Raw genomic sequence first — 105947 nt, 5'->3', positions numbered from 1 at the left:
GGCTATTATTTCGACAAAAAGAACAACATTCCCTATACCCGCCGCAAGACCTGACGCTCAGACCGCAGCCGGGTCCGGTAGCGTCAGATGCGCCGGGAAAATTTCACGGGTAAACGGTGGCAGCGACGCCAGAATCGCCTTACCGTAAAATTTGCTGATCACGCGCTCATCAAACAATGTAATACGCCCCGTATCGCTCTCACTGCGCAACAGTCGCCCGCTGGCCTGAACCAGGCGAAACGCTGCTTCCGGGACCGACAATGTCATGAACGGGTTTTTCCCCTGCTGCTCAAGCCATTGCGCTAACGTGGCCTCAATCGGATCGTTGGGCACAGCAAAGGGTATTTTAGCGATCAGCACATGCTCACAATACTTGCCAGGCAAGTCCACGCCCTCGGCAAAACTGGCCAGTCCGAAAATCACACTGGGCTCGCCCTTGTCGATACGCTGACGATGGAAGTTCAGTAGCTGCGCTTTTTGATAATCATCCTGACACAGAATAATGTGCCGCCACTCATCACTCATGCCCTCGAGCACGTCGAGCATCTGGCGTCGCGAACTGAACAGCATCAGCGAGGCTTCTTTCTTGTCCAGCAACTGCGGTAAAAGCGCTACGATTGCCGCCGTATGCGCGCGATTATTGGAGGGATCGCAGTTTAATTTGGGAATGATCAGGCGGGCGGCACTGGCATAATCAAACGGGCTGGCGATACGATGGTAGACAGTATGAGCCGGCAGGCCGGCACGCATGGCGAGGACATCAAACTTTTCCAGCGCAGAGAGTGTCGCTGACGTTAATACCGCACCCGCGCAACGCTGCCAAAGGTGTTCAGTCAACGTATGTGCCGCCAGCACCGGACTGCAACTCAGCACGATATCAACGCTGTCCTCCTGCTCCACCTGACTCAGCCAGCGCGCTGACGGCGCCTGATCTGCCGAGTCCTGGCTGGCAAACGCCTGCCAGAGTTTCTCGCTGGCTTCTGCCCGGCTCGTCATGCTGCCCAGCAGCGGGAACCATTGTTCTGCGTGCTGACGGCCGGGCAACGTGTCGGCTTCCTCCATCTGTCGCCGCAGCACCGTGCTGATTTCCTTGAGGCCACGCGTCAGCCGGTAGAACCGGGATGCCAACTGCACCGCCTGCTCGCGCAATTCGGCAGGCACCACACCCAGCGCGAATGTCATTGCATCCCCGCTATCGCCACCCCCCTGATATCCACCGGCGCCCCGCTGCTGCCCGTCGACGTTCGCATTCGATTTCAGCAGAGGTTCAAGTAGTAACAGGGTTGTGCCCAGTGCTTCCGATATCTGTTTGAACAGCGGTTTGATGTCGGACTGCTCGCGGACGATAACTCCGTTATCGTTGATTACGGTATCAGCGGCCAGCCGGGCCAGCGTCCTCGCGCTGGCGTCCAGCCATTGCATGGTGGCCCGCAAGCGCGTTGACGAGGAGAAATGCTGATTGGTTTTCGCCGGCAGATGATGGGCTTCGTCAAAAATGTAAATGGTGTCTTCCGGGGCTGGCAGAATGGCGCCACCGCCCAGCGCAAGATCGACCAGCACCAGATCATGATTAGCCACCACGCAATCGACTTTTTGTACCTGTTCGCGGGCCTGATAGAAAAAGCAGCGACTGTAATTACTGCACTTTTGCCCGGCACACTGACCCGCCTCGACAGTCACCGGGGACCATTCCGAGTCGCGCAGCACACCGTCCCAGTCATCGCGATCACCCTGCCATTCGCCACGGCTGATTTTATCCAGCATGGATTCATACAGTGCGGTGTCACCGGGCGTCTGAGCGCCCAGATCGCGGACATCGTCGCCAAACAGAGCCAACATGGCATTTTCACTGTCATTGCCCTGCAGTATCTGATCCAGGCGCGACAAACACAGATAGCGACCGCGACCCTTGGCCAGCGTATAGGTAAAACTCAGACCACTGTGTTTTGCTATATCGGGCAGATCACGCAGTGTTACCTGCTCCTGCAACGCCACTGTGGCGGTGGCCAGCACCACTTTCTTGCCCAGATGCCTGGCCAGGGGCAATGTGCCCAGCACATACGCCAGAGTCTTGCCGGTGCCGGTGCCTGCTTCAATGACACACACAGGGCCGGCGCCTGATTCCGCACTACCCTCGGCAGCGCCCTCGCAGACATCGCCCTCGGCATCAATGTCTGCCAGCGAGCGTGCTATCTCAGCAATCATTAAGCGCTGCCCATAGCGAGGGCGCAGAGACTTGCTGGCCAGAATCTGCTTGTAAGCCTGCTGAATTTCTTCTTTAATCTGATCGGGAAGCATAAATCTGGCCTGATGCGTGTGCGGATGGTGCGTTTAAAGACTCTGCTGTGATTATAGCACCTGTCTGTTATTATACGTGGCCGAGTAGGGAGAGCAGTAATCTATGACATCGTCAACAACACCGGAAACGACTGAAGCCGTGCAGCAGAAACCAGCAGAAGCAGAGCAGCCCGCCATCGACGAATCAGTGGCTGAATCAGTGGATCAGTCGTCAGAGACGCAGAATGCCGCCCCCAACGAGCCCCCCGCTCGCCCCCAACCCGATGAAGCCCATGAGCGACAATCCGGTAGCAGTGAATCGCCGGCGGACACAGCAAGCGCTGCCACCAGCGACAGCGCGGAAGCCACTGCCGGTAGCACAGAAACAGGCGGTAGCAAAGCATCAGCCGGTAGCGAAGCTGCCGAAGACGCTGGCGCCGAGTCGGCCCCCCAGTCGCCCCCGGTCGTTAAACTGTCGGAGCAGGAGAAACTGCAGAAAGCAGCCGCAGCCACTTCCTACAAGGATTTGCCTACTCTGCTGTCATTACAGAAAAGACTGGAGCGTTTGCAGGCATCGGAAAGTGAGACCGGAACTCCTTCGCTGCCGCAGGCGGATGAAGATCTGGCCAGGGTTGCTACACAACTGCAGACGCTGATTGCAGAACATCAGGACTGGCAGCAAAAACTGATCAGAGAGGTCGAGCAGTCGGTCATCACCATGACTGCGCACATCAGCGAGGGCCGGGTCAGCGAAGCGCAAAGTTTATGGGACCGCAGTCAGAACACCATCAAGCGGCTGGCAAGCGAGGAACAGGAACGCCTGCAGGCGCAACTGGCTCCCCTGAAACCGGAACTGAACAAACTGCTGGACTGGAAAAAATTCGCTTCTTCGGAAAAGAAAAAAGAGCTAATTGACAAAATGGAGGCCTTGACTACCGACGAGTCATCGCCGCCACAGAAAGCCAAACTGATTCGCGCACTGCAGGATGAATGGAAGTTGCTCGGCCACTCCGATGCCAACGACGACCTGTGGACCCGGTTCAGTGAACTGGCCAAGGTTGCGTTTGAGCCTTGCAAGGTTTACTTCAAGGAACGCAAGGAAAAACAGGCCGCCAATCTCATCGCCCGTAATAATATTTGCGAACAGCTTGAAGCGTACGCCGCCACCATGGACGAAAACGATGTCAATCTGGCGGAAGTATCCAAGCTGGAAAACCAGGCGCGTGAAGACTGGAAAAAATACGCACCGGTGGCACAGGCAAAAATCAAGAATCTGCAAAAACGCTTTAACACTGTACTTAGCGATCTGCGCCAGAAAAAGCGCCAGGCGCTGCAGGCGCACAATGCACAGAAGCAGGCATTGATCGACCAGGCCCAGGCACTGCTGGCACAGGACGATTTGCAGGCAGCCATTCAGCAGGCAAAAACCCTGCAACAGGACTGGAAAGCGCTGGGTGCCGGTTCATTCAAGGACGATCGTAAGCTGTGGACTGATTTCCGTGCTGCGTGTGATGCCCTGTTTGAACGCCGCGACGCTGTCAGCAAGGAACAGAAACAGCAGCAGCGCCAGGTGTCTTCGGCAGCACGCGACATTCTCAGCAAGATTGCCGCTCTGCTCAGCCTGACTGACGAAGAGTTCAGTCAATCGCGCAGCCAGTTCAATACCCTGGCCCGGGAATTTCGTGCGGCTCTGACTCCTGACATGAAGGCCGAGCGCAAAGCGCTACAGGATCAGTTCAATCAGTTGAGCCGTAAGTACGAGGCAAGGCTGCGAACGACGCCGGACAAGAAGGTATTGCAGTTAATGCAACAGGTGCAGGCCAAAGCCGAGCTATGTCAGGTGCATGAAGAAACCTTGCTGACAGGAAGTGTACCGGATATTTCCAGTGCTACGCTGGAACAGACCTGGAGCGAACTGGACACTATTGCCAACGCAGAGATTGAACAGGCAATGAAAAAACGTTTTCGCCAGTTATTGCAAAACCTGCAGAAACCGGCTGACTGGCCGGCCATGGCAGCAAAGCAGGAAACCAGGGCACGGGAATTATGTGTAGCCGCTGAAATCATGAGTGGCGCCGACACACCCGCAGCCGACAAGGCCATTCGCATGCAGCAGCAGCTCAATCAACTCCAGCGTGGCCTGGGGCGCATGCCATTGACGCAAAAAGACAAGGTGCAACAGATGCAAGAGACCGAGATGGAATTCCTTTGTCTTGGCCCCCTGCTGCCACTCGCCCGCAGTACACTGCAAAACCGGCTCCAGCACATCCGTCAGAAAATCTGACCCGGCAATCTGTCTATCGCCGGTCAGCGAACCGGCTTATGACGGGATTGGCATACATCAGGCGCACATGGTGCCGGGCTCCCGGGGACATGCTGCTCAGGCGCGCATTGAACTTCTCTGCCGTGGCCGGGTCTACCTGCAACTCTGCGAGCACCTGGCTGCCTTCGCCGGATAATGGCGGGACTGACTCAGGCGATTCATGCTGTAATTGCTGCAAGGCCAGCAAATTGGTTTGCTGCAGTAGATAATTGTTGATCACCTGGCCATCAATCTGCGCCGCGATCGCCTCATCATCCATGTCCGCATCCAGCGTCAGCTCATCTCCAAACGCGACATGCACATGTCCTTTAAACCCAACCATGCCGGTGACGATACTGTTAATGTCGCTTTGCTCATCCTTTTGGTAGGAGCCGGTCTCCAGCTTCTGGTGCAGCTCGTCACCTTTAAGCGCATCACAGGGATCATACTCGTAGGAAATTGACACCGGCACGATATGCAAAGCCTGCAAGGCATCGCCGAGTGCTGCGGGCCGGCGTGCCATACCCAGCATCTTCAGCAGAGCGGTGTCGGTGCGATCAACGCCATCCTTCGCCCGCCCTTCGCGTTGTGCAATCCAGACATTGCGGTTGATCTCTATGCAGTGATGGATATATTCAGACAACTGTTTCGACGATTTCAACAACTCCCGCCCTTTCAGTGAGCGTTTCACAATAAAACTCTTGTTCAGCCGCATCAGGTCTGTGACAAATGGACGTTTAAGCAGATTGTCACCGATGGCAATGTACAGGGTGTCGAAACCGGCGTGGTACAGCATGTAATTTACAAACGCCGGATCCATGGCAATGTCACGGTGATTGCTGATAAACAGATAGGACTTATCGTGCGACAGTTTTTCCAGGCCACTGTTGGTCAGACGCGAAGTCGTGCGCTCAATCATCTGATCCATGTAGCCGGCGATGACATCCTGCATGGATTTGACACTGTCGACATCTTTTAACTGGGCGGTCAAGCGTCGCTGTGTCAACGCCGCCAATAACGACGGCACCCAGCGATACCACGTCGGATGGCTGAAACTGGCAATACTGCGGATGAAATCGCGGTCTTTCAGCAATGCGTCCAATACCGGTCGAATTTCTTCGTCATGGTATGGCCTGATGTCCTTGAATGGATCCATTAATTACAAACCGGTAGTGGATGGGGCTCGACAACAACTTATCAACATCGCTCGGGGAACGAATTGCGCGCGATTCTAACCATTTTCATCAGAGCTGGCAAACCTCGTCACGCCACTGCTGCAGATCTTGCAACATGCCTTCCTGGGTGTCACCGGCAGCGCTTTCCCGCAATTTTGCCAGCCATTCATCATAGCTTGCCAGGTCGGGTCCGGCTCCCGGCACATCGGAGCCCCTTGTCAGCCGCTGGTGGCAGAATTCACGCCAGGCTTGCTGTTCCGGCGCGGTCAGCGACTGGGGGTAGTTGCGCGCCCGATACCGGAACAGCATCTCGGGCAAGCGGCTATCGCTAAATGCTGACGCCAATTGGGCGGATTCCGATGCCAGATCCTGGGCGCTCATCTGACGCACTCTGGTCATCAGACGCTTGTCTGCGGCACTGAAGAAACCGCCCGCATACAACATGAAATCAGGGTCGGTCAGTGCCTCGAAATCAGGTCGCGCGGCAAAGGCTTCACTTACTCTGGCAATGAAGTCCGGTCGGGCATGAATAATCTGCCAGTGCGCTCGCGACTGCGCCATATCAATCTGCAGCTGCTGCGCCCTGTTTGCAGCCAGCGCCGCAGGTGATGCCAGCATCGGACATCGGTTTGCATGCAGCACTTTCACCGGCAGCCGCTCTTCGCCATCGACCAGCTCGGCGCGCGACCTGAACAGACTTTGCCGAAGCTGCTCTGTTGTCATGTCCAGCCACGGTGTGGGATCCGTACGGAGGTCATAAAGCAGTACACCGTTACTGTCCACCGGATGCATGGCCAATGGCATGGTCAGCGCAAGGCAACCCATGCGTGCCGGGTACATGGATGAAATATGCAGTACCGGCGTGTGTGCGGCAACGTCGAGCAACTCATTTACCCGGTGTTTACTTCGCAGTGCAAACGCATAGTCATACAATCGTGGTTGCCGGGTTTTCACCAGTTTTGCCACCGCGATGGTGGCCCGCACATCGGACAACGCGTCGTGGGCGTCCTGATGGCTGATACCGTTGGCAGCGCTGAGCGCTTCCAGTCGAAACGACACGGTGCCGTCTTCTTTTTCCGGCCAGACGATACCGTCAGGTCGCAAGGCATAACACAATCGCACCACATCTATGATATCCCAGCGCGAGTTACCGTTTTTCCACTCCCGTTCGTAAGCGTCATAAAAATTGCGGTACAGCAACTGACGGGTCAGTTCATCATCAAAGCGAATACTGTTAAAACCAGCAACACAGGTTTGCGGACGGGCGAATTGCTCATGTATCTGACGAATAAATTCGGCCTCCGGCAGACCGCGTTTGCGGGCCTGTTGCGGGGTGATGCCGGTTATCAGGCAGGCCTGGGGATGCGGCAGCATATCAACTGCCGGCTGACAATAAATAACCAGCGGCGCCTCGACTTCATTCAACTCAGTGTCAGTGCGGATACCAGCAAACTGGGACGCCCGGTCGCGCCGCGCATCAGCACCAAACGCCTCGTAGTCGTGCCAGTATATTGTTGCTGCCTTATCCTCGCCCGCCATCACACCACCTATTTCGTCAACGCGTGTCGCCACGCAGAAAGTCCCGACTATAACATAGAGAATTTTTACCACAGCATTCGGCGGCTATTGCCCAGATAGTGTACTATTTGCACCATCTGTCACAGTGATATGGAAGGATCAACCTTATGCGTTTCCCCGGAGCCCACATACTCAGCGTTACCCAGTTCGAGCGAGCGGATGTGGAGCGGATCTTCGAGGTGGCTGACAGTATGAGACCCTATGCGCATCGGGAGCGCATGACCAAGGTACTGGACGGCGCAATCATGGGGAATATGTTCTTTGAGCCCAGCACCCGCACCCGGGTCAGTTTTGGCTGTGCCTTTAACCTGTTGGGTGGCGAGGTCAGGGAGACCACTGACATCAAAGCCAGCTCGCTGACCAAAGGCGAGTCCCTGTATGACACCGGCAGGGTCATGAGCGGCTACAGCGACATCATTGTCATGCGCCATCCACAGGCAGGGTCGGTCGCGGAATTTGCCAGGGCCAGTCGGGTACCGGTGTTGAATGCCGGTGATGGCCCCAATGAGCATCCCAGCCAGGCGTTGCTCGACCTGTACACCATCAAAAAAGAGCTGAAGTCGCGGCAGCAGAACATCGATGGCATGCATATCGCCATGATAGGCGACCTCAAACATGGCCGGACCGTGCACTCGCTGTCAAAGCTGGTCAGTCTTTACGAGAAAGTCAAATTTACCCTGATATCGCCCAAAGAGCTCGCCATGCCAGACACCATCGTTGAGCATCTGCGACAGCGCGGTCATGAAGTAGTCGAAACGGAAGACATGGAAACCGGCCTGGTCAGCAACGACATCGTTTACCTGACCCGAATTCAGGAGGAGCGTTTTGCCAGCAAACCGGAAGCCGACCTGTACCGCGGCCGCTTCCGTCTGAACCGGTCCATTTACACCCAGTATTGCCAGCCCAACACGGTCATCATGCACCCCCTGCCCCGTGACTCCCGTGAAGACGCCAATGAACTGGATAACGACCTTAACCAGCATCCAAGTCTGGCCATTTTCCGCCAGACTGACAACGGCGTACTGGTTCGTATGGCCTTGTTTGCCCTGACGCTGGATGTCAGTGAGCAGATCGACAAGTCGTCGCGCGAAGTCAATTGGTACACCGAACGACGATTCTGATTGTCGCCCAGGCACACAACCCCCGGATCCGGAGCACAAAAATGCTATTCAAGGATATGTTAAAGGCGATGGTGGCACAGGAAGCCTCTGATCTGTTTCTGACCGCTGATGCGGCCCCCATGATCAAAACCTTCGGTCATATCAAGGCGCTTGATGACCATCCCTTGAGCGGCGATGACGTGCAAGCAACCGCCTTTGCCATCATGTCGCCAGATCAGCAACAACAGTTCACGCACGAGCCGGAACTCAATCTGGCAATTGCCGAGCCCGGCATTGGTCGTTTTCGTGCCAACGTTTTCCGCCAGCGCGGACAACTCGCGATGGTGGTCAGACATGTAAAAACCGAGATACCGCAACCGGAAGCTCTGGGATTACCAGACATTCTGCAACAATTGATCATGGAGAAGCGTGGCCTGTTGCTGTTTGTGGGGGCCACCGGCTCCGGTAAATCCACATCGCTGGCAGCCCTGATTGACTATCGCAACCGGAATTCCGATGGCCATATCATCACCGTCGAGGACCCCATAGAATTCATCCACCCACACAAGAAATCCATCATCAGCCAACGCGAAGTCGGGCTGGACACGGTCAGCTATGGGGCGGCACTGAAGAACACGCTGCGGCAGGCACCCGACGTTATACTGATCGGTGAAATTCGCAGCATGGATACCATGGAACACGCCCTCGCCTTCGCTGAAACCGGTCACCTGTGTGTATCAACCCTGCATGCCAACAACGCCAACCAGGCACTGGACCGTATCATCAATTTCTTTCCGGAAGAAAGACATAAACAGCTATTCCTGGACCTGTCACTGAACCTGCGCGGCCTGGTTTCGCAACGCCTGATACCGTCTTCCGACGGTAAACGGGCGGCGGCGTTCGAAATTCTGCTGGGCACGCCGAGGGTCTGTGACCTGATCAAGCAGGGCAAGATCGACGATATCCGGGAAACCATGGAGAAGTCTGCCGAGCAAGGCATGGTGACCTTTGATGCTGCTCTGCTATCGTTGTATCAGGCGGGTCGTATTACGCTGGATGATGCCCTGAAAAATGCCGATTCCAAAAATAATCTGCGCCTGAAAATACAGCTGAGCGATGGTTCATCATCAACAGCTGACGCGGATAACTCCAGCTTGACTCTGCGTCCCAAGGATTGATTACTCTGCCCACAGCAACGGTGCCAAATCCGGCACAATCCGCTATACTTTCGCAATGATCGATACAAAAACAAAAAAATACGCTATTTCACGCTGGAATGCCGAGTTTTCCGACCCGGGTATTGAGGGTGCCTACAGCAAACATGTCGAGTCTGATACTGCTGTTTACCTTGTTCGCACGCTGAAAATATGGGCCTTCCTGTTACTGATTTTTGCCTGGCCAGACTGGCTGGCGTTAGGCAACAGTACTGGCTTTTTTACTCTGTTTGCATTGCGCAGCGCCTTTGTCTGCCTGCTGTTGGCATTGGCATTTATAGTCCCGCGAAAACCACACTGGGCAACCTGGGGCTGGCCGGTCACGCTGGTCGCCATTGCCGGTTATCCCCTGTTTTTTGTTTATCCCTATATCCTGCCCACTAACGGTGTCTTCGGGCTGTCAGTCATGATGATGATGCTGCTCAGCATATACGTGTTTGTACCTAACCGGTTGGGCCTTACTAATTTGGTAGCCGCCATCGGTGTTGCCATGGTTACACTGAACCTGGTAATCGCGGGCAGCAGTATTAGTGAAATCATATTGGTAAACATGGTATTAATCTGGCCGGTGGCGATAGGTTTTGCAGCAGCGCAACGCATCAACACTGGCAACCGCAAGGCCTTCATGGCCTTACTGAACGCCGAAAGCGCCAATCACACCCTGTCAGAAGAAATAGCCCGGCGCAAAGTCCTGGAAACCGAACTGCAACGCCAGGCACTGACTGACCCACTGACCGGTCTGAGCAACCGTCGTCAATACGAACTGTTATTCCGCCGCGAACTCGACAGGCATAAACGTCACGGCACGCCGCTTGCACTTGGCATGATCGATCTCGACCATTTCAAGCGCATCAATGACGAGCACGGTCATGAATTCGGCGACCAGGTACTTAAGGCAGTGGCCGAAGCCCTGCAGCAGCCTTTACGTAGCTGCGATATTTTGGGACGCTTTGGTGGCGAGGAATTCATCCTCATCCTGCCCGAAACCACGCTGCAACAGGCAGTCGCCATTGCCGAACGTATGCGTCAGGCGTTGCGGGCCGCAGCCATTATCAAGGATGGCCAGACCATCCGGATTACCGCCACCTTTGCCATGACCGGGGCCTACGAGAGTGACGAAAACATCAGCGATATGATCCGGCGCGCGGACGACGCCCTGTATCAGGGCAAACGTGCCGGACGAGACCGGGTTATGGAAGCTGCAGCGTAACCTGCGACCACTGGCTATCAGATGTCGCGGGCAACCAGCAGTTTCATGATCTCATTGCTGCCACCATAGATTTTCTGGATTCGGGCATCGATATACATTTTGGCAATCGGATACTCCATCATATAGCCGTAGCCGCCGAAGAACTGCAGGCACTCATCGACAATCTCGCACTGCTTTTGTGTCGTCCACCATTTGGCCATGGCCGCAGTTGATGCATCGAGCTTGCCGTCGAGCAGTTTCATGGCACAGTCATCAACGAATACGCGGGCCAGCCGTGCTTCAGTCAAACGCTCCGCCAACTTAAACTGTGTGTTCTGGAAATCCAGTATTCGCTTGCCAAATGCTTTACGCTCCTTGACGTACTCGCAGGTATAGTCAAGCGCCCTCTCCATTGCGACACAGGCACTGACAGCAATAATTAACCGCTCCTGCGGCAATTGCTCCATCAATTGCACAAAACCCAGCCCTTCTGAATCACCTAACAGGTTGTCTGCGGGAACAAACACACTATCAAAAAACGCCTCTGACGTATCCTGCGCTTTCAGACCAATTTTCTCCAGATTGCGACCCCGTTTGAAACTGTCTTTGACTTCGGCTGCATCCGTTTCCAGCATCAACAGGGACACGCCTTTGCTACCGGCTGCAGCATCGGTTTTCACCACAACGCATATCAGGTTGGCCAGCTGTCCATTGGTGAGGAAGGTTTTCTGTCCATTGACCAGATAGCCGCCGTCTGTTTTCACTGCCGTTGTCGCCACTGCCTGCAGGTCTGAGCCGGTCCCCGGCTCGGTCATGGCAATCGCTCCGACCAGCTCACCGCTGGCCATTCTGGGCAGCCAGCGCTGCTTTTGTGATTCCGATCCATAATTCAGCACATAGTGCGCGACAATGCCCGAATGCACTGAGTTGCCAATACCCGTGACACCGGCACGCGCCATTTCTTCCTCAATCACCATTTCGTGACGAAAATCGCCACCGCCACCTCCGTATTCCACAGGAATGGATGCACACAGAATCCCGGCCTGACCAGCTTTGATCCACGCCTCTCTGTCGACAACGCCCTGCTCGTCCCAGCGTTTGACATGAGGTACAAATTCGCGCTCGAAAAAGCGCGCAATATGCGAGCGCATGATATTGAGCTCTTCGTTCATCCACGGTGGTGTATGATTATTACCTGGCATCGATAAAACTCCTAGCGGGCGGCCATGCGTATAGCCGCATCCAGCCGAATGACCTCTCCATTGAGGTAGGAACTGGTGACAATATGAGCCGCCAGATCAGCGAACTCTTCAGACAACCCCATACGTTTGGGAAACTGTATCATGTCAATTAACGCGTCCTTGACGGGCTCTGGTGATGCCTGCATCAATGGCGTAGCGAAGATACCCGGTGCCACAGTCATGACCCGGATGCCGTCGCGCGCCAGGTCTCTGGCAACAGGCAGCGTCATCGACACAATACCGCCTTTGGATGCACTGTATGCGGCCTGCCCCATTTGACCATCGAAAGCCGCAACAGACGCAACATTGATGATCACGCCACGTTCATTGTCTTCCGTTTGCGGCGCGTTTTTCTGCATGGCCGCGGCACACAGGCGAAGCACGTTGAAAGTACCCAGCAGATTGACACGGATCACACGATGAAACTGCTCCAGCGGCATCGGTCCGTCGCGACCCACTGTTTTGGCAGCGGCACCGATACCCGCACTGTTCACATTAATATGTAGCCCACCGAATGTTGTCACGGTTTTTTGCACGGCAGCCGTCACCTGCGCCTCGTCGCTGACATCGCCTGCCGACCAACTGGCGCACGCACCCAGTTCATCCGCGGCCGCCTGTACCCGGGTAGCATCCAGGTCGAACAACATCACGTTGGCGCCTTCCGCAATGAAGCGCTGCGCTGCTGCCAGGCCCAGACCTGAAGCGGCGCCGGTGATAAAGGCTGTTTTTTCTTTTAATTGCATGGTAAAACCTCGTGTTCCCGGTCTGTCTTTTTTCAGTGAAGTGGCAAGAATGTAAGATCACAGTCCTAAAATCAATAAGAAAATGAATGAATTCATAAACCATGAGCGGACCTCTGCACGGATTTAAAATTATAGAAATGGCCGCCATCGGTCCCGTGCCATTCTGCGGCATGATGCTGTCCGATATGGGCGCCGATGTCGTGCGAATTGATCGCAAAGGCAGCCCCGTTGCCCACCAGAACAACCCGGTCAATCGCGGTCGTCGTTCCATTGCCCTGGACTTGAAATCGCCAGACGACATCGCCACCGCCCGGCAGTTAATCAATCGGGCGGATGCCCTGATCGAAGGCTTCCGCCCCGGCGTCATGGAGCGTCTTGGCCTGGGTCCGGAACCCTGCCTTGCAGACAATCGCGGATTGGTCTACGGCCGCATGACCGGATGGGGACAAACCGGGCCACTGGCGCAATCTGCCGGCCACGATATCAACTACATTGCCCTCACCGGCGCCTTGCATGCCATGTCGCGGGACGGGCAGCCGCCCTCGCCGCCACTCAACCTGATCGGCGATTATGGTGGCGGTGCCATGTTGCTGGCCAGTGGCGTACTGGCTGCGTTACTTGAACGCAGTCGTTCCGGCCTGGGCCAGGTCATCGATGCCGCCATGACCGACGGTTCTGCCTGCCTGATGAGTCTGTTTCACGGCCTTCAGGCCAGCGGCAACTGGCGAGACCAGCCGGGCACCAACATGCTGGATGGCGGCGCGCACTTCTATAACACTTACGCCTGCGCCGATGGCAAGTTCATCAGCATTGGTCCGATCGAGCCTCAATTTTACACTGCCCTGTTGCAACGTTGCGGAATCGACGAGCCGGCGTTCAGCGCGCAAATGGACGTCGGACAGTGGCCCGCGCTGAAAGACAAACTCGGCAATCTCTTCCGGACCCGCAACCGCGATGACTGGTGCGCGTTGCTGGAAGGCAGCGATGCATGTTTTGCACCGGTGCTCGACACCCGGGAAGCCGCTCAACACCCTCACAATCAGGCACGCCAAACGTTTGTCCGGCACAACGGCATAACCCAGGCCGCACCGGCGCCCCGCTTCAGCAGAACCCCGGGCGCCATCAAAAACGCACCCGCTGCCCCCGATGAACACCACGACGCCATCTTGCGCGATTGGCTTTAGGACACAGCATCATGTTAACGATCAACGATTACACCCAATTGGATGCCATCGCCATGGCAGAGCTGCGCCAGTCCGGCGAGGTCAGCGCCAGTGAGCTGTTGGAATGCGCTTTCAGGCAGACCGATAAACTGAACCCCCAGCTTAATGCCATTGTCTATCAGGATCGCGAGCACGCTCGCGAGCGCGCGCAGGAAATTGACCGGCATTCGCCACCGGTAGCAACGTCGGATCTGAACAGCCAGCTTGCAGGCGTTCCGTTTTTGATTAAAGAGGTTAATGCCGTTAAAGGCTGGCCTCACACCCGCAGTACCGCATTGTACCGGGACAATGTTGCCAGCAAGGACAGCGCCATCATGCAGCGCTACCGCAACGCAGGCCTGATTGCGTTCGGCAGCACCAATACCCCTGAATTGTGCCTGACCATAACCACCGAGTTCTCCCTGTTTGGCCCCAGTCGCAACCCGCATAATCCTGGCTACAGCAGCGGCGGATCCAGCGGCGGCTCGGCTGCGGCAGTGGCTGCCGGTATCGTGCCGGTGGCGGACGGCAGTGACGGCGGTGGTTCCATTCGCATCCCGGCAGCCTGCTGCGGCCTGGTCGGATTAAAACCCAGCCGCGGTCTCAGTGTTGTTGAACCTGACTTTGGCAGTGCCTGGAGCGGCATGAGCGTAGGCCATGTATTGAGCCGCTCAGTGCGCGACAGTGCTGCATTTCTGGATTTGTTACGTTTGCAAAAACCGGGTCTTTTCGCCCTGCCTGCGTTTGCCGGGTCCTACTATCAAACGCATGACCGTGAATTAAAGGGCCTTAAAGTAGCCGTGCAACGCCAGCACCCGGCAGGACTGCCTGTTCACCCGGATTGCCTGGCTGCCCTGGATAAGGCAATAGATCTGTGCCAGAGCGCCGGCCATCAGGTAGAGGAACTGTCACCACCGGTAGACTACGCCATGGTCGGCCGGGCCATGTCCACACTGATCAACGTTCACGTAGGTCAGATTCTCAGCCCGGGCCTGGAAACAGATCAGAAAACCCCGGAGCAAGCCGCTCTTGCCGAGTCCACCAGGCGCATGGCCAATCAGGGCCTGAAAACGTCCGCGGCGCTTTACCTGGCGGCACTGGACACAGTAAAACAGGCTGAACGTCAGATGGCGACGTTTCATGAACAGTATGATCTGGTGCTATCCCCGGTGCTGGCCCTGCCACCGGCGGAACTGGGCTGGCTCGACATGAACGCTGACGACATCCGCGAGTACGCACGCCGCTACGCCGCCTACAGTCCGTTTACCGCGCTGTACAATGGTACCGGTCAGCCCAGCATTTCCTTGCCCCTGCGCCAGAATGCTGACGGATTGCCGATCGGCGTGATGTTCAGCGCCGCCTGGGGACAGGATCACGTCCTGTTGCAGCTGGCAAATCAGTTACTGCCGGGCATAGTGCCCATTGCCGGCTGATACTCGCCTACACATCATCCAAGGCTATTGCTATAATGCGCGCCGTTTACCATGATCGGCTCGTCATCAATAGCCTGTCAATTATCCACCAACCCGATTCGTCACAAGGATCCACTTGCACATGAAACAGTCCCCTTCGTTCTCTCGCTGGCGTCCACATCCCTGGCACGGCCTTGAAGTTGGCCCCGACCTGCCCCGCGTGGTTAATGCCTACATCGAAATCAGTCCGTTTGATCAGATGAAGTATGAGATCGACAAGGATACCGGTTACCTGTGTATTGACCGGCCTCAGCGCACGTCTGCGCAGCAGCCCACGCTGTACGGATTCATCCCGCGCACTTACTGTGGCAACCGTGTACGCGACCTGATGCCCGGCACCGAGTGTGGTGATGGTGACCCGCTGGATATTTGTGTCATCAGCGAACGTCCCATTGATCGCACGGAAATTCTGATCAAAGCCAAAGTGGTGGGTGGTCTGCCGATGAATGATGGCGGTGAAGCTGATGATAAAATCATTGCCATCGTGCAGGATGATCCTGCTTACGGCCATATGAACGATATCTCCGAATTGCCGCCCATCCTGGTCGAGCGCATTGCCCACTACTTCAATACCTACAAAATGGTACCGGGCAAGAGCAACAAGGTTTCAATAGGCGCCGCTTATGGCTTCGATCACGCCACCACCGTGCTGCAGGCGGCGATGGCAGATTACGACGAAGACTACGGACACTTGCTGGAAGACTGAGAAATTTTTACCGAGTGAATCAAGGCGGCGCAATTCCCATCAGGGATTCTGCGCCGTTTTTTGTCTCAGAGTTCCTGCACATTTCGCACTGAGGTCACCTGGGCCATGATGGAAATCGCGATTTCTGCCGGTGTTTTGCTGCCGATGGCAAACCCGATAGGTGCGTGCAGGCGCGCAATCTCCTCGTCGCTTAAACCCAGTTCCGGCAGCCGCAAACGCCGGTTTGCCGAGGTCCGCTCGGACCCCATGGCGCCGATGTAGAAAGCGTCGGTTTTCAGTGCTTCCATCAACGCCATGTCATCAACGCGCGGATCATGTGCCAGCGCAATAATGCCACTGTAGGGATTACTGAACTGATCGCGTACCACATCATCCGGCAGGTCTGCTGACAGGTGCACACCTTCCACCTGCCAGTTATCCAGGTAGGACGGGCGAGGATCACACAACGTCACTTCATAATCCATTATCAAGGCCAGCTCTGCCACATAACGCGCCACATCTCCGGCGCCCAGCAGCAACAAACGGTAACGCGGGCTCAGACTGTGCAGCATTTCCCTGTCATCAAGCGTCACCGCCTCATCAGATGACACCTGACGCGTACTGATCACACCGGTCTGCAGGTCAACATGGCGACTGATGCGCCGGTGATCGTCCAGCGCCGCATCCAGCTCCGCGAATACCGCCCGCATACCCGGCTCCGGCGAGATGAACTCCACCAACACATGCAACTGACCACCACACGGCAATCGCAAACGCGCCTGCTCTTCAGCCGAGACCCCATACTGCACAACAAAAGGCTGGTGTTCCGCCTCGTAACGCTGTTTCAGACTACCAACCCGCAGTTGCTCAAGAAAATCTTCCTCTATGCAGCCGCCGGAAATTGACCCCACCATCTCACCCTGCAGGGTACAGGCCATCATGGCACCGACCGGACGCGGGGAGGATCCCCAGGTCTTCAGGATCGTGCACAACCAAACCGGCTTATCCTGAGCCAGCCAGGCTGACACGCTGGCAATAATATGGTGCTGACTGCTTTGCATGAATAACCTTCTATACTTTGATTCTCTGTACGGAACACAGGGATTGCCTGTGCGAAGCACGGATCAGACCGCCAATCGTTTCCAGCTGCCCCGCATAAACAGAACTGTACCGATAATACCCATGGTCAAATCGCCAATGAAGATAGACCAGTATACACCCTCGGCACCCCATCCGGCTGCCATCGCCAGCGTCCAGGCCAGCGGTATTTGTACCAGCCAGAAACTGAATCCATTTATCCAGGTGGGTGTCATGGTATCACCGGCACCGTTGAAGGCCTGTGTGACCACTGAGCCGATAGCCAGAAACACAAACCCGTAACTCAGAATACGCAAACTCTGAATACCGTTGGCAACGACATCAGGGTTCTGACTAAAGAAACCCATCACCCAAACCGGGAAGAATATCAGCACCAATCCCACCATCAGCATATAGCTGACATTGTACCCGACTACCTGCCAGACAGTGCGCTCGGCCCGATCAGGCTTGCCTGCACCCAGGTTCTGTCCGACCAGGGTTGCCACTGCGTTGCTCAGACCCCAGGATGGCAAAATGACAAAGATGATGACACGGATGGCAATGGTGTACCCGGCCACGGCTTCATTGCCAAAGTTGGATACCAGGCGCATCAGAAAAACCCAGCTGGCCGTGGCGATGAGAAACTGGGCAATGCCTCCCACCGAAATCCGCAACAACTGCAGCACAATCGACAACCGCAGCACCAGATCGGTCAACGCCAATCGTATACGCCGGTTGTGTGCACACAGATAATAAATCTGATAGGCCACACCGACGCCACGACCGATATTGGTGGCCACGGCAGCACCTGTCAGCCCCAGTTCAGGGAAGGGCCCCCAGCCATAGATCAGCACCGGATCCAGCACAATGTTAATGCCATTGGCCAGGATCAGGGCACGCATGGCAATACTGGCATCGCCGGCACCGCGAAAAATGGCGTTGTTCAGAAACAGAAAAACGATGGTAAATGCACCGGAGAACATAATCCGGGTATAGGTTTCGCCTGTCGCCAGCACCGCTGCATCGGCCCCCATCAGCGTCAGGATACGCCCGGCATAAAAGAAACCGGTCACGCCGACCAGAACCGAGACTGCCATGCCGACCCAGATTGCCTGTCCTGCAACCACCGCCGCCGCCGCAGGGTTATTCTCACCGATGCGTCGGGCGACCAGTGCGGTTGCGGCCATGCTCAGGCCAATGGCCAACGCATACAGTAGCGAGATCACCGCCTCTGTCAAACCCACGGTGGCAACAGCCTCCGCCCCCAGCCCGGCAACAAAAAAGATGTCTACAATAGCAAACACCGACTCCATCGCCATTTCCAGAATCATGGGCACCGAGAGCAGGAAGGTAGCCCTGGCGATGGACCCCTCTGTGTAATTGATGGTGGCGTTGCCGACCAGCGCCTGTCTGAACAGACTCAGGCCCGCCTGAATTTTTTTTAACATGATACAAACCCTGAAAACCGGTCAATGCGCATCGACCAAAGATCGAACGCGGCGTCGTTATGACGTCCGGAATTGAAACCGGCAAGCTATAGAATTGGCGCGACTCGAAAAATCGGGTACCGGCCAGCTGGACAATAGGAAATGAGTCTGCAACCGCCCGGGGGCGATCAAGTCTCAAACGGCCTTGGGAAAGCCTGTGGTCATTAACTTCATGGGCCTGCACTCCTGCAGTGTGGGGCGGGTCGACGTCATGTATCGTGGCGGATTATAATCCGCAGCCTGCGATTTGTCTGCATCAATAATTGTCACAATGTGTTACGTTAGGCAAATTAGTGTTTTACCCAAAGTGAGTAGCTCGCAAGTGACTTTAGCCGTTCTAATTTGTGATGACTCCGCGCTGGCTCGTCGCCAGATGGCGCGCTCCCTGCCCTCGGCCTGGGACATTAACCTGAGCTTTGCCAACGATGGTCAACAGGCCATTGCTGCCATCAATGCCGGCAGAGCCGACTTGCTGTTTCTGGACCTTAATATGCCGGTGATGAACGGCTATGAGGTGCTCGACCAGATCCGTGCCGATGATCTGCCGACCATGGTACTGGTGGTTTCCGGCGACATTCAAAGCGAAGCCCGGACACGGGTGATGGCCAAAGGCGCGCTCGATTTTATCCGCAAACCGGTGGCACCCGACCAGATCGCCGGCGTTCTGGGGCGCTATGGCATTCTGTCACTCGCCGAATGCAAAGACCAGGCGCCGGGCTCGCCGACAATGGATGACCTGCCCAGCGCTGACTTTGTGCAGGCACTTAGCGAAGTCGTCAATATCGCCATGGGTCAGGCAGGTAGCCGACTCAGTGATTTACTCGGCACCTTCATACAATTGCCGGTGCCTGACGTATTCACAACACCTTACCACCAATTGGCCCGGCATTTACCCTATGCTGACGTCGCGCCAATGAGTGCCGTCTCACACGGCTTCAGCGGTAACGGCGTTGCCGGCGAAGCAATTTTTCTGATGAACTCGGACGGTTTCACCGATCTGGAGTCTCTGGTTGCACTGGACATGCCGGACGGCAGCAATTCGCAAACCGGCATCCTGACGGATCTGTCGGAACTGTTGGTAGGCTCCTGTCTCAAAGGTATCAGCCAGCAACTGGACATCGAATTCAACCACAGTTATCCCGTGGTACTTGGCCATGAACAGGAGTGCACAAAACTGCTGGATTGCGAATCAAATCCGGTCAACGTGCTGGTCATTAATATTTCATACCACCTGTCAACGCCTGACATGGATTGCCACCTGCTGTTGTTGCTGACGGAAGATTCGATACCGGCACTGCGCGCGAGAGTTGAAATACTGATGCATGACTCCGGAGTCGAATAAACATGCTGAACGCCCCTTCACACAGTTCTGACATGGACAGCCTGCATTTGGTGATGCAGTTGTTGCAGACGCTGGATAACGGGTTGATTCTGCTGGACGCTGACTATCAGGTGCAACTGTGGAACAGCTTCATGGAGAATCACAGCGGCATAGCGACCAGTCATGCCCGGGGACAAAATCTGTTCAAGCTTTTCCCGGAATTGCCTGCAACCTGGCTGAAACGAAAAATAGACTCGGTATTCAGTCTGCAAAGCCGGGCCTTTTGTACCTGGGAAGAACATCCAAGGCTGTTCAATTTTAAAAGCACACGCCCGCTCACCGGGCATTCAGCGCTGATGTACCAGAACATCACCCTGATTCCACTCAGTGGCGTTAACGGTCAGGTTACCAGTGTCTGCCTGCTGGTTTACGATGTCACAGAAATCGCCACCCGCAAAAATGAGCTGGAGTCAGCCAACAGAACCCTGAAAAAACTCAGTCGCACCGATAAACTGACCAACCTGTACAATCGCGGCTACTGGGAAGGTTGTCTTGAACAGGAGTTCAAACGCTGCCATCGCAATAAGCGACCCGCATCACTGATCCTGTTTGATATCGATCATTTCAAAAAATTCAATGATACACATGGACATGCGGCAGGTGATGAAGTTCTGCGCGCTGTTGCCAAAGCCATCCGGGAGACACAGCGTTCAACCGACGTATCCGGACGCTACGGCGGCGAGGAATTTGGCATTGTATTGCCGGAAACCGATCAGGCCCAGGCCCTGCTGGTTGCTGAAAGACTGCGGGAAACGATTGCATCCACTGTGGTGGATTGGGAGGGAACACCACTTCAGGTGACTGTAAGCCTGGGTATTACAGAATACTCGGACATGTTTGCAGACTATTCGTCATGGTTGGAGCTGAGCGACAAGGCGTTGTATCAGGCCAAGAAAGACGGACGCAATCGCAGTCATACACCAGGCTCATGAAACGTAGCCGTCCTATTGCAGGCTGAACGGTGTGTGAGTCTGCTCCAGTGCCAGCAGGTGCTTTTTACACGCCAGACCACCACCAAAACCTGTCAGATCTCCTTTACTGCCGATTACCCGGTGACAGGGAATGACAATGGGCAGCGGATTCTGACCGTTGGCCGCGCCTACCGCGCGGCTGGCCTCAGGCTTACCGACCAGTGCAGCAATGTCTCCATAACTTCGGGTTTCGGCGTAAGGAATTTGCCGGAGGGCCTGCCAAACCTGTACCTGGAAACTTGTGCCCTGGGGACGCAGCGCCAGGTCAAACTCTGTTAGCTCACCGACAAAATAGGCTGACAATTGCTGTTTGACAGAATTGAACAGTTCATTACGTCGCAGCCAGTCAGGAGCTGGCTGTTTCGCCGCTTTACCTGTGGGGAAACTAATCAACGTCAACGCACTCTCATCACCTGCCAGCAACAGCTTGCCGACAGGTGAATCATAGTAGCTATAAAACGTCTCGCTCACTGAGAATCCAGCAGTGCGTTAGCACGCGAGATGACATATTGCAGCACGGCTTCAGAGTCCGCCTCTTCAAGCTGACCAGAGAACGACACCATACCGCCAGAGGCGAGCTCGCCCTCCAGCACGACAGCGTTCCAGTCCTCAATATCATGTAAACGATCCGTATACCGCAGATCCGGGAATACACCGGCACCATCACTGGCCGCGTTGTTGCCGTGGCACACGCTGCAATACTGCCCATAAACCTGCTCACCGTGAGCCAGCATTTCATTGTTGGCCAGCAGTGGCGGCGGGTTCAGTTCGCGATCTTCAGCGACTGCCACCTCGGTAGGCAGCTCATGGGTGCCACCCAGGGTGTACACCAGCAAGCGTGAATTGTTGCTGGATTCACGGGTGGTAGATCCAATCATGCCCGGCCCGACCTGTGGCAAGGCGCGTGAGCCGGTCAACACTGCCACATATTGCTGTCCGTCGATGCTGTAACTGACGGGTGCTGCGACGGTGTGGGACTGTGTAATGGCGCTCCACAGTCGCTCACCGTCGCTATCCCGGTAGGCTACAAATTCGCCGCCTGCATTGCCCTGGAACACCAGACCACCGGCGGTTGACATGACCCCCGCCGCAGCTGTGGGGGACGGCTGCGGTTGACGCCATACTTCCTGCTGGGCAACCGGATCCCAGGCCAGCAAATAGGCTTTACGCTCAGGCGCAGCATCACCTGCTGCAGCCACCAGACGGGCGCCCTCTGCCAGATCGGTACCGGTATTCCAGCCGCGATCCGAGCGTTCAAACGATTCCTGAGCATGGTAACCCATGAAGTTTTCAGTGGCTGGCAGATAAACCAGATTGGTGTTCTGGCTGAACGACATCGGGTACCAGTTATGGCCGCCCAGCGCACCCGGCTGGACAATGATGGGTTGCTTGGTCACATCGTAGCGCGCTTCGGGAATTTCTACCGGACGCCCGGTTTCCAGATCAATATGCGTTGCCCAGTTCACCGGCACGAAGTTTTCAGCCGACAGCAGTCGTCCGGTCAACGCGTCCAGTACATAGAAGAAACCGTTTTTGGGCGCCTGCATGACAACCCGACGGTCCTCACCACCAATGTTCAGGTCGGCGACAATAATCTGCTGGGTTGCAGTGTAATCCCAGGTTTCCCCGGGTGTGGTCTGGTAGTGCCATACGTAACTGCCGTCATCCGGATTGATGGCAACAATTGAGGTCAGGAACAGGTTGTCGCCGCCGCCCGGACTCCGCAGTGACTGATTCCAGGGAGAACCGTTACCCACGCCGATATACATCAGGTTCGACTCGGGGTCGTAGGCCATGGAGTCCCAGACGGTGCCACCACCGCCCATGACCCACCATTCACCTGTCCAGGTTTCGGCGGCCATTTCCAGTTCCGGTTGCTCAAAGCCGTCCTCGGGATTGCCCGGCACCGTGTAGAAACGCCAGTGTGGCTCGCCGGTGTCTGCATCGTAAGCGGTAATGTATCCGCGCACGCCGTACTCACCACCGCCATTACCAATAATCACTTTGCCATCAACGATACGCGGGGCACCGGTGATGGTATAAGGTTGCGACTGATCCGTGGTCACTACACTCCAGAGCTGTTCTCCGGTGGTTGCGTCCAGCGCGATCAGGCGGCCATCCAGCGCGCCAAAGAATATCTTGCCGTCCCAGGCCGCCACCCCGCGGTTGACCACATCACAGCAGGCGTCAACACCACGTGCGCGATCAACTTCAGGATCAAATTCCCACAACAGGCTGCCATCCTCGGCATCAAACGCCTTCACCATGCTCCACGCAGTCGTGATATAGATGGCCCCGTCAACGACGATGGGTGTGGCTTCCTGACCCCGGCTGGTGTCCATATCTGCCGACCAGGCCAGCCCCAGTTGATCCACATTGCCAGTGCTTATCTGATCCAGCGGGCTGAACCGTTGCTCCCAGTAATTCCGTCCCGTCGACATCCATTGACCGGGCTCCTCGTCCGCAGCCACCAGCCGCTCGGTGGTCACCGAGGCACTGTATTCGGGCATGCTGGCCGGAGCAGATGTCTCGGGCATACTGGTTGCGGTGCTGTCAGGCTGTTCGGCCGGCCCACATGCCGCCAGCACCAGCGCAGCGGCAGCCAGTATCGAGAAATGTTTGGTCTTGTTCATGTTGTGTCCCCTGAATCTGCGTCAGTTTTTAATTTTTAAGCTTGAAAACCAGCACTGCATTGCCCGGCATCTGGCCGAATGTTGCGTAACCGGAATTGATAATCATGTAATCACCGCTGAGGACCGGCCCTGTAGCATCCAGTGACCCACCGCTGGCCTCGACACCGTTAATGGTGTCATATTCCCGGACCGTATTGTACTCCCAGAGCAGCGCTCCGGTCTCGGGATCGTGGGCAAACAGGTAACCACTGAGTGACCCGGCCAGAATCAGATCATCGGTCGCCGTAATTGGCGAAGAATAGGCATCCATGCAGCCACGCTCGCCGGCACAGCGCTCAGGTACCGGCGCGTACCAGAGTACGTCGCCGGTTTTCATGTCAATGGCGTGCAGCCCCGGCTGGCGTGGCTCGCCTTCGTCGGTGATGCCACTGCGGTCGGAAACCGGTACATAAACCACATCTCCGTGGAATGACATGCCCCAATGCACACCGCCCAGGGCGCCTCCCCTACCCACGCGGGTTCGCCAGAGCACTTCTCCGTTCTGTGTCGGATCCAGACCATAAATTTCTGCACCCTTGGTGCCGGCAACAACAATTTCCTGCCCATTGGACAGGGTGGTCGTCACAATCGGCGCACCGATGTCCAGATCCGGGCCGGGATCCGGGCAGTTGGGGTGAGCGCCATCAGGCCGGCATCCCATCACGAACTGGTCCTGACCGGTGGTCTGATATACCCACACCATTTCACCGCTATCCATATCGAAGGCAATAACCGAATCACTGGTATTACTGGCCGGCCGGCTGTAATTCTGCCCGGAACCGGCATACACCAGATTGCGCTCCGGATCGATGCTGGGTGCCTGCCAGATGGGTGCGCCGGATGGCGCGTATACCGGATTGCCGGCACTGTTCTGACCGACCAGCTCAGGCTCGTCCATGATATAAGTGTGCCAGAGCTTGTCTCCGGTATTCAGGTCAAAAGCCGCCATATTGCCGCGAAACGTACAGCAGTGATGATCCGGACGCCCGGCAGCGCCTACCTCAATGGATGACACCGGAACAAAAATTCGGTCCCCGTATACCACCGGGGAACCTGTGCTGCGGGCATAGGGGTTATCATCAACCTCGGTATCCCAGAGCGCTTCCCCGCTGCGCGCATCAACCACATAAATGTGGTTGGAGTTTTCCGCAATAATAGCCAGATATTGGTCCAGCGCTTGCGAATAGGCAACAGTGACAGCAGCGCGGACCTCTCCGGGCACCTCAATGCTCCAATAGGCGCACCCTGAGGCAATATCCATGGCATGGACGCTGCCCGAGGGGCTCCCCATAAACACCGTGTTATTGATGACAGTAGGCTGGGCGCGGGCGACGGTGGAGTTTTCCAGCCCCATCACCCAGGCCAGTTCCAGCTCGTCGATATTGGTAGCATTGATCGCGGTGCCCTGCGCTGACTGGTAGCGCTCATTACTCAGGCCATTACCCCAACCATTCCAGTTGCTGTTCAGCGACAACTCCAGATGCGGCATTGCCTGCTCGCAACGTGCCAGGCCGGCGACTGACTCCGCCTGCATCCGACTACCGGTCAAATGCTCGGACAGCGCAATCTTCTGGGCATTGGTCAGTGCAGCGGCCTGCGCCTGCATGATACCGTCCGTCAGCGCGCTGTACAGGCTATTGGCAGTATACGACGCCAACGCCTCCCGGTTGGGTGTGCGCACATCCTGCGGATCGGCATGACAGGTAGCACAGTACTGATCGTACAGGCTGGTACCATCCAGATTCTCCGCTGCCAACGCCAGACCGCTTACGCCGCTGACTGCCAGCCCGACCAGCATGCTCGTGAACTTTCTCATCGTGTCAAAAACCTCTACTGCGTTGCAATGAATGGCCAGCATTATTGGCCGGAAATCGAGATGCCCGATGTTAACCGAATCGCCACACAAAACGAACCGCCTATGCGTCAGAACACCATCTGCAGAGACAAGTCACCAGCCTGAGCTGGCCGTGACAGGCCCATCTGGTGTATAGTTCGCGGAAATAAAACACCCGCTTAACATCGTATTACGGACATTGCCATGAGTGATAAAAATACCCGAAAGTACTCCAGCCAGGTTGTTGATGGCGTTGAACATGCCGCCAGCCGCGCCATGTTGCACGCTGTCGGTTTCTCCGACGCCGACTTCAAAAAACCACAGATTGGCATCGCTTCAACCTGGAGCATGGTCACCCCCTGCAATATGCACATCAACAAGCTCGCTGATGATGTCAATCGCGGTGTTAATGCGGCACAAGGCAAAGGCGTTATCTACAATACGATCACAATCTCGGATGGGATTTCCATGGGCACCGAGGGCATGAAGTACTCCCTGGTGTCGCGCGAAATCATTGCTGACTCCATTGAGGCCGTGTCGGGATGTATGGGACACGATGGCATCATCGCCATCGGTGGTTGCGACAAGAACATGCCTGGCTGCCTGATGGGTCTGGCACGCCTCAACCGCCCTGCCATCTTCATTTATGGCGGCACTATTCAGCCCGGCAAAAATCATACTGATATCGTGTCGGTCTTCGAAGCCGTCGGTGGCCATGCTGCCGGGACAGTGTCTGACATCGAACTGAAGAATATCGAAGAAACCGCCATCCCCGGCCCGGGCTCCTGCGGCGGTATGTATACCGCCAATACCATGGCCTCGGCAATTGAGGCACTGGGCATGAGTCTGCCCAACAGCTCGGCACAGGATGCCATTTCGCAGGAAAAGGTCGATGACTGTGTCCGCGCTGGCGACGCCATCATGAACCTGATCAACAATGACATCAAACCCTCGGACATCATGACCAGGGCGGCCTTCGAAAACGCAATCAAGGTTGTCATTGCGCTGGGCGGATCTACCAATGCCGTGTTGCACCTGATCGCAATGGCACACACAATCAATGTCAAGATCACTCTGGACGATTTCACCCGTCTCGGCAAGACCACGCCGATGCTGGCTGATCTGCGTCCGAGCGGCCGTTTTCTGATGTCGGAGCTTATCAAGATTGGTGGCATTCAGCCCCTGATGAAGATGATGCTAGACGCGGGCATGCTCGACGGCTCCTGCCTGACCGTGACCGGTAAAACGCTGGCGGAGAATCTGGCCGACGTAAGACCCTACCCTGAGGGTCAGGAGATCATTCGCTCCTTTGCTGACCCGATCAAGCCGGACAGCCACCTGGTCGTCATGAGAGGCAACGTGGCACCGCAGGGTGCAGTCGCTAAAATCACCGGCAAAGAAGGCCTGCGCTTCACTGGCAGGGCACGGGTGTTCCATTCCGAAGAAGAATCCATGAAAGGCATTCTGGACGGCACAGTGGTTGCCGGCGATGTTATTGTTATTCGCTACGAAGGCCCCAAAGGTGGTCCGGGCATGCGCGAAATGTTGAGCCCCACCTCGGCCATCATGGGTCGCGGCCTGGGTCAGGATGTGGCGTTGATCACCGACGGTCGTTTCTCCGGCGGTAGCCATGGTTTTGTAGTGGGTCACGTGACACCAGAGGCATTTGATGGCGGCCCGATCGCCATCATTGAAAATGGCGACGAAATCACTATCGACGCCGAACGGCAGGAAGTCAGGCTGCACCTGGACGACGCCGATATCGCGACCCGTCTGGAGAAATGGCAAAAACCGGCACCGCGTTACACCCGAGGCGTGCTGGCTAAATACGCCAGAACCGTGTCATCAGCCTCTGATGGCGCAGTCACAGACCGCGACGACTGACACCGGAGACAGTTAAGGTGAACCGCCGCCCCACAGGCGACAAGGCAAACAACAACAGGCAGGACATGGCATGCTGATTCGTTATCAACTTAATGATCAAAAATACCTGGTTTCAACCCAGGGAGAGATCACCCGTGAGGCACTGGCCTCTGCCATGTGGCTTGACCTGCTAAATCCGGATGATGATGAGCGACAGCTGGTGGAAAGCCTGCATAGCCAGCCCCTGCCTGACACCGAGGATGTCGAGGAGATCGAGGCCAGCGCCCGCTCCTATCAGGATGAAGCGGGACTGCATGTGCACTCTCTGTTCCTGCACAAAGTCGAAGAACGCCACCGCAACACCAGTGTCGCGTTTACTCTGACCGACAACCAGCTTATCACCCTGCGCGAGCGTGAAATACCGGCTTTTCGCCTCATGCGCATGCGTGCCCGTCGCTTGCACGGATTGGTCGAAGATCCGGTTACCATTGTATTGTCGCTGTTCGAGATCAAGATCGACGACCTTGCTGACACCCTGGAAGAGGTTTACACCCAGCTGGAGAATACCAGCAACCTGGTGCTGGAAGACAATGACAGCCCCATCGAGGACGCCCTCGACGAGCTTGCACGACAGGAGGACACCAACGGCAAGGTGCGTTTGTGCCTGATGGATACCCAGCGCGCACTTAGCTTTCTGTTGCGCCGCGGAAAACTGTCACCCGACCATGCAGAAACCGCACGGGAGCTGTTGCGCGATATTGACTCCCTGCTGCCGCACAACAGTTTTGTTTTCGACAAGATCAACTTTTTGATGGATGCTGCACAGGGGTTTATCAGTATTCAGCAAAGCAAGATCATCAAGATCTTTTCAATTGCCGCGGTGGTGTTTTTACCGCCAACCGTGATTGCCAGCATCTATGGCATGAATTTCAGCACCATGCCCGAACTCAGCTGGCAACTGGGGTACCCGTGGGCACTGGGCCTGATGGTTATGTCCGGCGTTGCGCCATACGTTTTCTTTAAGGTGAAGGGCTGGCTCTAAACACTGAGGCCCTGCCCCTAAAAATCAATGGTTGCAATCAAGGACAGGTTGTTGCGCGACCGTGTGCCCCGGACATGCTGATAACGGTCATACTGTAAGTGCATCCGTTTCCCGCGGGCCAGCTGGCGAACGATACCCGAACTCAGCGTAACCGCAGTCCGGTCATCAATAGGCAGGTTCATATTGGTCTCCAGCTCGTAATCAAGCATGACTTCACCGAATACACTCCAGCGACCGGTTTTACTCAGTGGGTACGACAGGTTGACGCCGGTGGCAATGACGCTCAACCGGTTGCGTTCGCCGAAGGGTTCCGCCACTGGTTGACCGAGACTATTGATCGTCGGTTGATTGCGAATATGCAAATGTCGAAAACTGCTGGTCCAGCTCAGCACGGACGCATCCGGCAGCCAGGGTAGAATCGACTGATCTAAACGGGCAATTGCATCCAGTTGCAAATAGCGGCGCTGATAATCCACATCGCGTGTGATGTTAAGTGGACCGGCACCGGTCATCACACTCACCTCATTATCGCCGCTAAACTCTAAATAGTCTGCGCGCATACCAACGGCCCACACAGACCCCAACACCAGGCCGGCATCAATCCGCGGCCCCCATGCCTTGCCACTGGTTTCACCGGTGACATAAAAAATATCGGCTTGTGTAAATTCAGCGGCAAATCCGAAACTGAGAAAGGAACTGGCTGAGGGTGCGTAGATCAGCCCAAGATCAAGACGGTCGTTGCGACTGTCAACACGGCCAGCTTCATCACGACCGGCAGAACGCAGCAATGCCCGAACAAATAAAGGCCGCTCTGTTGCATGGGCTACCGGTATCAGGGAGTCCGATTGAACCACCCAGGTATCGGAACGCGAACGCATGTCTTGCGGCCTTGATGCAGTGGCCGGGTTTGCCTGCTGCCGGGTAAAAACACGCTGCGCCGTCTGATAGCTGACCGCACGATTGACCATCTCACCCAGGTCGCTGCCGGAGGCGTAAAATCCGCGCAAACCGGATCCGCCCATGGCCGCCATCCACTGACCCCGCTCCGCCGGTGTGGCTGCCTGCAAAAAAGTCGAGTGGGACGTAATCAGAATTGCGGCGGACATCGACAACAAACGCTTTAATCGGATCAGACTGGGTAAACTTACGAACACGCAACTACTCCGCAACTTGGATTTTAATGCTGGCTAATGGCGTCTGAATAATTGCCCGGTTATTGTTTTTTTAACAACAGACTGCCTATTGAATACCCGGCGCCGAACGAACACAGGACCCCAATATCACCTGGCTTCAGATCCTGATGATACAGGGACAAGGCGATCACGGAACCGGCGGACGCGGTATTGGCATAACGGTCCAGGACGATGGGCGCCTCATCCGCATCCGGCAGGCGACCCAGGAGTTTTTTCGAAATCAGCTGGTTCATGTTGATATTGGCCTGATGCAACCACCAGCGTCTGACATCGGCGGGCGTCAGATCATGCAACGCCAGATGTTGTGACAAATGCTCCGCTGCCATCGGACAGACTTCCTTGAACACGGACCGCCCTTCCTGGTGAAACAATTTATCAGCAGCAAACGGATCGCCGCCATAGGCACGCGACATATAACCAAAATTGGAACGGATATTATTCGAATACAGCGTCTTCGCCTGCGTACCCAGAATCTCGAAGCTGTGCTCGCTGTCAGCTGTTTCCGCCCGCTCGATTATGACGGCGGTGGCCACATCACCAAAAATAAAATGACTGTCCCGGTCACAGTAATTCACCTGCGGCGACACCAGTTCGGGGTTGATGACCAGCACGGCGCGAGCCGACCCTGATTTCACCATCTCCCAGGCCCGGTGCAAAGCGAAGGTCGCCGCCGAGCACGCCACCAGCATGTCAAAACCAAACCCGTCGATACCCAACGCGTCCTGCACCTCGATGGCAATGGCGGGATAGGCACGCTGTGTATAGGCGCAACTGACGATAACAGCATCGATATCTTCGGCCTTTTTATTGGCAGAAGTCATTGCACTGCGTGCCGCATGCAACGCAATTTCGGCCTGATGACTGAGTTCCTCATCACCGCGCTCGGGAATTAGCGGCCGCATATGATCAACGTCGAGTATGCCCTCTTTAATATACACGTGACGTTGTTTGATACCGCTGGCTTTTTCAATAAAATCGGGATCTGATTTCATCACCGCTTTGACATGGCCGGATTCAATCGCTGCCTGATGCATGTCATTGTGTTTATCGGCGTAAGCGTTTAACGCCTGCACCAGTTCTGTATTTGTTACGACGTGATCCGGTGTCCAGAGGCCAAGGCCACTGATAACGACACGGTCACCTGCCTGATGCAAGCGCATGACTGATTCCTTCTCTCCCCAATATTATTCTGCTGCCACCAACCACCTGAAAGCCCGGGCTGTCAGTCGATAATGGCACCGTAGGCCAAGGCCTTGAATGTCGCGCGTAATGGTACCTGCACATTCATGTGTTGAATCATTACAACACCAATAAGCTCCTCCACCGGGTCTATCCAGAAAATGGTGCCGGCGGCACCACCCCAATAGTATTCACCTTTGGAACCAATACCGCCGGCAGCGGTGGGGTCTTCAATAACGGCAAAACCGAGACCAAAGCCGGTGCCATCAACAAAACCGGGCAATGTATCAGGCGCATGTTGACCATTGTCGCCGAAAATACCGGGCAGATGGTTTTGTGTCATATATTCCAGAGTTTTGTTACCGATAATGCGAACACCATCAAGCTCGCCACCGTTTAACACCATTTGACTAAACTTCATATAGTCTTCGGCCGTCGACAGCAATCCGCCGCCACCTGACTCAAACGTTTGCCGATTAACAAAATTGCTGGCACTGGGGGCATCGCTCACCACCAGCTCTCCCGACTGAGGATCAAAGGTATGATTGGTCCCGAACCGGTTCAGCTTGTCTGCCGGGACCTGGAAGAATGTATCCTGCATTTCCAGTGGCCCGAAGATGCGTTGCTGAAAAAACTCACCCAGTGACTGACCGGACACGGCTTCAACCACGGCACCCAGCACGTCGGTGGCCACACTATAATGGAAGCGTGTGCCCGGCTGATATTGCAACGGGATCTGTCCGAGACGTTCAATGAAAACATCCAGGTCAGGACTGGTCATGACACCGGCATCGCGGTATTGACGGTCTATCATGGTGTCGCCGAACACGCCGTAGGTCAAACCGGCGCTATGGGTCATCAACATTTGCACCGTCATCGGTCGTTGCGGTGCCACCAGCGAGCCCCCGGGGCCGGCGACACGGACATCAGCAAATTCGGGCAGATAACGCGCGACAGGATCATTAAGTTGCAGCTTGCCTTCTTCGTACAACATCATCACCGCCATCGTGGTGATGGGCTTGGTCATGGAGTAAATACGAAAAATGCTGTCCGTTGCCAGTGCCTGGCCGGTGCTCTTGTTCAGATCGCCGAATTCTTCAAAATGCACAACTTCGCCACGACGGGCGAGCATACTGACCACGCCGACCAGCTCGCCACTGTCGACATACTGCTGCAGCACCGGTGCAATGCGTTCCAGCCGTTCAGCGGACATGCCCACTGATTCAGGTGAACCGTAAGACAATTCCTGTGCGGACACCTGTGCTGCCAGCACCAATGAGGCCGTCGCGAGCGCCAGCGCAGATCGCAAATGTTTGAAACGCATCCGTTTACTCCCCTTGTATTATTAGATTTGTCGGGAATGATAACCCAGCACCAGCGATAATGTAATAGCCGCAAATCTCCCTTGCTGACTGCCGCGCAGATGCACCTGCCGCTGGCGCAAGGCCGCTCTTCAGAGGCATTGGAGAGCATCCAAAGCAGCATTTAACCTCGACGCATATCGTATGGGCCTGACCCAACCGCCGAATGCCAACCTGCTGATAAATAGTCGTTGACTTGGCACAGCGTTACTGTAGACTGCACCGCAAGCCAGAATACCGGCTATATCTATATCTGCAATACGAAGTGCCGCAAGTAGACCCTCGTCGTGTAAATGTATATGTAATCGTATTTTTCTGCTTACCGGGTTCCGGTATGTGGTGTTGTTGTATCAGTTTTCTGATCAGCACCCCGTTTCCGTGCACGGTGCATATTTAATTTTAGTAATTTCAAGGAATATTTTATGTCTACAGTGACAGGTCAGGTTAAATTCTTCAACGAATCCAAGGGCTTCGGCTTCATTCAGCAAGACGGCGGCGCCGATGTATTCGTACATTACAGCGCAATCAAATCTGCAGGATTCAAAACTCTGGCAGAAGGCCAGCGTGTTGAGTTTACCGTGACTAAAGGCGCCAAAGGCCTTCAGGCAGAAAACGTTATTGGTCTGTAAGACTGCAACGTTTGAAGTCGCCGCACTGTTAAAGTAAAGCGAATTCAAAATGAAAAGGGCTGCCACGCAAGTGACAGCCCTTTTTTTATGCCCTGCGTTCAGGCGTCAGGCTTAAAAGCCCGGACGCCAGTCGGCAGAGATCCAGAACTGCCGACCCCAGGGGCTGTGCAGGCGGCTTTCGAAACCACCCAGGATGGGCAGTCGCTGTGGCAACTCATCAAAAAGATTGCTGACCCCGATGCTCAATGTCACTTCACTGTCGAAGTATTGGTCCATCAGGTAGGTGTACTGCGCATTGACAATACCCTGTGAACGGATCTTGCCATCGGGTGGCGGAGGCGTTCCGGTCAATGCGTTGTTTACGTTGTCATCGAACTCGACGTGGTGCTGATAGTTCCAGCTCGCCGACGCGCTGTGCTTGTCCCGGATCCAGCTCAGGCGCGCCTGACCTTTAACCTGTGGCAAAGGCGGCACGATACCGGTACGACCATTTTGCTTACCCAGCGCGTCCACTATGTCACCACCCTCGTCGTACTCGTACTTGGTGTTATAAGTGGCGTTTAGCGATGCGGTAAACGAACCCAGATTGCTGGTATCCATGGTGTAACTGGCGCGGGCATCAACGAGGTCAACCCAGACTGTGCTGACGTTCTGCGCCTGTCTGACAACCCGCGATACACGCTGATTATCGTTTAACGCCCGCGTGACATTGGGCAAACCGCCTGCCGCAATCCACGCGTTAGCTGCTAGCCGAGTGGTCGAGCCCGGGGTGGGGTCATAGGCTGAAGGCGAGGATCCGATTGCCGCCAGCATTTCCTCAAACTCGATAGCTACGATATCCAGAGTACCTAACGTACGGATACGATCGGTGTACTCGATCGATTGATAATCCATACTCAAGGTTAGGTCATCCAGTGGCTCCCAGGTAAAGCCGACGTTCCAGATATCCGAGGTTTCCGGATCCAGTCGAGGGTTGCCAGACGAACAGGTTGCGCCACCATTGAGCACACCACCGGTAATCGGATCGCTGCCAAAGAAAATTTCACCGCAATTCTCATTGGGATCAAACGGTCGTGCATCAGCTGGTGTCGGCGCCAGAAAACTTTCACCGACGGAGGCCCGGAAAGCCAACTCGGGCAGAGCCTCCCAACGCAATGCTATTTTCGGCGTCGTTGTCTGCAGATCATAGGTTGTGAAGTTTTCATGACGCACCGCTATCTGTGCATCCAGCGTATCGAGCAAGGGTATTTCAAACTCCAGGTAAGCTGCCTGCACGCGGCTGCCGTAGTTGCGATCAGTCGGCGGTGTGTCAATGACACTGGTGTTATAGTCCCTGCCCGATGCCGACAGCGGGTTGGCATAGTTCCACTCATCAATATCGCGCATCTGGTAACCAATCGCCATCTGCGCCATACCGGATGGCAGTTGATACAAATCACCGGTGGCATTGACTTCAAATACCATCAATTCCTGCTGGGAGGTGCGGAACGGCACCGTTGGCGCGATCCAGTCCACCAGTGCCTGGCTGTTGGCCGTAGTATTGGCATCGTAGAATGGCGACCGGGTATCAGCAGAACCGAAGGGGTTAAACCACTCATTGCCATTGACCCCGCCCTGTCCGATCAGTGCCGAGGCAAGATTGGGCATATTGATCATGTGCGCCGTGTAGTCTCGATGTACACGCTGCCAGGAGTAGGATGTGTTAGCCGTCCAGGAGCTGTTCAGGTCGAACCGGGCGCCCACTTTGTAGCGCTGTATGGTGTCATCGTATGTTTGTTTACGCGCGCCCGTTTTGGGGTCGGCGTAACTGGGCAGTGTGCCGGCTGCGGCAAACGGTCGCCACAACTGAGGGCCAACATCCATATTAAAAGGATTCGCCGGATGTGCCGCCGGCACCACCAGCGCTTCCCGGTTGTTGGCGTTTAATTGATAACTCAGGGTATTGTGGTTTTCACTTTCACGGTTAGCCAAGGTCATTTGCGCGTCAAGCTGAACCTGATCATTGAGATCGTAAGTCATGTTCTGATAGATATTGTATTCGGTTCTGCCTTCCGCCAGTGGCCATTGCGCATTGTAATTAAAGAAACAGTTGTTTCCCGGCCGGGGGATACCACTCGGGTTATTATTGGCAGCGCCAAAATCAGTCACTTCATTAAATGTGCCGCAGCTCGGGTCGACCATATTGCCGCCGACCAGATCGCCGCCATGCACCTGGCCCGGGTTCGGCGTGGCACCGTCCAGTTCGCGCCAGACGCCCGGGTTGCCCGAGTTGGCCCAGCCGTAGGCTGCGCGCAGTGTTCGTGGACGCTCGTACATCATCAGCGGCGTAGTCCGTGCATAATCAGCGGCAAACACATAGTTGATGCCATTGCTGAAATTGCGGCCAAACATCACGCCGATCTTGTTATCCTCAAATTCTTGCGGCTCATCAAACTGGTGATACAGGCGCACGCGAAAACCATCAAACTCTTTCACCGGAATCAGGTTGACCACACCAGCTACCGCATCTGAGCCATACAGTGCCGATCCCCCATCCAGTACCACTTCCAGCCGGTCAATGGCGATTTCCGGTAACAGGGTGTTAATACCGGCATCAACCGAACGTGTGCCGTCCATCAGCGTCAGGGTGCTGTTCTCGCCCAAACCGCGCAGGTTAAAGGTGGTGCCTACACTGGACTGAGGACCGCTGTTACCGGCATTGACGTTGGCAACGGTGTTGGTGTTCTGCGTATAAGGCAGGTCACGGATATAGTTACCCATGCTGGGGGCACCGGATTCCAGAATATCGCTCTGGGTAACCGTGTCCACGGGGTTGTTCTGGGCAAAAGCACTGTTTCGGATAAAGGACCCGGTGACCACCACCTCTTCCACTTCGGGTGTATCACCCTGCTGTGCCAGAGCAGCAGCAGGCATGAGCAGGGCGCCACTGACGCAGGCCTGAATCATCGCTCGTAAATAGTTTTTGGGGTTATTAGTAGGCATGTTTGCTGTCTCTCTCCGTTTATTTTTACTTTTCGGGATAAAACATGATGCCTGCACCGTCTGCCAACCAGGGAAGACGCGGCAACATCGCATCGAGTTTACTGCCAGGCCGCGTGATTACTGTCGTCAAAACGACAAACTATTATGATAAGTCACAGTTTCGTAAACATTCGGGAAGGAAAAAAGTAGGTTTTGGAGTAGGAAAAAAGGATGGGTGGCAGGGTTTTGGGCTGAATATGTGTTTCTTTTCACACCCGGCTACCCGCGCCCATGCGGGCGGGGACACCGGACAAGAGATACAAATTGTCACAACTGCATCAAACGCCTGTCAGAACCAACTGTCCTGCATGGTGAGACACGTTTCATCAAGGCTGGCCAACAGCGTCAACCATTGTTCGGTCTTTGGTAACTCCCAGGCAAAAAACCAGCGCCCGGCCTGGTTTTTACCGGCATAGAAATCTCCCTGCTTGCCGGCTGAGGCAAGCATCTGCTCAAGCCAGATCCACGCCACCACGGTATGGCCAAATGCCTCCAGGTAAACTGCAGCATTGGCCAGTGTCTCCGCAGGTTGACCACTGGCATGCAGCTTTCGCGTCACATCGGCCAGACGGTACACAACTGCATCAAGTTGTGCACCGAACTCCGCCAGCGCTGGCAACTCCGCGCTCTGCGCCGTTGTGGCCTGGATCAGATTTAATAACAAATCCAGTCCCAGCCCGTCCTGCATGACCACCTTGCGTCCCAGCAGATCCAGCGCCTGAATTCCGTGCGTGCCTTCGTGGATCGGGTTCAGGCGGTTGTCGCGGTAAAACTGCTCAACATTGTAATCACGGGTATAACCGTAACCACCATGCACCTGAATCGCCAGATTGTTGGCCTCCAGGCACCATTGCGAAGGCCAGCTCTTGGCCACCGGGGTCAGCATATCCAGCAATAACGTGGCACGCGCTTTATCATCTCCCTGGCTGGTACGTTCTTCGTCTACCAGCCGGGCGCAATACAGGTTGAGTCCCAGACCGCCTTCAACATAGGCTTTCTGCGCCAACAGCATGCGCTTTACGTCGGTATGCTCAATGATGGGCACCGGTGGCAATGACGGGGCCTTGGCGCCCGTTGCCCTGCCCTGTTTGCGCTCACGGGCATAGTCCAGGGCATGCAGAAAACCGGTATAACCCAGCGCGGCGGCGCCCAGCCCCACGCCGATGCGCGCTTCATTCATCATATGGAACATGTACGACAGGCCTTTATGCGCCTCACCCACCAGATAGGCCACGGCACCGGCTTTGCCGTCCGGGGTAAACTTGCCTTCACCAAAATTCAGCAGGGTATTGGTCGTGCCACGGTAGCCCATTTTGTGGTTTAAACCTGCCAGTACCACGTCATTGTGCTCACCCACCGTGCCATCCTCCCTGAGCAGCTGCCGGGGAACAATAAACAATGAAATGCCTTTCACCCCGGACGGCGCCTCCGGTAACCTTGCCAGCACCAGGTGTACAATATTCTCCGACAGGCCGTGCTCGCCGCCGGATATCCACATCTTGTTGCCGAAGACACGATACCCACCCTCGCCGTCAGGCTCTGCCCGCGTGCGGATATCGGCCAGCGAAGAACCAGCCTGTGGTTCGGACAGGCACATGGTGCCGAAAAACCGTCCTTCCATCATGGGTTGCACCCAGCATTGCTTCTGCTCGGGTGTACCATAGGTCAATAACAGGTTGGCGTTGCCAATCGTTAAAAATGGATACGCGGCCGTTCCCACATTTGCCGCCAGAAACCAGGCAAAACAGGCTTTCTCTACCAGCGTGGGCAATTGCATACCGCCCAGGTCATAGTCCTGACCGGCGGCGATCAGGCCGGCGTCAGCAAAAATGTCCAGTGCCGCTTTTACCTCCGGAATCATATGGACCGTCTCACCGTCAAACCACGGTTCATTGGCATCGTTCTTTTTGTTGTGACTGGCAAAATGCTCGGTCGCAATTTGTGCGCTCAGGTCCAGCACCGCATCAAATGTTTCGCGGGAATGATCCGCATACCGTGGTAAAGCCGTCAGAGACTCCGCATTGAGCCACTCGTAAAGCATAAAGTCGATGTCACGTCGACTCAGTATCAAAGAAGACATATCAGTATCCTGTTTTTGCCAGCCAGGCCGTTCAAAGGAAGGTGGATCTCAGGGCTCAATCGAGTTGGTCAACATGGCAATGGTATATTTAATGAGGTCGCCTGCTTCCGGGTAATCGGATTGTGATGATTTCGCACCACGGGTTTGCATGATGACGCCGTGCAAGGCTCCCTGCAGGTAGAACGCGGTCTGAAGCGGGCTCTGAATGTATGTTTCACTCAGACTGCCATCCTGTATGCCGTTCTGTAACGCCTTCACCATCAGATCATTGACGCACTCGCGGCAATGGTCCAGCGCTACCAGCTGTGCATCTCTGTCCTCGGGGCCGGGAAATGTCGCCATGCTGGTCAGCACATCAAAGTAGTTGGCCTGATCGACCGAAAACGCGTGGTAGGCGTGTCCGATGCCCTCTATTTGCGCAACCCCGGTCTCGCCGGCAGCCATCGCTGTCTCAAAACGATGCTGCAACGACTGCGCCGCGCGCAACATGACGCCACGCATGATGGCGGCCTTGTCCTTGAAATAGACATACAACAGGGCACGACTCAGCTGGGCCGTACGCGCAATATCGTCCATCGATGTTTGTTCGTAGCCTTTGTCAAAAAACGCCAGCTCGGCGGCATCCAGTATTTCGTCATGGCGCTCCTGTTTTTCTTTTGCTCGTCGTCTGCGCACTGTCATTCCCGTGGGAGCCTCTGTATTGGTTTGGTCACGAATTCTCCAGCATAGTCGCTCTCAATGCCAGCGTCTCTTAATTGCACAAGCCAGACGGGACCTGACACGTATCGAGCAACTTTAAATGAGGGCAAGCCCTGAGATAGAATCTGTGGCAGGAAAGATTGAGGCTGCAGGTAAACAGCCCCCGCTTGGGGAGCGCCTGCCGGGGCTGCGGAGTGGGGTTGTGAGCGAGGGTGTACCTGAACGCGCCATGGCCGGCGGAAATGCCGGTTTTGCAGGAGCAAAAACCGGCAACCCTCGATACCTGTGCGTTCTCCAAGTACCTTCCTTAGTTTAGCGTTGGTCCGGCAGTTTATAACCGTCGGCTTCCAGTTGTGCACGAACGACTTTTTTGTCCATCTTGCCTGTCGCAGTCAACGGAATCGAATCCACGAACAACACATCATCCGGCAGCTGCCATTTGGCAAATTTGCCATCACAATGCGCGATGACCTGTTCCGGCGTCAGCTCGGCATCCGGTTTTTTGATAACCAATGCTACCGGGCGCTCATCCCAGCGCGGATGCGGATGCGCCACGACGCAGGCCTGGGACACAGCAGCCAAACCAGCGATGTGGTTTTCCAGATCGACGGATGATATCCACTCACCACCTGATTTGATCAGGTCTTTGGAGCGGTCAGTGATGATGATGTAACCTTCCGGATCAATCTTGGCAACATCGCCTGTGACCAGCCAGCCATCGTGGAATTTGTCCGGCTGCGGGTTGTTGAAATATTCCGAACAAATCCAGGGACCACGGATCAGCAGTTCGCCGAACGCCTTACCATCGTGCGGCAGCACATTCCATTCATCATCAAAAATCTCAATCTCCAGCCCCGGAATCGGCAAACCGGCTTTGGCCTGATTGGCGGCCCGCTCGGCATCGCCCATATCCAGATGCTTGCGCTTGCCGGTGCGGCGACTGATGGTGGCCAGCGGACTGGTCTCGGTCATGCCCCAACCCTGCACCATTTCCACACCCAGCGCCTCCCAGAACCACTCGATCAGTGACGGGGGCGGCGCTGAACCACCGCAGGTCAGCCGTGTCAGCGCACTGAATTTATACTTGCCCGGATTGGCCTCGATCAGGCCTTTTACCCCTTGCCAGATCGTAGGTACGCCAGCCGAAATGGTGACATCATAATCCATGATCATGCGGGCCAGGTGATCAGGCACCATGAACCGATGCGGATACACCTGTTTCATACCCAGCATGCAGGCCACCCAGGGCAGGCCCCAGGCGTTGGCGTGGAACATGGGCACAATACCCAGCAAGGTATCGGTTGCCGACAGCCCCATGACATCGGTCATCGCAATAGCAACGGTATGCAGATAATTGGCGCGGTGGGTATACATCACACCTTTGGGTTTGCCCGTAGTGCCGCTGGTATAACACAGACCCATAGCCGAGTTTTCGTCTATTTCCGGCCACTGATATTGGGTGGGTTTGCCTTTAATGAACTCTTCGTAATCGATGGCATTGGGCAAGCTGGTTTCCCAGTTTTCAAACCCGGGCTCGGCAGCGACCACAATTTTTTCCACACTGGGCATCTTGCCTGCCAGCTTTTCCAGCGCGGGCAGAACGTCAGCATCAACAATGATGATCTTGTCCTGCGCGTGATTGATGATGTATTCCAGGTCAACCGGAGACAGTCGGATGTTGAGCGTATGAATCACCGCACCCATACAGGCGACAGCGTGATAAGCCTCGAGGTGACGGGAGCCATTCCACATGAACGTCCCGACACGGTCACCGATCTCGATACCGGCATCCTTTAATGCATGAGCCAGCTGGTGGGCACGGTTGCGGGTTTCCAGCATGGTCTGGCTGCGGGCGCCATCGGCAGTAGCCGTCAAGACTTCAACATCGGGTTGCAGCATGGCACCCCGATCCATCAGCCGGTGCATTAAGAGTGGAGTCTGTTGCATTGTCATTTATTCTGCTCCTGACACGGTTGTTCGGCGAAAACAAGAAGACTAAACCAGCTTGTGCCGCAGTTCAACAGATTGTGAATGCATTCAACTTACGACGGAGCCATTCCGTAGCTTATGCACACACAGGTCTTGCGGGAACCGCTTCCCCGCGGCTCCCGCACTTTCGCATTCAGGAAGAATGAATAGCAACTGGCGTGTTATTGCCGGGTAAAGGTCCCGGTAAGCACATGCTCGCCATCCGCATTGCGCTGCTCCATCTCAATCTTTGGACTGGTGGGCCCGAAAAGCCACTTGGCATTAATGCTTACGCGATTGTGCACCGGCGGCAGGGTGACGTAGCCGCCCGTCAGATTGGTGGAGATGGAAATACCCACACCGTCCCACATGCAGGCAGCTATCCCACGCGATTCAATGCGGTAATAGGCATCGCCAAACTTGGGAACAGGGATATTGATTTCGGAAATGGTAAGAATGCAGTCGTCGCCGCTATCTGACTTGTATACACCCTCAATCTGCGCCAGCGCCGTTTGGCTGCCGAACAGCAAACCGGTCACCAGCAAGGTTTTTTGCAGAGTTGATCTATTTATCATGGTATCTCCCGCCTATCAGTCATCGGTGATTGAACAAAAACCACGTCATACTAAGTTCAGCGGGAGAGCCCTATTTTGATGCAGATCAAACTGGCAATGAATCAGGCGCCGACTTCTGCCCGGACTTGCTGATCCATATGCGCTAACGCCCAGTGTGCCGACTGAATGGCGCTTTCCATCCACGCGGCATGAATACTCACCTGATCACCAATAAAGTAATGACGGCCACTGGGTTGCTGCAGTGCACGGTAGTATTGCATTTTCTCCGGTGTCATTTGCCCCCAACGGGCAGAGCAGCCCAGCATGTGATTCATACGGTGCCAGGCGATGGTAATGCCGTTTTCCGCCATTTCACGGTACTCCGGGTGCACCTGCTCACCTTGTGCCAGCATGGCCTCGATGCGCTCTTCGTGAGTCATACGCATGAACTCAGAGCCGCCACCGTAGTCATAGGCAGCGAGCATCACGCCCTTCTGTTTCAGCAAACCATGGAACGGATACCACAGCTGACGGATCGGCTGATTGGTCCAGGTGATGCCACCGTAAATGCTGTCTTTTTCCCAGAATCGTTCTTTCATCTGGAAAGCCCCTTTGTAAGCTTCCCCGCGGCCAATCTGACGCATGGCGGTGATGTATGCTTCAGGCAGGTTATTATCTATACCCACCATGAGGTGGGATGGAATACAGTTAAACACATAGTCGGCTTCCACACGGTGACGCTCGCCGTCCTTGTCGTACAGCACATGTACCCTGTCGCCATGGTCATAAACCCCCGCCACCATGGCATGGTATTCAATCTTGCCGTCAAGCTGGCGGGTGAAAGCCTTGATGATATTGTCCATACCGTGCACCGGCTGCATCAGCATGGGCGCGGTCTCGCCTTCATTTTCCAGCAGAGTGGAGCGCAGCAGACCAACGTTGGCCTGCAGGATGTCACGAATGTTGATCATTTCATGATGCACGCCTTCGTCTATATAACCACCCGAAACATAACCGGCTCTGCCGCTGCCGTGGTATTCGCCATTGGCGTCCAGGTCACCAAACTGACGGATAAGGGTCACGATCTTCTGGGCCTCATCATCGGTGAATGGCTGATCCAGTTCGGCATTGTTGTAGCCCTTCCACATCAGCTCGGCCATAAACCCTTTCAGGTTGGTGCTGATATCAATGTTACGCATGGGCTTGCCGCCGTTGAGATCCGGATCATGGACCAGAGCCTGCTTGTTTTCATTGATGAACATCTCCAGGTCAACACCCAGCTCCTTGCAATAGGCCAGCACATTGGCATGTGTACTGGGAATCCGGGCGGCACCACAATTGAAATACAGATGAGGTTCATCATCGAAGTTACAAATCTGCGGATTGCCTATTTCATCAATGAGGTCACCATGACGCACGGTCATGACGCGTCCGCCGCAGCGATGTGAGGCCTCCAGCACGGTGCAATCATAGCCGGCCTTGCCAAGCTCGTATGCGGTTGTCAGACCAGAGATACCTCCCCCCAGAATCAACACGCGTTTGCGCTGGCCGTTCAGCGGCATCAGATTGGGGACACTGGCAGAGGTAGTGCCGGGAATAAGACCCAGCGCGCCACCTATGCCAAGCACAGCGGCAACGCCACCGGTGGCGGCGATAAGATTCAAAAATTCTCGACGGGAAACGGGTTTTGACACGGATGTAATCCTCTGCGATCTAATTCTTGTAAATCGGGGGGACGCAATAAAGCGAATTGCCACCCCGGACTGCTTGTACTCTTGCATTATTACCCAAACAAGGGAACAAAGTCCTGCCTGAAAGATCCCCAAAACCTACTAAAATTTCTCCGGCACCCCGCTGGCGGGCCCCAGGATGGTGCGCGCAGAACGGGCGCGCATCATCATGGCGCACGCCCGGGCCGGATCCTGGCGCTGTTTCGCCCTTACCCCTGACAACCTTGCTGGCCCTTAAATTGCATCAACGATGTTGAACCTGTCGGCCTGACGCGGTCCGGGTGAGATCAAATTTCTGCAATTTTGAGGAGTGCCGGATGTCGTTAAAGTAACAGTTTTCCCCTGGCGAAACAGAAGTCAAATCATTGACACAAAATCTTGACCTTTGACGTAGTATTTGTTTGCATACTGGTATAAAAAGAAAGCATGGCCATGACCCAAAAAAAGACATCCTCAGCGCATGACTATCAAACACTCCTGATCGGTGACTGGCTGCTATCACCGGGGGCCTGTACGGTCGAAAAAAATGGTGTGGAGACCAAGATCACGCCTCGCAGCATGGATGTGCTCAAGCTTCTCATCGAACGTGCCGGCAACGTCGTCAGCCCCGGGGAGTTTCTGGAAACCATCTGGCGCTCGCCGATCGCCTCTGACCACGCTGTGCACAAGGCTATTGCCGAATTACGCAGCGCGCTGCAGGACAATGCGCACAACCCCAGTTATATCAAAACCATCCCCAAACGCGGGTATACGCTGATTGCGCGGGTTACGACCGGGGCGCCGCAATCCGTCGCCGCCGAATCTGAGACGGTTGTAGCGGCTGACGCAGGCAGCACCGGCAGCGCAGGCAACCCGACTCACGCCGCCGGGCAACCGGATGCGGCGCCGACATCAGGCCCGGGTCACGACTCTTCCGCAACAGGCAGCCGGTGGACTTTATGGCGCAAACTGGCCATCGCCGCCATGCTGGGCACGCTGGTGATCAGTGCGCCCCTGTTGTTGCGCAGCCCGGAAACCACACCCGAAGCCAACGGCGTTGTTAAGCTGGCAGTGTTGCCGTTTGCTTCGCGGGACTTCAGTGACGAGAACCAGATTCTGGCTGAAGGACTGCGCGAATCGCTGATTCACGGCCTCTCCAAGCTGGGACACCTGCAGGTGCTGTCCCCTGCCCGTAACGCAGAATTGATGGCAGCCAGCCGCCGTTATGACGACAGCTATCTGCAACAGGCAGATCACGTGCTGCAAGGCAGCGTCATGACCTCGGAGGGGCGCTTGCGCGTGATTGTGCAACTGGTTCGCGCCAGTGACGGCCTGCGCCAGTACTCAGATCAGTTCGACCTGCCCATGAATGATATTTTTGCGGTCCAGGATGAAATTGTCTCCAATGTCACCAGCGCGCTCCGGGTGTATCTCAATGAGAGCGAACGCACGCAGATGCGTGACTGGGGGACGACCAATGCCATGGCATATGAACACTTCCTGCGCGGGGAGTTTTACAATAATCAGTTCAGCCCGCCAGACTGGGAACGGGCAATCGAATCCCATCAGGCCGCCATTGAACTGGATCCGACGTTTCTCAACGCCTATCACGGCGTCGCTACCGCCGCCAATAATCTGGCCGTATACAGCGGCGAGGAAAAAATAAACAAGATGTACCAGCTGGTGCTGGACACTCACCGACAGATCTCCCAGATCAATCCGGACAGCGACATACTGGACTCCATCCACGCCATCAAATTGCGCTTGCGAGGCTCCAGCTATATTCAGCAGGAGATGCAGCTGCGCGAGCAGATTCTGTCCGGCACGCCGCCGCATTTTGCGCTCAGCCACTACGCCCTGCTGCTGATCGGTGCGCGTATGTACGACGAAGCCGCACAATTTCTCGAGCAGGCAGCAGAGGCCGGGCCGTTTGAGATATCACCGGACGAGGCCTGGAGCTACCGCACCAATATACTGACACCCGCCGAGTCAGTGATGGCGCGCAAAAATCAACTGCAACAACGACCCTATCATGTTGCTTTCCTGGGATCGGTTGCGGTTAATCTGGCCGCCCTGGGCGATTTCCGGCAGGCCCGGATTTACCTGAACCAGCAACGTGAAGTCGACCTCGAAGGCATTCTGACGCACTATTCGGAAAACACCATGGGCTTCCTGGCCGGCGACATTCAGGCCGACACACCGGCCTATCACGCGGCCTTGCGTGACAACCCCGACTTCTACTACAACAACGGTGTGCTGGCGCTCATGGTTGGCGACATCGAACGGGGCGTGCAGTACTGGCAAAATCTGCCACCGGTGCACTTGCGACGGCTGTTCAACGTCACTCACCTGGCCGAGAAGTACTTCTCCGACAAAGTGCTGTATTCGCCGGAATACCTGGCCTTGCTGGAGTCTCTGGGCGCCGGGCTGACATGGCAGCGCCGATTGATGGAGGGCGTCATGGCCATGGAAGCTGTCACCGGTGTCGCCCTGAGCAGACAATCCCGTGAAGCCTATGATAATCAACGCATGATGATGAAAAACAACCTGTGGACGGAACAGGACTGGAGCGAACTCCAGCACTATCTTGCTCAGCGTCTGGCACAGGCATCAACCCTGGACGCAGCCCGGGTTCACTGAACACTCTTGAAAGCGCCAGAACCGTTAAACTCCGGCTGGCCGCTGGGATTAACGCCATGTGCTAACGCGCTTGATCCACTGCCCCCCTTAAAATACCGATATCCTTATATTTTTTCTTTTGGTTTTGTGTTTATATACATGAATCCGGTTCTGGCAGCTGTGCCTTGACAGAATGTCAAAGCAGAGTCTCCCGAACCTGATCAACACCCCGTGTTCTGAGGCTTTGAGAGCGTTTTAGGAGGTATTGAGAAGGTTTTTAGGAGGACTTTAATGCAGATATGTAACCATAATCGGACTGCCGTATTGCGTAACCTAATAATAATTTTATAGCGGCAGGCTCTTAATCGGCTCTAGAAAAAGACGCACTTACTACAGAAGAAGGAAAATTAAATGAATAAGTCTCCAAAACTCTGCACACTCTCCTCCACGTTGGTGTTGCTTGGTTCCATGGCTGTTGTTGGCGCACCGTCAGCATTTGCTCAGGAAGCTGCACCGGAACTTGAAGAAGTAGTAGTGACCGGTTCCCGGGGCGCCCCACGAACTGCCCTCGAATCTGCTGCTCCTATCGACGTATTCTCGGCCCAGGATTTCCAGGACCAGGGTACATCGGACATGAACGACCTGCTGCGTAACCTGATCCCGACGTTTAACGTCGACGTTCAGGACATTAACGACTCCAACTCACTGGTACGCCCTGCGACTCTGCGTGGCCTGCCAGCGGACAACACCCTGGTACTGATCAACGGTAAACGCCGTCACCGCTCGGCTGCCATCCAGTTTGGCCGCAACGGTACGCACTTCCCGGACGTTGCCCAGATTCCACCCATCGCGCTGCGTCAGGTTGAAGTGCTGCGTGACGGTGCATCAGCCCAGTACGGCTCTGATGCCATCGCCGGTGTTATCAACTTTATCCTGAAAGAAAACTCCGAAGGCGCGACCTTCGAAGCCAAACATGGCCGTCTGAGCGAAACTGACGACGGTATGCTGAACTACTTCGCCGGTAACGTTGGCTTCCAGCTGGGCGACAACGGTTTTGCCAGCATCAGCTTTGACAAGACTGACCAGCGCCGCAGCGACCGCTCGATCCAGCGTGGCGATGCCCAGGCTCTGATTGACGCCGGCAATAACGCAGTGCGTGTCAATGCGCAGTACCAGGGTCTGCCCGACACTGAAATGATGAACTTCTTCCTGAATGCCGGTCTGCAATTGAGCACGGATCAGGAACTGTACTCATTCAGCGGTTACTCTGAAAAAGACGTCGAGCTGGGTTTCTTCTTCCGTAACCCGGAAAACCGCGGCGGTGTCTTCACAACTGGCAGCCCACGCCGACAGTTGTTCGCAGACCTGACGCCTAACGACGGTGTCGGCTGCCCTATCATCCCGACCGGTGTTAATCCGCAGACAGGCGTGACCAGTTCACTGGCTGCGCGCGATGCAAGCCTTGCCAACCCGAACTGTTTCTCCTTTACCGAACGCTATCCGGGCGGTTACACGCCTTTGTTCGGCGGCAGCAATACCGACATGTCCAACGTGACCGGTATCCGTGGCGAGTTTGACGATGGCACCAGTTACGATGTCAGCATCGGCAATGGTTTCTCGGAAATCACTTACTTCCTGGACAACACCACCAACCCATCCATGGGTCCGGAGTCACCCAGCTATTTCGAACCGGGTATCTACACCACCATCGAAAACAACTTCAACGTCGACCTGGTTAAAGGCTTCGACGTAGGCATGTACTCTGACCTGAACGTGGCCTACGGTATTGAATGGCGTCGCGAGATCTTCAAGGTACGCTCGGAAGATCAGGATTCATTCCGCATCGGGCCGTATGCAAGCCAGGGCTTTGGCGTTGGTTCTGACGGTTTCCAGGGCTTCGGTCTGGACCAGCAGGGTAGCTGGGATCGCAAAAACTGGGGCTTCTACGTCGACCTCGAAGTAGACGTTACCGAGCGCCTGTTGCTGGGTGCTGCCCTGCGTTACGAGGACTTCTACAACACCTTTGGTGACACCACCAATGGCAAGTTGAGTGCCCGCTACCGCCTGACTGATACCATGAATATTCGTAGTACGGTCAGCACCGGTTTCCGTGCCCCGTCGCCAGGCCAGGCTAACATCTCCAACATCTCAACCGGTGTTGTCGATTCCATCCCGGTGACACAGGGTCAGATTCCACCCACCAACCCGATTGCACAGCGCTTCGGCGGTGAAGAACTGGCGCCAGAAGACGCCACCAACTTCAGCATCGGCTGGACGGCTGAAATCGGCGGCCTGGATCTGTCTATCGACTATTACAAGATTGATATCGATGACCGCATCCTGAACTCGGCTACCTTCGACATTACACCGGCTATCGCCCAGGAACTGGAAGACTCGGGTATCTCTGGTGCACGTAGCATCGTGTCGTTCAACTACTACACCAACGACATGAGCACCACCAACGAAGGTGTGGAAATTGTTGGTTCCTGGTCAATGGACTGGCAGGAGATGGGCACCACCGACTTCTCTGCCTCTTACGCCTACACCACGCAGGAGTTGAAAGAGTTCACGCCTGGCATCCTGACCCGCGCCAACATCGCGGATCTGGAAGACGGCATTCCTTCTGACCGTATGAACTTCCGCGCCAACCACAACGTCTCCGACTGGCGTTTCACACTGCAGGCCAACTACTACGGTGAGTACCTGTCAGTGCCGAGCAGTGCAGACCCCAGCCGCGACTATGATGTAGGCGCAAAAACGATATTTGGTGCTGAAGTCGCTTACATGTATGGCGATCGCTACACCTTTATCCTGGGTGCTGATAACGTGTTCAACACCATGCCGGAACAAGTGCGTCCGGTAGACTTCAGCAGCACTACCAGCAACAAGTACATTACCGGCGGTGCTTTCAGCCCGAATGGTCGTTTTGTGTACTCACGTGTGCAGGTAAACTTCTAACAATCGTTAGAGGGTGGTAAATCAGAGGGACGGGGTTCGCCCCGTCCCTTTTTTAACGAGAGATAAAAACTATGAACAAGCAAAAAGCAGGATTCTGGTTTAGTCTGGCGCTGGGAACCGTGATGAGCCTCGGCGCTCAGGCCGCAACCGTAGACGGCGTAGAAGTCAGTGACCGATTCTGTCTGACCTGTCACGGCACTGACGGACAGGGCAATCAGGGTATTGACGCACCGCGACTGGCGGGCATGGAACCCTGGTACCTCAAGCGACAACTCGAATTATTCCGTGATGGACTGCGCGGCACGCACCCTGAAGATATTCCCGGTCAGGAAATGCAACCCATGGCAGCAATCCTGAGCGACGACAGCATTACCGACATTATTGAGTGGGCAGGCACCTGGGAATATGAGCCGGCTCCAATCACCATCACCGATGGCGACGCGGCACGTGGTCAACAACTGTATCAAATCTGCGCGTCCTGTCACGGCACTGATGGTAAAGGCAACGAAGCCATGAATGCACCGGCACTGGCCGGGCAGAACGACTGGTACCTGATGAACCAACTGGTCAATTTCAAGGAAGGCTATCGTGGCTACGATGCCCAGGACCGTTACGGTACTCAAATGGGCATGATGTCTCAGGGTATTCCTGACCAGACCGCGATGAAAGACATCGTCAGTTATATCAACACGCTGGGCCGTTAATCCCGTCTCTTTCCCCCGCCGGCGGATGAGCAGTTACCTCATCCGCTGGCAACCCTGACACCCCCGGAAATACACATCGCTGCACACTCCTGGTGCGTATTTGTGCCCGATTTTGAGCACGAACATTTGCTCTGTCGAAAGTCTCCACGCCGTATTGCAGTCATCGGTTTTCTACCCCATAATTTCCGAATGTTGACGAAAATTGGCAACATGTCACTCAAGTGTGACTGTTGTTACGGACGTCACCCTATAAAACCAATAACAATGAAACCACCATGACCATGCCACAACAGGATTATTTGCAGGACCTGCGTAATTATCTGAACGATTCAGCAACGATCACGCCTGCATCACAGTTACGCAATTATGTAAAAACAACCTGCCTGACTCAGGATGACAAAATCCTGCCCTTGCGGGTAACCCTGGAAGCAGCGCAGTTCAGTATCGGTAAAGAAGTGGGCGTAACAAAATGGTTCCAGGTCACCCAGAAGCGTGTCAATCGTTTCGCCGAAGCCACCGGTGACTTCCAGTTTATCCACATCGACAGGGAACGTTCAGCGCGAGAGACCTGCTACGATGGCACTATCGCTCATGGCATGCTGACCATGGCACTGGTACCTACTTTTGCCTCCCAGGGGTCTCTGAAGATACTGGGCACCAGGCAGTCCATCATCTATGGACTGGATCGCGTTCGCTTCCTCAATCCGATCCGGATTGGCAAACGTATTCGCGGCCGCTTCACTTTGCTTAGCGCGCAGGAAAGATCCCCACAGGAAGTGCTGATGCGACACGCGGTCAGTATAGAGATTGAAGGGGAAGACAAACCAGCATTGATTGCTGACTGGATAGTGATGTACGTACTTTGAGGCAAAGGTTGCCCCTGGTTTTAACAGACCATTGCAGGGTAACTGAGTACCCTGCAATGGCGACACTTCCTTAGAACGGCTGCCAATCCAGGCTTAGCCAGAACTGCCGACCCCAAGGCGTCTGCAAGCGGCTTTCAAAGCCACCCAGTTGCGGCAAACGCTGAGCGCGCTGATCGAACAGGTTGGTAATACCCAGACTCAATGTCAGCTCGCTGTCGTATACATCATCAAAGATATACGAATACTGCGTATTGACCAGTGTCTGCGCATCAATGGTACGCGCAGCCTTGTAACCTGTCGTGTACGCAAAGAACGAACCGTCGGTAGTCACATTGTGCTGATAGTTAGCAGACATTGAGGCACTGTGATTGTCTTTGAACCAGTTCAGGCGCAAGTTCGCTTTCATTTTTGGCATGGGCGGCACGATACCACTGTCGCCGTTCTGGCGACCACGGGCGTCGCGAACCACACCAAACAGGTCGGTGTACTCATACTTCAGGAAGTATGATGCACCCAAGGTGGTTACAAAGGTGCCCAGATCATTGGTGGGAATCGAGTAACGAGCCTTGGCATCCACCAGATCAATCATGACCTCTGCGATATTGGCTGAGTTACGGATGGTTTTCACCACCTGCTGATTGTCCGGGTTGCGCTGCACGCCCGGTCCAGTCAACTGCCCCTGCTGAGTTGCCAGCCAGGCATTGGCGGCCTGGCGGGTTGCAGAGCCAGGTGTCGAATCATACGCCGCCGGGGTTGAACCAATGGCAGACAACAGTTCCGCAAATTGCAACTGCACCGCATCCACTGTACTCAGGTCGCGGATTCGGTCCTCATAGTCGATACGCTGATAGTCAAGGCTCAGGCTCAACTCATTCAGCGGCTCCCAGGTCAGACCCAGGTTACGGATCTCGGAGGTTTCAGGACGTATGTCTGGGTTGCCCGAGGCACAGCTGGTAGCACCCGCAAGCGTACCACCGGTAACCGGATCATTGCCTGAGAATACTTCACCACAGCCCTCATTGGGGTTGAAAGGACGGTCAGCACCCGGTGCCGGAGCCAGGAAACTTTCGCCCCATGACGCTCGCAATGCCAGTTCCGGCAATACTTCCCAGCGCAGTGCGACCTTGGGCGTGGTGGTATTCAGATTCTGATCCACAAACGACTCATGGCGCGCAGCAAGCTGCAGGCTGACAGTTTCGTAAAGCGGGGTTTCGAACTCAACAAAGTACGCGTTTACGCGATCGTCATAGTCCGTTGCTACTGGCGGCGCTTCAGTAATGGAGCTGTTGTAGTTCTGGCCAATGACAGAAAAGGGGTTCGGACGCTCACGCACCCGGGCCTCACGACGCTGATAGCCGGCTGCCATCTGCGCAGCTCCCCACGGGGTCTGGAAGACTTCACCGGTCGCCATAGTCTCGAAAATCTCGAGGTTGTTGCGGCTGACCTCGCGCTGATTACGCTCGTCATACATCCAGTCAACCAGCGCCTGGCTGTTGCTGGTCACGCCTTCAACATAATCGGGTGAACGCGGATCGGCCGAACCGAAGGGGTTGAACCAGCCGTTACCGTCGACACCACCCTCGCCTGCCAGCGCGGCCTGCAATCTAGGCAGCAGCAGCGTACGGGTTTCCACACTGCGACGTGTTTCCTGAATGGTGTAATAGGTGTAGCCCGTCCAGGTGTCCGTCATATCGTAACGGGCACTGAGTTTATTGCTGTTGGTGTAGTAGCGGTAATCCTGCACTTCACGACCATCATCTTCCAGGAAAGAAGGCTGAGTCGCCTGGGTACCGGTAAACGGACGCCAGTTGCGCGGCACCACATCAAAGCCAAAAGGGTTAGCCGGATGATCACCCGGCACCAGCAGGGCGAACTGGTTATTGGTGCTTTGTGACAGGCTCGACGATGTGTTGTAGCGCGATTCACGGTAGTTGTAGCTGGACTGCAACTCAAACTGCAACCAGTCGCTGGCATCCCAGGTCAGGTTGTTGAAGAAAGTATAGTCGACATTGCCACGGGCATAATCGTGCTGTGGCCCGTAGTGGAACAGACAGGTTGTCGAACCCAGGGGCTGACCACTGGGATAAGCACCGGAGACAGTTTTGTCTTCGAAGCCTTCGTTGTAAGTGCCGCAGGCCGGATCACGTAACAGGCCGCCGGTACCACCATCACCGATACCGCCCGCAGCGCGCTGGAAAACGCCCGGGTTACCCGAGGACGATTCGGAGATGTCAAAATCCAGATATCGCGGACGCTCGTGGCGCAGCACAGATGATTTCTTGGACGCCTCAAGCGCGGCAACCCAGTTGATATTGTTATCAAAAGAGCGACCGAACAGCATGGCCAGTTTTGGCTCCTCAAATGTGCGATCCTGATCCTGCTGGTAGTAGGCACGCACACGTACCCCGTCGAACTCTTTCATCGGGATCAGGTTAACCACCCCGGCCACTGCATCCGAGCCATACAGGGCTGAACCGCCATCCAGTACAACCTCCAGACGGCTCATCGCAATGTCAGGTAACAGCGATGCTACGGCACCGTCATTGACCGAGCGGGTGCCGTCAACCAGCGTCAGGGTGCTGTTAACGCCAAGACCACGCAGATTGAACCGGGCAGCATTGGAATCCTGCTGACCGTTCTGAGTTGAATTGACATTGGCAACAACATCCGTATTTTGGGTGTATGGCAGGTCCCGGATATATTGTCCCATTGCAGGTGCACCTGACTCCAGAAGATCTGCCTGGCTCACTGTATCCACAGGCGAGGCGCCTGCAAAAGCACTGTTTCTAATATAAGAGCCAGTTACCACAACTTCCTCAAGTTCCGGTGCGTCTGACTGTGCAACTGCCAGAACAGGCAGCACAAGTGACGAAGCAATACATGCAGAAATAAGGTTAGAAAAGGCACCTTTTTTGCTGCGCTTGAAATTATTATAGATAGTTGACATCGGTTCTCCCCAGTATGTCTTTGCTGGCAAATAATGCGATCCGGCGCTGTTGTATATCCGGCGCGGCGAGATTCTAAGACTTATCTGGCAAGCAGGGAAGTTTGGAAATCACATGAGGGGGACGGGGAACTGTAGTTACTGCAGGGTTCATGCACGTTTAAATCATTTCATTGTGTTGCGCTGTTGCAATTGAGCCTTTACACAAAAGGCCTGGAGCGATTTTCGGTAATTCGCAGACAGGCCTGTTTTCTACCGGAAGCTTTATTTGTGACTTTTTTTGACATGACAAATCACAAGCGCATCATGGATGTCAAAACCGATCAGCGCGAGCCTTGTGCCAGTCGTCCTCATAGGCTTCAGGAACACGGCCCACAATCAACTGTTCATGTGACAACGGCGTGTATATCTGATCAAAGTGACGAAGTCCCTTTTCCGTGCGTTGATGCAGGTCCGACGGTTTCAACTGTCCCGGATATTCGTAACCCAGGGCACCGCACAACTCCAGGAAGGCGGATACCGTACCCGCCTGATAATTCCTCACGCGCACAGCACGCAGCGCCACGTTGACCGCCTTGGCGCGTGAGGGATCCTGCGTTGCCACCCCGGTAGGGCATTTATTGGTGTTGCAGGACTTGGACTGAATACACCCCAGCGCAAGCATCATAGCCCGCCCGGAATTAACAACATCTGCCCCCAACGCCACTTTGGCCAGGATATCAAAACCACTGGCGGTCTTACCTGCTGCAATCAATTTTATATCTTGCCGCAATCCGGCGCCTTTCAGCACCTGCTCTACAAAGTAGGTAGCCTCCAGCGCCGGCATACCCAGCCGGTTGGAAAATTCCATCGGCGCGGCACCAGTGCCCCCCTCTGCCCCATCGATATTGATAAAATCTGGCAATATACCGGTTTCAACCATGGCTTTGACTATCGCCATAAACTCGGATTTCTTGCCAATACACAGCTTGAATCCGACAGGTTTGCCATCGCTCAGGTCGCGCAGGCGCTGCACAAACTCAAGCAATCCGCGCGGGGTATCAAATTCAGGATGTGACGCCGGTGAATACACGGTTTCGCCAACCTCCACCAACCGGATCGCGGCAATTTCCGGACTCACCTTGGCCCCTGGCAGCACGCCACCATGAGATGGCTTGGCACCCTGGGACAACTTTATCTCGATCATCTTGACGACTTCGTTGGCGGCCGTCCGGCGAAATGCCTCGTCACTGAAACTCCCGTCAGCATGCCGGCAACCAAAATAGCCAGTGCCAATCTGCCAGACCAGATCACCGCCATACGTCAAATGGTAAGGACTGATACCACCCTCCCCGGTGTTATGGGAAAAACCTCCCAGCTTTGCGCCCTTGTTGAGCGCGCTGATGGCATTGTTGCTGAGCGCACCAAAGCTCATACCGGAAACATTCAGCAAAGCTGAACTGTATGGTTGGCGACACGCCGGACCACCAATCGTGACCCGGACATGCTCGGGATTGATGTGCCTGGCATTGATGGAGTGGAAAATACAGAGGTAACCTTGGGCAAGAATGTCCCGTTCCGTGCCAAACGGCAAGGTATCATCAAGCTGCTTGGCGCGGCGATAAATCAGATCCCGGGTTTCCCGGTTAAACGGCGCTTCCTCCAGGTTGTCTGCTATAAAATACTGACGGATCTCCGGACGAATGCCCTCCAGCATGAAACGGATATTGGCGAATACCGGATAGTTTTTACGTAGATTGCTGTCAGCAATAAACAGGTCATACAGACCGGTGGCAGTAAATACTACAACAACAAGGAACAGCAACAGTGGCCAGGGTTGTTGTGCCAGACTAACCGGTGCCACAGCCCACTGCGTTGCATCAACCAGAAGATAAAAGCTCAGTGGCAACATCAGCGCCACAAAGAGCCAAAAGAATCGAACCGCCGCCGTCATCTGATTACTCCGGACACGTCGTTACTGACACAGGCGACTTTTGGCTTCGTCATATTCACGCCTCAGGCGCGCGACCAGGGTTGCCGTTGGCACAACCTCACGAATGGCGCCGATACCCTGGCCGCAGCCCCAGATATCACGCCACGCACGTTTTTCGCCACCGTCACCAAAGTTCATTTTGCTGGGGTCAGATTCAGGTAAATTATCGGGGTCCATGCCGGCGTTACGGATACTGCCCTTCAGATAGTTGCCATGGATACCCGTGTAGAAATTGCTGTACACAATATCGTCTGAATTGCTCTCTACGATCATGTTTTTGTAACCGTCCACCGCCCGGGCTTCATCCGTGGCGATAAACGGCGAACCGATATAGGCCATGTCTGCCCCCATGGCCTGCGCCGCCAGAATGGCATTGCCGGTGGCAATGGAGCCGGCCAGCAGCAAAGGTCCGTCAAACCATTCGCGGATCTCCTGCACCATGGCAAACGGGCTTTTGACGCTGGCATGCCCACCGGCGCCTGCTGCCACACAAATAAGGCCGTCAGCCCCCTTGTCGATGGCCTTGTGAGCAAACACGTTATTGATAACATCATGCAGCACAATGCCGCCCCAGGCCTGTACCGCCTTGTTGACGTCCTCACGCGCACCCAGGCTGGTGATGATGATAGGCACTTTGTACTTTTCACACAGCGCCATATCATGATCCAGGCGGTCATTGCTGCGATGCACAATCTGATTGATGGCAAACGGCGCTGCGGGCTTGTCCGGGTTGGCTTTGTTATAAGCATCCAGCGTTTCGGTAATTTCTGCCAGCCAGTCCTCCAGCTGCTCTGCCGGGCGTGCATTCAGCGCCGGCATGGAACCGACCACGCCGGCAATACACTGGGCAATGACCAGCTTCGGGTTGCTGATGATAAACAGCGGTGATCCGACAACGGGAAATGGCAGATTCTCTAATACAGGTGGCAATCGGGACATGTAGGCTCCGGGAACAGTAAAGAAATTGTCAGACAGGCAGTTGTCAGGCGTCAAACCCCTCAAGGACAACCTTACCGATGGTATGTTCAGTTTTCATCGCGTCGTGGGCGCGTTCCAGATTGGCGGCATTGACAACGCCAAAATGCTCGCCCAGTGTGGTTCGCAGCAAACCCTTGTCGATCAATTGCGCAACCTCTGATAACAGCGCATGCTGAGCGCTCATGTCTGCGGTGGAAAACAGCGGTCGTGTGAACATGAACTCCCAGTGCAGAGACAGGCTTTTCTGCTTCATCAGCTTGATATCCAGCGGCTCAATGGGGTCATCAATCAGGCAAATGCGGCCCTGCGGGCGCATCATGGCGACAATATCCGCATAGTGTTGACCAGTGCGGTTAACGCAGGCAGCATCGGTTATGTCAGCGAGACCGGTGCCCGCGAGCTGTGCCTGCAATGATTGACTGTGGTCCAGCACATGATGGGCGCCCAGTTGCTCTACCCAGGCCTTGCTCTGCGGACGTGACGCGGTAGCGATAACCGTAGCACGGGTCAACTGGCGGGCAAGCTGCACCAGCATCGAACCGACACCACCGCTGGCACCGACAATCAGCAATACCCGGCCGGCACCTTCGTCACCACCCGGTATCTGCAACCGGTCAAACAACATTTCCCAGGCCGTAATGGTGGTCAACGGCAATGCTGCCGCTTCCGCATCACTCAGCGACGTGGGAGCCAGAGCAGCAATGCGCTCATCAACACACTGCAACTGAGCGTTACAACCACCGCGACTGACGTCACCGGCATACCAGATACGATCGCCGACCTTAAACGATTTGACCTGGGCGCCAACAGCAGTCACCCGGCCCACCGCGTCCCAGCCCAGTACCTTTGGCGTGCCGTCCTCCGGTTTGACGCGTCCACGGATTTTGGTGTCAACGGGATTTACGGCAATGGCACTGACCTCGACCAGGAGATCACGGGGACCGGGCACGGGTGTTGGGGCGTCGAAATCGAACAGGGGTCCGTCTGTGTATCCTACAGCTTTCATATCGCATTCCTGTCTGTGCTTTATAACAGGCACTGATTAAAGTACAAACAGGCACGGTTCGTCAAAGACTCTTTTGTAATCCGCTGCTTAGCATCGGCTGTTGAATCGCCTACAATTCCAGCCAGGTGCGCAATTGCGCCTCGGTCATGATGCCACTGTGGGCCCGGGACTGGTGTTGTGCATCAAAGTGATAGCTACGCGGCAACTCACCAAACCATTGCGGATCAATGCTGTAGCGCAGAGGTGCAGCATAATCGTCGGCAAACATCCACGAGGTCATGTCTGCCAGCCCGTAGTCGAGCAGAAAGTCTTCGGCATCTGCCTGCAGGGCAATGTCATCCACAGATATCAGTACCAGCGGCAAATCCGGATGCTGTTCACGCATACGTCCGAGCAGATCAAGCTCAACCATGCATGGCGGGCAATCCACTGACCACAGCGCTAATACGAAGGGCTGTCCCGCCCGCCCGGCTTTGACTCGCGCAAAACTGTCGGCCGTGAAAGGAATGATATCCAGCCCCGGCTCGGGCAGCATCATGAGCCGATAGCCTTCGTTGCGGCTGTGCCAGCCCAGGCGCAGACTGTCCGGACCCCTTATTAACAGCGGATGATCGGAGGCATTGGTGGTCGACGCCAGCACCTGTGGTTCGCTCCAGTTGGCGCCGTCATCTCGCGAATAGATCCACAACAGCTGCGTAGCGGCACCATCAAAGCGCTTCCAGACCAGATGCTGCACGCCCTGCCATTCAGCAATCTGTGGATGACTGGCGCCGGCGTTGCCATCGATCTGACGCACCAGGGTGGTTGCACCCGATGTCAGTTCATGGCGGCCATAATAAATCCCTTTGTGACGATCGCCCGCACTGAACCAGGTCATGTGATAAACATCGTCACCCGGGGCCGTGGTGCTCAGGGCCATATCGGGGCCATGATGCGGACAGGCATCAATCTGCCACTCATCCACGGTCGCGCGGCTGAACCCGGTTAGAACGCCCTCCGGGCCCACCGCAGCGATGGCATGGTCGCGGGTCGTGCCATCGAACACATGACGCCACATCAGCGCCACGCCGTCGTCGCCATAGGGCGCCACCGCTATACGACAGCATTCGCAACTATGATCGGCAACCTTGCGATTGGCCGTAAATGTTTGCCCCTGATCATCCGATACCGCGTAAAACACGCCACTGCCGGTATACTCTTGCCCCCGCTGCGCGGCGTACTCCAGTTCACGCTTGTCGAGCCAGGTCAGATAGAGATGTCCAGAGGAGGCCAGAAACAGGCTGTCGAAGCGGTGACTGGTCAGCAAACCATCGTCATTGATGGTGCGCACCGGCGCAAAACTCTGTCCGCCATCCGTGGAACGGGAAAAGCGGATATCGCCGGTATGCTGGCCCTCGGTTTTCTGTGTCCAGGAGACATATACAAGATCCTGGTCGACCAGGATCTTCGGCCGATTCTCGCCGTTGGTTTCAATGTTCTCCGCACTGCCATTTACCCTGACTGGCGGTGAATAACTATCACCATGGTCGTCGGAGTGGGCGACATAAGCATGCTGATACTGCTCGAAGACCACCCACAGACGACCATCACTGGTATAGTGCGCGCTGGGAGTCTGGCCACAGTGCACAGATATCGTTTCTGTGTCGACACAACCTTCATCTGCCCTGCCGGGCCCGGCATGGCCCAGCATCAACAGCGCCAGACCGGCAAGCATTGAATAACGTGAAAACGGGCTGTACAGGATAGATCGCACCATAACTCTCACTAAAAAAGAAGTTTAAAAGCAGTGTTTAGTGTAACCGAAAGCGGTTGGCATTAGAGCCCGCGCAACTGCGACCGATTGTCGCAGTGCCGGATACAACCCTGATGCCGCGGACACCTTTGTCCGGCGAAAAGCCAGGCTAAAAAAGGCAAAAAGTCAGGCAAAAAAAAGGCAGCCCGCAGGCTGCCTTGGAATTAACCTTCTGTCACGGAGTTACTTTCCTGCATAAAGCGGCTGCCGGCCTGAATAAACCAGCTGCCGGGCAAACATCATTTGTCTTCAATCAGCTTTTCTGCAGACAGTCCAATCGGGATCTGCCTTGGCTTCATGGTCTCAGGTACTTCCCGGCGCAATTCGATATGCAGCAGTCCGTTCTCGATATTGGCGTTAACCACCTTCACATGCTCCGCCAGCTGGAAGACACGTTCAAAATTGCGCGCCGCAATGCCCTGGTGCAGGTACTGACGCTCGGTACTGTCGTCAGCCTTGTCACCGCGAACCTTGAGGGTTTGCTGCTCGGACTGGATACTCAATTCATCCTGATTGAATCCGGCAACAGCCATGGTAATTCGGTATTCATCTTTATCCAGCCGCTCGATGTTATAGGGCGGATAGCTGGGCTGGTTCTGATCGCGCTGGGCGATGGAATCCAGCAATTGGCTCAGGTGTTCAAAGCCGACAGTTGATCGGTACAGAGGGGCAAAATCAAAATTTCTCATAGTCATATCCTCATCAAGCAATATACGTTCAGGGTTAGTGTTTTGTGCCCATCCATTGGATCGGGCAACCGGGGCCGGCCTCTTCATGAGCGCCTGCCCTACTTCCCTTGATATGGCCACGACGATTTTTTTCAAGACCGCCAGGCAAAAAAAAACAGGCAGACATCGAGCGGGTGATCTATAACCACTGTGGACGCACGGACGACGTCCGAAGCCTGTCACGGACGGCGGGCGGCCGGGCCTGCACTGCTTCCTGCTGACCCGGTTTCCGGGGGCATTGACTCCTGCAAGGACACAATGCCCCCGGTTTTTTTGGATCGATGATCGACCTCTACGGTGCTTGCACAAGATCTGCACATGACCGATAGTCTGGTTCCGACTACTGAATCCGTAAAAACCGAATACCGTATTGAGGAAAATTGATGACCCGAACCGTATTGATTACCGGCGCTTCTTCAGGCTTCGGCGAAGCCTGCGCGCGCAAGTTTGCAGCCTCCGGAGACAACCTGATTTTACTGGCACGCCGGGTTGAACGTCTTGAACAGTTGAAGGCAGAACTGTCCGGTCACGCGCACGTCCACTGCGTTGCTATCGATCTCACCGACGCCGCCGCACTGCAGCGGACGTTGGCGGCGTTACCTGAGGGATTCCAGGCGCCCGACATCCTGATCAACAATGCAGGACTGGCACTGGGCCTGTCATCCGCCGATGAAGCCGACATGCAAGACTGGGAAACCATGATCAACACCAATATCACAGCCCTGGTGCGCATGACCCGTCTGCTGCTGCCCGGCATGGTGGCCCGCAATCGCGGTCACATTATCAATGTCGGCTCCACTGCTGGTAGCTGGCCCTATCCGGGCGGCAATGTCTATGGTGCTACCAAAGCCTTCGTGCAACAGTTCAGCCGTGAGCTGCGTGCTGATTTGCTGGGCAAAAATATCAAGGTCAGCAATATCGAGCCAGGAATGGCAGAAACCGAGTTCTCACTGGTACGCTTCAAGCAGGATAAGGACAAAGCAGACACCGTTTATGACGGAACCCAGCCGCTGACAGCGCAGGATATTGCCGACATCATCCACTGGGTGTGCAGCGTGCCTCCGCACGTCAATATCAACGCCATGGAGGTGATGCCGCTCTGTCAGGCCTGGGGGCCACTAAAAATAGACCGTACCATGTCGTAAACAAGGCAGACAGGATGTGCGCCCTGCTTCCGGCACCTCAGCACCGGATGGCAGGCCGGCGGCCGCGCTCAGCGCGGTCGCAAAATACGCACGTAATGATTGAACATTTCGTCCTGGTCGCTCAATCCCCACTGCACAGATACAGTCGGGTCGGCATTGAGCGGGTTACCCAGCGAATTGTCGTAGACTGTTTCCGCTTCCAGGCGGCTACCCGCGGGTAGCAGCAACGGCTGCCGCAAACGGTAGGTCAGCTGCCAGTTGAAATTGTAATTGGCAACATTGGCAATCAGCTCTCGGTCGCCATCAGGATAAATCGCCGTCAGCTGTGTACTTCTGGCGCGCCCATGCGCGTGCGGCGACAGGCTGGTCAGATAAACATCCGTCGCCAGCGGCTCGCTGTGCGCCATCTCCCGATGTTCGGCAGCACCGGCAGGTATATTGATGGTGTCATTGGCCAGGACGATACTGTCAACAATCATCTCGGGCGCTTCGTCCTGAAAATACAGTCCGATCCGCGTGCGGTCCACAGTCTCGCGCCCGGAGGTCAGGTATCGGATCTTGAAGGCCAGCTCCCGGCCCGCTTCCAGCAAGTAGGCAGAGCCCTCCGGGAACGCATCAACGCGCTCACCGGGGACAAAAATACTGACATAATCCGAGACTTCGGGATCAATCAGGTCTGCCTCTGCGATCACCGGCGCATCTCTATCGCGTGCATATATCATCAGACTGTGCAGCACACTTTTGTCGCCGACATCGTACGCCACTGCGCGCAACCATCTATTTTCAGACAGTGAAAGTTCCGCGCTTTCCAGTAAAAAATCGACAATGCCTGTTGCCGGCAATGCCTGTTCTGGCACGTCAACAACAAGATCGGGTTCACCCAGTGGCCAGCTTGCCAGGTCGGCGGCCGGCTCAGCGAGCGGATCAACATCACCATCCTGAGGTGCACCCTGATCAATCCAGTGGATCAACATGGCCAGCTCCTCCGGTGGCAGCTCGTGCGTCTGCTGCCAGTCACCAACATAACCATCGATCTGTCCCGGTGGCATGCGGCGGGTGATGACCACTTCACGTATCATCGGGCTCCAGCCCAGCACCATCAGATGCCGGTTCATCGCCCAGGGCGCCAGACCCTGCTCAACATGACAGTGCGCGCACCGGCGTTGCAACAACGGCGCGATATCGTTCTGATATGAGATCGGCTGAGCCTCCAGCTGACGCCGGTAGTGGTAATCAATGTCCGGACCAGAGGCTGTCATGGCTTCGCTGGCAATGCTATTGCCGGTGAGGCTATCTGCCAATGCCTGCTGCACCTGTCCACGCTGCATCTCGCCATCAGCACCTGATGCACCCAGTGCACCACGAAACAAGACATCCTGGGACCCCGGGTCCAGGATGAATACCTCGCCCAGCTGCTGCGCCGCCAACGTAGTCAGCACAATCTGGGCATCATCGAGCAGCACCGGAAAGTCGATCCCCTGCGTCTCAGCCATGGCCTGCACGGCCGCCCGCTCAGGATCCGCTTCGCCATATAGCAGAAAAAACGGCACCCGGGCGTCCGGCGCTTGCCGTGTCAGCTGTTGACGAACCTGTTGCAACGCAGCCATCGCGCGCGATGATGTGGGCTCGTCAGCCGCAATAACCAGCATCACGACTGCGTCGTGTTCAGCATATCGGCTCAATTGATGAAACTGGCCATGCTGATCCAGCAAGGCGAAATCGCCGCTGGCATGAGCATTGACGGCGAACATGCCAGTCAGCAACAGTGCAACGACTTGCAGGGTGCGGGAAAAACGATAATACATGGGCCTGACTCTCTTGTTATTTCTCTATCTCACTGGTTGTCGATTACGTCAATTTAATCACGCCAGACCGGTACATGCTGCCGGATACTGATAAAGATTTAACGGATTATGAAATTTTGTCGCGCGCAAATGCTTTGTCGTCGCTGTCAGCTTCCGGGCCATTACCTTTTTGCCCATTCCCCGGTGCCAGCACAAGCTCGGCAAAAATGGCAAAATGATCGGAGCCGTATGGTGCCAGGCGCCGAATGCCAGACAGCGTAAAATGGTGACTGACAAACAGATGATCCAGCGGCCAGCGGCAGAACCAGAATTTTGCATGAAAACTGTTGAACATGCCGCGCCCAACACGTGGGTCGAGCAGACCACTGATTTTACGAAACAATCTTGTGGTTTCAGACCACGCGACATCATTCAGGTCACCTGTCACCAGACGCGGCCCGCCCACGCCTCTGGCCAACCGCGCTACCATCACGAGCTCCTTGTCACGAGGACCTGAGGTCTCGTTTTCAGTGGGACTGGGGGGCGCCGGGTGCAGGAAATGAGCCTGAATGCGTTGTCCGGAAGGCAGCACGACATCGGCATACATGGACGGAACATCATCTTCAACCAGATACTCGACGCGCGGATTCATCAGCGGCAACCGCGAATAGACATGCATACCGTAGAGATTATCCAGCGGACACTTGATGCTATAGGGGTAATCGGTATCGAGCGTGTCCAGCCGCTGCTGCCACCAACTGTCTGATTCCAGCGTCACCAGAATATCGGGCCGGCATTGCCGAACCAGCGCGATCAGCGCCTCTGCATTGCGATTCGGGGTCAATACATTGGCTGTGATCAGGCTCAGCGTATTGTCGGGATCCGGCGCGGCAGCGTCGCCAACTTCCTTTTTGTGCCAGGCGCCATAGGGCAAAATCCACCATGCCTGAAAACACAGGCAGGCACCCACGCCGGCGATCAGAATCCAGTTTACCGGGCGCACCAGGTCCAGTATCAGCAGGTCTGCCAACAGCACAATCACCAACGCCACGGAAAATTGCAGCCTCGGAAAGTCCAGCGATCGGACCAACCAGTGTTCATTACGCCACAGGGGCACCAGGCAGACAAAAATCAGCAGAATATTTGCCCACGCCAATGCAGTGATCATGCGGAAAATGCTCTTCGCAACTCGATTCAGTCGGCCACACTAGCCTATCCGCCCCCTGCGCGCAATCGAAGGCGGTCAGAGACCACAATCATGGACAGACTAGTCGAACAATAACGCTTCAGCCACCCGGTTGGCTATCTGTTCAGGGGGCGTATTGTCGGCCCGGCTGCGTTCAAACAGGTCTGTCAGCGTGCTACCCAGGGCGATTGTACGCTGATTGATTTCACTGTCGGTTTTTTTCAGATAACCCAGTGATACCTGAATCAGACCGCCGGCATTGATGACATAGTCCGGCGCGTACAGGATGCCCTTTTTGTGCAGCAAATCGCCCTGACTGTCGTCGCTGAGCTGGTTATTGGCAGCGCCGGCAACAATGCTGCATCGCAGCTTGGGGATGGTTTTTGCGTTGAGAATGCCGCCCAGACCACAGGGCGCAAACAGCTCGCAGTCAACGCCGTAAATGTCATCAGTTGCCACAACGGTGGCACCAAAATCCGTCACACAACGATGCACCCGATTGTCATCGACATCACTGACAATCAATTTCACGCCGTCCTTGTGTAACAGCGCAGCGAGGGCATGCCCCACGTTACCGACACCCTGCACAGCAATGCGCAATCCCTTGAGTGAATCACGTTGCAGCTGATGCTGCACCGCAGCGCGAATACCGGCATAGACACCGAGCGCTGTCACCGGTGAGGGATCGTGCCCGTCTTTGCTGGTTCCCGACACGTACGGCGTATTGATAGCCACTTCATCCATATCCCTGATCAGGCTGCCACTGTCCACAGCGGTGATGTAACGCCCGCCCAGGTCGTGGATAAAACGGCCGAAGGCCTGAAACAGGTCCTGGCGATCAAACGCTTCCATCGGTTTCAGGATGACAGCCTTGCCACCGCCTTGCGGAACATTGGCAATAGCAGCTTTGTAACTCATGCCGCGCGCAAGCCGGATAACATCATCTATGGCATCGTCGTCGTTGTTGTAGGCAATAAACCGGCACCCACCGAGCGCAGGTCCCAGTCGGGTGTTGTGGATCGCAATGATGGCACGCAGGCCGGAGGATTTATCGTAGCGGAAATGCAGTTCGTTAAGATCGGCGCGCTCGATTTTCTCGAACATGCCGTCGTACGCGGGCGCGCGGTCAGACTTACTCATGGCTGTCTCCTGGGTGCTGGCAGACTTCGTAAGTCCCGGGCACAAGCCAGAGTATCGGGATGGTGATACCATGGCCGGATGATTAAAGTCGTGAGCATATATCGCCCAAAGACGGCTGTCTACCATCAGCGTGCTTGACAGTGTTTTACAGGGCCGCTACAAAAGTGCAAATTTCAAGTCCGGACAATACCGACATGCATTCAGGCGAATCATCTGCACTTGCAACAGCACAATCAGGAACACCAGGCGACACAGTACTGGTCGCTGACATTGGCGGCACCAACGCCCGCTTTGCGCTGGCGAACGCAGGTCACACGCTTAGTCACAGAGTGTCGATGCGCAGTCAGGATTTTCCGGGCATCAAAGAGGCTATCGCATCCTACCTGCAAACCTGCCACTCACAGCAGGCGCCCGCCCCGAGCCGTATCTGTCTGGCCGTGGCAGCTGCCACCGATCAGGATGAGATAAAACTGACGAATAACCACTGGCAATTCAGCCTGCAATCACTGACCGACACGTTTACCATGCCGGTAACCGCGATCAATGACTTCACAGCGCAGGCCTGGTGCCTGCCCGGGCTCAGCGACACGGATGTTACCTGGATACAACACGCCGGCGCGGACAGCATAAACTGGACACAGGGCAATCGCACCGTCGCCGGCCCCGGTACCGGCTTTGGCGCCGCCACCATGACCTTTGGTCGCGAGATACTGGAATCCGAGCCCGGCCAGTGTGCTTTCGCACCATTGTCGCCACGCCAGCTGGCGATTCTGGTACACCTGTGGGACAGCTACCCGCGCGTCACTGCGGATTACCTTTTATCAGGGCCGGGGCTACGCAATATCTACTCGGCAATTTTTGTCCTGAACACCGGCAAAAATGCCGACGAAATGTCGGCAGCAGACATTGTTGCTGCGGCCCGCCACGGCGATCAGCTGGCCCGGCAGAGCCTGGATGAATTCAGTCGGATTCTGGGCGCCGTCTGCGGCGACATAGCATTGAACATGGGCAGTGTTGGCGGTTTTTTTCTCTCTGGCGCCATGTTGCACAAGCTGGACGAGCTGTTTAATCGTGAGTTGTTTATTGCCGCCTTCAACGAGAAAGGCAATTTCAGTGGCTGGTGTCAAAGAGTACCGGTGGCCATAATGCATATCACAGACCCGGGTCTGCGGGGCTGCGCTGCCTACAGCCAGCGCTAACGGGCAGGCCTGCCGGTCAGAATTACACCAGGAGGATCAACATGTCACGATGGATACAGGTAGACCAGGCCATACATGACTATATCGAGCAACATCTGGAGCCGGAACAGCCCGTTCTGAAAGCGCTGTTTGACGAAACCGCAACCCTTAAAGACGCACAAATGCAGATTTCGCATGAGCAGGCGCGCTTCATGAGCGTGGTGTTACGCAGCATGCAGGTGCGCCATTGTATCGAAATCGGTGTATATACCGGGTACAGCACCTTGATCACAGCACAGGCAATGCTGCCTGGCGGCCGAATAGTGGCCTGCGACCTCAGTGAAGAATGGACTGCAATCGCGCAGCGTTACTGGCAACAGGCAGAAGTTGAAGATCGTATCGACCTGCGGCTGGCACCTGCTTCGGACACATTGGCCGCACTGCTGCTGGCAGACGGTGCCGGGCAGTATGACTTTGTTTTCATTGACGCCGACAAGAGCGCCTATGATCACTACTATGAACAGTCACTCAAGCTGCTGCGCCCGGGCGGTCTGATCATGCTTGATAATTGTTTGTGGTACGGCAAGGTGCTGGATGACCAAAGCCACGACGAAGATACCCGGGCACTTCAGCTTCTCAACAGGAAAATCGCCAATGACCGACGCGTCAGTGCCAGCCTGGTGCCTATTGGTGATGGCATCCACATGGTCTACAAATTGTAATTATGACCTGCAGCGGAATCCGGTTCAGAGCGTCACCTTGATACTGCTGGCTACACGCAACGCTTTCTGAACGGCGCTGTCGATATCTTCATCACGCGCCAGGGCCACCCCCAGCCGCCGTTCGCCGTGTACTTCCGGCTTGCCAAACAGGCGCAGGTCCGTATCCGGTTCCGCCAGCGCCTGTTCAAGATTGCCATACTGCATGTCACTGGACTCACCCGCCACCAGCAACACCGCTGATGCCGAGGGTCCCAGCTGCCGGATAACCGGAATCGGCAACCCCAGAATCGCGCGCGCGTGCAATGCGAATTCCGACAGGTTTTGCGAAATCAGCGTGACCAGACCCGTATCGTGAGGCCGCGGCGACACTTCGCTAAAGTAGACATTGTCACCCTTGATAAACAACTCAACACCAAACAGCCCGAATCCACCCAACGCTTCGGTAACGGCCGCTGCGATTCGCCGGGCTTCCTGCAGTGCCACAGAGCTCATGGCTTGCGGCTGCCAGGATTCGCGGTAATCCCCTTTTTCCTGACGATGGCCAATTGGCGCACAAAAACTGGTGCCATCGCGATGACGCACCGTCAACAGGGTAATCTCGTAATCAAAATCGACAAAGCCTTCGACAATTACCTTGCCTTTGCCGGACCGGCCACCTGACTGCGCGTAATCCCAGGCACGTTCGACATCGTCGGCAGTTTTGACCGTACTCTGGCCTTTACCCGAAGACGACATGATCGGTTTGATCACACAGGGCAAACCGATATTCCTGATCGCGCCCAGGTATTGCTCATGGGTTTCCGCGAACTGATAGGGCGAGGTCGACAGCCCCAGGTCCTCGGCGGCCAGGCGCCGGATGCCTTCGCGATTCATGGTCAGCTGTGCCGCCCGCGCCGATGGAATCACATGCCAGCCTTCGGCTTCCAGTGTGACCAGTTCATCGGTGGCAATTGCCTCGATCTCCGGGACCAGCAGGTGTGGCCGCTCCTGCTCGACCAGCGCCCGCAAGGCTGCCCCGTCCAGCATATTGATGACATGACTGCGATGGGCAACCTGCATCGCCGGCGCATTGGCATACCGGTCTACCGCGATCACTTCGCAACCAAAACGCATCAACTCAATGACCACTTCCTTGCCCAACTCGCCGCTGCCCAGAAACATCACCCGGGTGGCATGGGCAGCCAGTGGTGTACCAATCGTTGTGGAGTTCGAAGATGTTTCTGAAAAAGAACTGCGTGTCATTGATTTTTTCCGAATTGAGTGGAGGGGCGCGGCAAAACACCCGCAATCAGCGATAGTCACCGGAGCGCAGCACCCTGCCGGGTAACGCCCCTGTCATGTCACCATCAAGCAATACCGGCTGGCCGTTAACAAAAACATGATGCACACCCTGAGCATAACGGTGCGGCAATTCAAATGTAGAACGGTCGATCACTTCTGCCAGGTCAATGACTGCAATATCAGCAATGGCGCCTGTTAGCAGACGACCGCGGTCGTGCAGATTGATCCGGTCAGCCGGCATCATGCTCATTTTGTGGATGGCGGTGTATTGCGGCAACACGCCTTCGTCGCGGGAATAGTGACCCAGCACCCGGGCAAACGTACCATAGTTGCGCGGATGCGGCACCCGTTCGGACGGGCCTTCAATACCACCGTCGGAGGCGATCATGGTGCGCTCGTGACGCATGATACTACGCACATCCTCTTCATCAATGGCATGGAACACTGCGCTGCAATTGCCGGCGTATACCAGTTCCATCAGCAGCTCGGCTGCATTTTCGTGACTGACATTGCGTTCTTGCAAACGCAGAATCTGACTCAGGTTCAGGCCGTTTATGGTGTTATCGTGCGGGCAATTGGCAATACCAACATTGGCCGGATCATCACCACCACGGTCCACTTCGATATTATAAACAATGTCGTCCCGCAAACGTTGACGCTGTGCCGGGTCATCCATGCGCGCCAGCAATGCGCTACGTCCGCCATCCAGACTCCAGCCCGGAAACAGAATGGTCAAACTGGTCGAGGACGCCGTGTAGGGATACTGGTCGATGGAGACATCCACCCCGCGGGCTATGGCGTCATCAACCAGGCCCAGGGTGGCCGCTGAACTGCCCCACATCGGCGCGCCAACAATCTTGTGATGCGTGATCTGTGTGGGCAACCCGCCCTCTTCGCCAATACGAATGGTTTCCGCCACACTGTCGAGTACTGCCAGGCCTTCCTCACGCATATGGCTGATATAGATGCCGCCATAGTCACCGGCCACTTTGGCCAACTCAACAACTTCCTCAGTCTGAGCAAAACGACCCGGCGCATAGATCAGCCCCGATGACAAACCAAAGGCACCTGACTCCATTGCCAGACGAACCTGTTCGCGCATCAGTTCCAGCTCCTCGTCTGTCGCCGGCCGGTCGTCCTCACCGACCACCTGGCCACGAATGGAGCCATGACCCACAAAGGTGGCAAAATTCACCGACGCGGGTGCAGCCGCCAGCGCATCAAAGGTATCGGTCACCGGCAGCGGAGAACTGCCATCAGGGCCACCCACAATGGTAGTGACGCCCTGCCGAATCAGGTTCTCGGCGTCGGGCCAGCGAAAAATGCCGTCATCCAGATCGTCGCGCACCGCATGACTGTGGATGTCGACAAAACCAGGCACCACCGCCAGACCGGACACATCAAGCGTCAACGCCGCGTCCCGACCGGCCAGTTCACCAATGGCAACGATGCGATCACCCACTATGCCGATATCACCCGGTGTGGGCGGTGCGTCATCACCTGAGTAAAGCATACCGCCGATGAGCAATATATCCAGCGGCTCGACCGGCAACGGCTCCTGCTCGGCGGAGCAGGAGGTCAGCAGGACCATGGCAGCAAACAGCATGTATGTTTTCATCGTCTGACTCTACTCCGGATCATCTCAGTGGGCAATTGTATTACTGCCAGCTTCTCACCAGTTCATCATAGTCCACTGTCAGCGGTGTCGGTTTTTCATTGGCCAGTGGTGGCTTGGGTGCGCCAGGCTGCGCAAACCAGTATTCACGGCTCTGCGGCTCATTCAGTCGCGGACCACATTCACCCAGTACATTGGCCCGCTCCAGACGCTGCATCAGGCGATCCTGATCGGCGGCCAGCGAGGTCAGAGCTTCCTGCGGTGTTTTTGCGCCCGATGCGGCATCACCAATATTCTGCCACCACAGCTGCGCCAGACGGGGGTAGTCGGCCACATTGGTGCCCGTGGGCGTCCACTGCAGCCGCGCTGGCGAACGATAAAACTCAACCAGACCACCCAGCTCATCCGCCCGCTCGGTAAAACTCTCATGACGAATATCCGAGTCCCGGATAATGGTCAGACCCACATGGCTCTTTTTCAGCGACACGGTTTTTGAGGTCACGAACTGCGCATACAGCCACGCAGCACTGGCGCGGTCTGCGGGCGTGGATTTCATCAGGGTCCAGGCGCCGGCATCCTGGTAGCCCAGCTTCTGCCCTTCTTCCCAGTATGCGCCACGCGGCGAGGGTGCCATACGCCACTTGGGCGTCCCGTCCGCATTCATGACCGGCAAACCGGGTCTGACCATGTCGGCGGTGAAGGTGGTGTACCAGAAAATCTGCTGCGCGATATTGCCTTGCGCAGGAACCGGTCCGGCCTCACTGAACACCATGCCTGCCGCTTCCGGCGGGGCGTATTTCTGCAGCCAGTCAACGTATTTGGTCACCGAATATACCGCCGCCGGGCCGTCAGTGGCGCCGCCGCGCTCAACACTGGAACCAACCGGGCGACAGCCATCCACCCGGATGCCCCACTCGTCAACCGGCAGGCCATTGGGAATCCCGACATCCCCGGCGCCAGCCATTGATAACCAGGCATCGGTAAAGCGCCAGCCCAGCGACGGGTCTTTTTTGCCGTAGTCCATGTGGCCGTAGACACGACGCCCGTCGATGGTGCCAATGTCATTGGTGAAAAACTCGGCGATATCCTCGTACGCCGACCAGTTCACCGGTACCCCCAGCTCGTAGCCATATTTTTGCTGGAACTGGGCCTTGATCCCGGGATCCGTAAACCAGTCATAACGGAACCAGTACAGATTGGCGAACTGCTGATCGGGCAGTTGATAAATTTTGCCGTCCGGCGCCGTGGTAAAGGACAGTCCGATAAAGTCCTCCAGGTCCAGCGTTGGCGAGGTCACCTCCCGGCCTTCGCCGGCCATCCAGTCGGTCAGGTTGCGCACCTGCTGATAACGAAAATGGGTGCCGATCAAATCAGAGTCGTTGACGTAGGCATCATAAATATTTTCCCCGGACTGCATCTGCGTCTGCAGTTTTTCCACCACATCACCTTCGCCGATCAGGTCATGGGTCACTTCAATCCCGGTGATGTCGGTAAACGCCTGCGCAAGCGTTTGCGCTTCATATTCATGGGTGGTCAGGGTTTCTGACACCACCTTGATTTCCATGCCCCGATACGGCTGTGCGGCGTCAATAAACCACTGCAACTCACTCATCTGTTCGTCGCGACTCAGAGTCGAGGGCTGAAACTCTTCCAGCCAGCGTTGCGCCGCTTCGGTATCTGCCAACAAGGATGGGCTCGACAGCAACAACAGGGGACCAGCCGCACCCATCAGGGCGGCGATAGCGGTTTTCTTGTGCAACATGAAACGTCTCCTTGGTAAAAATCAGACAAACAGAAAAACCAGCAGTGCAAAAACGGCGCAAACCACCAGCGCCCACCACAATGGTGAGCCAAACCACGCCAGCCAGGCCAGATTGATAAACGCGCTGCCCAGCAAGGTCACAAACAGGCGGTCGCCACGGGTGGTTTCAAACTGCAAAATCCCCTTGCGCGGGTGACCGCCGGGACTGACCGCTTCCCAGATACACATTAATGCGATCAGGCCGCCTATCACGACAAAGAATACGGCCGTTGGTGTTGTCCAGCCCATCCACGTTAGATCCATTGAACAGGTCTCCTAAACACGACCGAGCGCAAAACCCCGGGCGATATGATTGCGCACAAAATAGATCACCAGCGCGCCCGGTATAACCGTCAACACGCCTGCTGCCGCCAACACGCCCCAGTCCAGGCCGGATGCTGACACGGTCCGGGTCATGATCGCGGAAATGGGTTTGGCATCGGTCACGGTCAGGGTTCGCGCGATCAGCAGTTCAACCCAGGAAAACATAAAGCAGAAAAACGCTGCAACGCCAATTCCCGAGGCGATCAGGGGCATGAATATTTTGCCAAAGAAGCGCGGAAAGGAATAACCATCGATATACGCAGTTTCATCAATTTCCTTGGGCACACTGGACATGAACCCCTCCAGTATCCATACCGCCAGCGGCACATTGAACAGGCAGTGCGCCAGCGCTACCGCAATATGGGTGTCAATCAGGCCAAAGGCGGAATACAGCTGGAAAAATGGCAACACAAACACCGCCGGTGGTGCCATACGATTGGTCAGTAACCAGAAGAACAGATGCTTGTCACCCAGAAAGCGGTACCGCGAAAACGCATAGGCGGCGGGCAGCGCGACCGCAAGCGAGATGACGGTGTTCATCACCACGTAAATCATGGAGTTGATATAGCCGCTGTACCAACTGGCGTCGGTAAGGATGGTCTGATAATTCTGCAGCGTGAAATCCTGCGGCCACAGCGAAAAAGTGGAAAGAATTTCCTGATTGGTCTTGAAACTCATCATCAGCAGCCAGTACAAAGGCAACATCAGAAACAGAATATAGAATGTCGGTACCAACCAGCTTTTGTCCGATCCTGAACCTCTGACAGCCAGCGTCATTGGCCACCTCCCTGTCTGCCATCGGTGACCGAATCGTTGTCCTGCTGGGTCATGACGGTGTAGAACACCCAGCTAATGACGAGGATGATAAGAAAATAAATCAGTGACATGGCAGCGGCCGGCCCCAGGTCAAACTGACCAATCGCCATCTGCACCAGATCAATGGACAGGAAGGTGGTGGCGTTGCCCGGACCACCGCCGGTTACGACAAACGGTTCCGTGTAAATCATGAACGAATCCATAAACCGCAGCAGCACCGCGATCACCAATACGCGACGCATTTTGGGCAATTGAATGTATCGGAACACCGCCCAGCGCGAAGCACCATCAATGCGCGCAGCCTGATAGTAGGCATCGGGAATCGACACCAGGCCAGAATAGCAAAGCAGCACCACCAGACTGGTCCAGTGCCAGACGTCCATGGCTATCAGCGTCACCCAGGCATCAAAGGTGTCCTGCGTATAGTTGTAATCAACACCCAGCGCCGCCAGCGTATGCCCCAGTAATCCGATATCGACCCGGGCAAACACCTGCCAGATAGTTCCTACCACGTTCCAGGGAATCAGCAACGGCAAGGCCATCAATACCAGACACACTGACACGCCCCAGCCGCGCCGGGGCATCGCCAGCGCCACCGCAATACCCAAAGGGATTTCGATCAGCAAAATGATGCCGGAGAATAGCAGGTTACGCATCAACGAATTATGAAATCGCTCCGATGCCAGCACTTCCTGGAACCATTCCAGTCCGACCCAGTAAAATTCATTATTGCCGAAAGAGTCCTGTACCGAATAGTTCACCACGGTCATCAGCGGGATAATGGCACTGAATGCCACCAGCAACAGCACCGGCAGCACAAAAAACCAGGCTTTGTTGTTCCAGGGTTTCATAACTGATGCTCCCACCCGACCAACTGCGAATTCTGATAGATATTGATTCTGTCGCTGTCAAACTCGACACCGGGCTCACTGGGAACGGGCTGGTGTGCCGGCACGATAATATCCAGTCGGTGTTTATTCAGTTGCGCCCGGACAATCCGGTGTCGCCCGACATCTTCAACGCTGACGATCTGCACCGGCAGACCCTGCCCGCTATTCACCAGACGCACAAACTCCGGACGTATGCCCAGCTCAATGACACCGTTCAGTGTCGGGTATTCCCGCGCCAGCGCGATGCGGCGGTCATCAATAACAGCCTCTTTGCCGGCCAGTTCACAGGGCAGCACATTCATGCCGGGCGAGCCAATGAATTTGCCGACAAAGGTATGTTGCGGAGCATCGAACAGTTCCTGCGGTGTTCCCATCTGCACGACTTCGCCCGCGAGCATCACCACCACCTTGTCGGCAAAGGTCAGTGCCTCGGTCTGGTCATGTGTCACATAAATCATGGTATGCCCGAATTGACGATGGATCTGTTTAAGCTGCGTGCGCAGCTGCCACTTCAGATGCGGATCAATCACGGTTAAGGGTTCATCAAACAGGATGGCGTTGACGTCGGTCCGCACCAGGCCCCGGCCAAGGGAAATTTTCTGTTTATCATCGGCACTCAAACCGCGCGCCTTGCGTCCGGCCAGCGCTTCGAGCCCGAGCATGCTAATCGCCTGCTGCACCCGATGGTCAATTTCCGCAGCCGACAGTTTGTCGGGCCCACGCCTGTTGCGCAGCGGAAACGCCAGATTGTCAGCCACCGTCATGGTGTCGTACAGCACCGGGAACTGGAACACCTGAGCGATGTTGCGCTGTTCGGTAGGCAGGCTGCTGACGTCGACATCGTCAAATAACAACTGACCCTCGCTGGGCTGCAGCAGCCCTGAAATGATGTTGAGCAAGGTGGTTTTACCGCAGCCAGACGGACCCAGCAAGGCATAGGCGCCGCCGTCATTCCATTCATGGGACATTGCCTTCAGCGCGTAGCTATTGCCGCCATCATAGGAGTGGGCAATGTTATTGAGAGTTATTTTTGCCATGCTTGCTCCGCCAGCAACGCTTTCGATACCGGCACCGGCGAACGGGGCGCCATTACCAAGTGCCCGGTCTCATCAAACAGGTAGATATTCTCCGGCGAAAAATGCAGTAACTGCGACGTATCGACGTCAAGGTGCCGAATGCCGTGGGTGAGGCTGACCCAGGGCTGATCCGCAACATGCAGATGGATATAGGTTTCAGAACCCGTGATTTCAGTGACCTTCACCTGCCCTTCAACTGTACAGTCAGCGCTGCCTTCCAGTGTCAGATGCCAGGGGCGCAGCCCCAACGTGTAATTCGCGTCCGGCATGGCCGCCTGCGCTGCTGACAGGGGAATGACAAAACGATCCAGGCGTAATTCGGCGCCGCGTTTGCTGACCGGGGCAGTGTTGAGTGGCGGATCAGAGAAGGTCCTGGCAGTGACCAGATCCACCGGCTGCTGAAACACATCGATGGTTGCACCAAACTGGGTTACACGACCCTGGTGCAGAGTCGCAGTATTGCCTCCCAATAGCAGCGCTTCGCTCGGCTCGGTGCTGGCATACACCAGGATGGCTCCCAGCTCGGCAAATATGCGTGGCAGTTCCTGCCTCAGCTCTTCACGCAGCTTGTAGTCGAGATTTGCCAGCGGCTCGTCGAGCAGGACCAACTGCGATTCCTTGACCAGCGCCCGGGCAATGGCTGTACGCTGTTGCTGGCCACCGGACAACTCTGCCGGGCGTTTATCCAGAAATTCTGTCAAACGCAGCAGATCGGCAGCATGACGAACTTTTTTGTCAATATCGGCTGCTGCCAGTCTGGCAACGCGCAGTGGCGAGGCGATGTTTTCGTAAATGGTCAGGGTGGGATAATTAATGAATTGCTGATACACCATGGCGACCCGGCGCTTTTGCACCGGAATACCGAGCACACTGACTCCATCGAGCAGAATATCACCACGGGTGGGCTTGTCCAGCCCCGCCATCAGACGCATCAGGCTGGTCTTGCCCGACAGGGTCGGCCCCAGCAGCACATTCATTGATCCGCGTTCAAGCTGCAAACTGACATCGCGGATATGATCCTCGTTGCCCACCCGTTTGCTTACGCCCGCCAGTTCAAGCATCCCCTGTCCTGTTTCTTGTCATTTTTATAATTGTTTATATCTTATGGTTGTTTTGCTACCGCATTATTAACACATTAAACTGCAGTTTTGCAGTACCTGTCAGGTAAAACTTGCCTGTCGGACCTTGCGATGCAGCCACAGGACCTCCGAATGAAAGCCGTGCTCCTTGATGCCGCCAGTCTGGGCGACGATGTTGACCTTGCGCCCATGGTGGCAGCGGTGGATGAGCTTGTCATTCACCAGCACACCGACACCGATCAGTGTGCAGCAAGGCTGTCCGGCGCTCAGGCTGCCATTACCAACAAGGTTATCCTGAACGCCGATACACTGGCAGCACTGCCCGACCTCAGGCTTGTTTGTGTGATGGCCACCGGCACCAATAATATCGACACCGATGCCGCTGCCAGGCTGGGCATCACCGTGCGCAACATCACGGCCTACGGCACTGCCAGTGTCGCACAACACACACTGATGCTGATATTGGCTCTGGCGAACCGTCTGCCACTATACCAACAGGATGTCAGCGCGGGCCGCTGGCAACAAAGCGCGGCATTCTGTTTGATGACACACCAAACCCTGCAATTGGCAAACAAACACCTGGTCATCGTAGGTGAGGGAGAGCTGGGGAAGCGGGTGGCACAATTGGCCGGCGCATTCGGTATGAAGGTGAGTTTTTGCGCCCGGCCGGGCAATGAGGCCCGGGACCGACGCACGACACTGGCGGCGCTGGCACCCACGGCAGATGTGATCAGCCTGCATTGTCCGCTCAATGAGCATACCCGTCATCTGATCAATCAGACCCTGCTTGAGAACCTGAAAACGCATGCACTGCTGATCAACTGTGCCCGCGGTGGTATCGTCGATGACGTCGCCGCGCTCGCGGCATTGCGCCAGGGGCGACTGGGCGGATTGGGTGTGGATGTACTGCCACAGGAGCCGCCAACTGACGGCCATGTGTTGTTGTCTGCACTACAGGATAGGCTGAATCTGATCGTAACGCCGCACAACGCGTGGATAACGCCTGAAGCCAGACAGACAGTCGTTGAGATGACTGCAGCCAATCTGCGGCAAGCCTAGGACGTCATGGTTTCTCGCGGCAACACAAACCAGCGTATTGCCTCATGCTCGGCGCAAAGATCCAGCGTACAGGGCGATGAGCCAGGCTGTTGTCCGCGTAGCAGCGCTTCGGCTGATGCCAGTTCTTCGCTCAGTGAAACCGGGTGGCAGCTGTTCGCTGCCGGTGCTGGTATCTGTAACCAGTCCAGCGTGGCCAGTGGATCCGGACGCTTGCCACTGGCATGCTGGTGGCGCCAGACACCGTGGGCGGCATCGTAGCGATAGCAGCGCAGCAGACGCCAGCCATGCTCAGCCACCAGCTCCAAAGCCCGCAACAGATACTCAAGCTCATCCCCGGCAAGAAAGTAGTTAAAATTAAGCCGCACCCAGCCCGGCCGCATCAATCCCGCGCCTGACGTCACGGCCGCCTCCACACGCTTGCTGAAGGCCATGTCCATGCCGAGCAGACTGTGTGCATATGGCCCCGCACAGGAACATCCGCCACGGGCCTGGATGCCAAACAGATCGTTGAGCAGGGAGACCACAAAACCGTAGTGCAGCTCCCGCTCGCCATGCCAGAAACGCAGCGAGAATATCGGCAACCGATGCGCATCGGGACTGCCCAGCACTTCGATATTGGCACAGGCCTGCAGACGTTTCATGACCGTATCGGCCATCGCCTGTTCCTGCGCCTGAATCAGGTCGATGCCCACCTGCTGCTGCAGGGAGAACACCAGCCCGGCGCGAATGGATTCCACAATCGCCGGGGTGCCGCCCTCTTCCCTGCGCTCGATATCGGCAATATAAACATGGTCTTCCGGCGTGACATAGGACACCGTGCCTCCCCCGACCATGGCCGGTACGCGATTGCGGAAGATACCACGCTTGGCGATCAGGATGCCCGGTGTGCCGGGGCCTCCGACAAATTTGTGCGGCGACAGAAACACCGCGTCCAGTGGCTGTGCAGCATTCATGTCAATTCGAACATACGGACCCGCCGCCGCATAGTCCCAGCATGCCAGGGCCCCAAAACGCTTCAGCAGTGCGGTAACCGCAGCCACATCGGTCTTGATGCCGGTGACATTGGAAGCCGCCGAAAAACTGCCTATCAACAGTCGACGCCCTTGATGTTTGACCAGTGCCCGCTCCAGCGCAGTCAGATCGATCCCGCCATCGGCATCCAGTGGGATCAGTTCCATGCGGGCAATGCTTTCGCGCCACGGCAATTCATTGGAATGATGTTCATAGGGACCGATAAACACCACTGGACGCTCTTCCTCAGGCAACGAGGCAGCCAGGCAGCAGCGCTGATCCAGATCTGCCGGCAGGCGCAGGTTCAGCACATCGATCAGTTTGTTGATTGCCGCCGTGGCGCCGGAACCGCAGAAAATCACTTTGTCATCTGCCGTGCCATTAACCGCACGGCGGATCATTTGCCGCGAAGACTCGCGGAGCGCGGAGGTGCGGGCACCGGTAAACGTGGTTTCGGTATGGGTGTTGGCGTAGAACGGCAGTACCTGTTGACGAATGTAGTCTTCAACAAAACCCAGGCTACGACCGGACGCTGTGTAGTCGGCGTACACCAGTGGTTTGTCGCCGAAGGGTGTAGAGATGGATTGACGCTGACCGATCACGTCGTCACGGATTTTCTGAACCAGCTCGTTCATGATGCCCCTTTGGCGAAGAAGGAAAGAATATGCCGCATATCATAGCCAAGTCACAGCGGAACATTGTTCCCATCTGTGTCACAAAAACGCTTTATTATGAAACTCTGTTTCTTTATTATTCCTATTTAAGAAACATTCATCCATCATAGGGCGGCGAAAGCTGGCTGGAGCAATCATGGACTCACAAGACAAAAAATTGCTGCGCCTGCTGCAGCAGGATGCCTCACTGTCCGTAGCAGACCTGGCCGACACGGTGGGTATTTCCAAGTCGGCCTGTTGGCGGCGCATTCAGAAGCTCGAAGAAGCCGGCGTCATCAAGCAGCGTGTGACCCTGCTTGATCCGGCAAAACTGGGGCTGGGACTGACCGTTTTTGTCACCGTGCGCACCAACCAGCATAACGCTGACTGGGCGGAGAACTTCAACAAAGTCGTACAGGACGTCGAAGGCGTGCTGGAAGTCTATCGGCTGGGGGGGCAGATCGACTACCTGCTGAAGGCAGTGGTTGCCGATATGCCGGGTTATGATCGTTTATACCAGCAACTTATTGCTGCCGATCTGTTTGACGTCACCGCCAGTTTTGTCATGGAAGAGATAAAAACCACTACCATGCTGCCCATATGACACACCGATCCGGGCACTTCAGGCTCCGGGGTCAGGGTCGGGGTCGGAAGGCCAGCAACACATTGCCGGCCTGCTGACGGAAACGGTCATATCCGGAACCGACAAACAACATACCGGCACCGGCAGAAATAGAGTGCGCGTCAATGGAACCGCCACGCGCTTCCACGTTATTGACGGTGGCAAAGCCCTGGGACGAATCGAACTCGAAAAGGATTTCGCCATCTTCGCCATCAAAAACGAAAATCCGGCCATCAATGTTGCCCGCCACCAGCGCCCCGTCGATCACCAGCGGCATCGCGGAAAAACCGTAACGCTCCTGGCAGGTGGCAACTCTCAGATCACGACCGTTTGCGCAGTCAGGCCGCGAACGGAACTCCCAGACCGGCTCGCCGCTGCCCAGATCAAAGGCATGCACACCGGCATCAATCATGTCGTCGGTCATGCTGGCGTAGTGCGGATCGTTAATCGGTAAAAATACCCGCTCGCCATCCACGGCAATGCCCCAGTGATTCCCGCCCAGCGCGCCGCCATCGCCAACCCGCTGCTGCCAGACCACGCTGCCGTCATCGGGATTCAACGCCCACAGATGCCCTGACTTCTGACCCGCCACCAGGCGCTCGCTGCCATCGGCCAGCGTCACCAGCGTCGCCGCGCCGCCAAAATCCCAATCCTTGATGATGCTGTCTTGCGCCGGAGGACAATTGGGTCCGTACTCGCGGCCGGTACACGCCATGTTCCACACGTCATTGGCAATCGCCTGGAATTGCCATCGCACCTGCCCGGTATCGATATCCAGTGCAATGATGGCATTGCTGGTATCCGTCGCCGGCAGAGAGGTGTTTTCGCCGGTGGTGACGTATAACAGCCGGCGCTTTGCATCCAGACTGGGGCTGGACCAGATCGGCGCGCCCGAGGGCCCGCGCAAGGGTGTACCCACCGAACTGACGCCACCGGTGTAATCCGCCGGTGGCATTGTGTAATAGGTCCAGACCTGCTCACCGGTCAGTCCGTCCAGGGCAAGCACGGCCCCACGGCCATCGCAACACTCATGAGTTGCTTCAGCGCCGCGTTGCACACCGGACGCTGACACCGGCAAATACAGCGTCTGTTCAAAGAACAAAGGCGCGCCGGTCAGCCGGGTGTGGACGCCGTCATCAACCGCGCCATCAATCACCCAGGCCGGCTCACCGGTAATTGGGTCAATTGCGTGCAGACGGGCACGTTCATCGCTGACATAAAGCAGGCGCTGCCCATCGCCAAGGTCGCCACTCAGCGTCACTGAACTGCGCAGGCTGGCACCTGCGTCATAGGCCCATTTGATACAGCCCGTTGCGGCATCAAGCGCCAGCACCTGTTCCGTGGCACCGGCAGGATAAAATACAGTGTCACCGGCGATGACCGGCGATGAGCGCAGTCCACCGATGCCAGGCAGACCCAGCGCCCAGGCCAGCTCCAGATGCGACATGTCTGCCCTGCTGAGCCCGCTCTGGGCCGCGCTCAGGTTGCGGGAAAAGCGCAGATCGCCGCCGGCGTTGGCCAGCGACACGGTTGTCAGATTGATACCCTGCTCCTGCGCGGAGCAGCGATTCTGCGTCAGCCATTCACCGGAAACCGGCGGTACCGCGAGGTAATCAATCACGGCCTCTCGCTGCGCCGTCGACAACGTCTGTCCCTGTGCCTGCATCAGACCAGCGGTCAGCGCAAAGCGTAAACTGTCCGCTGTCATCGATTGCAGTGCATCCACCGATGCGGCCCGCGGATCACCACCGTCATGGCATCCTGCACAAAAGCTGGAAAATACGCTTGCTCCCGGATGGGCGTCACTGCCTTGCGCCAATGACTGGGCAGACATGCCCATCGTTGCGACTGTCAGGCCAGTAACGAGAGTTTTTAGCAATCGGGGTACCGTGACGATCATGATTAAGGACTCACTCGTTATTGTTTTGGGTCTGGTATCCGTAACAGGTCAGGACCCGAGTCGATAACGCAGCTTGATAACAAGGGTATCCACCACCGGCTCTGTCCACGCTTCCTGCAGAAGTCCAGTGTAATCATCAAAGGTGTTGCCCGGCAAGTTGCCACCGCGGGTATAAACAACAAACAGATCAGACAGCGGCGCGATTTCCCAGCGATAACGTGCCTGGAATGTCATCCTGCTGATGCTGAAATTATCACTGGTAGCGTTTGGCTTGGCTACTTCCCGCAGCTCTTCGATACGATTCGGATTGACTTGCAGGAACTTGTTTTCAAACGCTTTCAGCCCGGTCCACTGCATACCAAAGCGTATCTGTTGCCGCGCGTTGATGAAATAGTTCAACGTCAGTTCGGGCGACCATTGGGTCGCTTCATAGCTGGTGTAACGGCCATTGCCACGATAGACCAGCAACCCTTCACGGTCGGTGTACGCTACCTGGGCCAGTAATGAGAAGTTATCTACCGGTCGGTAGGTAACGCCCGCTCTGGTTGTTGTGTTGCGTTCACCGAGATCTTCCGAATTGGCATCCAGATTAAAATTATAGACCAGCTTTTGCGACGGGTCGGTATCCCAGCCAAATACGAACTGCCAGCGCCCCGGCACATAATAATCACCGCTCCCGCGGCCGAGCCTGTCGTCGACACGACGGTGATAGTAGCGCGCGCTGGCCATCAGTGAGTGATTGTTAAGGAAGGTATAATTGCGTGCCGCAAAGATACCCTGGCGAACAAAATCACCGTTGCTGTTCCACTGGTTAAAATTGAAAATACTGGTACTGCGGGAGCGCAACCCCTCAATGTTGGATTCATTGCGCGTGTAATTGTAATCCAGGTGCATCAGATCATTGCGGGTAAGAAAACCCAGCGTATTAAGATCGAGCGTATCATCATGATAGCCGGCAGCCACCCGGTGCTGGCGCCCGCGAATGGGCTGAAAGATGATATCGGCAAAGGCACCCTGCCCGCTGACACCATTGACATCACTGGCCACTGCCTGGCCATCAAACACCCAGCGCGCATCGGCGGAAAAGTAATGCATGTCCACGCCATTGACCACGGCATCCACATTTGAATGTGACACCGAGGTGCCCATCCAGCCGATGGAACGACGGCCGCCACCGGTGGTATCTTCGTACAATAGCCGGCCAACGCCGAAGTCGCGACCTTCTGCCTGAACTTTCACCCGTGTGCCATCAAGCGCAACGCCCCGGATCTCACTGTCGTCTTCCGACGCAAGCAAGGTGCCGTAACGCCAATTGCCATTTTGGCCGGTAAATTTGGCCGCGCCCAGCAGATCGGTGGGTTGACTGACATCGGTAGCGATGGTGTTGACGCCACTGGGTACGTCAAACAAGGCCGCGCTGCCAATACGACGGGTGTTCAACAATGTGGTGGGCCCACCCGGGCCACGCGCACTCTGGTTCCGCGGAGAGGTGTTAAAAACATCCTGCCCTTCCAGAAAGAACGCTCTTTTCTCCGGAAAAAACGTTTCAAACGCAGTGAGATTGACGTCAATATCGTCCGACTCGACGTTGCCGAAATCCGGGTTCAGGGTAGCAGAGAACTGCGTATTGGTGGTCGGTCGCCAGAACACTTCCAGGCCGGTACGCAACTCTGATTCATCACGAATGCCGTCGTGAGTCGCCGACAAATAAGGATACCAGGTCAACTGAGCGCTGGGTTCAATGGCATCGATTTCCATCTTGTGAAAAGCGGAGATAAATTCGTTGACGGTGCTCGGCAGCGGCGGAAATGACCAGGTTTCATTCAGGTGGCCAACCTGGCGCTCTGTGTAGATGCCGATGCGTCGTGTTTCACCCGGGACATTGGGCAGCGCCATCATGGTCCAGGGGATAAAAAACTCAGCAACCCAGCCACCATCTACCGGGCTGGTTTCTGCATCCCAGGAACCATCCCATTGCACATTGATCTGGCGTTCGGGCAGGATTGTGGCATCGGTCTTGGAACCGCCAAGATTGACCCGCATCATGTAGCCATACAACCCTTCACCAGAGGGGTCAATATTGATAACAAAACCGTCACGCTCCAGCCGGGTATCGCGTGAGGTCATGCGTGCGACCAGAGTGTCAGGGTCTTGATGGTTCATGACACCAACGTAAACCCCCCGCTCGGTGTAGAAGATATGGGTGTCCGTGCGCAGAGTCGATGCTGCCAGCGTATCGGGCTGAATGACCCGCATACCATCAATGGCGGGCACGCGTTGCCATATATCTTCATCCAGTCGACCGTCCAGGGTTATCCCGGCATCGCTTTCGCTGAACCGGGCCAGGCGTGGTGCAGAATCCTGAGCTTGAACAATAATGCAGGGGGACAGGGCGAAAACAGCGATCAGTATCACCATGATACGTCGTCGGCCAAGTGAAAACCGGGCAAGAATAGGCATATTTTTCTCTTCTTTTTATCCCCATGCTCGTTGTGGGCGGTAGGGGTTTATCGGACTATAGCGAGGGATTCCGGGATCACCCATAGCTGGCTACAATTCGTTGCAAAATAACCCGCTGCCAAATCTTTCCCTTTCGGTGCATTTTCGTGTCACACTCAGATAAAACTACGGCGCATGGGGAGATAGTATGCAGCTCAACAAAGAACTGGTGGAAGAAATGGAACTACTGCTCAAATTCGATCTGAGCAGCGCCCGTGTCGGTCTGAAGATTCACAGCAATGCTGATGCTGAGGTGATCGCAGCGGCTAAACGCCTGTATCAGAAGGAGCTGGTGGAACACGAAGACGGCGGCTTCCTGACCACTCTGGGGCATGAAGCCGCCGAGCACTTGCAGGCAGCGCAGCAGATTCTGACCTCATCCGATTGACAATGGCGGTGGGAGCCGAATAACAGACAGCATTGCCGGTTGATCAGCCAACCGGCACCCTCACCCAACCTTCCATGAGCACACGCGCACTCCGACTCATGATCGCCTTTTTGACAACCCATTCATCATCGATTTGAGTCGCTTCCGCGCCGACCCGCAATGTGCCCGACGGATGCCCAAAAACAACCTCGGTGCGCTTGCCACCGCCCGCCGCGAGATTGACCAGCGTACCCGGCACGGCCGCTGCAGCCCCGATGGCGACTGCAGCGGTGCCCATCATGGCGTGATGCAGTTTGCCCATGGACATGGCACGGACCAGCAAATCGACATCCCCGGCCGCAATCGTCTTGCCACTTGATGCGAGATAATCAACCGGTGGCGCCAAAAATGCCACTTTGGGTGTGTGCTGGCGGCTGGCCGCTTCACTGACATCGCGTATCAATCCCATTTTGACTGCGCCATGACTGCGAATGCTTTCAAACATGGCCAGTGCCGCGCTGCTGTCGTTGATGACAGCCTGCAGTTCAGAACCGGTGTAGCCGATCTCGCTGGCATTAACAAAAATTGTCGGAATACCGGCATTGATAAAAGTCGCTTTTATTTTACCAACGCCCGGCACGTCCAGTTCATCTACCTGATTGCCGGTGGGAAACATGGCGCCACCGTCCTCACCATCATCGGCCGGGTCGATGAACTCCAATTGTACTTCTGCCGCCGCAAAGGTCACCCCGTCGAGCTCGAAATCGCCGGTCTCCTGCACTTCACCGTCGGTGATCGGCACATGGGCAATAATGGTCTTGCCGATATTCGCCTGCCAGATGCGGACCGTGCAAAACCCATTGTGCGGAATACGCGATGCATCCAACAAACCTTTGCTGATAGCAAAACCGCCGACCGCCGATGACAGGTTGCCGCAGTTGCCACTCCAGTCAACAAAGGCCTTGTCTATGGCGACCTGGCCAAACAGATAGTCAACATCGTGATCTGCCCGGCTGCTTCTGCTCACGATCACGGTCTTGCTGGTACTCGAGGTTGCGCCGCCCATGCCATCGGTATGTTTGCCGTAGGGATCCGGGCTGCCAATGACGCGAAGTAACAGCTTGTCGCGCACCTCACCGGCCACCCTGGCCGCCGCCGGCAGCTCATCGAGCAGAAAAAACACACCCTTGCTGGTACCGCCACGAATATAGGTAGCCGGTACCTTGATCTGTGCAGGGTAGTTCATGCTGTTGCTCCCGGTGCCAGCTCCGACTCCAGAAAATCCTGGGCAAAACGTTGCAGCACGCCACCGGCTTCATAAATCGACGCTTCCTCATTGCTGTCGAGTCGACACTTGACCGGCACCTCTATGCGTTGTCCGTTACGGCGTTTGATGACCAGCATCATCTGCGCCCCCGGCTGACGTTCCCCGGTCACATCAAAAACCTCTGTACCATCGATTTCCAGGGTCTTGCGGGTCGTGCCTGCAGCAAACTCCAGGGGCAGTACTCCCATACCAATCAGGTTGGTTCGGTGTATCCGTTCAAAACCTTCGGCCACAATGGCTTCCACACCGGCCAGACGGACACCCTTGGCTGCCCAGTCACGTGACGAACCCTGCCCGTAGTCAGCGCCGGCGATAATGATCAAAGGCTGCTTGCGAACCATGTAGGTTTCAATGGCTTCCCACATGCGGGTGACGTCACCCTCCGGCTCAATTCTGGCCAGCGAACCCTGTTTGATCTTGCCATCAACAATGGCCATCTCATTGATCAGTTTCGGGTTGGCAAAGGTGGCACGCTGAGCGGTCAGGTGATCACCGCGATGGGTGGCATAGGAGTTGAAGTCTTCCTCGGGCACACCCATTTTATGCAGGTACTCGCCTGCGGCACTGTCCATCATGATGGCGTTGGACGGAGACAGGTGATCGGTGGTGATGTTGTCTCCCAGCACTGCCAGCGGACGCATATCGCGTAATGGCCGCTCACCTGCCAGGGCCCCTTCCCAATAAGGCGGCCGGCGAATGTAAGTACTTTGCGGGCGCCAGTCATACAGCGGCTCGGTTGTGTTCTCGGCATCCCGGGTGATGTCGAACATCGGAATGTACACATCGCGATATTGCTGCGGCTTCACACTGCGCTTGACGATGGCATCAATTTCTTCGTCACTGGGCCAGATGTCTTTTAATGTCACCGGGTTGCCGTCCTGGTCCGTCCCCAGAGCGTCCTTTTCAATATCAAAACGGATGGTACCGGCAATCGCATACGCCACCACCAACGGTGGTGATGCCAGGAAAGCCTGTTTGGCGTAAGGATGGATACGGCCGTCAAAGTTGCGGTTACCCGACAATACGGCAGTGGCGTACAGATCCCTCTCTACAACTTCTTTCTGAATGACCGGATCCAGCGCACCGCTCATGCCGTTGCAGGTCGTGCAGGCAAATCCGACTACACCGAAGCCCTGTTGCTCCAGCTCGGTCAGCAGGCCGGCTTCCTCCAGATACATCTTCACGGTTTTTGAACCCGGTGCCAGCGACGTTTTTACCCAGGGTTTGCGTTGCAGGCCAATCCTGTTGGCATTACGTGCGATCAACCCGGCCGCAATCATATTGCGCGGATTACTGGTATTGGTGCAGCTGGTGATGGCGGCAATAATGACCGCGCCATCGGGCATCAGGCCAGCTTCGTTGTCGACTTTGCCACTGATGCCGCGCGCGGCCAGTTGCGAAGTTGGTAACAAGGCGTGCGGATTTGACGGGCCCGCCAGCGTACGTGCTACTGTCGCAAGATCAAAGCGCAGGATTCTCTCGTATTTGGCTGTTGCCAGACTGTCGGCCCAAAGTCCGGTATGTCTGGCAAATGTTTCGACCAGCGCAACCTGATCGTCATCACGTCCGGTCAGCTTGAGATAATCTATGGTCTGCTCATCAATATAAAACATGGCCGCCGTGGCCCCGTATTCGGGCGTCATGTTGGAGATGGTGGCGCGATCCCCGACACTGAGACTGGCGGCGCCTTCACCATAGAACTCGAGGTATGCACCCACAACTTTTTCGCGGCGCAGGAACTCGGTCAGTGCCAGCACCATATCCGTGCTGGTAATACCCGGTTGCAGCTTCCCACTCAGCTCGACCCCGACCACATCGGGCAGCCGCATCCAGGAGGCACGCCCCAGCATGACACTTTCGGCTTCCAGGCCGCCGACACCGACTGAAATCACCCCCAGTGCGTCTACCATCGGCGTGTGACTGTCAGTGCCAACACAGGTATCGGCAAAGGCAACACCATCACGCACCTGCACCACCGGTGACATTTTCTCGAGATTGATCTGATGCATGATGCCATTGCCCGGTGGGATCACATCGACATTCTCGAAAGCCGTTTTTGTCCAGTTGATGAAATGAAAGCGATCGTCGTTGCGGCGATCCTCGATCGAGCGGTTTTTGTCAAAGGCATCCTTGTCAAAACCGGCATGCTCAACCGCCAGCGAATGATCCACAATCAATTGCGTCGGCACCACCGGATTGACCTTGGCCGGGTCACCGCCCTGCTCGGCGATGGCATCACGCAATCCGGCCAGGTCAACCAGTGCCGTTTGCCCCAGAATGTCGTGACATACCACGCGGGCAGGAAACCACGGAAAATCCAGATCGCTTTTGCGTTCGATCAACTGTTCAAGTGAAGCAGTCAACATAGCCGGGGCGCAGCGTCGCACCAGATTCTCTGCCAGCACGCGCGAGGTATATGGCAGCGCGTCGTAGGCACCGGACTGAATGGCGTCGACGGCTTCCCGCGTATCGAAAAAATCGAGTTGGGTGCCTGGCAGTGATTTGCGATATCTGGTGTTCATGACGTACCTACCCTGTTAGCGTTGGTCGATTGGTTTGACGGTGCGAGGTTCGGGGCCGGTGTACTCCGCACTGGGACGAATGATGCGATTGTCGGCACGCTGCTCCATGACGTGAGCAGCCCAACCGGTGAGTCGGCTCATGACAAAAATGGGCGTAAACAGTTTGGTCGGAATATCCATGAAGTGATACGCAGACGCGTGGAAAAAATCCGCGTTGCAGAACAGTTTCTTCTCTCGCCACATCACTTCCTCGCAGCGCACCGACACCGGATACAAGGTGGTGTCACCCACATCGTCAGCCAGTTTTTCCGACCAGGATTTGATAATGGCATTACGGGGATCCGACTCTTTATAGATCGCGTGGCCAAAGCCCATGATTTTTTCCTTGCGCTCCAGCATGCCCAGCATCTCCTGCTCAGCATGGTCGGGATCATTGAATCCTTCAATCATGTCCATCGCTGCCTCGTTGGCGCCGCCGTGCAGTGGCCCGCGCAAAGTACCAATGGCACCGGTGACACAGCTGTGCATGTCCGACAATGTCGACGCACACACCCGGGCAGTGAATGTGGAGGCGTTGAATTCGTGTTCCGCGTACAGGATCAGCGACACATTCATGGTGGCGGCATGCAAGGCCTTGGGCTTTTCGCCGCGCAACATATGCAGAAAGTGACCACCCACAGAGTCATCATCGGTATTTTCGTTGATACGCACACCGTCATGACTGTAGCGATACCAGTAACAGATGATGGACGGAAAAATCGCCAGCAAGCGATCGGCCGCAGCCCCTTGCTGTTTGAAGTTTTCTTCGGTTTCCAGGTTACCCAGTACAGAGGAACCGGTGCGCATCACATCCATCGGGTGCGCTGATTTTGGGATCCGTTCCAGCACCTCTTTCAGTGCGTTGGGCAAACCCCGCAGACTTTTGAGTCTGGATTTGTATTCGAGCAGTTCGGCTCTGGTTGGCAAATGCCCCTTGAGAATCAGGTGTGCCACTTCTTCAAATTCGCAATTGTCAGCCAGGTCCTGGATATCGTAACCGCGATAGGTCAGGCCGGAGCCGGATATGCCCACCGTCGACAAGGCTGTTTTGCCCGCAATCTGTCCGCGCAAACCTGCGCCACTCAATACTTTAGCTTCAGCCATAAGTGCTCTCCTTGTTGATACTGTTTTTATGTCATTTGCGACTGCGCAAAATCGTTGTCAGGATTTTTTCTGTTTCGCAAATAGCGCATCAAGTCTTTCTTCATACACATGATAGTCAATGCGATCGTAAAGTTCCGAGCGGGTCTGCATCAAGTCGATGACATTCTGCTGGGTGCCATCGCGGCGAATGGCATCATACACAGCTTCCGCCGCCTTGTTCATGGCGCGGAAGGCCGACAACGGATACAGCACCAGCGATACATCTACCGAGGCCAGTTCCTCCGTGGTGTACAGCGGCGTCGAACCAAACTCGGTAATATTGGCCAGTACCGGCACCTTGAGGCGGTCGGTAAACTGTTTGTACATGGACAGCTCGGTAATCGCTTCCGGGAAAATCATGTCCGCGCCAGCTTCGATACAGGCCTCGGCACGCTCAAGTGCCGCATCCAGGCCTTCGACGGCGAGCGCATCGGTGCGGGCCATCACCACAAAACTGTCATCGGTGCGCGCATCCACCGCCGCCTTGATCCGGTCGACCATTTCCTGTTGTGTCACGATCTCCTTGTTGGGGCGATGACCACAACGCTTGGCGCCGACCTGATCTTCAATATGCATGGCGGCAGCGCCGGACTTGATCATGGACTTCACCGTGCGCGCCACGTTAAACGCACTGGCGCCAAATCCGGTGTCAACATCAACCAGCAAAGGCAGATCACAGACGTCGGTGATGCGCCGCACATCAGTCAACACATCGTCCAGCCCGGTAATACCCAGATCAGGCAGCCCCAGGGAACCGGCTGCCACCCCGCCGCCGGACAGATAAATTGCCTTGAAGCCAGCGCGCTTGGCCAACAACGCATGATTGGCATTGATGGCGCCAATCACCTGCAAGGGATGTTCTTCAGCCACGGCATCACGGAAACGCTGGCCTGGTGTCTTGTTCATACGCTCACTCCTCCTGGGACGGGTTGTCATCTGCCTGCGCCAGCAAACGACGTTCAATATTGCGGCGCGACGCACTGATATGACGACGCATCAGCAGCTCTGCCAATTCACCATCGCGATCAGCGATGGCTTCTATGATTCGGTGATGTTCGGCAAACGCCTGTTGTGGCCGTTTCGGGGTTGCCGAGTAACGATAGCGGTACATGCGCAACAAATGGTAAAGGTCGCCGCACAACATATCGCTGAGCGTGCTGTTTTTACTGCCCTGAATAATCAGATAGTGAATATCCAGATCACCTTCCTGCTGGTAATAGGATTCATTGTGTTTCAACCCACTGTGACTTTCGTGCATGGCCAGCACATCGCGCATGCCGGCGATCTCATCTTCGGTCATGTTCTGCGCCGCCAGGCGGCAGGCCATGCCCTCCAGAGCCTCGCGCACATAATACAGCTCAATCAGCTCTTCGTAGCTAAGCGAGGCCACCCGTATGCCGGCGTGCGGTATGCGCACCACCAGCCGACGACCTTCCAGGCGCCTGATTGCCTCTCGCAACGGACCGCGGCCGATACCAAAGGTGGTACTGAGGTATTGCTCGCTCAGGCGCGTACCCGGAGCAATATCCCCTTTGACAATGGCATTCTGGATACGTTCAAAGGCGCCATCAGACAGGGTCTGGCCATTGTTACGAAGTTCGGAGACAGGCAATTGTAGATAATCCTTTTGGTTAAAGCACATAAACTGCCGTATTTCGCGGCAATATTGTGCGATAAGGGGAACATTGTCAACAATACAATGAATGTCGACACAGCGACACCTGTATTCAGTGACATTCTCCTGACCGCGGCGCGGGCCCGGCAAACTTCGCGCTTGACGCCGGCTTTACCTCTCTATCAGTATGCAATCGAGTCGTTGAGGGAACCTGAACAATCACACCCGCTGTACCGCAAAACCGTTTTCGCAAACCAAAAGGGACAAACACATGCAATTTGGCGACATTAATGTCACGCTGAAAAACCACGTCGCGATCGTTGAAATACAGCGCCCGCCCTACAATTTTTTTGACGTTGCGCTGATTGAAGATCTGGCCGACGCCTTTGATGCCATGGATGCGGAAACCGATTGTCGCGCACTGGTACTGGCGGCACAGGGCAAGGCCTTTTGTGCCGGCGCCAATTTCTCCTCCGGCCCCTCCGTTCTGGAGCAATCTGACGGCAAGGGTCGCAACCCTCTGTATGTGGCGGCAGTCAGGTTATTCAGCAACAAGAAGCCTGTGGTAGGGGCCATTCAGGGCGCAGCAATAGGCGGCGGTCTGGGTCTGGCCCTGGTGCCGGACTTCAGGGTCACCTGCCCTGACGCCAGCTTCGGTGCCAATTTCAGCAAGCTTGGTTTTCACCCCGGCTTTGGTCTGACGCACACCCTGCCCGCCATCATCGGGCAGCAAAAGGCAGCATTGATGTTCTATACCGGCCGCCGCATCAAAGGCGAACAGGCTTATGAATGGGGCCTGGCCGATATCCTCACCAGTGCCGATCAGGTCCGTGCCGAAGCCATCGCGTTGGCGCAGGAAATTGCCGGCAATGCGCCTCTGGCCGTCGTTTCGGTGCGCGCTACCATGCGCCAGGGCCTGACCGAGATGTTGCACGCGGTCACTGATCACGAAGCCAGCGAACAGGACTGGCAGCGTTTGACTGAAGACTTCAAAGAGGGTGTGGCCTCAGTGGCTGAGCGACGTCCGGGTAATTTCAAGGGCAAATAGTACAAGGGGTTTTCATGTCTGATCTGTTTCGCAAGCTGCTGGCGGAGCGGGCAACCGCGCCCGCCTCCATCACTCCCCATATCGGTGTGGTCACGCTGCAATTTCAGCTCTACGGTGTCAGCGACCTGAAGGCCAAACGCAAAGCGTTTAATGCCATGCGCATGATCTGGGGCAAGGAAACCGACCTGGCAGTGGCCGAAACCGGCGACTATGAGGCGCTGGACAGTGCCACCTGGAGCATTGTCGCCATCGGCGGCACCTCACAACAATTGACTGCCAGACTTGATCAGGTCGAAAAAGCTATCGCCCAGAAGATTGACGCTCCCATTCTTGAAGTGCACCGTGAGATACTTTGAGCAGGCCTTGATAGAATGCTTAAGTGCTTGATTTTGTCGGCACAATTAGCCAGACTTGGGGTGTTCGTAACATCTCAACAAAGTACAGGAAAATCAAAAATGAAATCATTGAAGAAGTGTATTTTTGCGCCCGTTGCGCTGGTTGTTGGCAGCATGCTCGCCGTCACTGCACCCATTGCAGGGGCTCAGGAAATCGAGCGCAAAGGCGAAGGTCGTCACTTTTACACAACCATTCGCGTGCCCGCCAATGCTGAATTTATGTACCTTAGCGGTGCCGGCGCCTCCCAGCAGGAAGATGGCACCTGGGGCGACATGGAACAGCAGACCCGTGACACATTCAACGGTTTCAAGGCAAAACTGGAAGCCGAAGGCTGGTCCATGTCCGACATTATTCAGGTCCGCGCCTTTGCCGTGGCCGGTGACGATGGCGCACTGGATTTCGATGGTTTCAATACCGCCTATCGTGAATTTTTCGGCACTGACGAGAATCCGATGAAACCAGTACGCTCCTTTGTTGAAATCAAAGACCTTGTTGTTGGTGGCTGGCTGATAGAAATCGAAGTACGCGCCGCCCGCGTCCCCTGATCGGACTCGTCAGAGAGTCGGCACTCGTCGATTCGCCGCTGGCAATCAGCAGATGATTGACCAGCGGCGCAATCAACAAAGCACATCAACCATTGGGGGCTGTTTTGAATAAATTGAGATACGGGTGGCAGGTCGTCCGTGACTCGGTAAAACTCTGGGTTGAGTGCAACGCGTTTAATCACGCGGGTTCGTTAGCGTTTTACACACTTTTTTCATTGGCACCCACCGTCATCATTGCGGTGGCCGTCATTGGTCTGGTACTCGGTGAGCAGGCCGCCCAGGGTCAGATCGTTGCTCAGTTCCAGGACGTCATGGGGGCCGAAGCGGCCTCCGTCGTCGAGGAAGCTGTGACCAATTCGCGAATCGACAACAGCGGCATTTTCCCGGCACTGGCTGGAGTTTTTGCCCTGATGATCGGTGCAACCACCGTCTTCGCCCAGATGCAATATTCGCTCAACACGCTTTGGGGCGTGCGCCCCAAGCCGAGTCGCAACAGTTTTTTACTGTTTATCAGGAAGCGTTTCTTCTCGTTAATGGTGGTTCTTGCCATTGGTTTCGTATTGCTGGTGTCGCTGGTACTTGGCGTCGCCCTGAGGGCGAGCCTGGATTTTACCGCCCGTTTTGTCCCCGCCGTAGAGATGCTTATCAGCGGTGCGGAAATGGTGCTGTCGTTTGTTGTTGTCACCTTGCTGTTTGCCACTATTTTCAAAGTCTTGCCCGACGTGGTACTGAAGTGGCGCCAGGTTATTCTGGGCGGCATGATAACCGCCCTGCTGTTCTCGCTGGGCCGTTATGGCATTGCCGCGTACCTGGCGTACACCGCGCCGGCCTCAACCTATGGCGCCGCCGGCGCAGTCGTACTGATACTTATGTGGGTTTATTATTCGTCCCTGATATTGCTGTTCGGAGCGGCCTTCACCAAGGTCCATCTGCAAGCTCAGGGCAATGCCATCGTTCCGCGCAATACCGCAGTGGTGGTAGAGCGCACACTACTGGTGTAACTCACATTACAAGCCCGCCTGTCAGCCAGTGCGGGAAATCGCCCGCCAGTAATTGCCATAATTGACAAGGTTTTTGCCATATATGGCAGACCCATGATAACTCACTGGGCTCTCACGCTATTTTTTTCGCTTCCGAACGCCTATTTAAACGTTTATAAACATAACGTTACCGCACCAAAACTGGTGCCGGACAAGTCTGGCACGCCAACTGCAATGACCCCACTAACCATACAATTGACACAGACACCTTTACTGTTGCGAGAGTTAGCATAGTATCCATGACAACCATCCACTTATCGCGCCTGACAGGAACGCAGCATGCCTGACATCGATCCGTATATTCTGGCCCGGGCACAGTTTGCCGCCAATATCAGTTTCCATATCCTGTTCCCTTCAATCACGATGGGGCTGGCCTGGATTCTGCTATTCTTTCGCCTGCGCTTCACAACAAGCGGCGACAAACACTGGGAGCACGCCTATCATTTTTGGGTCAAGATTTTTGCCCTGTCGTTTGCTATCGGTGTGGTGTCCGGCATCACCATGAGCTTTCAGTTCGGCACCAATTGGCCAGGGTTTATGGAAAGAACCGGTAATATATCCGGACCCCTGCTGGGTTATGAAGTCCTGACCGCCTTTTTTCTGGAGGCGACTTTCCTGGGCGTGATGCTGTTTGGCAAGAACCGGGTTTCCAATAAAGTGCACCTGTTGGCATGCGCGCTGGTCGCTGTCGGCACCTCCCTGTCAGCATTCTGGATTCTGAGTCTGAATTCCTGGATGCAGACACCGACCGGGTACACGATTGAAAACGGTGTTTTTTACGTCGACAGCTGGACTGCAGTTATCTTTAACCCGTCCTTCCCCTATCGCCTCGCCCATATGATGACAGCCACCATGTTAACAGCCGCCTTTCTTGTCATGGGTGTCAGCGCCTGGCGCATGAAACAAAAGGTCGACGGCCCGGGTACCGCTAAAATTTTCAAGGCCATGGCGGTTATGGCCATGATTTTTGCCCCCTTGCAGGTTGTGATTGGCGACCTGCATGGCCTCAACACACTGGCACACCAGCCTGCCAAGATTGCCGCCATTGAGGGCGTCTGGGAAACCGAACGCGGCGTGCCATTTACAGTATTCGGCTTTCCGGATGAAGACACTCGCACCACCCGGTTTGCGCTGGAAATACCTTACGCCGCAAGCTGGATACTGACGCATGACATAAATGGCGAGGTTCGTGGTCTGAACGAGTTCGAGGGCGAACATCCGCCGGTCGCCATCGTATTCTGGTCCTTCCGCGTCATGGTAGGCATTGGCATGTTGATGATACTGGTTTCCTGGTGGGCCGGCTGGGAGCTGTTCAAGCGCAAACAGAAACCCAGTACCTGGCTGTTGAACGCCGCCTCGTGGATGACTTTCTCCGGCTGGGTTGCAGTCCTTGCCGGCTGGTACGTCACCGAAATCGGACGCCAGCCATGGATTGTTCATGGCCTGCTGACCAGTGCCGAGGTAGTTGCTGACCACTCCAGCGGCATCATGCTGAGCACATTCACCGGCTACATGGCACTGTACGTATTCATTCTGGTGTCGTACATCGCTACCTTGCGCTACATGGCCACAAAGCCGGCAGCATCATTGCTGGCCATGGATCAGGTGCCGGGACAAGCAACACACCAACAACCGGCCAAAGGAGCATAAGCACATGGATCTCGACTTCTGGTTACCTTTGTTTTTTGCCGGCGCCATGGGTTTGGCACTCTTAATCTATGTGGTGCTTGATGGCTACGATCTCGGTATCGGGATATTGCTGCCGTTCGCCGAGGACAGCGAAAAAGACATCATGATCGCCGCCATCGGTCCGTTCTGGGATGCCAACGAAACCTGGATCGTACTGGGCATCGGGATTCTGCTGATCGCCTTCCCGCAGGCACACGGACAAATTCTGACTGCGATGTACATTCCCGTGACCTTGATGCTGATGGGATTGATCCTGCGCGGTATTGCGTTTGATTTTCGCGCCAAGGCTATCGCACATAGAAAAGACATGTGGAACGCTATCTTTGCTATCGGATCACTTATAACTGCGGTATCACAAGGGTGGATGCTCGGAACCTATATCACCGGCCTGGGCCAATCCGGTATCAGTTATCTGTTTTCGGTGCTGATTGCGGTAACACTGCCGGCACTTTACATCCTGCTGGGATCAGCGTGGTTACTGATAAAAACTGAAGACGAACTTTTTGACAAGGCACTGGGCTGGGCAAAAAAATCAATTCTGCCCATGGGCGCCGCGTTATTGCTGGTATCGCTTGCGACACCTCTGATCAGCGAGACGATCGCAGACAAATGGTTCAGCTTCCCCGAAGGCCTCAGGCTGCTGCCGATTCCACTGCTAAGCATGGCAACTTTCGCCGGTTTACTGTGGCTACTGTCTGATCAAAAGACCTTACGCTCGGGCCGGGAGTGGCTGCTTTACGCCGGCCTGATCCTATTGTGTGTACTGGCGGCACTGGGCCTGGCCTACAGCATTTTGCCGGACATCATCATCGGCCAGATGACCATATGGGAATCAGCTTCCAGCACAAAATCATTGCTGTTTACTTTTTGGGGTACCGCAATTGTGCTGCCGGCAATCATCGCCTATACATTTTTTGTATACCGAATTTTCTCCGGCAAAGCTACCGCACTTACTTACGAATGATAGACCGAGGAGTGACATATGAACCAGAAAACCAAGCCTGATGTATTTCCGTTCTTCGACAAACAGACCTCGACTTTCTCTTACATAGTCAAGGACCCGACATCATCTGCATGCGCAGTGATCGACTCGGTACTCAATCTGGACTATAACTCCGGCCGCACCAGCCACACATCGGCCGACGAGATCATCGAGTATATTCGCAAACACCAGCTACAACTGGTGTGGATCATAGAAACACATGTCCACGCGGACCACTTGTCAGCTGCGCCCTACATTCAGGAGAAACTTGGCGGCAAACTGGGTATCGGTTCGCACATAGCCACTGTGCAGGACGTTTTTGGTAAAGTATTCAACGCAGGCACCGAGTTCGCCCGTGACGGATCGCAGTTTGATCATCTGTTCAAAGATGGAGACAGCTATGAGATCGGCGCTCTGACCGGCAAGGCCATTCACACCCCGGGTCACACACCGGCCTGTATGACACATTTGATCGGTGATGCCGCATTCGTCGGCGACACCCTGTTTATGCCCGATGGCGGCACCGCCCGCGCAGACTTCCCGGGTGGCGATGCAAGGGTCTTATACCGCTCCATCAGGAAGCTTCTCAGCCTGCCTGGGGAAACACGTCTGTTCATGTGCCATGATTATCAGCCGAATGGCCGCGAAGTCGAGTATGTCACCACCGTGGCAGAAGAGCGTGCCAGTAATATTCATGTACATGACGGCATCACTGAAGACGACTTCGTGGCCATGCGCGAGGCACGCGATGCCACACTGGACATGCCGGTTCTCATACTGCCGTCGTTACAGGTTAATATGCGCGCAGGTCATTTCCCGCCCGCAGAAGACAACAACATCGTGTACCTGAAGGTACCGGTTAACGCACTTTGATACACAACCCAAAGCAACTGACGAGGCCAAGTCGATGAACCACAACGAAACGCAATACGATGTTCTGATTGTTGGTGCTGGCGCTGCCGGTATTTCGGTAGCATCCAGCATACTGTCGCGCCACCGCGGCTTACGCATGGCTTTGATTGATCCGGCTGAAACGCATTACTACCAGCCCGGCTTCACCATGATAGGCGGCGGCATATTTAACAGTGAAGAAGTAAAACGCCCGATGCAGTCGCTGATACCAGCGGGTGTCACTTGGATCAGGGCTGCCGTAGCCGAATTCCGACCGGACGACAATACCGTGGCGCTGGAAGATGGCACCTGTATCGCCTATGAACGCCTGATCGTATGCCCGGGCCTCAAACTGAACTGGGAGGGCATTGAAGGCCTGACCGAAACACTGGGCCGCAACGGCGTCACCTCTAACTATCGCGCAGACCTGGCGCCCTATACCTGGGAGCTGGTCAAGGGGTTAAAAAGCGGCAAGGCGGTCTTCACACAGCCACCGATGCCAATAAAATGCGCGGGGGCCCCGCAAAAAGCCCTGTACCTGTCTGGTGATCACTGGTTCAGCAATGGCATGATCGACGATGTCAATATTGAATTCTACAACGCCGGCGCCGTGTTATTCGGGGTCAAGGAATATGTCCCGGCATTGCAATCCTATATAGACAGATACAAGGCCAGGGTCCACTATTCCCACAAGCTGGTTAAAGTCGATGGCGAACGCAAGCTGGCGTGGTTCGAGACCGCATCTGCCGACGGCGCGGTCAACACAGTTGAGACCAGCTTTGACATGCTGCATGTGTGTCCACCACAAACAGCACCGGACTTTATCCGTAACAGCCCACTGGCCGATACCGCCGGCTGGGTTGACGTGGACCCCGGCACTCTGCGACACACCCGCTACGCCAATATCTGGGGTTTGGGGGATGTCACCAACACATCAAATGCCAAGACTGCCGCTGCCGTGCGCAAACAGGCGCCGGTGGTTGCCGCCAATATTGTTAATGACATCAAAGGCAATTCACAACGATATGAATATGACGGCTATGGCTCTTGCCCACTAACCGTTGAACGCGGAAAGATTGTCCTGGCCGAGTTCGCCTATGGCGGCAAACTGAGCCCGACACTGCCCGTGTGGTTGCTTGACGGCACCAAACCCACCGCACTGGCCTGGCACATGAAAAAAAGCATGCTGCCGCCACTTTACTGGCATGGCATGTTGAAAGGACATGAGTTGCTGGTCAAGCCGATTGCAGGTTAAGTCAGTTAGTCCAGTGGCTGGTATCAATCACAACGCGATACCACCGTCTGCCAACAGGGCACCCAGTGCGCCCACGCCGTAGGCAACGCCTGCGGCGAGCGCACCCACCAAAAACATTTCCAGGCCGGCACGCAACGCAGGCAGGCTTGCCGCCAGGCCTCGACCGACACCGACCAGAAATAACATGAAGAGAGTCGTTGCCGCTGCGAGGGCAAACCGGTAATCGCCTGCAACCGGAAGTAGATAGGCCAGAAGTGGCACCAGGCCGGGGACCACAAAACCCAGGAAAGTCACCGTTGCGTGGCGTGCGGCATGCCTGCGGCTGGTCTGGGACTCACCACCAGCAGGCGTGCGCTGGGCAAGATAGTTGCTGGTAGCCATGGAAAACGCATCCGCGAGCAGTGATGAAAAACCAAGGATCAGAACCACTGTCGCGGACAGGCCGGCACCGGTCACCCCTGCGACGATGGCAAAGGTCGTGATCAGGCCATCATTGGCACCGTAGACCATATCTGGCAAAAAGTGGCGCAGAAATCGTCTGCTTTTAACACTGTCCTCTGTACCAGGCATCAGCATCCCCTTGCATTACCGGAAGGTTAAACACTGCTAACCATACCTTTTGTCGGGGCACTTTGACACAGGCCGTTAACTGGCATCGGTGCATGAGGACCTGCAACCAATACCGACGTCAATCACCACTCAGTTTTTCGACATCATGCGTACCTGCCAGCAAGACCGTGCATTCAGCGCCGGTCAGCGCCGGATTCATTAACCAACCCTGAATCACATCGCACCGGCTCAACCGCAGTATTTCCAGTTGCTCAGCCGTTTCAACACACTCGGCCATCACCTCAAGGTCCAGGCTCTTCGCCAGATTGATCAATCCCGAAACCAGCGCAGCGCTTCGGGTATTGTCATGAAGATCATGCATGAAGCTACCGTCGATCTTCAGTGTATGCAATGGGAAAAGCTGCAGTGACGCCAGTGAGGAATAACCGGTGCCGAAATCGTCGATGGACATATGTACCCCGAGAGCAACCAGCTGCCGCAAGGTGCTGACCACCATGTCAGACTCATCCATCAGTGCTGTTTCCGTAATCTCCAGCCCGAGTAAATTAGGTTGAATGCCGTGGGATTGGACGATTTTTCGAACCGTTGCCAGCAACACATTATGCTGCCTGAAATGCAGTGCTGATACATTAACAGATATCCGGGTTGGCAGACCAAGGTCAGACCAGATACGAATCTGTTCAGCAGCGGTTTCTAAAACCCAGTCCGTCAACGGCATGATCAAGCCACTGGCCTCAGCGACCGGGATGAAAACATCCGGAGAAATCCAACCAAGGTCAGGATGGTGCCATCTCAACAAAGCCTCAAACCCAACAATGGCGCCATCAGAAACACTGTATTGAGGCTGATAGTAAAGTTGCATCTGACGCTCTAACATGGCTTCATTGAGCCAGGTTCTGAGCTTTTGTGACTCCTGTTGATGAAGCCCCATGCTCTCATCAAACATACAAACGGCACTGCGGCCCATAAGTTTGGCGCGATACATGGCGATATCAGCGTTGCTCAGCAGGGTTTCGGCATCCTGTGCATGTTGCGGGAAGCAAGCAATGCCGATGCTGGCACTGATGTGGAATTGCTGGGGACCAATAATGAACGCATTCTTCAGGGGCGTCATGATCTTATCGGCAATTGCCTTGACTGCCTCAGGTGCCTGTCGACCGGTCACCAACACAACAAACTCATCACCGCCGAAACGAGCGACGCTGTCCCCCTCACGCAGTGCCCGGGTGATACGCTTCGCCGCCATGACCAACACCCTGTCGCCCATTGAATGGCCCCAGCCGTCGTTGACTTCCTTGAAATTGTCCAGGTCAACCATCAACAGAGCGCACCCACCGTGGTAGCGCCGGGCATGGATCATAGCTAGATCCAAGCGATCCTGCATCAGCGCGCGATTCGGCAAGCCGGTCAATACATCATGCGTCGCCCGGTGTCGCATTTCATTTTCCATGCGCTGGCGATCGGATACATCCCTTATGAAAGCGGTTACCTGAGTACCATTTTCCGCTTCATGTGAACCAAGCGCTATGTCTACGGGTATCTCCCGGCCATCCTTATGTCGTCCAGCCAATCCTTTGGTAGTTGACATCGGCCGCCCTACAGGTGACAACTGATACCCTTCGCGTAACTGGGTATGCCGCTCGCGCGTGGATATCGGCAACAGCATTTCCACGGGAGCGCCAACCAGTTCGTTCCTGTGGTAACCAAACATTTCTTCCAGTTGATGATTGATAAAAACAATCTGGCCACGCTGATTTACACCAACGATAGCGTCTGGTGCATGCGCCAATAGCTCATCATTCTGCCGGGCGTAACTCTTGACCGCCCGATGAGCTTCAAGCAAGCGATCAACAGGCAATCGAACGCTGTCCATGAACACGGCACGATAAAGATAAATAAAGGCGAGAGCTTTATAAACATGTCCAACAACGGCATTGAGCTCTTGCCCATACCCATTAACGAGGAAAAAGCTCTCCCCGATCGCCATCAGCAACACAGAAAGCATGAGCGATGGCTGGCGCTGAACCATCTTTTGCCGCGTCCGGTTCCAGGTAACCAGCAATGCTGTCAGCATCAGCGCCACCACCAGCAGTTCCATCAGAATGCCGAATACCGTAAATCCGGTATCAACAGCAAACAAAGAGGGCAATATTCGAGGGTAGAATAGTGTCAATCCACCCACCATCACGATTAAAATCAATGTCACAGTCAGGTAGCGATAACGCGAGGGTCTGGACGATGTCAGAACCTGCCGCGGCGACAACACATACACCAGCAGTGCCGCGACCGCAGTGACGCGGGCAAACAGCCAGAAGAGATTTGATTTTTGTAATGAGTTCGCAGTGATGAAATCCGGCATCCCCTGGGAAGACAACAGATGTGCCGCGTCGAACATGGCAACCGCCAGGAAACCACATGCCAGTAACACCGATGCACGCGGACGACTGACATCCAGCATATGCCAGCCGACTATAAAAATGCAGGCAGCAACAACAACCGAGAACAATTCGATTGCCGCATGAAAAGCAACATAGAAATGAGACGGTATGACGGGCCCAATATCCATGACAATGAGCACGGCCCACAACGGCACGCCCAGGGCAGCGCAAATACACCCTACGCTTAAAATGATAGATCTTATTTTATTTTCTCTCTCGTCCGTCCGGGTCATCCAACAAACACCTCGGCATTTAGTACTCGTCCGCTTCGTCGGATGCCTTGTCGACCAACAAAACGAACCGAATATGTTCCGGCAAATCCGTACGTCGAAAAATCAGCGATCACAACAAAAAGCAGTAAGCAGTCGCTCATTTTCGGATCAGTATTCCCTTACAGCAAGCGGCTTGCGATCGTTTCCTCAGCCGTCTATCAGGTCAAACTTGACGGCGTAACGCACCAGTTCACTGATTGACGTCATGGAAAGTTTCTGCATGATTCTGAACTTGTGGGTACTGACAGTTTTTGGCGATATATGAAGATTGTCGCCAATCGTACTTAGCGGAAGTCCGTTTACCAGCAACAGAAATATCTGATGTTCGCGAGCAGAAAGGCGACGATGCAGTTCTTGCCCTGGCGCCTGGGGCTCCTCAAGCATGAGTCTGGCGCCTAGTGCCGGATGCAGGTAATGTTTGCCTGCCAGGCAGTGGCGAATCGCGGAGATGATCATGTCCGGATCACTGTCTTTGGTCAGGTACCCTTTGGCACCAGCCTTGATAGCCTTCGTCGCGAGATGGCTGTCGCTATACATCGAAAATACCACCAATGGCAAATCTGGCCACCGTTCACTCACGCTACTGATCAGATCAATGCCACTGGGACCTGGCATGCTCATATCCAGCAACAAAAGATCAATGTGCTTGTTTGCAAGGTAGTCGAGCAGTAGCCAACCGTCCGACACTTCGCCTGCCACCTTCATATCTGGTGTCAGTGCCAGTACCCGGGACAGACCCTGGCGAACGATGGCATGATCATCAGCAAGCAGAACCTGAATCATTGATGACGATCTCCAGTGCCCGTGCCCGACTCCATCGGGATGATCACGCTTAACGTCGCACCTCTACCCACCTCACTGTCGATAATCGTGGTTCCTCCATAAATCAACGCTCTTTCTCTTATACCCATCAAACCGAAATGTCCGAATGATTTAACGCAGGCAGGCTCAAAACCCACCCCGTTGTCGGTGACGCTAAGAAACAACTCGCGTTTGTTGATGGCAATACGCACAGTCAATTGCGATGCGTTAGCGTGCCTGAGTACATTCGTCAGGGACTCCTGCAACACGCGAAAGGCTGTGGTGGTTCGCCCGGCGTCAAGCAGGCCATCGCTTCCATTTACCAGCAGATTGCAGCACAACCCGGTTCGTTGCTGAATGCTATCCAATAGCCACTGCACTGCCGATACCAATCCGGCATCAAGGGCTAGCGGGCGCAACCTGGTTGCAACGTCCCGCACGGCGCTGATATTGGCATCTATCCCCGCTTTTACGTTGGCCAGCATCTCTGTCAGCTCAGGATCAACATCACTAAAACGCTTCTCGATCAAAGATGCATCCAGACGCAGAACTGTCAATTGCTGACCCATCTCATCGTGTAGCTCCCTCGCAATGCGGGCTCTTTCCTGTTCACGGATATTTTCCTTGTGCTCCGCCAACCGACGTACCTGATCTCGCGACTCACGCAATTGCGCTTCTTTGACTTTTAGCTCGGTAATATCCTGCACAGTGCCAATGCCGCTGGTCAGCTTCTGATCCTCATCGACCTTCAGGTCTGCCCGTTCCCGCACCCATTTGACTGCGTTGTTGACCACTATCCGATGCTGGATATCGTATTTCCTCCCTGTCAGGGCAAGATCCCAGCTTCGCAATACATGTTGACGATCTTCGGGATGCACGGCGGCGATAAAATCATCAAACGTGACGGGTGTCGTCGGTGCCAGACCGAATATCCGGTAGCATTCTGCGGACCACTCCAGCGCACCGCCGGGCAGCAGTATGCGCCAGCTCCCCAGTTGTGCCTGAGACTGCACCTGGCCGATTTCTGCTGCTCGCGCGCGCAGCTCTTTCTCATTGGCAACACGCCTGTTCACACACATTACGATCGGTCTGTATATCGCCGTGAGACCGATACCAAACAAAAACAACAAGACCGCAAACGCAGCACCGCTTCGACCTTGTAAGACGAGCTCCCTGGTGGCGCTCAGTTCCACTACCAATAATACACTCAGGAAGAGCGTAATTCCGGTAAAAACACTTTGGCCGGGATGGGTCGTTTGCCAATCGCTGAAAATCTGACTTCTAAAAATCCGATATCCAATAGCCATACCGGACAGCACCAGGAGAAAAAGCGTCGCCAGAGTCACAGCATCGGCAGCCTGACTGGCTGAGGAAAAGAATGTAAACCGCGCCACTTCCTCTGTAAAACCGCCAAGCGCAAGTGCTGTTGCAAGCCCACACCCAATGGCACTGACCATGGTGGCGACCAACGTTTGACGACGTAACAACAATGCTGACAGTGACAGGCAGAATACGATTGATGCCGTTACATGTGACATATGTCCCGGCCACGCTTGAGGGTAAGATTGAATGTTTAGCAGATCGGGCACCAGGCCATCTTGAGAATACAGCTCCAGCGTCGAATCGAATAACACCAATATCGATGTTAACAGGGCAAACAGATACAGTATTCGCGTGATGTGACTCGAACGATCAGACAACATCATTGCCATACCAATTGCTGAAATTGCCACCGCTGCATTCTGCCATACCATTGAAACGCCTGAGGGCGACGATTTCAGTAGTGGCGAAACCAAAATCTGCATCAGCAGGATGATACAAGCGGAGAAAAAAACAACGAAGCCAATTGTCCCGGTGATCGACATCCTGGCCAATAATTTATCAACAACATCTGTCATTTATACTCATATACGAAATTTTTAAAAACGCTAAATTAGACTTTTTAAATTAATTTTGCAAAGTAAATATTTGTCAAGAATCGTAGATACCATTTACGAATCGTCTCCACTTTGATTTGCATCAACTAATGAATAAATGAGTCGTTGACGCATTTCTTTGTAGTCTTTCCCTGATACCGAATATGTAATTCCTGACGCTTCCTCCGGCATATACGCCACATCCAGCGCCGCACATATCAGGCTAGATTGATTCTGTGTTATGCGACTAAATATTAGATCCAACAGCCGATTACAAGGGTTACCAAAACTTAAAATCCATGCGTTTTTTAACACAATAAAAACTGATCGAGAGGATTTTTTCATGCGCAAGAATATGCCGATAACCGGTCGCTCGATTGAATTACCTCAGAACGCCAATATCCTGTCGACCACCAACACGCAGAGTCATATTACCTATGTCAATCCTGACTTCATTACAATCAGCGGATTTGAGGAACACGAACTAATCAAGCAACCGCACAACATCGTTCGGCACCCGGATATGCCACCGGCCGCTTTTGAGCATATGTGGGCAACACTGAAAAGCGGACAGTCCTGGATGGGGCTGGTGAAGAACCGATGCAAAAATGGTGACCATTACTGGGTCAGCGCTTATGTCACGCCGATCCAGAAAGATGGCGCCGTTGTCGAGTACCAGTCTGTTCGCACCAAACCGGAACAATCCAAAGTGGATGAGGCCGAAGAACTGTATAAGAAATTGCGACAGAACAAAAAGGTCAAGGTGTCCCGGGATCGAATCGGTTTTCAGGGTAAAATATTTCTGGTCATTCAGGCTGCATTACTCGTGGCATTCTCTGTACTCGTACCCTTTACCTCTACCGGCATTCTCAATGCGGCACTATTATTTACAGTGAGCTCGCTGCTTTGCTGTGCCGGCGTGTTCATAATGCTCACCCCGCTACGAAAACTGGCCGGGGAGGCCCTTGATATTGCCGACAATCCTTTAAGCCAGTTACTTTATACCGGGCGTACCGATGAAATTGGTCAGATCGACTTCGCCTTGCGCATGCGACAGTCCGAAACCGGCGCCGTTATCGGTCGAATAGGTGATGCCTCGCGCTTGCTGAAAAAACTGGCAGAAGATTTGCTCACCGAGATCGACGGTAGCAATAAACTGACCGGGCAGCAGCAAATGGAGACCGAACAGATAGCAACGGCGGTTAATCAGATGGTAGCGAGTATTCAGGAAGTGGCCAGTAACGCCCAGAATGCCGCCACCGCAGCAGAACATGCAGATCAGGAAACTACCAAGGGTCAACAGCTGGTGACAGGTGCAAGCAAAGCTATCACGATCCTGGAGAATGACATTACGCAGGCGACGGCCGTGATCAATCAGCTGGAAACGCACAGCATCGACATATCCAAGGTCCTCGATGTCATCCGGGGAATCGCCGACCAGACCAACCTGTTGGCTCTCAACGCCGCCATTGAGGCAGCGCGTGCCGGAGAACAGGGACGTGGGTTCGCCGTCGTTGCCGACGAGGTGCGCGGTCTTGCTGCACGGACCCAGCAATCCACTTCCGATATTCAGGACATGATTACCGTCCTGCAGGACGCTGCAAAATCCGCCGTCGCTGTCATGGAAAGAAGCAATACTCAAACCCGCGCCACCGTAGAACAGGCACAACAAGCTGCTGATGCGCTGACGGGAATTGGTCAGCGGGTCAATGAAATAACCGATATGAATATGCAGATTGCCGGTGCGGTAGAGGAACAAAGCATGGTCAGTGAAGAGATCAACCGCAGTATTGTGCGCATTTCGGACACATCAGAAAAGAACGTAGACACTGGCCAGACCAATCG

Annotated in this window: 79 protein-coding genes (1 of these 79 only partly in view); 31 read left to right on the top strand and 48 right to left on the bottom strand. The window is 55.4% G+C overall.

Features of this window, described 5'->3' with window-relative positions; all coding sequences use genetic code 11:
- Nucleotides 1-57: 57 nt before the first annotated feature.
- Nucleotides 58-2298, bottom strand: coding sequence for an ATP-dependent DNA helicase DinG (gene dinG, locus ENH71_RS05095; RefSeq protein ID WP_294132537.1), 2241 nt, complete (start codon nt 2296-2298; stop codon nt 58-60).
- A 103-nt stretch (nt 2299-2401) separates the two neighbouring features.
- Between dinG and ENH71_RS05090 the strand changes: the two genes are divergently transcribed.
- Nucleotides 2402-4561 (top strand): DUF349 domain-containing protein, encoded by a 2160-nt coding sequence (locus tag ENH71_RS05090; protein WP_294132535.1) that lies wholly within the window; start codon nt 2402-2404, stop codon nt 4559-4561.
- Between the two features lie 13 nt (nt 4562-4574).
- On the opposite strand, the gene ENH71_RS05085 is transcribed toward ENH71_RS05090, so the two are convergent.
- A complete protein-coding gene (locus ENH71_RS05085; RefSeq protein WP_294132533.1) occupies nt 4575-5735 on the bottom strand; it encodes a 1-acyl-sn-glycerol-3-phosphate acyltransferase in 1161 nt (386 codons plus the stop codon).
- An 88-nt stretch (nt 5736-5823) separates the two neighbouring features.
- Nucleotides 5824-7326 carry an exodeoxyribonuclease I gene (gene sbcB / locus ENH71_RS05080; RefSeq protein ID WP_294132530.1) on the bottom strand — a complete coding sequence of 501 codons (1503 nt, stop codon included), beginning with the start codon at nt 7324-7326 and terminating at the stop codon, nt 5824-5826.
- 113 nt (nt 7327-7439) lie between these two features.
- Between sbcB and ENH71_RS05075 the strand changes: the two genes are divergently transcribed.
- Genes ENH71_RS05075 through ENH71_RS05065 form a run of 3 tightly spaced genes read left to right on the top strand, consistent with a single transcriptional unit; the run spans nt 7440 to nt 10856 of the window.
- Entirely contained in the window at nt 7440-8453 is a 1014-nt protein-coding gene (locus ENH71_RS05075; protein WP_294132528.1) for an aspartate carbamoyltransferase, read from the top strand.
- Between the two features lie 41 nt (nt 8454-8494).
- Nucleotides 8495-9610, top strand: a complete 1116-nt coding sequence (locus tag ENH71_RS05070) for a PilT/PilU family type 4a pilus ATPase (RefSeq protein ID WP_294132525.1) — start codon at nt 8495-8497, stop codon at nt 9608-9610.
- A gap of 55 nt (nt 9611-9665) precedes the next feature.
- The gene (locus ENH71_RS05065) at nt 9666-10856 is read left to right on the top strand and encodes a GGDEF domain-containing protein (protein WP_294132522.1); all 1191 of its coding nucleotides are present in this window, start codon (nt 9666-9668) and stop codon (nt 10854-10856) included.
- 17 nt (nt 10857-10873) lie between these two features.
- On the opposite strand, the gene ENH71_RS05060 is transcribed toward ENH71_RS05065, so the two are convergent.
- Entirely contained in the window at nt 10874-12037 is a 1164-nt protein-coding gene (locus ENH71_RS05060; RefSeq protein WP_294132519.1) for an acyl-CoA dehydrogenase family protein, read from the bottom strand.
- An 11-nt stretch (nt 12038-12048) separates the two neighbouring features.
- Nucleotides 12049-12819 carry an SDR family NAD(P)-dependent oxidoreductase gene (locus ENH71_RS05055; RefSeq protein WP_294132516.1) on the bottom strand — a complete coding sequence of 257 codons (771 nt, stop codon included), beginning with the start codon at nt 12817-12819 and terminating at the stop codon, nt 12049-12051.
- Nucleotides 12820-12920: 101 nt separating this feature from the next.
- On the opposite strand from ENH71_RS05055, the gene ENH71_RS05050 reads away from it, so the two are divergent.
- The 3 genes from ENH71_RS05050 (at nt 12921) to ENH71_RS05040 (ending at nt 16199) form a co-directional block, all read left to right on the top strand.
- Nucleotides 12921-14003, top strand: a complete 1083-nt coding sequence (locus tag ENH71_RS05050; protein WP_294132513.1) for a CaiB/BaiF CoA transferase family protein — start codon at nt 12921-12923, stop codon at nt 14001-14003.
- An 11-nt stretch (nt 14004-14014) separates the two neighbouring features.
- Entirely contained in the window at nt 14015-15454 is a 1440-nt protein-coding gene (locus ENH71_RS05045; protein ID WP_294132511.1) for an amidase, read from the top strand.
- Between the two features lie 121 nt (nt 15455-15575).
- Nucleotides 15576-16199: an inorganic pyrophosphatase gene (locus tag ENH71_RS05040; protein WP_294132509.1), complete on the top strand. Its 624-nt coding sequence runs from the start codon at nt 15576-15578 to the stop codon at nt 16197-16199.
- 65 nt (nt 16200-16264) lie between these two features.
- On the opposite strand, the gene ENH71_RS05035 is transcribed toward ENH71_RS05040, so the two are convergent.
- Both ENH71_RS05035 and ENH71_RS05030 read right to left on the bottom strand, forming a co-directional pair.
- Nucleotides 16265-17239: an XdhC family protein gene (locus ENH71_RS05035; RefSeq protein WP_294132507.1), complete on the bottom strand. Its 975-nt coding sequence runs from the start codon at nt 17237-17239 to the stop codon at nt 16265-16267.
- A 63-nt stretch (nt 17240-17302) separates the two neighbouring features.
- Nucleotides 17303-18703, bottom strand: a complete 1401-nt coding sequence (locus ENH71_RS05030) for an MATE family efflux transporter (protein ID WP_294132504.1) — start codon at nt 18701-18703, stop codon at nt 17303-17305.
- A 361-nt stretch (nt 18704-19064) separates the two neighbouring features.
- On the opposite strand from ENH71_RS05030, the gene ENH71_RS05025 reads away from it, so the two are divergent.
- Both ENH71_RS05025 and ENH71_RS05020 read left to right on the top strand, forming a co-directional pair.
- On the top strand, nt 19065-20084 hold the full coding sequence (locus ENH71_RS05025; protein ID WP_294132502.1) for a response regulator: 1020 nt from the start codon (nt 19065-19067) through the stop codon (nt 20082-20084).
- Nucleotides 20085-20086: 2 nt separating this feature from the next.
- Nucleotides 20087-21055, top strand: coding sequence for a GGDEF domain-containing protein (locus tag ENH71_RS05020; RefSeq protein WP_294132500.1), 969 nt, complete (start codon nt 20087-20089; stop codon nt 21053-21055).
- Between the two features lie 12 nt (nt 21056-21067).
- On the opposite strand, the gene ENH71_RS05015 is transcribed toward ENH71_RS05020, so the two are convergent.
- From ENH71_RS05015 to ENH71_RS05005, 3 genes are read right to left on the bottom strand one after another with little or no spacing between them, the layout of a single operon-like run.
- Nucleotides 21068-21565, bottom strand: coding sequence for a methylated-DNA--[protein]-cysteine S-methyltransferase (locus ENH71_RS05015; protein ID WP_294132498.1), 498 nt, complete (start codon nt 21563-21565; stop codon nt 21068-21070).
- A complete protein-coding gene (locus ENH71_RS05010) occupies nt 21562-23727 on the bottom strand; it encodes a PQQ-dependent dehydrogenase, methanol/ethanol family (RefSeq protein WP_294132496.1) in 2166 nt (721 codons plus the stop codon). Before ENH71_RS05010 ends, ENH71_RS05015 begins: the two co-directional genes overlap by 4 nt.
- Before the next feature lie 28 nt (nt 23728-23755).
- Entirely contained in the window at nt 23756-25582 is a 1827-nt protein-coding gene (locus tag ENH71_RS05005) for a BamB-related PQQ repeat family beta-propellar protein (RefSeq protein ID WP_294132494.1), read from the bottom strand.
- A 222-nt stretch (nt 25583-25804) separates the two neighbouring features.
- Here ENH71_RS05005 and ilvD point away from each other — a divergent pair, with 222 nt between their 5' ends.
- Both ilvD and corA read left to right on the top strand, forming a co-directional pair.
- Nucleotides 25805-27484, top strand: a complete 1680-nt coding sequence (gene ilvD, locus ENH71_RS05000) for a dihydroxy-acid dehydratase (protein ID WP_294132492.1) — start codon at nt 25805-25807, stop codon at nt 27482-27484.
- 70 nt (nt 27485-27554) lie between these two features.
- Nucleotides 27555-28505, top strand: coding sequence for a magnesium/cobalt transporter CorA (corA, locus tag ENH71_RS04995; protein ID WP_294132490.1), 951 nt, complete (start codon nt 27555-27557; stop codon nt 28503-28505).
- Nucleotides 28506-28522: 17 nt separating this feature from the next.
- Here corA and ENH71_RS04990 read toward each other — a convergent pair whose 3' ends face one another.
- The 3 genes from ENH71_RS04990 to ENH71_RS04980 all read right to left on the bottom strand — a co-directional run bounded on the left by ENH71_RS04990 (nt 28523) and on the right by ENH71_RS04980 (nt 32201).
- A complete protein-coding gene (locus ENH71_RS04990) occupies nt 28523-29659 on the bottom strand; it encodes a hypothetical protein (RefSeq protein WP_294132488.1) in 1137 nt (378 codons plus the stop codon).
- Between the two features lie 59 nt (nt 29660-29718).
- Nucleotides 29719-30858 (bottom strand): beta-ketoacyl-ACP synthase III, encoded by a 1140-nt coding sequence (locus tag ENH71_RS04985; protein ID WP_294132485.1) that lies wholly within the window; start codon nt 30856-30858, stop codon nt 29719-29721.
- Between the two features lie 62 nt (nt 30859-30920).
- Nucleotides 30921-32201: a serine hydrolase domain-containing protein gene (locus ENH71_RS04980; protein ID WP_294132482.1), complete on the bottom strand. Its 1281-nt coding sequence runs from the start codon at nt 32199-32201 to the stop codon at nt 30921-30923.
- Nucleotides 32202-32660: 459 nt separating this feature from the next.
- Between ENH71_RS04980 and ENH71_RS04975 the strand changes: the two genes are divergently transcribed.
- On the top strand, nt 32661-32867 hold the full coding sequence (locus tag ENH71_RS04975) for a cold-shock protein (RefSeq protein ID WP_070115710.1): 207 nt from the start codon (nt 32661-32663) through the stop codon (nt 32865-32867).
- Between the two features lie 111 nt (nt 32868-32978).
- Here ENH71_RS04975 and ENH71_RS04970 read toward each other — a convergent pair whose 3' ends face one another.
- The 6 genes from ENH71_RS04970 to ENH71_RS04945 form a co-directional block, all read right to left on the bottom strand.
- Nucleotides 32979-35849 (bottom strand): TonB-dependent receptor domain-containing protein, encoded by a 2871-nt coding sequence (locus tag ENH71_RS04970; RefSeq protein WP_294132477.1) that lies wholly within the window; start codon nt 35847-35849, stop codon nt 32979-32981.
- A 328-nt stretch (nt 35850-36177) separates the two neighbouring features.
- Complete coding sequence (locus tag ENH71_RS04965; protein WP_294132476.1) at nt 36178-37968, bottom strand: acyl-CoA dehydrogenase; 1791 nt, start codon at nt 37966-37968, stop codon at nt 36178-36180.
- A 48-nt stretch (nt 37969-38016) separates the two neighbouring features.
- Nucleotides 38017-38643, bottom strand: a complete 627-nt coding sequence (locus ENH71_RS04960; RefSeq protein ID WP_414704695.1) for a TetR/AcrR family transcriptional regulator — start codon at nt 38641-38643, stop codon at nt 38017-38019.
- A gap of 336 nt (nt 38644-38979) precedes the next feature.
- The gene (locus ENH71_RS04955; protein WP_294132473.1) at nt 38980-40620 is read right to left on the bottom strand and encodes a long-chain fatty acid--CoA ligase; all 1641 of its coding nucleotides are present in this window, start codon (nt 40618-40620) and stop codon (nt 38980-38982) included.
- A 197-nt stretch (nt 40621-40817) separates the two neighbouring features.
- A complete protein-coding gene (locus tag ENH71_RS04950) occupies nt 40818-41210 on the bottom strand; it encodes a hypothetical protein (RefSeq protein ID WP_294132470.1) in 393 nt (130 codons plus the stop codon).
- Between the two features lie 101 nt (nt 41211-41311).
- A complete protein-coding gene (locus ENH71_RS04945) occupies nt 41312-42883 on the bottom strand; it encodes a flavin monoamine oxidase family protein (RefSeq protein ID WP_294132466.1) in 1572 nt (523 codons plus the stop codon).
- Nucleotides 42884-43351: 468 nt separating this feature from the next.
- Between ENH71_RS04945 and ENH71_RS04940 the strand changes: the two genes are divergently transcribed.
- From ENH71_RS04940 to ENH71_RS04925, 4 genes are all read left to right on the top strand, one after another.
- Complete coding sequence (locus tag ENH71_RS04940) at nt 43352-45538, top strand: winged helix-turn-helix domain-containing protein (RefSeq protein ID WP_294132463.1); 2187 nt, start codon at nt 43352-43354, stop codon at nt 45536-45538.
- A gap of 390 nt (nt 45539-45928) precedes the next feature.
- Entirely contained in the window at nt 45929-48475 is a 2547-nt protein-coding gene (locus ENH71_RS04935; protein ID WP_294132459.1) for a TonB-dependent receptor plug domain-containing protein, read from the top strand.
- 71 nt (nt 48476-48546) lie between these two features.
- The gene (locus ENH71_RS04930) at nt 48547-49179 is read left to right on the top strand and encodes a c-type cytochrome (protein WP_294132456.1); all 633 of its coding nucleotides are present in this window, start codon (nt 48547-48549) and stop codon (nt 49177-49179) included.
- Nucleotides 49180-49409: 230 nt separating this feature from the next.
- On the top strand, nt 49410-50045 hold the full coding sequence (locus tag ENH71_RS04925; protein ID WP_294137544.1) for a MaoC family dehydratase: 636 nt from the start codon (nt 49410-49412) through the stop codon (nt 50043-50045).
- A 70-nt stretch (nt 50046-50115) separates the two neighbouring features.
- Here the strand turns inward: ENH71_RS04925 and ENH71_RS04920 are convergent, their stop codons facing one another.
- From ENH71_RS04920 to ENH71_RS04895, 6 genes are all read right to left on the bottom strand, one after another.
- A complete protein-coding gene (locus tag ENH71_RS04920) occupies nt 50116-52803 on the bottom strand; it encodes a TonB-dependent receptor domain-containing protein (protein ID WP_294132451.1) in 2688 nt (895 codons plus the stop codon).
- A gap of 499 nt (nt 52804-53302) precedes the next feature.
- Nucleotides 53303-54922, bottom strand: coding sequence for an FMN-binding glutamate synthase family protein (locus ENH71_RS04915; RefSeq protein ID WP_294132448.1), 1620 nt, complete (start codon nt 54920-54922; stop codon nt 53303-53305).
- A 21-nt stretch (nt 54923-54943) separates the two neighbouring features.
- Entirely contained in the window at nt 54944-55900 is a 957-nt protein-coding gene (locus tag ENH71_RS04910; RefSeq protein ID WP_294132447.1) for an NAD(P)H-dependent flavin oxidoreductase, read from the bottom strand.
- A 43-nt stretch (nt 55901-55943) separates the two neighbouring features.
- Complete coding sequence (locus tag ENH71_RS04905) at nt 55944-56945, bottom strand: zinc-binding alcohol dehydrogenase family protein (RefSeq protein WP_294132446.1); 1002 nt, start codon at nt 56943-56945, stop codon at nt 55944-55946.
- 109 nt (nt 56946-57054) lie between these two features.
- The gene (locus ENH71_RS04900) at nt 57055-58701 is read right to left on the bottom strand and encodes an exo-alpha-sialidase (RefSeq protein ID WP_294132444.1); all 1647 of its coding nucleotides are present in this window, start codon (nt 58699-58701) and stop codon (nt 57055-57057) included.
- 275 nt (nt 58702-58976) lie between these two features.
- Nucleotides 58977-59426, bottom strand: coding sequence for an Hsp20 family protein (locus ENH71_RS04895; RefSeq protein ID WP_294132441.1), 450 nt, complete (start codon nt 59424-59426; stop codon nt 58977-58979).
- Nucleotides 59427-59848: 422 nt separating this feature from the next.
- Between ENH71_RS04895 and ENH71_RS04890 the strand changes: the two genes are divergently transcribed.
- Nucleotides 59849-60610 (top strand): SDR family oxidoreductase, encoded by a 762-nt coding sequence (locus ENH71_RS04890; protein WP_294132438.1) that lies wholly within the window; start codon nt 59849-59851, stop codon nt 60608-60610.
- 68 nt (nt 60611-60678) lie between these two features.
- On the opposite strand, the gene ENH71_RS04885 is transcribed toward ENH71_RS04890, so the two are convergent.
- The 3 genes from ENH71_RS04885 to ENH71_RS04875 form a co-directional block, all read right to left on the bottom strand.
- Complete coding sequence (locus ENH71_RS04885; protein WP_294132436.1) at nt 60679-62415, bottom strand: thioredoxin domain-containing protein; 1737 nt, start codon at nt 62413-62415, stop codon at nt 60679-60681.
- Nucleotides 62416-62521: 106 nt separating this feature from the next.
- Nucleotides 62522-63562: an endonuclease/exonuclease/phosphatase family protein gene (locus ENH71_RS04880; protein WP_294132433.1), complete on the bottom strand. Its 1041-nt coding sequence runs from the start codon at nt 63560-63562 to the stop codon at nt 62522-62524.
- A gap of 99 nt (nt 63563-63661) precedes the next feature.
- The gene (locus tag ENH71_RS04875) at nt 63662-64684 is read right to left on the bottom strand and encodes a Glu/Leu/Phe/Val dehydrogenase family protein (RefSeq protein WP_317622372.1); all 1023 of its coding nucleotides are present in this window, start codon (nt 64682-64684) and stop codon (nt 63662-63664) included.
- Between the two features lie 230 nt (nt 64685-64914).
- Here ENH71_RS04875 and ENH71_RS04870 point away from each other — a divergent pair, with 230 nt between their 5' ends.
- The gene (locus ENH71_RS04870; protein ID WP_294132426.1) at nt 64915-65919 is read left to right on the top strand and encodes a glucokinase; all 1005 of its coding nucleotides are present in this window, start codon (nt 64915-64917) and stop codon (nt 65917-65919) included.
- A gap of 41 nt (nt 65920-65960) precedes the next feature.
- Entirely contained in the window at nt 65961-66620 is a 660-nt protein-coding gene (locus ENH71_RS04865; protein ID WP_294132423.1) for an O-methyltransferase, read from the top strand.
- A 24-nt stretch (nt 66621-66644) separates the two neighbouring features.
- On the opposite strand, the gene purT is transcribed toward ENH71_RS04865, so the two are convergent.
- The 8 genes from purT to ENH71_RS04825 are packed head-to-tail and all read right to left on the bottom strand — an operon-like array spanning nt 66645 to nt 75484.
- On the bottom strand, nt 66645-67862 hold the full coding sequence (purT, locus tag ENH71_RS04860; RefSeq protein WP_294132421.1) for a formate-dependent phosphoribosylglycinamide formyltransferase: 1218 nt from the start codon (nt 67860-67862) through the stop codon (nt 66645-66647).
- 46 nt (nt 67863-67908) lie between these two features.
- Nucleotides 67909-69519, bottom strand: coding sequence for an N-acyl-D-amino-acid deacylase family protein (locus ENH71_RS04855; RefSeq protein WP_294137542.1), 1611 nt, complete (start codon nt 69517-69519; stop codon nt 67909-67911).
- 40 nt (nt 69520-69559) lie between these two features.
- Nucleotides 69560-71245, bottom strand: coding sequence for an ABC transporter substrate-binding protein (locus ENH71_RS04850; protein WP_414704680.1), 1686 nt, complete (start codon nt 71243-71245; stop codon nt 69560-69562).
- A gap of 54 nt (nt 71246-71299) precedes the next feature.
- The gene (locus tag ENH71_RS04845) at nt 71300-71581 is read right to left on the bottom strand and encodes a DUF2160 domain-containing protein (RefSeq protein WP_294130435.1); all 282 of its coding nucleotides are present in this window, start codon (nt 71579-71581) and stop codon (nt 71300-71302) included.
- Nucleotides 71582-71593: 12 nt separating this feature from the next.
- The gene (locus ENH71_RS04840) at nt 71594-72418 is read right to left on the bottom strand and encodes a carbohydrate ABC transporter permease (protein ID WP_294130437.1); all 825 of its coding nucleotides are present in this window, start codon (nt 72416-72418) and stop codon (nt 71594-71596) included.
- The gene (locus tag ENH71_RS04835) at nt 72415-73308 is read right to left on the bottom strand and encodes a carbohydrate ABC transporter permease (protein ID WP_294130440.1); all 894 of its coding nucleotides are present in this window, start codon (nt 73306-73308) and stop codon (nt 72415-72417) included. Before ENH71_RS04835 ends, ENH71_RS04840 begins: the two co-directional genes overlap by 4 nt.
- Nucleotides 73305-74384, bottom strand: a complete 1080-nt coding sequence (locus ENH71_RS04830; RefSeq protein WP_294130442.1) for an ABC transporter ATP-binding protein — start codon at nt 74382-74384, stop codon at nt 73305-73307. The genes ENH71_RS04835 and ENH71_RS04830 overlap by 4 nt, the downstream gene beginning before the upstream one ends.
- Nucleotides 74372-75484, bottom strand: a complete 1113-nt coding sequence (locus ENH71_RS04825) for an ABC transporter ATP-binding protein (protein ID WP_294130444.1) — start codon at nt 75482-75484, stop codon at nt 74372-74374. The genes ENH71_RS04830 and ENH71_RS04825 overlap by 13 nt, the downstream gene beginning before the upstream one ends.
- Before the next feature lie 150 nt (nt 75485-75634).
- On the opposite strand from ENH71_RS04825, the gene ENH71_RS04820 reads away from it, so the two are divergent.
- Nucleotides 75635-76561, top strand: coding sequence for a D-2-hydroxyacid dehydrogenase (locus tag ENH71_RS04820; RefSeq protein ID WP_294130445.1), 927 nt, complete (start codon nt 75635-75637; stop codon nt 76559-76561).
- On the opposite strand, the gene ENH71_RS04815 is transcribed toward ENH71_RS04820, so the two are convergent.
- Nucleotides 76558-78207, bottom strand: coding sequence for an aminotransferase class V-fold PLP-dependent enzyme (locus ENH71_RS04815; RefSeq protein ID WP_294130447.1), 1650 nt, complete (start codon nt 78205-78207; stop codon nt 76558-76560). The two genes, ENH71_RS04820 and ENH71_RS04815, sit on opposite strands and share 4 nt — an antisense overlap.
- A 175-nt stretch (nt 78208-78382) precedes the next feature.
- Here ENH71_RS04815 and ENH71_RS04810 point away from each other — a divergent pair, with 175 nt between their 5' ends.
- Entirely contained in the window at nt 78383-78829 is a 447-nt protein-coding gene (locus ENH71_RS04810; protein WP_294130449.1) for an Lrp/AsnC family transcriptional regulator, read from the top strand.
- Nucleotides 78830-78860: 31 nt separating this feature from the next.
- Here the strand turns inward: ENH71_RS04810 and ENH71_RS04805 are convergent, their stop codons facing one another.
- Entirely contained in the window at nt 78861-80681 is a 1821-nt protein-coding gene (locus tag ENH71_RS04805; RefSeq protein ID WP_294130451.1) for a BamB-related PQQ repeat family beta-propellar protein, read from the bottom strand.
- A 114-nt stretch (nt 80682-80795) separates the two neighbouring features.
- Complete coding sequence (locus ENH71_RS04800) at nt 80796-83207, bottom strand: DUF5916 domain-containing protein (protein WP_294130453.1); 2412 nt, start codon at nt 83205-83207, stop codon at nt 80796-80798.
- Between the two features lie 187 nt (nt 83208-83394).
- Between ENH71_RS04800 and ENH71_RS04795 the strand changes: the two genes are divergently transcribed.
- Nucleotides 83395-83634, top strand: coding sequence for a TIGR02647 family protein (locus tag ENH71_RS04795; RefSeq protein WP_294130455.1), 240 nt, complete (start codon nt 83395-83397; stop codon nt 83632-83634).
- Between the two features lie 43 nt (nt 83635-83677).
- On the opposite strand, the gene prpF is transcribed toward ENH71_RS04795, so the two are convergent.
- The 5 genes from prpF to ENH71_RS04770 are packed head-to-tail and all read right to left on the bottom strand — an operon-like array spanning nt 83678 to nt 90286.
- Entirely contained in the window at nt 83678-84859 is a 1182-nt protein-coding gene (gene prpF, locus ENH71_RS04790; protein WP_294130460.1) for a 2-methylaconitate cis-trans isomerase PrpF, read from the bottom strand.
- Entirely contained in the window at nt 84856-87462 is a 2607-nt protein-coding gene (gene acnD, locus ENH71_RS04785) for a Fe/S-dependent 2-methylisocitrate dehydratase AcnD (RefSeq protein ID WP_294130463.1), read from the bottom strand. The genes prpF and acnD overlap by 4 nt, the downstream gene beginning before the upstream one ends.
- 15 nt (nt 87463-87477) lie before the next feature.
- Nucleotides 87478-88605 carry a bifunctional 2-methylcitrate synthase/citrate synthase gene (prpC, locus tag ENH71_RS04780; protein ID WP_294130466.1) on the bottom strand — a complete coding sequence of 376 codons (1128 nt, stop codon included), beginning with the start codon at nt 88603-88605 and terminating at the stop codon, nt 87478-87480.
- Between the two features lie 57 nt (nt 88606-88662).
- The gene (gene prpB, locus ENH71_RS04775; protein WP_294130468.1) at nt 88663-89550 is read right to left on the bottom strand and encodes a methylisocitrate lyase; all 888 of its coding nucleotides are present in this window, start codon (nt 89548-89550) and stop codon (nt 88663-88665) included.
- A gap of 4 nt (nt 89551-89554) precedes the next feature.
- Complete coding sequence (locus tag ENH71_RS04770; RefSeq protein ID WP_294130471.1) at nt 89555-90286, bottom strand: GntR family transcriptional regulator; 732 nt, start codon at nt 90284-90286, stop codon at nt 89555-89557.
- A 244-nt stretch (nt 90287-90530) separates the two neighbouring features.
- On the opposite strand from ENH71_RS04770, the gene ENH71_RS04765 reads away from it, so the two are divergent.
- From ENH71_RS04765 to ENH71_RS04730, 8 genes are all read left to right on the top strand, one after another.
- Nucleotides 90531-91307 carry an enoyl-CoA hydratase/isomerase family protein gene (locus ENH71_RS04765; RefSeq protein WP_294130474.1) on the top strand — a complete coding sequence of 259 codons (777 nt, stop codon included), beginning with the start codon at nt 90531-90533 and terminating at the stop codon, nt 91305-91307.
- A 14-nt stretch (nt 91308-91321) separates the two neighbouring features.
- The gene (locus tag ENH71_RS04760; protein WP_294130476.1) at nt 91322-91663 is read left to right on the top strand and encodes a DUF503 domain-containing protein; all 342 of its coding nucleotides are present in this window, start codon (nt 91322-91324) and stop codon (nt 91661-91663) included.
- Between the two features lie 99 nt (nt 91664-91762).
- On the top strand, nt 91763-92248 hold the full coding sequence (locus tag ENH71_RS04755; protein WP_294130478.1) for a Rid family hydrolase: 486 nt from the start codon (nt 91763-91765) through the stop codon (nt 92246-92248).
- A 104-nt stretch (nt 92249-92352) separates the two neighbouring features.
- A complete protein-coding gene (locus tag ENH71_RS04750; RefSeq protein ID WP_294130479.1) occupies nt 92353-93249 on the top strand; it encodes a YihY/virulence factor BrkB family protein in 897 nt (298 codons plus the stop codon).
- A gap of 318 nt (nt 93250-93567) precedes the next feature.
- Nucleotides 93568-94938: a cytochrome ubiquinol oxidase subunit I gene (locus tag ENH71_RS04745; protein WP_294130480.1), complete on the top strand. Its 1371-nt coding sequence runs from the start codon at nt 93568-93570 to the stop codon at nt 94936-94938.
- A 4-nt stretch (nt 94939-94942) separates the two neighbouring features.
- Nucleotides 94943-95941 carry a cytochrome d ubiquinol oxidase subunit II gene (locus ENH71_RS04740; protein WP_294130481.1) on the top strand — a complete coding sequence of 333 codons (999 nt, stop codon included), beginning with the start codon at nt 94943-94945 and terminating at the stop codon, nt 95939-95941.
- A gap of 18 nt (nt 95942-95959) precedes the next feature.
- Nucleotides 95960-96832 carry an MBL fold metallo-hydrolase gene (locus ENH71_RS04735; protein WP_294130482.1) on the top strand — a complete coding sequence of 291 codons (873 nt, stop codon included), beginning with the start codon at nt 95960-95962 and terminating at the stop codon, nt 96830-96832.
- Between the two features lie 34 nt (nt 96833-96866).
- Nucleotides 96867-98105, top strand: coding sequence for an NAD(P)/FAD-dependent oxidoreductase (locus ENH71_RS04730; protein ID WP_317622346.1), 1239 nt, complete (start codon nt 96867-96869; stop codon nt 98103-98105).
- Between the two features lie 27 nt (nt 98106-98132).
- Here the strand turns inward: ENH71_RS04730 and ENH71_RS04725 are convergent, their stop codons facing one another.
- The 4 genes from ENH71_RS04725 to ENH71_RS04710 all read right to left on the bottom strand — a co-directional run bounded on the left by ENH71_RS04725 (nt 98133) and on the right by ENH71_RS04710 (nt 104084).
- A complete protein-coding gene (locus ENH71_RS04725) occupies nt 98133-98675 on the bottom strand; it encodes a VIT1/CCC1 transporter family protein (RefSeq protein WP_294130483.1) in 543 nt (180 codons plus the stop codon).
- Between the two features lie 118 nt (nt 98676-98793).
- Nucleotides 98794-101241 carry a bifunctional diguanylate cyclase/phosphodiesterase gene (locus ENH71_RS04720; RefSeq protein ID WP_294130485.1) on the bottom strand — a complete coding sequence of 816 codons (2448 nt, stop codon included), beginning with the start codon at nt 101239-101241 and terminating at the stop codon, nt 98794-98796.
- A gap of 291 nt (nt 101242-101532) precedes the next feature.
- Nucleotides 101533-102168 carry a response regulator gene (locus ENH71_RS04715; protein WP_294130488.1) on the bottom strand — a complete coding sequence of 212 codons (636 nt, stop codon included), beginning with the start codon at nt 102166-102168 and terminating at the stop codon, nt 101533-101535.
- Complete coding sequence (locus tag ENH71_RS04710) at nt 102165-104084, bottom strand: sensor histidine kinase (RefSeq protein ID WP_294130489.1); 1920 nt, start codon at nt 104082-104084, stop codon at nt 102165-102167. Before ENH71_RS04710 ends, ENH71_RS04715 begins: the two co-directional genes overlap by 4 nt.
- Before the next feature lie 361 nt (nt 104085-104445).
- Here ENH71_RS04710 and ENH71_RS04705 point away from each other — a divergent pair, with 361 nt between their 5' ends.
- A protein-coding gene (locus ENH71_RS04705) for a methyl-accepting chemotaxis protein (RefSeq protein ID WP_294130491.1) crosses the window boundary here: on the top strand, nt 104446-105947 show its 5' portion. Its footprint extends 79 nt past the window's final position; the window shows 1502 of its 1581 coding nt (coding positions 1-1502); the start codon lies at nt 104446-104448; its stop codon lies off the right edge, out of view.

The organism is Pseudohongiella sp., from assembly GCF_011050365.1.
Lineage (GTDB): Bacteria > Pseudomonadota > Gammaproteobacteria > Pseudomonadales > Pseudohongiellaceae > Pseudohongiella.
This window is presented reverse-complemented; position numbering and strand designations above follow the sequence as displayed.

Excerpts from the sequence above, each read along its gene's own strand:
- dinG (WP_294132537.1), bottom strand. The coding sequence starts at position 2,298 with ATGCTTCCCGATCAGATTAAAGAAGAAATTCAGCAGGCTTACAAGCAG.
- ENH71_RS05090 (WP_294132535.1), top strand. The coding sequence starts at position 2,402 with ATGACATCGTCAACAACACCGGAAACGACTGAAGCCGTGCAGCAGAAA.
- ENH71_RS05085 (WP_294132533.1), bottom strand. The coding sequence starts at position 5,735 with ATGGATCCATTCAAGGACATCAGGCCATACCATGACGAAGAAATTCGA.
- ENH71_RS05075 (WP_294132528.1), top strand. The coding sequence starts at position 7,440 with ATGCGTTTCCCCGGAGCCCACATACTCAGCGTTACCCAGTTCGAGCGA.
- ENH71_RS05070 (WP_294132525.1), top strand. The coding sequence starts at position 8,495 with ATGCTATTCAAGGATATGTTAAAGGCGATGGTGGCACAGGAAGCCTCT.
- ENH71_RS05065 (WP_294132522.1), top strand. The coding sequence starts at position 9,666 with ATGATCGATACAAAAACAAAAAAATACGCTATTTCACGCTGGAATGCC.
- ENH71_RS05060 (WP_294132519.1), bottom strand. The coding sequence starts at position 12,037 with ATGCCAGGTAATAATCATACACCACCGTGGATGAACGAAGAGCTCAAT.
- ENH71_RS05055 (WP_294132516.1), bottom strand. The coding sequence starts at position 12,819 with ATGCAATTAAAAGAAAAAACAGCCTTTATCACCGGCGCCGCTTCAGGT.
- ENH71_RS05050 (WP_294132513.1), top strand. The coding sequence starts at position 12,921 with ATGAGCGGACCTCTGCACGGATTTAAAATTATAGAAATGGCCGCCATC.
- ENH71_RS05045 (WP_294132511.1), top strand. The coding sequence starts at position 14,015 with ATGTTAACGATCAACGATTACACCCAATTGGATGCCATCGCCATGGCA.
- ENH71_RS05040 (WP_294132509.1), top strand. The coding sequence starts at position 15,576 with ATGAAACAGTCCCCTTCGTTCTCTCGCTGGCGTCCACATCCCTGGCAC.
- ENH71_RS05035 (WP_294132507.1), bottom strand. The coding sequence starts at position 17,239 with ATGCAAAGCAGTCAGCACCATATTATTGCCAGCGTGTCAGCCTGGCTG.
- ENH71_RS05030 (WP_294132504.1), bottom strand. The coding sequence starts at position 18,703 with ATGTTAAAAAAAATTCAGGCGGGCCTGAGTCTGTTCAGACAGGCGCTG.
- ENH71_RS05020 (WP_294132500.1), top strand. The coding sequence starts at position 20,087 with ATGCTGAACGCCCCTTCACACAGTTCTGACATGGACAGCCTGCATTTG.
- ENH71_RS05010 (WP_294132496.1), bottom strand. The coding sequence starts at position 23,727 with ATGAACAAGACCAAACATTTCTCGATACTGGCTGCCGCTGCGCTGGTG.
- ENH71_RS05005 (WP_294132494.1), bottom strand. The coding sequence starts at position 25,582 with ATGAGAAAGTTCACGAGCATGCTGGTCGGGCTGGCAGTCAGCGGCGTA.
- ilvD (WP_294132492.1), top strand. The coding sequence starts at position 25,805 with ATGAGTGATAAAAATACCCGAAAGTACTCCAGCCAGGTTGTTGATGGC.
- corA (WP_294132490.1), top strand. The coding sequence starts at position 27,555 with ATGCTGATTCGTTATCAACTTAATGATCAAAAATACCTGGTTTCAACC.
- ENH71_RS04985 (WP_294132485.1), bottom strand. The coding sequence starts at position 30,858 with ATGCGCTTGCATCAGGCAGGTGACCGTGTCGTTATCAGTGGCCTTGGC.
- ENH71_RS04980 (WP_294132482.1), bottom strand. The coding sequence starts at position 32,201 with ATGCGTTTCAAACATTTGCGATCTGCGCTGGCGCTCGCGACGGCCTCA.
- ENH71_RS04975 (WP_070115710.1), top strand. The coding sequence starts at position 32,661 with ATGTCTACAGTGACAGGTCAGGTTAAATTCTTCAACGAATCCAAGGGC.
- ENH71_RS04970 (WP_294132477.1), bottom strand. The coding sequence starts at position 35,849 with ATGCCTACTAATAACCCCAAAAACTATTTACGAGCGATGATTCAGGCC.
- ENH71_RS04965 (WP_294132476.1), bottom strand. The coding sequence starts at position 37,968 with ATGTCTTCTTTGATACTGAGTCGACGTGACATCGACTTTATGCTTTAC.
- ENH71_RS04955 (WP_294132473.1), bottom strand. The coding sequence starts at position 40,620 with ATGACAATGCAACAGACTCCACTCTTAATGCACCGGCTGATGGATCGG.
- ENH71_RS04950 (WP_294132470.1), bottom strand. The coding sequence starts at position 41,210 with ATGATAAATAGATCAACTCTGCAAAAAACCTTGCTGGTGACCGGTTTG.
- ENH71_RS04940 (WP_294132463.1), top strand. The coding sequence starts at position 43,352 with ATGACCCAAAAAAAGACATCCTCAGCGCATGACTATCAAACACTCCTG.
- ENH71_RS04935 (WP_294132459.1), top strand. The coding sequence starts at position 45,929 with ATGAATAAGTCTCCAAAACTCTGCACACTCTCCTCCACGTTGGTGTTG.
- ENH71_RS04930 (WP_294132456.1), top strand. The coding sequence starts at position 48,547 with ATGAACAAGCAAAAAGCAGGATTCTGGTTTAGTCTGGCGCTGGGAACC.
- ENH71_RS04915 (WP_294132448.1), bottom strand. The coding sequence starts at position 54,922 with ATGACGGCGGCGGTTCGATTCTTTTGGCTCTTTGTGGCGCTGATGTTG.
- ENH71_RS04910 (WP_294132447.1), bottom strand. The coding sequence starts at position 55,900 with ATGTCCCGATTGCCACCTGTATTAGAGAATCTGCCATTTCCCGTTGTC.
- ENH71_RS04905 (WP_294132446.1), bottom strand. The coding sequence starts at position 56,945 with ATGAAAGCTGTAGGATACACAGACGGACCCCTGTTCGATTTCGACGCC.
- ENH71_RS04900 (WP_294132444.1), bottom strand. The coding sequence starts at position 58,701 with ATGGTGCGATCTATCCTGTACAGCCCGTTTTCACGTTATTCAATGCTT.
- ENH71_RS04895 (WP_294132441.1), bottom strand. The coding sequence starts at position 59,426 with ATGAGAAATTTTGATTTTGCCCCTCTGTACCGATCAACTGTCGGCTTT.
- ENH71_RS04890 (WP_294132438.1), top strand. The coding sequence starts at position 59,849 with ATGACCCGAACCGTATTGATTACCGGCGCTTCTTCAGGCTTCGGCGAA.
- ENH71_RS04885 (WP_294132436.1), bottom strand. The coding sequence starts at position 62,415 with ATGTATTATCGTTTTTCCCGCACCCTGCAAGTCGTTGCACTGTTGCTG.
- ENH71_RS04880 (WP_294132433.1), bottom strand. The coding sequence starts at position 63,562 with ATGATCACTGCATTGGCGTGGGCAAATATTCTGCTGATTTTTGTCTGC.
- ENH71_RS04875 (WP_317622372.1), bottom strand. The coding sequence starts at position 64,684 with ATGTTCGAGAAAATCGAGCGCGCCGATCTTAACGAACTGCATTTCCGC.
- ENH71_RS04870 (WP_294132426.1), top strand. The coding sequence starts at position 64,915 with ATGCATTCAGGCGAATCATCTGCACTTGCAACAGCACAATCAGGAACA.
- ENH71_RS04865 (WP_294132423.1), top strand. The coding sequence starts at position 65,961 with ATGTCACGATGGATACAGGTAGACCAGGCCATACATGACTATATCGAG.
- purT (WP_294132421.1), bottom strand. The coding sequence starts at position 67,862 with ATGACACGCAGTTCTTTTTCAGAAACATCTTCGAACTCCACAACGATT.
- ENH71_RS04855 (WP_294137542.1), bottom strand. The coding sequence starts at position 69,519 with ATGAAAACATACATGCTGTTTGCTGCCATGGTCCTGCTGACCTCCTGC.
- ENH71_RS04850 (WP_414704680.1), bottom strand. The coding sequence starts at position 71,245 with ATGGGTGCGGCTGGTCCCCTGTTGTTGCTGTCGAGCCCATCCTTGTTG.
- ENH71_RS04845 (WP_294130435.1), bottom strand. The coding sequence starts at position 71,581 with ATGGATCTAACGTGGATGGGCTGGACAACACCAACGGCCGTATTCTTT.
- ENH71_RS04840 (WP_294130437.1), bottom strand. The coding sequence starts at position 72,418 with ATGACGCTGGCTGTCAGAGGTTCAGGATCGGACAAAAGCTGGTTGGTA.
- ENH71_RS04835 (WP_294130440.1), bottom strand. The coding sequence starts at position 73,308 with ATGAAACCCTGGAACAACAAAGCCTGGTTTTTTGTGCTGCCGGTGCTG.
- ENH71_RS04830 (WP_294130442.1), bottom strand. The coding sequence starts at position 74,384 with ATGGCAAAAATAACTCTCAATAACATTGCCCACTCCTATGATGGCGGC.
- ENH71_RS04825 (WP_294130444.1), bottom strand. The coding sequence starts at position 75,484 with ATGCTTGAACTGGCGGGCGTAAGCAAACGGGTGGGCAACGAGGATCAT.
- ENH71_RS04820 (WP_294130445.1), top strand. The coding sequence starts at position 75,635 with ATGAAAGCCGTGCTCCTTGATGCCGCCAGTCTGGGCGACGATGTTGAC.
- ENH71_RS04815 (WP_294130447.1), bottom strand. The coding sequence starts at position 78,207 with ATGAACGAGCTGGTTCAGAAAATCCGTGACGACGTGATCGGTCAGCGT.
- ENH71_RS04810 (WP_294130449.1), top strand. The coding sequence starts at position 78,383 with ATGGACTCACAAGACAAAAAATTGCTGCGCCTGCTGCAGCAGGATGCC.
- ENH71_RS04805 (WP_294130451.1), bottom strand. The coding sequence starts at position 80,681 with ATGTCTGCCCAGTCATTGGCGCAAGGCAGTGACGCCCATCCGGGAGCA.
- ENH71_RS04800 (WP_294130453.1), bottom strand. The coding sequence starts at position 83,207 with ATGCCTATTCTTGCCCGGTTTTCACTTGGCCGACGACGTATCATGGTG.
- ENH71_RS04795 (WP_294130455.1), top strand. The coding sequence starts at position 83,395 with ATGCAGCTCAACAAAGAACTGGTGGAAGAAATGGAACTACTGCTCAAA.
- prpF (WP_294130460.1), bottom strand. The coding sequence starts at position 84,859 with ATGAACTACCCTGCACAGATCAAGGTACCGGCTACCTATATTCGTGGC.
- acnD (WP_294130463.1), bottom strand. The coding sequence starts at position 87,462 with ATGAACACCAGATATCGCAAATCACTGCCAGGCACCCAACTCGATTTT.
- prpC (WP_294130466.1), bottom strand. The coding sequence starts at position 88,605 with ATGGCTGAAGCTAAAGTATTGAGTGGCGCAGGTTTGCGCGGACAGATT.
- prpB (WP_294130468.1), bottom strand. The coding sequence starts at position 89,550 with ATGAACAAGACACCAGGCCAGCGTTTCCGTGATGCCGTGGCTGAAGAA.
- ENH71_RS04770 (WP_294130471.1), bottom strand. The coding sequence starts at position 90,286 with ATGTGCTTTAACCAAAAGGATTATCTACAATTGCCTGTCTCCGAACTT.
- ENH71_RS04765 (WP_294130474.1), top strand. The coding sequence starts at position 90,531 with ATGCAATTTGGCGACATTAATGTCACGCTGAAAAACCACGTCGCGATC.
- ENH71_RS04760 (WP_294130476.1), top strand. The coding sequence starts at position 91,322 with ATGTCTGATCTGTTTCGCAAGCTGCTGGCGGAGCGGGCAACCGCGCCC.
- ENH71_RS04755 (WP_294130478.1), top strand. The coding sequence starts at position 91,763 with ATGAAATCATTGAAGAAGTGTATTTTTGCGCCCGTTGCGCTGGTTGTT.
- ENH71_RS04745 (WP_294130480.1), top strand. The coding sequence starts at position 93,568 with ATGCCTGACATCGATCCGTATATTCTGGCCCGGGCACAGTTTGCCGCC.
- ENH71_RS04740 (WP_294130481.1), top strand. The coding sequence starts at position 94,943 with ATGGATCTCGACTTCTGGTTACCTTTGTTTTTTGCCGGCGCCATGGGT.
- ENH71_RS04735 (WP_294130482.1), top strand. The coding sequence starts at position 95,960 with ATGAACCAGAAAACCAAGCCTGATGTATTTCCGTTCTTCGACAAACAG.
- ENH71_RS04730 (WP_317622346.1), top strand. The coding sequence starts at position 96,867 with ATGAACCACAACGAAACGCAATACGATGTTCTGATTGTTGGTGCTGGC.
- ENH71_RS04725 (WP_294130483.1), bottom strand. The coding sequence starts at position 98,675 with ATGCCTGGTACAGAGGACAGTGTTAAAAGCAGACGATTTCTGCGCCAC.
- ENH71_RS04720 (WP_294130485.1), bottom strand. The coding sequence starts at position 101,241 with ATGGATATTGGGCCCGTCATACCGTCTCATTTCTATGTTGCTTTTCAT.
- ENH71_RS04715 (WP_294130488.1), bottom strand. The coding sequence starts at position 102,168 with ATGATTCAGGTTCTGCTTGCTGATGATCATGCCATCGTTCGCCAGGGT.
- ENH71_RS04710 (WP_294130489.1), bottom strand. The coding sequence starts at position 104,084 with ATGACAGATGTTGTTGATAAATTATTGGCCAGGATGTCGATCACCGGG.